Genomic DNA, 114,498 nt, shown 5'->3' with positions numbered 1-114,498 from the left:
GCAAGCCTAGAAGAAGATGCCGCACGTAAAACTGGCACGATGGATAATGGCAAAACCATAAGGTACCGCATCGACCGATTGGGGATTCCGCTTATTGAGGTTGCTACTGCTCCTGTGATTTACTCGCCCATGGAGGCTCAGGAAGTCGCGTTTGCGATTGGCAGAATTTTACGTGACACAGGAAAAGTCATGCGCGGTTTGGGCACGATTCGTCAAGACCTAAACGTGTCCTTGCCAAACGGCGCGCTTATTGAGATTAAGGGTGTTCAGGAACTTGAGTTAATCTCTACCGTTGTGGATTATGAGGTTCAGCGTCAACTTAACTTAATCGCAATCAAAGAAGAACTCAAAAAACGAGGCATCACACCCCAAACCTTAACACCAGAATTCGTTGACTTAACAGGCATTTTCAAAGACACAAAAAGCAAAGTCATCCGCAAAGCCGTAGATAAAAATCAAAAAGTCCTAGCCGTCAAACTTGCAGGATTTGCAGGCTTGACTGGTCATGAATTGATGCCGAATTTCCGTTTGGGCAGCGAACTCTCGGATTACGCCAAATTCTGGGGTAGAGTCGGCGGCATATTCCACACAGACGAGAAACTCACAAACTATGGAATTACGCCAGAAGAAACCGATGCACTACGAAAAGCAGTCGGTGCCTCTGAGGCTGATGCTGTGGTGTTTGTTGCCGACACGGCGGAGAACACGCAGGACGCACTCAAAGCCGTTGTTGAACGTGCACAACAAGTCTGCATTGGTATTCCGCAGGAAACTCGAACCGCCAAAGATGACGGCACAACCCGATACATGCGACCCCGCCCAGGAGCAGCCCGTATGTATCCTGAAACTGACATTCCCACCCTGCAAATCACCCCTGAACTCGTAGAAAACATCCAGTCAAACCTGCCAGAACCAGCAGAAAAGAAACTGTCGCGGCTAATGAAGCAGTATGGGCTCAACGAGAAACTTGCCAAACAGCTGGTTGACTCCGAATATGGCGGTCTGTTTGAGGTTGTGGTGAAGGAAAGTGGAGTGGCAGCGTCTACTGTTTCGGTGTTTCTAACGGAAACCATTAAGGCGCTGAAACGTGATGGTGTGGACGTTGAAAACGTTGATGATGGCACGATAAAGGCGATTTTTAGTGTTGTGGGTTCTGGACAACTGGCTAAGGAATCCCTTGCCGACGTGTTCTCATGGCTTGCCAAGAATCAGAACAAAACCGTTGAGGACGCGGTTGCAGCTTTGGGTCTGAAGATGCTCTCTGAGGCTGACCTTAAACTCATCATTGACCGAGTTATCACCCAAAACCAAGCGGCTATTGAGAAGTTGGGCAAAGGCGCGTTTGGTTTGTTGATGGGTGCCGTGATGAAGGAAGTTCGAGGTAAAGCCAACCCTGAACTTGTAGGTAAATTGCTTCGGCAGCGTATTCCCTAATTTTTTCCTTTATTTTTGACATTTTTATGTAAACAATCTCTAAAAGGCATAACTCGCTTATATGCAAGAGAGACCGCGAAATGAAACGTATTCAAGCCAAAATCAAAACCGCCTTTGGAGAACTGGTTTTAGAGGGAGATTCGCCCACAGAAGTCATGAACCTTCTCGAAGCAATTCCCGAAAATTTTATGGAAAAACTCGGGGACTTCGTCTCAAACAAGGTAACACCCAGCGGCGCCCAACTCAAAGGCATAGTTGAACTAACCACTGAAGGACCCGTAATTGTAACACGCGAAAAACTCACCCACTACGAAGACGTCGGCTTGATTTTATACGCTTCAGAAGACAAAAAGAACACCGCCGCCCAAGTCCAAAAACTACTCGAATCAAGCGGCATCAAAAGTATGGTTCCCGCACGTCTCAATGAAATGACCAAACGCGGACAAGTCTTCAAACCCGACCCCAGCAAACCCGACTTCAAATTAACCATTCAGGGCGAGAAATGGGTTGAAGAGGATGTTATATCCAAAATTAGAGGTAAAATGAATTGAGTAACGCCGTCAAAGTTGAAGTTCACCTAAAATATGGGCAGCTTGAAGAAAAACTTGTAGATGAACCCCAAGAAGCTTGGCTACAAATAAATAATTTCTTTAAGAATGCCTTGCCCACTTTTGAGCTTGCCAAAAAACTTGCGCTCAACGTGAATGTGCAAAAAATCGCCTCTGAGCTTGAGGGGCTTGTGGCTTTCTCAGCGGAAGGTGCTAACCTGCTGGTTTCTAAGGCGAAATTAACAGATAATGAGGCGCTTTTGGTTTGGTTGCTGGCGCAGTTTGTTGGATGCGAGCTTGGAATGGTTGAGCAAGCGTCTCTTTCAAAGGATGCTTTGCAGATTAAACTGGGCAAAAGCAGCAAAATCGTAAGCACAAGACTTGGCGAACTGGTTAAGAATAATTGTGTAACCCGAACGGTTGATGACCACTTTAGGATTTCCTCTTTTGGCGTGTTGCAAGCCCAAAAGGAAGTTATCCCTAAAATCCGCTCAAAAATCAAGGCTTAACGCTGGGCACAACCTATATTACTATGCATAGCAAAATGTTTTTGAGGTATCTGTATGGACTTCTCTTTGCTTACCTTATTGCTTCATTTCACCTTAGGCAGCTTTAACCTTGACTTAACCGCACTAATTGTTCTGGTAATTATCGCTCTTGCCATAATCATTGTAATTAAGCTGTTTCTGGTGCTCATCCCCGCCGCGATTGTCGCCATAGTCGTGTACTTGCTCACCAGCGGAGACCTATTCTGGACTGGCATCGCATTCCTAGTTGTTGCGGCGCTGTCACTGATTAGCAAACTCTAACAAACCCTTTTTATTTTTCCGATAAATCTAAAAACATTCACGTTTCTATGTTGGCAAGGTGCATTCAAATGAACAGGTCAGCAATCATTTTACCCTTTAACGAAGCAGGTCAAGACAGAGGACTCATGGAAGTTAACGGCAAACCCTTCATAAAAACAGCTGTAAGCAACGTTTGTGAGTACGTGGATGAGGTCGTTATAGTTGTTTCCTCACAAGAGCAAGCAGACGCCTACGCCAAACATGTTCCCGCCATAGCCAGATTTGTTGTTGACCCACAAGAACTCCAAAAACCCGCGGCTGCGGCATTGGCTGGTTTTGAAGCTGCATTGGGCGATTACTGCCTGCTTACTTCGTTAGCTACACCCCTCATACAAAAAGACATCGCATTGCTACTGTTTGAATGCGGCATCGGCAAATCCGCAACAATCCCCCGAACTCCCGACTGTGAAAGTAATCCTTTGCAGGCTGTTTATCAAAAAAGCATCGCTATAGAAGAGTTGAAGCGTGCGTTGGATGAGGGTATTTCAAATTTGGCAGTGATGGTTGATGGTATGCGTGGGGTGCGTTTTATGTCAACGATGATTTTTGAGCAGATAACTCCGCCAGTTGCAAGTAAGAGTAAGCCGCAGAAAAGTAAGGGCGCAAGCAAAAAGAAAACTAAACCCAAAAAGCGATAACAGAAAAGGCATGTTTAAATTTGCTCATAATTTTTTTGGTTGAAAAATGCGCCATTAGAGAGCCTTCCTCTTAGGTTTTTCTTGGACCTCTCCTTATTGTTTCTGCATAGGTTGGCTATTAGGAGCCTAATAGGTGGCAAATAGGAATGTTGCGTGCCATAAACACTTAATGCAACAACGCAAAACTAATAATGAATAGAGGAGGCAGTGCACGCTTGGATTATATAACTAACTTTTACGTATTCTTAGCCTCCGTTGTGTTGATTTCACTCTCAGGCGTACTCATGCCTGGTCCACTCTTTGCCGTCACCATCCAAAAATCCGCAAAAAGCAAAACCGCAGGCGCCCTAATCGCAGTTGGGCACGGTATCGTTGAGTTTCCTTTGATGTGTCTCATATTTTTTGCTCTCAGCCAGTTCGCTATTCCGCTCTTTGTGCAGGTCACGGTCGGCTTAGTTGGGGGTGCTTTGATGGTTTTTATGGGTGTACAAACATTCCGTAACCGTCACAAGCAAGAAAACCCCCCGCCTATCACCAAACGCGACTCCATTTTAGCAGGCATCTACACAACGGCAGCCAACGCAGGCTTCATCCTTTGGTGGCTAACCATTGGAACAGCGCTGGTTTTGAATGCGAAACTTTTTGGGTTTTGGGGGTTTTCCGTGTTCGCGGGGGTGCATTGGAGCTGTGATTTTCTCTGGTACGCCGTGGCTGGTTGGGCAATTTTTAAGTCTCAGCGGTTCTGGACTGAGCGAGTGCATCAGGGTGTTGTACTGTTTTGTGTAGCAGTGTTTGTCGGGTTTGGTTTATGGTTTTTTGGTTCCGCGCTTTGGTCTGCGATTAGCACAGTTATATAGGCTGACGGGAAGTGTTAGTTTATGGAAATAAATGTCGCAATAACTAAACTACAACTCATCCAAGACGACATAACCAATGTAAAAGCAGACGCAATCGTAAACGCAGCAAACAGCACACTGTTGGGCGGCGGAGGCGTGGATGGCGCAATTCACCGTGTGGGCGGACCAAAAATCCTCGAAGAATGCAAAAAAATCCGTGCGACAGATTGGCCTGATGGATTACCCACTGGACAGGCAGTTATCACATCGGGCGGGAATCTCAAGGCAAAATTCGTGATTCACACGGTTGGTCCCATCTGGCGGGGAGGCTTGCAGGATGAATCCAAACTGCTTCGGCTTGCGTATCGGAACTGCCTTAAATTGGCGGTGCAGAAGGGGCTTAAAACCGTAGCGTTCCCTTCTATCAGCACAGGCGCGTATGGCTACCCTACAGAGGAAGCGGCTCAGGTGGCATTAAAAGCGGTGGTTGATTTCCTAAAAAGCGACGATGATTTGGAGCGGGTGACGTTTGTGCTGTTTTCTAAAGTGGATTTTGACATTTACGCCAACACCCTGAAGGGGTTGTATTGAAGCGAAACGAAGCAATCGCCCTCATAAAGGAATTGCTTGAGGGTTGTGCGGGTTTGGATGGACAGAACTTGCAGTTGGTGGCTCCTGTATCTGCATTGGGTGGTTATCAGGTTATGCTGAGTGGCAATTTTGAGGAACAGACCATAGAATGCATTAAAGCGCTCGCGTCTAAGCACGGATTTGCCTGCCAATTGGGAAATATTTGGAAAACTAAACGAGGCGATAACCTGCCTAACACTCTAATAGTGTATAAACCCAAAAAATAGTAGCGTATCACTTAATAGGTACATAAGAACCAAAGGTTCACAAATTTTAAAAAAGCTTCCTTGTTATATCAACAGGCATGGCTGACATTACACCTTTATTTTCAATTGTAATAATATGGATATTCTTATTTGTAGTTGTAATAATTTGGGCCATAATAAAATCGTCAAATGCCAGTCAAACAAGAGAATATGGCATTAAATCAACGACACTAAAAGGCGAAGCTGTTAAAAGTATTCAAGAAAAAAGAATTGCAGATTATTTTGCTGAACAGGGCATTAATTACCGTTACGAAGACTCTCCTGATTACCATATACGCCGACCTGATTTCTATCTGCCCGATTTTGATGTTTATGTTGAGTATTGGGGACTTGTAGATGCCGACGACAATCATACGAGAACTGAATATGTCCGAAATATGAAAAGGAAGATGGCAATTTATCACAGTAGAAACAAAAAACTAATCTCTATTTACCCCCGAAACATGAATAATTTCGAATGGATTTTCAAAACAAAATTTAGAGAAGCAACAGGATTTGACCTGCCCAACTAATGTTGCCTTCCTGAAATGTAACACTGCGTTTCCCAAATCCTAATTAACCCTTTTCTCTACGTCTAAACTACCTTGAACTTCAATAATGTTGTTTTTCCCAATAACGTAGGTTTCAAATGCAAAAACTGCGGAACATGCTGTAAAATGCAGCCGCCCGACGTGAGCAAAACCGAGAAAAAACGTATCGAAGAGAAGGGGTTTGCGGATTTTGTTGAGGGTCCAGATGAGAATGGGGTTTTATGGGTTAAACGCAAAGAAGATGGAGGCTGCTGGTTTTTGGGTGAGGACAATAAATGCAAAATTTACTCTGTACGCCCACAGATTTGCAGGTTAGAGCCGTTTGACTTGGTGGATTTTGATTATAAGAAAAACCGCATTGAAGTGGACTTGAATTTTCCCTTTACCTGCGCTTGTGTGGGTTGTGATGAAGCCGACATTGCTGAGGTTGAGGAGATTGCTCGGGCGGCTCAGGTTTTGGTGCAGAAAATCGTGTCGTTGACGGCTAATGATTTGGGGTTGCCTGTTACCCACAAGCGGGTTTTGGCTGAAGCACGTTCACGGCTGTTGCGGCGTGGGGTGGAGCGGGCAAATCTGCAGGTGTAACCCTGAAAACACGAATATTTTAAAGATTTCAAGAAGGCTTGTGGCGGTTCCCTGTTTTCTTTATTGTATAGTGTGTTTTACTAAATTTTGCAGCTTATGCGAAAATCTTATTTCAGAGATGCCGTTAACTTGTTTTATGTGCCCCAAATTTCAGGTTTACCGCGATTTTCAAAACAAAAGTCACTTCCGTTTATTTGATGACAAATACCAAATCGTTGGATTTGGGGGACCATTCGACAAACAAGGCGAATGCCTAAACATTATAGAACAAATCAAACTCAACTGTGACGCCCCTATCGATGACCAAACTATAATCACCAACCTGCGACTCATAAGTCCAAAATATGAACTCTACCGTGACGGGGAAATGTTTCGGTTCAGGCTTAAAGCAGCGGGCGGTGAAGTGATTTTGAAGGGGGTAGATTTTGAAGACAAAGTGGATTGTATGCGGGCAATCAATGTTGTCCAAAACTGTTTCAGTGCGGAGATAGATGATCCCAGCATTCTCGAAGCTGAACTTGAAGCGCCCACGCAAAAACGCTACTACGACTCCGTCATTATCTCGCGGGGTATCGTGCCCTTGCCCCAAATTGAACTTGCCAAAGACCGCCTAAGCCAAGAGTCGCCACTGCAACCCTTGCTGTCCACGTCGATTCTTGCAATAATGGGTTTAGAATACGCTATGAACCTAACCGTTGATGTTTTAAACATCGCGTTTTGCGCCTCAGATATGCTGCGTTCAAGCACAAGAAGAACAGTTAACGCCTACAACAGCAAAGACTACACGTATCAGCACTCAAAATTTAGGTGAACACGCAGATTTTTAGGTAGTGCAGTCATCTGGAGCTGATAAGGAAAGGAGAAAAGGCAACAGCCAAGCATGAGCAAATTTTGTTTTTCTTTCTAGTTGCCTTAGACGGTGCTGTTTTCAAATTTTGCCTCTTGAGGGGGATTTAGATGTGGGTTACCTTGCCTTTTGGAGTTTGGATGTTTTTTGGAGGGACGGATTTCGCGGAACCCAACTAAATGTATAGTGCTGAGGCATTTTTTGCAGTGAAGCACCATTTCTTGAAGGTTGTTGTCGGTTAAAGCGATGCTGTAGATGGTGTAGACTTTTTCGGATGTGTCATCGGGGGAGATGATTGTTTTACAGTTTGGGCATTGGAAGGCGCCATCTTTGGCAGTTTGGGACATGTCAATCTTGTAAATGCGGAGTTGATTTGCAGTTTTCTGGTTCATCTTGGCTGTTCCTCAGCCCTCAAAACCTCAAAAGCCTATTAAACGATTTTTCAAATTTACGCACACATTATACCCAAATTAAACCCCACTAAACTCTGCCAACCAACCATCAACAGCTTACTAACTATACAAATGCAAGAGTTTCAGGAAGCTTTCTCGGAAGCCACCGATGTTTTTGAAAACAACAAATGCCACAAATCCCGTGACCACAGCAATCAATACGCCCAAAGGGTACTCGGGAACAACAAACAGGCTGGTAACGTGGTTATCATCTAACGCGTCTATGGCGCTGTTGTATACGCCGTTACCGTCCGCATCAACAAGCATGTCAGTTACGCCTTCCTCTGCAGTGGACCACATGACGAACGCAAAAAACTCGCCAGATTCATCCGTAGTTAAGCTGGTTGCTGACCCAGCGACCCGCTCAGGAATTGCTCTGCCCTCGGTCCATTCTGTATGGTTAACAACGTACACGTTATAGGTTGTAGATGGTGCAAAACCTGTTCCGCTAAGGCACATTGCTTGGCCTACAGTGTAGGATTCGGTTTGGGTGCCTGTGGAGTCACAGCTGGTCAGGGTTATTCCTGGAGGGTTTGCAGATACAGTTGTAGCCAAAAAGATTAGGCAAAAACCTGCAAAAGCCAAAACTATGCGCAGATATTTATTGCTGTGTTTCTTCAAAAAATCGTCTCCTGTATATTAGTTAAATTGGCGTAGCGCTCATCAAAAAACCGACATGCCCTTCACTGCGTGGCTTTTTGAGGGCGCTACGGCACCAATAAGGTGCCAAAAGTCAGCCAAAAATAAGGTGTTATGTCGCTTATTTAAAGATTCCTTGTTTGGCTTGTTGCCTTCTTTGTTTTTAATTGTTAAAAAGTTGACGTTGAATGAGTTATTGTTAAATAAAGAACTTAAACCTTGGTTAAATGTTGGTTGAATAATGCCGAATCACAGTCACGACCCCAATACAGACAAAATATCTAACATCCATGAATACAAAAACGTCACAAAAACCCGCCTACTCCTGTCCATGACCATAACCGCCGCCGTCATGGTAATCGAAGTTTTTGGTAGCATCCTAACCGGTAGCCTAGCACTAGCAAGTGATGCAGGTCACATGTTCACTCACCTATTCGCCTTAGCAATCAGCTTTACCGCAATCATAATCGCCTGCAAACAACCTTGCCACCACCGAACCTACGGATACTACCGCGCAGAAATCCTCGCCGCCCTCGCCAACAGCATATTCCTCTTTGCTGTAACAGCTTACATATTCTACCAAGGCATAGAACGATTACTACATCCCCAGCCTGTACTGGGTTTTGAAATGTTTCTGGTCGCATTAGCAGGGTTGGCTGCAAACGGCATAAGTATTCTGCTCCTTCACAACAGCACAAAAAATGACTTGAACATTAAAGGAGCTTTTCTGCACATGTTCGCAGACATGGCATCATCTATAGCCATTATTATTGGTGCAGTTATAGTCTCAGTAACAGGCTGGTACATCATTGACCCCTTGTTGGGTATTGGGATTTCAATGTTGATTTTTGTTTGGGCTTTTGGGTTGATGCGTGATTCAGTTAATGTGCTGATGGAGACCGCACCCAAAGGCATGAACATCAATGTTGTAACTGCAGAAATCAAAGCTAACTTTCCCCAAGTCGTTGCCATCACAGACATGCACCTATGGGAAATCACTTCAGGTATGTATTCCTTGACAGCGCAGATAGAGGCAAACATAACCAGTACTGCCGACGTAACCGTGCTTATTGAGAAAATTAATCGATTGCTGATTGATAAATTCGGGATTAAGCACACGACATTACAAGTTGAACCCAAAAGTTAGCCAAAAACAATTGTAAAATATTAGTTAACTTCAGGCAAGCAAACGCCTGCATTTGACCCGCGCCTACGCCTAATATTTTAAAAAATAAAAAAAAGCGGTTTATGTAGTACTATTTTTTGCCTTTCGCATGCTTAGCTGGTAGAGCCACTTGTTTTCGTTCTTTACGTTTCTGTTCTTTTTCACGTAGAAGTTTCTTGTGCTGCTCTAAACCTGCTGCTTTCTTTGCTTTTTTAGACAAATTAATCATCTCCAAAGTTAACGTTTTTGTCAATCACGTTAAAGGAAAAATATGCATCACCAATTAAAACACATTTCGTATACACTTGCTTTTCTAAAATGTGCTCATGCACAGAAACATATGTGATTCAAAAGAAACACCCCTAAAAGCGGCGACTACAAAAAAAGGGGATTATTTTGCGTAAGCTTCAACAAGGTCTCGTGCGGTGATGATGCCGATTAACTTGCCGTCTTTCATGACGGGTAATCGTCTAATGTGCCGTAGCGCCATAGTTGCGGCTGTTCGGTGAACGCTTGTGCCTGAAGGAATCACAATGAGCGGCTGTGAACATTCAAACCCAACTTCTGTGAATAATGTTTTGCCTTTAGCCAAAAAATTGGTTAGCAAATCTCTTTCAGTGAAAAGCCCAAATGGTTCGCCCTGTCGAGTGATTACTACGCTGCCTACGCGTTTGTAACCCATAATTTTTGCTACAGCAAGAACCGTTGTGTCTTCATCGGCTGTGAGAATGTTTTTTGTCATGAAATCATCAACTTTGACCTCGGTTTCAGGAACATCAGGTAAGCTCTTGATTAAATCCGACGTTGTTATAACACCGATTAATGTTCCAGCATCGTACACGGCTAGTCGGCTTTTTTTGTTAATCATTTGACGGGCTACATCTTTTATTTTCGCATCACCCGAAACTGTTACCAGCGGATAAGACATTACCTCTTCAACTTTTTCATCTCTCAAAAACAGGCCCAGAGCCAAAATTTTACTAAGCAAGTCCCGTTCAGTAACTATGCCTATGGGTGTTTTGTATTTTGTTACAATCAGGCTTCCAATGTGGGCGTCACCCATTATCTTAGCTGCATCTTCTAGCAGAACATCAGGTGTTGTGGTGATTACGTTGGGACTCATTAATTCTCGTGCTATACGGTAACGTGGCAAGTTACGTTTGTATTGTTCATAAGCAATGTCGATTACACTTGGCAACTGCCTTTTTATTTCCTCTTGAGGTGTCGCCAAAAAAATCCCTCAATAATAAATAAGTAAAACAGCTAATTAAACAATACACCCAAAGAAAACGCTAAAAATCTTGCAAAAAATACAAGTTAAAGCCGCAAACAGTTCCTTGTAGCTCGCAACTCTTTTTGAATACAATCAAGACTTTTCTTAAAATCACTCACGTACAAAGTCTTTTTTTGTACACCTTTCTGCACAGCACCAGCCACCAAAAAGCCTGCGCCAACAATTTCGCCAAATGGTGTAGGTCCAGGCAGCACGATGCAGGCCATGCCAATTTTTGTTAGGTTGGATTTGTTTCCTTCCCGCCAAAGCTTTTGGGTCTGCACGGTAGTTTGGGTGGTTGTTTTCATAGCTTTGTGGAAGTCAACAGTGCTTTCGCTTAACTCGTGAATGGCTTTTGCTGTTTGCTTTTCATTCCCCATAATATTCACTAATAGCTTAGGCTTTGTGGGTCAAAAGCTTTAAAGAAAAAACAAGCCTAAAACAAGTCGTTCAACTGAAAAACGTTGACATTTTTCTCAAGCAACCCCTAAAAAACAAAGGGGTTATCAAGTGTGCTTTAACATTTGTAGTGCAAAATGGAAAAACATGAGGTCATATTTGTATTCTACAGTGTACAGATGTATTGTAGAAAAAGGCATATCCTCCAAAAAAATGCGAAGTTGAAACTACATTTTTATTAACTTATACACCAAAAGATGCTGTGGAGACACATTATGGGCAAGTTCGGACGCAAAGTCTGCTGCGACTACAACCAAAACATAAAATGCATACTACTATCCAAAGGCAAAAAACACTGCATCTTTAAAGAAACCACTCCAACGCAGGAACAAAATGGTCAAGTTCAACTGGGCGTTTGTGCATTGCTTCCAGAAAAAGAACGCGAAGGCTTGATAGCTGCCTTAAAAAAAGAAAACCCCTCAGACCTCAAAACATGGAAAGACTAAACAAGAGTATCAATAGTATTTTTCCTCAAGGTCTCAAATATTTTATGCTGTACAGCAACCTGTTCAGTCTGTTATTCTAACAATAAGCATATTAGCATTCAAATATTATTCCACTCAAGGATTTGACACTCAATGGAAATGCCGCCAATATTCTACGAAGTACACAGTAACTTGCCCCGAGAAGGTCCTGGAGACAACCAATCAACAAAAAGAGCTTTTAAAATGCTCAAAAATCTGCCTGCAAACCCACTAATCCTTGATATTGGGTGTGGTCCAGGCATGCAAACTATAGAAGTAGCCAAACTTTCTGGCGGACAAATAATCGCCTTAGATAACCACCAACCCTTTTTAGACCAACTAAACTTTAACGCCAAAAAAGCAGGCATAAGCGACAAAATCAAAACCGTCAAAGGTGACATGTTCAACCTTCAATACCTCAAAAAAAGCTTTGACTTAGTCTGGTGTGAAGGTGCCATATTCATCATTGGGTTTGCGAAGGGCTTAACAGAATGGAGACCGTTACTAGCAAATAAGGGGTACTTGGTTCTTTCGGAGCTTACTTGGCTACGAACAGATAGACCTCGTGAGCTTGCGGCGTATATGAAAGAAATGTATGAGGGACTCGGCGAAGGCGTAAAAACCATTGAGGAAAACGTTGAAACCGCAAAAAAGGCAGGTTATCAGGTCATAACCACTTTTATTCTTCCTAAAAAAAGCTGGTTTGACAATTACTACATGCCCATAGAAGCCAAATTGCCCAGTCTAAAAGCCAAGCACAAAGGTGACCCTGAGGCGCTACAGTATTTTGCAGCTGAAGAGAAGGAAATTGAAATGTTCCGCAGATATAACAACTACTATGGTTACGTGTTCTACTTGTTGCAAATTCTATAATTTTAAATAGTATGCAATAGCACTTTAGCGGTAAGTGCAGAGAACCTATGAAGCCAAAAGCTTTGAAAAAATTTTTCCGCTTTAAACATTCAATCAAAGCAGTTTCATCCATAATTGTTGCAATAATTTTAATCATAATAATCGCGGTCGGCGCAATAATAGGCGTAGCCAGCTTAAGTGGTTTATTCGCCTACCAAGAAACCCGACCAACACTGCACCACTTCTCATTCATATACCTTGAAGCCCAAACAACCGGTGAACCCTTCGAAGTCACCATACGCGCAATGGACCAAAACGACCACGTATACACCGAATACACAGGAACCAACACCTTCACCTCACCACGCGCCATTACACCAACAAGCACAACCAACTTCACCGACGGCATCTGGACAGGCCAAATCACATTCTCAGATAACTCATCTTCAGAAGCACTCATTTCAACCTCGGGCGGCGGAAAAAACGGAATCAGTAACATCTTCTACGTAAGCAATGTCCCGCTTGTTCTGGACCACTTCACCTTTGACGCCATAGAATACCCTGCAACACCCAGCGAACCCTTCAACATAACAATTCGAGCCCGTGACCAATTTGGCAACTCCTTCACAAGCTACACGGGAACAAACAACCTCATCGTGTCCTCAGGTACAATCACCCCAACAAAAACCACCCCGTTTGAAGGCGGCGTCTGGATAGGAGAAGTAACACTACACAACCCAACCGTAAGCCCAGTTTGGATAAACACGACAGGCAACATGAGAACAGGCGAAAGCAACCTTATCCCCATAAACGGAATAGACAACAACCTTTAACACTATACCACTGCAGCTACTCAAGTAGTATACTGCATCCAGCGAGGATTTAGAAATTTTTATATTTTCTTAAAACAAATTATTTTATTGGACAAAAATTTAAATTTTTAGAAGGTGAATTTTTTGGTTAAACGTAAAGGTGAAAAATACCAATGTGACGAATGCGGGCTTGTTGTTTTAATTGAAGAACCCTGCGGATGCACAGATGAATGCCTAATATGCTGTGATGAACCCATGAAGCCAGTTAAAGCAGCCACGGAAACAGAACAACCTAAAAAATAACAACTATCTACTCCCAAAACAAAGTGCTGCTACGGCAATGTTTCTTATTTTTTTAGATTGAACTGATAAATCCTATTAAAATGATTATATTCAAAAACAGTTGTGCTCCCGCCAAAATTTTAAATAGATAGAGCCATGCCTTTGATTTATGCTACCCATTAAGTGGATGAAACTAGCATGTTTCATAGTTTTTTGTATTATTATATTTTGGTTAGTTGTTAACTACTTATTCTTCTCAGATTCTTTCACTCGGTTAACGAGTCAGAGTATTGCTGACTTGTCTAAAACTTTGATTCAAACGGTAGGTATCTTAGCTAGCTTATTGGCTGCTATTAGCTTTTATTATATAGCCAAACTTGAGGACACTATTACAAAAATTTTTGAAAAAATTGATGACCAAATTGTATATTCAAATAATTTTAAAAGTGATGTGAAAAATTGTTCGTCTATTGCTAAAAACTTTTTTGAAAAAGCAAATGATTTCTTTCAAAAGGTTCCAAATTTTTGTCCGAAAGAAAAGCAATCTCTTGAAAATATGATATTTAATATAAAAGAGCAAATTAAAACAATTGATAATAAGTGCGAGGACCTCCTAAAAGTATTACAAGCTGCTCGAAATAAGACCATAAACATTTCTAGTTATATTAATAAAAACATTGTAAGCTTGTTGCTCCTTTCGATTTCAACATTTTTTATATCTATTCTTCTATGTATCTTGTCTTATGTTAGCTATAGTGCTATGTTGTTGTTTATTTCAATAACTTTTGTTCTAACTGGGATGCTATTTATCCTTGTTACCTTAGGATTTTTACACTTAATGTTTCAAAAATTAAGAGATGTGAATATTAAAGGGTGTGAGTGCATGAGCGACTGCAAAGCAGTATCTATATCTATTGAAAATTTAAAGAAGAGTATGAATTCAGTATCACAATTAGAAGAACAGCTAGCCAGTACCTTAAAGGAAATAAAAAACTAAAAAGAATAATAAGATAAAGAACCTTCCCGAGAACTGTATCGTGAAGGTACGTCTATTTTTCTGTATTGGGTTGTGGTGTGTTGGTTGTAACCCGCTTTTTGTTGTCTGTGGCATTTGGCTAATCGGGCTACCTGTCGCCTTCCGGTAGATTCTTCATCGGCGTCTGTTTGCCCTTTCCACTTGCAGGACGGCCGTTTCACCGCTTCCACCCAGACTCGTCGGCATTTTAGGGTGCCTCATTCATCAGCGTTTGGGGGACGTGTCGTTTCTGCTCCGTTGCCAAGGCTCTCGCCATGCGCCCCGAGAGGACGCTGCAATTCTACATGTGAGCGGAGTTTCCTCACTCCAAAGGAGCGATAGCCACACACCAACTCACCAACCCAACAAAATATGAAGCGGGGAAGGCAATAAAGGCTCCGTGAACAAAACCCTATTTGCTGTCTATTTGGAGCCTATTAGAAATTCATTGCAGAAACGATAGAGGGGAGGTCTGTAATTGTTGAAAATCAAACCATTAACATGTTGAAAACTTTTGGTGGTGTGTATTGCTGGTTTTTTCATGTTTTCATAGTGCCAAAATTGTTTATGGGAACCCGATGGGCTATGGCAGGTTGACGGACAAAAAATAGCTCTTATAGACCAGACTATTGCCCGATTGCATTGCGCCATTCACTACCTTCTGCTACCATTGATTGCCTTATGCGCCGAAACGACGCTTACGCTTCTGAAAAGTACGAATAATACGCAACAAATCAATAAAGCGAAAGTCAGGCCAGTAAACATCCAAAAACGCCAATTCACTATACGCCGACTGCCACAACAAAAAGCCGCTCAGACGCTCTTCGCCTGAGGTTCGAATGATGAGGTCGGGTTCCTGTTTGGTCATATGTGCGGTGTATAGGTATTTTTCAAACAGTTCCTCATCAATATCCTTTATTTGCAAACCGCCATCCTTTACTTTCTCCGCAATAACTTTTGCTGCATCTACGATTTCTGCCCTGCCGCCATATGCAAATGCGAAATTCAAAAACTGATTATCATAATCCGCCGTTGCCTGCTCAACTTCACTTATGAGTTTTTGCAAATCCTCTGGCAACAAATTCACCCGACCGATGACTTTGACGTGAACCTTGTTTTTGTGAATACGCTCATCCGTGAGAAGTTTACGGAAACGCTCCATAGCGATTCGCATAATCTCATCCACTTCATCAGAGGTACGCTTAAAATTCTCAGTGGAGAACGCGTAAAGCGTAATGAATTTGACACCGAGTTTTTGACACCACTCCAGCAATTCCTCCACGGTATCTGCACCTTTTTTATGCCCAAGCCACGGATTGAGCTCTTTTTGGTTTGCCCAGCGCCTGTTACCATCCAAAACAATTGCGATGTGTTCTACTTTTTCGCCGTTTTTAACTTGGTCCCAAAGCCATTTCTCATACAGTTTGTATGCTCCGATGACAGAGAGAATTTTTGTAAGCACTAAGCGGACCTCTCAAGATTACAGATTTTACCAGCAGATTGCATCATAGCTAAACCAGGAAGGTTTCAATTAAAGATTACTAGGTTATAAAGGAGATTGTTAAGGCTACTGCTCACTTTTAGCTGCTGAAGAGTCTGCTGTGGAAGACTGAAGCGGAACATCCCCATCATCATCGTCTGTTTTGCTAAAAAAGCACTTGGAGGAACGCTGCACAATCATAATACACAATATCGAAGCAATGCCAATCAAGATACCTACAATTATCGAGAACACAAACGTGGCAAAGTTGGGGTCGCTAATGTTTGGTTGCAGGGGAATATTGTAGGAGTTGTAGATTATGTTTGCTGTTGCCTCCATAATCCACCGTGACCAAGCAACCAGAACAATCAAAGCAACATTACGTAGCACCCGAGAGTCATGTTCAGTGTATAGTCTGATGCTTCTGCCCAAAAGAACAATACATAAACCAACAACTAAAAGATCCATGACTCCTCTGATGAAGTAAGAGGTTAATTTTGGTATAGCACCAATCCAACCAGCTGCATCACTTGGGAAAGGTCCTGCGTTCACGCTGATATTACTTACGCCAACGTAGAGGCTTACTGCAACACATAGGAGCCCTGCAATTATTGTGTAGTTGGAGATTTGTATTGGAAGCGGAGGCGGAGAGTACTCACGAACCCACGTAAAGAAATCTTTTCCAAATCTATCAACACCAAACCCTTTGAACAGCAAAAAACCGCCTATCACAAGAATGATTGCTATGAAATAGTAATTTATTGCGCCTGGAATGACAAAGTTGGCTGCCCACAGCACACCGAAAATGAAAACCAGCACTCCAGGCAAACCTAAAGCTATACGTGCATACTTGGGATTTTCCACGATTAGTCGCATGTACTTGGTGAAGACAGCGGCGGTCTCTTCAATAGATTCACTGTGCTTGATTACTATGCGGCGAACTGAAGAAACGGGTACACGGGATTCTACCAACGGCAAAACTGCCTCATCACTATAACCGTCAGACACAAGGATAACTTCGCTTGCGTTAAAATTTTCAAGCAATCCCGTGAGTTCTTCGACGATTTTTCGGTCTGCATTTACGCCGCCGATTTCAGAGCCGGAAATTGTAGCAACTTCAAAAAACTCGTGTTGTTTTTTTTCTTTCTGTAGCCGGTCGTAGAGGCTGACTGCTTCAAACATGGCGTTTGCGTCGGGTTCTTCTGGGTCTTTTAGTGCAAGGGAAACTGCAGCGTTAAGGTTTGCTTCTCGACCCAGAACAGGGGTTTGAATGCCCGCTTTTACATCTACGTCAGCGTCTCTGTCAACACATAAAACTAGGATCCGCTTCTGTGGTTGGGGCTGCGTTTCCTTTTTATTCATTCAACTCTTCCTATAGTATTTCTTGTTTTTAATTTAACCTTATGCATGTTCTTCTTCATCGTCGCCTGCAAGCATTGCAAACTCTGCAAAGTTTACTTCTTCGCCGCGTTCAAGTTTTTCTTTAGCTTGGGCACCAATTTTCTCTTTTAGTTGCTGCTCGCTTTGGGCACGCTTGGTTTTTTCTATGTTTATCAGTTCTTTTTCTTTAGCCCGCTCAGCAGCTCTTTCTTCGTACTCTTTGTCTCTCAATGCACGGCTCTCAGCTCTTTCTGCACGGTAAGCATCTCTTAAACCGTTAAGCTGTCCTGTTAACACAGCAATTTCAACCTGTACCTGCTGAATTTTTTCTTTACTTTCAATGAAAGCCTTGTGCATAAGGTCTGCTTCTGCACGGTTCTGCTTTGCCGCGTCTACCTTAGCGATAACTTTAGCATGAACATCCTGCCCTGCTTTGACAAGTTCAGAGAGTTGCTTGTGGAAGTTGTCAGCAAGCGCGTCAAGGGCTTTGCGTTGGCTTAGAAGTTCATCGATTTTCTTGTTTTCTTTATCAATCTTCTTAAAACCGCCAAGCTGCTTCTCAAGCTGTTTAATCTCGTCAACTAAGCGTTTTTCTTCTTTCATGTCCAAGGTTTCTGTTTGGATTTTCCAGTCAATAGCATCAATTTCCTTTTGCACATCGTCACGCCTGATGGGTGGAGCATTTTTCCGTATTTCTTGCTTCTTCTCGTTGATAGCGCGTATCTCATCCATGATTGGCTTGATTTTTTGGTGGATTTCGTTGCGTTGCTGTTTGAGCTCTTTGACTTTCTGATTTATCTCATCACGTTTTGCGCGCAACCCGTTTATTTCTTGGTTGGTTTGTTTGGTTTTGTTGTTTAGTTCGTCGCGTTTTTCTATTTGTTTTTTTGTTTCAGTGTTTATTTTTGCGATTTTATCTTTTAAGGTGGCGATTTGCGCTTGGATATTTGACATTTGTTTAGTTTTATCTTCAGACACGACTTGGACTTCCTGCCGCTTTTTGTTAAGTAGCCAGTTGGCTTTCGAATTAATATTTTTTGAGTCTTAAGATGCTTATTTTACCATGACAATACGTTTTCATCCTATTATAAGTTTTAAATATATCTTGATACCATGAATTGGATGAGACGTGCATTATGGACTATAATTATAATGAACTGCTAAAGCGGGCATGTCAAGAAATGCCTGAGGTATCCGCCAAAAAAGAAAGAATAGAACTTCCCAGGCTTTACGTAAGCACTGTAGGAATGCGTACAATAATTTCAAACTTTAAAGACGTAGCAGACACGCTAGACCGTGACCCACAGCATATTCTAAAATTCCTAACCCGTGAAATGGCAACAGCAGCAACATTCCATGAATCAAGAGCCATTTTCCAAGGAAAATTTAGAAGTGACAGCTTTGAACGACTTCTACAAAGATACATGGAAGGTTTTGTTGTCTGTCCTGTATGCAAACGTCCAGATACAAGAATCCTCAAAGAAAAACGTTTAACATTCCTTGTCTGCAACGCTTGCGGAGCAAAATCAGCAATAAAACAACTCTAAGAGAGAAAAAGGATGGATGTCTACGTTAAACTGCAAAAAAATCAAGGACACGTAGTTTTAGCCATCTGTGATTGCGATTTACTCGGAAAAACTTTGCAGGAAGGAAAAATCACCTTCAAAATAAAAGGCGAATTCTACAACGGCGGAAAAGCCAGCGTTGAGGAAGCAGTGGCGATGATTGAAAACTCAACGATTGTAAATCTTGTCGGTCAAGCTTGTGTAGAGTGCGCCATCAAAAAAGGATATGTCCACCCTGAAGCAGTTCTTAATATCCAAGGCGTGCCGCACGCGCAGATAATGAAGCTGTAGACGTTTTAGGCGACCTTGTACTTTTTTGATGTTCTCACTGGAATATGCATAGTTTTTCTCTGGGTCATTTATTTTTTTAGTAAACAAATGATAGTCAATTTTTGGTTGCACTATTGCGGGTTTAACGTGATGTTCTATTATGGCGTTACATTTAGGGCAATGACGATGTAGCCCGTAACAGTAGTCAGTCCAGCCGCTGAGAGGAACATTAGTTTTTGAAAAATGTAAGCCACAATGTTTACAGTATATTATGTCCTGATTTTGAAAAAATAGCAAACGTTTGATCGAATGCTTCAGATTAATCCTAAGGTTCCCCAGTAAATATTATTGTGTTTTTCCTGTTTTATATTTTCAGTCGTATTCCGAATAAAAGGCGTGTTTAAGTAAATTAAGTAGGTTTACGTAAGCGGGTTATCATAAAATTTAATTAACAATGGTTAACTAATGTAAGCTAAAATCCGAGTTTGAAGCACAACTTGTCTTCCAAAGTGACCCTGTCCACTCGCACGCTTGCCGTGATTTTAGCGGTTATCTTAGGATTGACAGTATTCAACACCATTTTCATTCTGCAGCAAGCCCATGTTTTTCAGGGAGCAACCAACGACTCTAACTTTGACTACATAATATACCCAAACGACGGCACATACAAACTAAAAAATATGGCAACAGACAATATCGTTTACACATCCACTAACGCTTCAGACACAATAAACCGCGCACTTATTGCTGGAAACACTGTTTGCCTGCAGAAAGGAAACTACACACTAACCAGTGACGTGTTAGTAACCAACAAGATAAACAGTAAAATAGTGGGCAATAACGCTCAAATCAACGGTAATGGCTACAAAATAGTAATTCACGGTGATGATTACACGTTTTCTAAGTACAACAGTATTTCAGGATTAAAAATAACCAACACAACTATCCGTGTGGAAAATTCTTTAGCAACAAGCATCTCAGACATGCTTTTTTTGGACTGCCAAACAGCCATAGAGTTCGCTAACACCAACACATGGAGTGAAGCTTCAACAATCCAAGACTGCCACTTCATAAACAACGGTGAAAGCATAGCATTCAGAACACCAATCGGCAACGGCACAGGCTCATACGAAAGCTCCGAAATATCCCGTTGCTACTTTAATATGATGGACAATTCCATAGCTATCAATGTGGAGGAAAAAGCCGAGTTTTCCAACAGCCAAATCATGAACGCCCGTGTATGGATCGGGGAAAACGGAGAAACCAATCAGGTTGGAATCAAAGTCAACGGTGCGATGAGCCAGACACTGCTAATTGGTGTAGTGTTCGAATCTTTTGCGAATGGTCCAACAAACTCGTACGCCATATCCATCGGGGACACATGTAAAGGAACCCCTACCATTGGGGCAGGAGTGAGTTTTCTTGGGAACTGGACAGCTCGCGTATTTAACCCTGCGTACATTTGGATTTCTGGTTTAGGCAGCAACTTTGACATCGGAACACAGCAAGTAACCATTGGAGTAGGCAGCCAATATGGCAATGCGACAACCATAAGCATGCATCCTCTTAACATTTACAATTTCGAACTAAAAATCAACCTTCAAGGCAGTTTCTCCAGTAGCGAAACCGTCACTGTGCGAATCCGCTGTGAAACAGTGGATAATGTGTACGTCGGCGATGTCGTCAAACATTACACGACAAACACGTCAGAGTGGCTAAGTGATGATGATATACTCACGTTGATTCCTTCAGAAAACGTAATCTGGGCAATCCTAATCGATGCACAAACAAATCGTGCCCAATCAAACGTGATAGTAACAGTAAACGGTTATGGCACAGCAGGCTAAAACTGCTTCATCTCACACTATCCATAACTGATTTGCCAACTTTTCAGCTACAAACAACACAGTAACCCTGCAGGTATCTTAGAGGGCTATAGTGAAAGCAACAGAATTTGGAAAAAAATAAAGGAAAAAGAGTCTTAGATTTTTTTCTTGTCTAGGACTTGGCGGAATGTTTTGTCACAGCATTCGTAGAGTCCGATTGTCAGTTGAGTTCTTTTTCCTTTTTTGTCTGGTTTACCTGCCATTTTCCAAGTTTTCTTGGCGTTTTTTACTTCTTTTCCACAGCTGGGGCACTTTGCCATTGTTAATTCCTCATTTCATGGTTATAAGGTAGAGAATAAAACATTTGTGGTTAAACATGGAAAAATAAGGGCAAATCAGAGGTATTTTTCGTTTTTAAAAATCACTTTTTTACGACCAGCACATTGCAGTACGCATTGCCCACAACCTGCTTGGAAACACTGCCCAACAAAATAGATACTCTACTGCCTAAACCTCTGCTACCAACCACAATCAAGTCAAAGTTCTCTTTTTTGGCGTAACTCTCCAACCTTTTAGCTGTGTTAGAACCAACAACCATGGAAACATCAAACTTTACGCCTTCACCATCCAAAACGTGTCTGGCATCGTCAATTATGGCTTGAGCCTTTTTTTCTTGACCTTTCTCATAAACGGTTATGGCATTAATAAATCCTGAAAAGTGCTGAGCAAGGGATATAGCTTCCTTGAGAGCTTTTTTAGACTGAACAGAGCCATCAACCCCTACAAGTATGCGAATTTTCTCAAACATAACAATCAAACCTACAATAAACATGTATGATAAATAATAGTTTTCGGAAAAACGTGCTAAAAACAAAAAATAAGAAAAAGCGAGTTTACTCGCATTTCTTTAAAAGTTGACTCCAACGCTCATCAGTATAGTGTTGAAGTTCATCAACGATATGCCTGTTTTTGGAAGTAAACAGGTGCTTGAATCTGCCTTGTCCCTCAAGATAAGCTGTGATAGGCTTTTTCTTTTGCGGTGCCAAAGCAATCACTTTACTTGGCACTGATAATACACGTTTCCCATCTACTGCTTCCCATATAGGGAACACACAAGACTCAACTGCGAGTTTGGTGTATTCCATTGTTTTTGCAGGGTTACTTCTCCAGCCTCTGGGACAAGGAGCAAACACATGCAGAAAAGCAGGTCCTTCAACCTCTAAGCCTTTACGTACCTTAGTTAGGAGGTCCTTCCAGTAGTAAGGTGATGCTGTTGCAACATAGGGCATATCATGGGCAAGCATGATCTCGGTGATTGGCTTTTTACGTTCAGGCTTCCCGGGAATTACTGAACCTGCAGGGGTTGTAGTTGTAGCTGCGCCTGTGGGTGTTCCGCCGCTCCTCTGAATACCCGTGTTCATATATCCTTCATTATCGTAGAGAACAAAAAGGAAGTCATGACCACGTTCAACAGCGCCAGAGAGAGCCTGCAAGCCAATGTCGTAAGTACCACCATCACCGGCAAATGCTATGATATCAATGTGTTCCTGCTTGAGTTTACCTTTCGTCTTTAAGACTTTAAGTGCAGCGTCAATACCTGAAGCGTTCGCAGCAGCATTCTCAAAGGCAGTATGCAACCATGGAGTAGCCCATGATGTGTAGGGATAAATTGATGAGACAACTTCCATGCAACCGGTTGCTTGAGTAACTATTGTGGGTCCTCTTGTAGCCTTCATTATCAGGCGTAGCACCGCGGCTGGTCCGCAACCTGCACATGCTCTGTGACCTGAAAGGAATAAATCGGGTTTTAATGCAATGTCTTTGGCGGTGAATTTCCATTCTTGTGTAGTCAATTTTTTCGACTCCTTACTCCCTTAATCCTAAATAGTTAACTTGGCGGTTAACACGCCCAGTCCTGCTTATCCTCAAAAGTTCCTCGAAAATCTTTCGCAGTTCACGTGGACTGCTGTCTCTACCGCCTAAACCGTAAATGTAGTTTATGATTGGTGGACGCTGTTTTTCGTCGTAGAGACTATGACGCACTTCATGAAAAACTGCTCCTCCGAAACCGCCAAAACTCATGCTTTTATCCATGACAGCAACGGCTTTAGCATTCTTTAAAGCATTTTTAAGCTCTTCAACTGGCAGTGGCCTAAACGTACGTAAACGTAGCAGCCCAGCTTTGATACCTTCTTGACGTAATTCATCAACGATTATTTTCATTGTTCCAGAAGTGGAGCCAACACAAATTACAATGATTTCTGCGTCGTCAAGTTTGTAAGCATCGATGAGTCCGTTGCCGTAACTTCTTCCGCTGATTGAGACATATTCTTTGTTGATTTCTTGGATTTTTTTGAGGGCATTATTCATGCCTTCCTCTTGTTGACGTTTGAACTCGAAGTAGTAGTTTTGGAAAGCTACTGGACCCATAGTCATTGGGTTATCGGGGTCAAGTTTGAATGGTGCTTTTTTGCCTTCATGTGTTAAAACAATCGGCAGTTGCCTTTCACCGACAAACTGCTTTACGGTTTCATCTGAGAGTGCATCGACGTTTTCAAGCGAATGGCTCAAGGTAAAACCGTCTAAACCAACGAGTACGGGCAATGAAACATCAGGGTCTTCGGCAATTCTAAATGCTTGAATAATGGAATCGTATGCTTCCTGCGCATTTTCAACATACATTTGAACCCAACCGCTGTCTCGTGCCGCCATGGTGTCTGAGTGGTCTCCATGAATGTTTAACGGTGAAGAAAGTGCACGGTTTGCGATTGCCATAACCACAGGAGCACGAGAGCCTGAAGTCACAAACAGCATTTCATGCATCAATGCTAACCCTGCCGATGCACTAGCGGTGAAAGCTCGTGCACCAGTAACGGATGCTGCAAGGCTAGCAGTCATTGCACTGTGTTCGGATTCTGTGCAGACGAACTGTGTTTGCACTTGCCCGTTTGCAACGTATTCGCTGAATTTTTCCACAATGATTGTTTGCGGAGTGATTGGGTAAGCTGCCACAACATCAACATCACATTGTTTAACAGCGTAGGCAACTGCTTCGTCGCCGTTCATTGCCATAGTTTCTTGTTTGTTTGACTTTTGCACGCTATCTTACTCCTCCTCTTGTTCTTCTAGTTTCATGGTTATTGCTTTGGTTGGGCATTCGTTAGCACATATTCCGCAACCTTTGCAGAAGGTGAGATCAAAATCGATTTTTCCCATTTCAGGACGCCAACGAATAGCACCCTCCGGACAAAACATTACACAAGTTAAGCATGTTGTGCATTTTTCTAAGTCCCGTATTGGCATGAAAGTTTTCCAGTCACCAGTCATAAAGGCAACGCTGGATTTAGGGCAGACACCTGCTATGGAGATTTCTTCCCAAGTTTTCTCTTTACTCACTCTGATTTTGCCTCCTCATACGCTTGTTTGACAACCGCAAAGTTTTTCTCCGCTAAATCAGCGCGGAACCGCCCCTTAAGAGTTTGCTGAATACCCTCTAAACTAACAATGTTTGTTGCTTTTGCAACAGCACCCAAAAGCGCCGTATTAGTGATTGGCGCACCAAGGATTTTTAGGGCAATCTCTGTTGCAGGAACTGTCCAAATCTTACCTGTTACTACACGCAGATTTTCTTTTAGTGCGGATGGTTCCTCGGTTGAGTTGATTATCAATACGTCATCATCACGGTTTAATCCAGCAGTTACAGGCACCGTTTTTAGAAGTGTATTATCTAAAACCACTACTATATCTGGATCATAAACTGCACAATGCAACCTGATGGGTTCTGTGCTAATTCGGGTAAAAGCGGTTACTGGTGCACCCATTCTTTCGGGACCAAACTCGGGGAAAGACTGGATGTATTTTCCTTCACTTAAGGCTGTTCGAGCTAACAATTCGCTGGCTGTCCATGCACCTTGTCCGCCTCTACCGTGCCATCTAAATTCAATCATGCTTTTCAAATTAGATACGTCCCTTCTCTTAGGAAGTAGTTTTCAAACTAAAATGCCGTTTACCTTCATATACATTTTTCTAGTAAATAACATCTTTATGGGATGTATCATAAAAAATATTCCATGCAGTATTACTAAATAAATAAAAAGTATGCACACAATTTAAGTTAACACTAACCCACAAAACAATAAAAGTTATATCCATCCTGCATCCAAATCAATACATTACTTCTAAAATTATCTAAAAGTAGGTGAAAAAATGTCCGAGGTAATTTTAACCGCTGACAAGACATTAATGAGTAATTACCACAACAACGAGTTTCTAGGATTTGGAACTTGTGCTCCACCCAACTTTATTCCCGAATGGCTCTTTAGCTACCTCTTCTTTCCACCTATGAAAAGCCAAAAAGGAAGCCCAGAGACGGCTCCATACGGATTAAGAAAAATGGAAGCCCAACTAAGAAAAGATGGCTTCAACGTAACAATTGTCAGCCCAAACCACCTAAAAGAACACTTGAAAGAAACAAAAGTGATAGGCATACAGGTAATGGACCCTTTTGGTTTAGGTCCAGCATCCACAACACTATCCGCCATCTTCAAAAAGCAACCATACCTAGCCAAACACTTCCAAGCATTAATGGTAGACCCAATAATAAAAAAAGCAAAAGAAAATGGAGCAAAAATAATCGTTGGTGGACCAGGAGCATGGCAATTTAATTACAGAAAAAAATCAATCAAAGATTTAGGAATAGACTGTGTTGTCGAAGGCGAATCTGAACGGGTTATAGGCAACCTTTTCAAGTCAGCAATAGATGGACAAGAGTTACCCCAACATTACGAGATTGATGTTGATGACGCACCAAACTTGGACGAAATTCCCGACATTTGTGGACCATCAATTAATGGGTTGCTTGAAATTGGACGAGGATGCTGCAGAGGATGTCGATTCTGTAATGTAACTCTTAGACCACTTAGATGGTACCCCTTAGAAAAAATTCAGCGTGAACTAACAGTTAACCTTGAGTCAGGCAAAATCACTGGAGCATGCCTCCACGCTGAAGACGTAATGCTTTACGGCTCAAACAACACAATTCCCAATGAAGAAAAACTTTTACAATTACATGAAACAGTAATGAAAAGAATTGACAGCATAGCATGGAGCCACTGCTCACTAGCCGCAGTAGCATCTAACCCTAAACTTTTTGCCAAAATATCAGAACAAATCCTATCAAAACAAGCATGGTGGGGCGCCGAAATAGGCATCGAAACAGGCTCCGCTGAGGTTGCAAAAAAAATTATGCCCGCCAAAGCACACCCCTTCAAAGCTGAAAACTGGCATGACGTAGTTTATGATGGCATGGGATTAATGCACGACAACAGACTGGTTCCTGCGTGCACACTTATTGTTGGGTTGCCAGAGGAACAAGAGGAGGATGTGTTAAAAACGATGGATTTAGTTGATGACTTAAAAGATATGCGCAGCCTTATTGTACCACTGTTTTTTGTTCCACTGGGCAAGTTGACAAGTGAAAACTGGTTCACTGACACAAAACTAAACAAGCTTCACCGCGAATTACTAATCAAATGTGCCGAACACGATTTTCATTGGGTAGACAACCTTATTGACTGGACATTTAAGGGCAAATGGTACACGCGTATAATGCGGGATTTTTACAAGGGATTCGCAGCAATCGCAAAACACAAAGTAAGACAGATAGAGTAATCTGCATTTTCTCAAAGACTAAACTTAAATAGTCTTGTGGAAATCAAAGAGGAGTGACCATTGTGTTTGCCGCCGTTGCACAGCCAGGTAGTGCAACTGACTGTTAATCAGTAGGTCAAAGGTTCGAGTCCTTTCGGCGGCGCCACTACTAACGCGAAAAAACTACCAGTTTTTTCGTTCACTAAACTGAAACCTCCCGTTTGATCAACTGCTTAAGTTGGTCAGCCAGAACAGAAAGCTGATGACTCTGTACCTGGTCTGGGAGCTCAGTGATGTTTCCCCGCATAAGCGCATCCTTAGTTAAGATTTCTTCAGGGTTCTGTCCCCATGCACGTATGATTTCTTTGAGTTGCTCAATTCTGTTGACTTGAGTTTTCGGTCTAATCGCCAAGCCTGCTGAGGTGTAGAGGTTTCTTAGCGTCTCGATGCCTAAGCTTTGGACGTCTTCGTAGGTGTCGATGGTTTTGCCCATAAAATATTTGATGATTTCGCTGTCTATTTTTGAGGCGCTCATTTGAGTTCGGAAGTATTTTCGTAGGCTATGGGTTCTAACGCTGTACATCCAACTGTCTGGGAGCTTTTTTGAAACGTCAGCTGCAACAGCGATTGTATGCACGATTTTTCTGAGGGTTTTTTCGCTAACGCCAACGATTTTGTGAGCATTGTGGTCGCTTCGGATTAACGGTGAGTCGTCGGTGATTTCTTCTGGAGGCGTGTATCTGCTGCCTCGTCTTCTGTCAGCTATGTACATTTTAAGCAGGTAACTTGCTTCCGCATTTAGGAAGGTGTCGTAGTCATGGTATTTTCCTTTGGTGATTTGGGCTTCGACGTGAATGTGTATTGGCACTATGTTGGCTTCTAGGTCTTCTTTGACGTGTCGGTATTTGAGTTTGCAGAAGGTTCCTTCTCTAAATCCACCTGTTGCTAAAGCAGCTATGATGAAAGCTTCTCTGATTGTGGATTTGTCTATCATTGCGGTGATTTCTTCGGGTTTTGGGGCTCTGTCTTTGTAGGCAACTTTTCGGGGGAGGCGCTCGTTGAGTTTAACTTCTATGCCGTTTACGTGGTAGAAGGTTTTTACGGCTTTTATGCAGTTGTTAACGGCTGTTGGTTTGAGGTCGTTGTCTTGGAGTTCGGCTAAGTAATCGTTTAGGAATGCGCAGTGGTTTTGGACTTTTAGTGGGTCGGGGATGGCGCCGACGGGTTTGGCGTCTTGGATGATTAGGTCTGGTTTGTATCCGAGCCAGGTTGCGTATTGTTTGACGTTGACGGAGTAGGTTAAGCAGCTTCTGTATGAGCCTGAAAGATGGCGTAGGAAATGGCGGGCGAGTTTTAGCATGCTTTGGTTGTCAAATATGAAGGGAATTACTCCTGGGCGGTCGTTTAGGCAGGACCTGATGATGTAGTCGACGAGGCCTTTTTCTTTGGCGTCTAAGAGGTTTTTGAGTTCGATTATTACTGGCTTTTTGAGTTTCCAACCTGTTAAGCTATTGTAGATTATCACTAGGTCGCCTTGGAAAGTCAATGGGAGATTTAGGCTTTTTAGTTCTTCAACGGAGAGTTGGCGGTTGCGGGTTATAGCGGGGGCTAAGGCAGTTCTTTCTATCATTTCGGTTTATCTCCTTTTGAGGAGTGAGTTTTTCGCTCCGTTGGTCGGAACGCATACTCGCCTTCTTGTATAGTTGGTTTGCAATTTAAATTCCAGTTAAAACTTTTTTGTAGTAGTTGCGGGCAAGTTTTGAGGAGCTGCAACTCCAAAATGTCGCTTTTAAGCAGCACTAAACCTGACGCTTTGGGGTCGCCACCCGTAAGTGTGGGCGGATCAGCGTCTCTGTCCCAAGCTAAAATGATGTACCGTTCGCAGTTGTAGATTATCCAGCCTACGGCTTCTCTGATTTGAGGTTTCATCGATAGCGCGTTGCTGCGATTGTACAAGACATGGTCTAGATAGCGGACAAATATCAGCTGTTTGAGGGGTTGAGGTGAGTTTAGGGGGCTTGTTCCAGCATCCTTTGAGGGTGCTTTATGGGGTGTGCCTCCTGTTTTTGGTCCAACACTTTTTTTGGGTTGTGTTGCGTTTAATGTTAGTTCAGCCATTCCCTCTCGCCTCAACCTGGTGCCTTGCTGGTTATTTGAAGAATTTTTCTCCTCGGATGCGTTGGATGATTTGGATGTAGTGGTGTTTTTTGCAGAAATCCAAAATCTTGATTAGCCGTGGATCATCAGCTCGTTTGAACTGTTTTATGTAGCCGACTCGGCCAGTTTGCACACGTACTTCAAAGTTTCCGTCTACGCCTATGATTTGGTAGAATCCGCGTTTTTCGCCAGCGTATTGCTCAAGGACCATCCAGTCTTCGACAAGATTAACCAAGCAGATATCACCTTGCCCAACTCTCAGGCTTACCATAAAAACTATCTGCCCCCGCAAAGCGCTCATCTCTTTGAAAGGCACCGAAAAGAGACGTATCATTTAGATACATACCGAAAGCGAATCAATAAATCCTTGCAGGTTTGTTTCGGGGGCGGTTTGCAGGAAAGCGTTCAGGTCTTTTTTGTTGAGCGCCATGGCGGCTTGTGCTCTGATGCTTAGTTTATAGAGGGGTGAGAGAAAATGGGCTTTTGCAGGTTTAACTCCGTCTTTCTTTAGCCAACCTTGCTGATAAAGTGCTTTTACACGTCTATCTATATTTTGCCGTTTCGTGTGTCGATATCCTTTGATGCCTCTGATTTCTAAGTAAAGGTCGTAGACAGTGAGTAGCTTTTTTGAATCAAGAATCCGAAAAATGATCCGATTAAGTTTGGCTTGTCGACCACTGAATACCTCAAGTTTAGTGCCCTTGCTAAGTTTTCGTGATACCGCTCTCTACCCTCCAGACGGGAGGTAGACCAAAAAGAGCGAAAGTCAACAGTAGAAATTTGAGGTTTGCTTGATAACACGGTTTTGTTAAATCGTAAGAGTCGATAGAAAAGAACTTATTTCTATGCTTTAGCACGAATGTACAAAACCGTAGGACAGCAAAAACATTCTCTTCAGAACTAAATCCATTAGCATGCGAGTTAATTGCTTTCTTCAATAATAGCGCCACTATCTGCTTCCCTTTTAATTCTCTTTTTAACCAACATGACTGCTCCGACAATTGTCAAAGAGATTAATGCTGCAACGCCCAACCAAAGCATCGCCCAAACAAGTTGTTCCATAATTGAAGGCGATGGTTGGGGTGTGGGTACTTGACCTGACGTTTGGTCGGGGAAAACAAGGTAACTTATTTCCGCTATTAGCAGACAAGACACAGCAGCTAAAGTTACCGCCATCATCATTTTTGTTTTTTGTCCAATCACTTTTTCAGACTCTATATAGTTTACATTTTTTACTGAGTAACTGATGCTATTTAATGTTGTTTTGTACTATATTTTTGTACAACAAGATAACTTTATTCATTTCTAAGGGATATCTCTTAAATTGTTGCAGTATATATTAGGTTCGAGGTTGAGGTTAACGACTAAGGAATCAACCGACATCCTAAAAGGAACCACACTTGACATCTACCGTTTTATGTTAAAAGCCAATAAACCCCTTGGAATTAGGGAAATCCAAAGAAAACTAAACCTCAGTAGCCCCTCAATAGTGCAATATCATCTCTCCAAGCTAGAGCATGCGGGCTTGGTGAAAAAAGAATTGGGCAATTATGCTATAAACCGCGTAATCTTGGATAGCTGCATAAAAATCAGCCGTTTAATTATTCCCAGGTACCTTTTCTATTCTGTTTTTATGGGTGTAGCATTGGTTCTTGAGCTGACTTGTCTAAAGCCAACAGTTTTTAGTAGAGAATATTTTTTCTTTATCGCGATTACGTGTATTGCTCTTATAATTTTTTGTTATGAAACAAGTAGAGTATGGCTTAAAGGCGCCCTATAAAGGGATAGCCAATCAAGTCAGGTGTCCTAAATTGTAGAAATTAATAGTTATGTTGATAGCTCTTACGCCCAAGTGAGGTGAAAAAATGATGGTTAAGAAAAAAGCTTATTGCATTAAAGCAGCATTTCTCGCGGTTTCGCTTCTTTTTTCGATGTTTCTTACAGTAGCAGCTCAATCTAATACTTTAGCAGTTCAAAATCAACAATGGCAACCTCCCGAAAACTTTGTTGACCCAGTCACATTAAAAATCCAAGAGCTAAAAGAACAAGGGCTAAACACTGAACAAATAACCGCTGAACTTGAGAAACTAAACATGGGCTGGTACCCTAAAACTGGTGCAACATGGATTGGAAGAACGCTAACTTCGGAGGAACTTGCTAAAATGCCCGCCCGAACGCAAAGTGTAGCTTCTGATGGAAAAACTGCTCTTCGCTGGGTTGATAGAGTTTCGGTAATGCGCACTAGTTCTGCTTCTTGGACTGGCATCAGTTCTGAGATGATTTGCGGTTCTATGAACGTTGGATCAGAGCAAACATTGTACCATTATGTAACGATGCAGCTAGGTGATTTAAGTGACTTATCAAGCTGGACCGAGGTGCTGGTCACGCACAACTATGGAGAAACCTACAAGTGGCATAGTTATGACTACGATGAGGGTGGCTGGTCATATTATGCAGATAAGAACACAGCATCAAGTGCAGCAGACACCTATGTTATAATGTTAGATGGAACTTCAGATGGCAATGGCTACAATTATGACATCTGGATTAATTATCAATGGGTAAGAAGCGGTCATCTCCCAAGTCTGTATGTCCAAGGCGGCTTCCAAAAAGAAATCTTCAGTGACAGCGGAACATTTACAAACGATGCGTCAAATGCCGTCTTTTATCGGAACTGGCTACACAACGCACAAGGCTGGTCCTATTGGACAAACGCTATAAGCACCCAGTTTAGCGCAAATGCTCCAGTACGAGAATCCCACACAATGGGCGCCTTAAGCTACAACTGGCAAACCTGGGTACAAAACTAAATAGAAACTCTTCTCTTTTTTCTTTGTTCATTAACAATCGTGATTGGAGTTCTGTTCTAAATTTTTTGTGATAGTGTCCTAAAATATAGAAATAACTACTCTTAATCAGCAGAGATTAGCTTGCAAGATTTAACTTGCAAGAGGTGAAAAAATGAATAAAAAAAATGTAACAGTCTGCTTAATTATGTGCTTAATTTCTTGTACTTTGCTTTCCTCGGCTGCTGCTAATAGCCTGCCTTCTAAAAATCAGAAGGTAAGTATAGTAATAAGTGTTCAAAGCGAAACAATAGAGGTCACTGATGCGATAGTCTATATTATTCAGAATCCACTTGAGAAAGATTCAATAACTGTAACAGATATCACGAAAACATCCAAAGCAGAAGAAACCCATTTTGAGCTCGAAGCAGGTTACTATCACATAGGCGCATACCATCCAAATTTTGGGTGGGCTTTAGCTAAAGTAAATGTTACTGATGACGAAATTGGTAAAACGATTTCTTTAAGACTTAACCTTAAGCCCGTTGCTGAAAACTGGACAGACCCTCAAGGTCAAAAATTTGAGAATCTAACGTCATGGCCCTTTATGGGTTCTCCAATATCAGTCTCAACATCAAAAGCAACTGACGGCGACTATGCAATCACTCGAGGATACGTTCTACTAGACTCTGTTCCATACGACTCATATCCCACTGAAATCGGGCAGGTATTTTCAACTGAGGGCGTAACAACTGACCTTAGATTAGGGTTTACAACTGGAATCAATGTTATGACCAGTTTTAATGGTGGTCCTCTCGGAGTCTATGGTAGCTCAGGCTTTTCCCAAGCATCTGTTGTTGATATGCCTGATTTGAGTAACGGACAAAGCGCAACTGTATACAAAATGTTCGACTATGCATACTGTCTTTGGTATTGGGTACCCCTAGGAGCGGGAGATTATGCTGAAACTTGGAGCGCTGAGTATATGTATCCGTCATCGGCTTATTACGTGTATGATAGCCCCTCGCCAATGTATAAACCCCCCAGCCAAAGTAGCGATCAATTCGTAACTCTTGATACACCGTCTTATCAGACAAAACAAATTACAAAAGTAATCGAGGACTTCTCAGGGTCAGGTTGGTCATTTGACATTGGAGTGACATTATCTGGACAATGGACCTTCTTCTCAGGAGACGTTAACATTGGAGGAACATTTGAATATTCAGGATACAGTCAAAGCCAAGTCGTTTATAACTATCAAGTGCAAGGTCAACGAATAATATTAGTTGACTCCTGGAACTATGGACCGAACCAGGGTGGAACAGTACTTTGCTATAAAAACGAATACTGGGCAACAACCGTGACAACATCTGGGCGTCTAACAGGGAGCGGAGATGCATACTATGCAACCAGAATAATTGGACAAAATGGCCAGCCATACGGGACACCATATGCACAGATTGTCGCACCAAACTATGGAGATGCAGGTCAGATTACTGTACAGTTGAATGCTCCAACGCAGGGACGAATCTTCGCTTATGGAGATTCACAGAGCGGCTTTAATGGTGGTCATCTTTACTGCTATGTATCTAATGATGGTAATAATTGGCACTATGCAGGTACGGCGGTACTAAATTATCAAGGTCAGAATACATATATAGACTGCGGTTATTATGGCTCTCAATTCCAATATGTGTCACTCGCTGGCTACAACGACAACTATCAGGCAATTAGTGTATACATTGATGCACTACACATAATGGTGTAATTCAACACTCGAATGATTAAAGTATAGAGCAAACAAACGTCTCTAACTTTTTTCTATAACTCTTCAAGGCATTTTAATGTAAAGGGTCATAGAAAGCTAAATTTAAAATAAAAAGAATATAAAAATTTTTCAAATCTATGAGAAGAACGAGAAGTTCATTCTCATCTTTTAAGAATCTAAATTTTTTTGATTAAAAGGATATTAACATAAAGGCACTTACTCAGTAGAAGGATAATGATGAAAAGAATTGCCGGATTACTATTAATTCTATGTATAGCTTTAGGAACATTTGCTGGACTCTACTTTTTCCCTCACCCAGTAAATGATTCGATTTCTATTTGGTTAAGTAATGACCGCTGTGTTGCTTTCGATGAAGATGGAAACATGATTGTGAAATATGCAAATATCACAATTGCCTCAGATGGTGAAACAATGCTAAGAGATAACGGACTCGTAGATAGCCTCTATGTTGGCAACATCACAACCATTTCTATGCTAGACGGCATTGTCATGTGGGCAAACGATTCTCAAAATATTTTCAGCTACCCGCTTGTTTCCCTCGATTATCCCGTTTACTCCGAGTTGTTTGGCACAGTAGATAATGTTAAGGTGACCCTACATCAAGGTAATCTCAGCCAAATCATTCCACATAGCAACATAGACAAAGAGGCAGAACTCACCCAGTTTGATATTAATCTGGACGATATAGAATCGCTAATAAACACAAGCGGTAATACGTCATACACCCTAACCCTAAGTGTCGACATTAATTTCCACGTAGCATTCTCGACTTTACCGCTCCTTTCAACCACACCAAGCATAATTAATGATAGAGCAACCGTTGATTTGGGTAATCTCACAGTAGACTACATTGACGGGCACCGTTCATACGTACAAATAAACTTTCCCTACAGCGAGCTGTCATACTCAATCTATGTCCCTTTCATTGAAACGGTTTTGCCATAGATTCTTTTTAGTAAGTATCGTTAAGTTCATGCATTCGAATTAGAGCGGGAGGGTCTATGACAGCGTCCTAAACTGTAGAAATAAGTAGGTTCCTATGGTTTAAAAGCTATAGTGGATAATTGGAGGTAAAAGTGTGCTCAAATTACAGAATATTTCTTCAGAGGACCATAATCCTTCCTTAAATTCTAAGAGCGGTAGCAAGTGGTTTGGGAAAAAAATCTATGCTGCAATCGCCTTAATAGCAGTGGTAATAATCGCTGTAGCCTTTGTTATTCCTCAAGGAGTTGCAGCAATCCCGCTTAATGTTGAGTATACAGTGGGCGAGAAAATGGCATATGACACTACAATAACAGCAACTTACGAAACACAAAATACTCAACCGACTGCAAGTATGTAACCAATCACCAATGCTACTGTATACTCCACTGAAACCATAGAGGTGGTGGATTTTGATGGCGAATACTACACATTAAACCACACGCACACATTCACACTAAACGATACCCCCTTCAGTTACTCGATGACTGAAAAAATGAACAAAACAGGATACTCCACCTACCTCCTTAACTTGGGAAGCGCATCTCAGGAAATTCCAAACACAAGTATGACCAGCGCGTCTTACCTTACCCAACTGCTGAGTAAACCCGAAGTCAAAGTAGGCGACACAATAACAATACCCTATCCAAACCTGGTTGCAAGCATGGGAATGACCGGAGAATTGACAATGACATTTGCAGGCATCGAAGACCTAACAGTTCCTGCGGGTACATATCATGTTTTCAGAATAGACATAACCAGTAACGACCTAAAATTAAGCTACAAACCCTCAACAGGCATCCCAAGTCTAGATGTTCAAACAAACATGGATATCAATGTAACCTATCAGATTTTCATGGAATACGGAACGATGCGGCAGATTAAAGCTTCAATGCAAGAAACCATTTCGTACCAGTCAGAAACAATAGAGTATACGATGCATTTAACCACAGATACAACGCTTAGCGAACACACCAAACCATAACCAGCATAAGTGTACGAAAAAGAATAATCACTATTTTTTCCCCAATTGCTCTTTAAGCCAAAATAATAATTGCAAGAAGTTTTTTTCTATGTAATTATAATTTGCAGGTGTCCTAAAACGTAGATTAATGTATTTCTATTTCAGTAAACAAACGAATGCACCATGAAAAGTAAGGCAATAAGTGTTGTACTGCTTTCTTTGCTATTAGTTTCAATGGTTTTTCTATATAGCACTCTAACGAACAATTCTGCGGCACAAGCGCTTGATGTCTACGTTGGCGTCGACATGGCTTACTGCACCGCAGCGGGACCAGACGAGGCTAAAAGTATCATCGATCAAGTCAGCGGCTTCACCAACTTGTTTGTGGTCGGAACCACAGGCATTACCGACAATTCCACCGTCCTCAACGACGTTTTACAGCATGCTTATGACCGCGGTTTGTCCTTCCTAAGTTTCATACCGAATACATTTGGAAACGTCAGCGATAGCTCAAACCCTGATTTTGTTTCTCAAGCTGCCCAATGGCTGGAGGTAGCCCAAGCCAATTGGGGCGACCATCTCTTGGGCTTCCTGCATCCTGTTATTGATGAGCCAGGCGCCCACATTTTGGATAATTGGCCCGGCGGCACAGTAATCTTGATAAAAGCTCCCTCAGGTCAAAGCAATGTAGTTAGTGAAACAAATTCTTATGTAACGAATTATACCACCGCTACATCCAAATACGAAACCCTCCTCAACAACGCACTGCACAACTCTGTTCTAGACGCCATTAACTCAACAAAGAAGTACCCGCTTTTCACCTCAGACAACGTGCTTTACTGGTTCGACTATAAAGGCGGATACGACACCATTTTTGCAGAGTTCGGCTGGAACAACAGCAGACCGCTTAACGTTGCTTTATGCAGAGGTGCAGCTCAGATGCAAAACAAAGACTGGGGAGTAATAATCACCTACACTTACACAAAGCCACCTTACCTTGAATCGGGCGATGACCTCTACGCTGATATGGTTTACGCTTATAACAGCGGCGCAAAGTACATCACCATATTTAACTCTAATGAAAACTACACTCAGGGCATCTTGCAGCCTCAGCATCTGCAGGCAATGCAACGGTTTTGGGAATACGCAAAAACTCATCCCCGAAATAGTTATCCTGTAAGCGAACGTACCGCATATGTTCTTCCCTACGGCTACGCCTATGGATTTCGTGGTCCTCAAGACAAGGTCTGGGGTCTTTGGCAATCAATAAACGAAGTAGACAACTTTAACCAAAGCGTAATCGTTAACAGTCTACTTCAAGAATACGGTGATAAGTTAGACATAATATACGATGACAACTTGCAGCCTATAGACGCGTGTGGCTATTCCGCTTTACTTTATTGGAACGACACAACTCTTTTGCCTTCTCTGTTGCCTGCACCTTGGCCTTCGTTTACTCCGTTGCCTACTTTTAATTTTTCGCCTCTTCCTTCTTTCCCGATTCCCTCGTTTCCATGGAAGCAAACAGGCTAAAGCGGTATCACAATAGTTTTTGTCTGTTAAGCAAAAATGAGTTGCAAGAATTTTTCTTTTCTCTGTACTATGATTTTGTACGGTTGTCCTAATGTATAGAGCTAAGTAACTTTTCCAGTTATCGTTCATTGCTCCAAAAAGTAGAGGAAAAGAAAAATGAACTCAAAACTATTGTTAAATGCCTTTCTGATTGTAGCGTTTGCTTCAGCAATGCTTTCAGTAGGACTCGTTCAGGCAACTCAAGTTGGACCGATGACTGAAGACGTAGACATACAGGGTTCGTGGTACGGAAGAGTCGCTGCTTATGTCAATGTCTACTGGGATGACCAAACAGGCAACATTAACTGGGAAGTTTCAACATGCGACCCAGGGTATGCACCAGGCGTATTCCAGACCTATAGTATGATTGAAGAACGCAATATCAAAGTTGCTTATGCTTGCGAAGCGTATGAAGCAGGTAACTTCTATCCGACCTTCGATAATCCATGGTACGGCTATGCAGACGCATGGGCTTATCCAAGCTATCCAGCACATCACGGCGAGGGCGACTGGTGGTACATTTAAACAAAAATATTAAACTGTGCCTCTTGGGCATTTGTTTAATATTACCCATTTTTTTCACCTCTATTATCCCTATCACTGGTGCTATCGAGAGACCTTCTTCGTATTCAGTCGAGTTAGAATCAATAACAGAAAATGGTGATGACATTGGTATTTTATCATTTACAAATGGAAGTTTCAGCTCATTTAAAAACTTGAAGCTGATCCTCTTAATCTCCGAAATAGCAAACAACTGTACAATAAACTTCACAATTCAAGGAGACTCTTTTTCTAAAGAAACGACAGCAGAAGGCTACTTCACAGGAAATAGATTATTGGTTGACTCTGTTCCATCCATATTTGTAATTTCTCCAGATTTTTTTTCAAAAGATAGAGACATCCTCCTAACAGAAACAAATGAATGGCAACTTGTTGGAAACATAATTAGTCGAACAGCAAAACCGCTCACCGCCATAGATGGTCAATACATTAAAACTATTATGGTAGAATCATTCCACGTAATTAACGGAACATCTCAGATGCCTTCAATGCTGGGATTCGACCCAAAGACAGGCATTCTCGTATATGCAGGAGCTTCACTTAGCGACGTTATATTGAAAGAAATGGGTATTGACTACATTCGAGGCGGTATATTTAGACTGACTGCTTATTCCAAAAATTTAAATTTTGAACTAATAACAATAACCAATTGGTTACCCATCATATTGGCTTTGACAGCTGTGATAGCGTTTCTTATTGCTGTCATAATAGTATACAAAGCTGGTAAAAGAAACAGAAAATCTCGCAATCAGAAACCAAATACGCATAAGAAAAGGAGCGCGAAATAACCGTCTTGCAAGCTTTAGGCGAATTTAACAACTTAGAAAAAAGCTTTAGCTCTGGAACCAAAGCACTAAGCGGTCTAAGTTTCAAAATATACAAAGGAACCAACGGCCTAATAGGACCGAACGGAGCAGGCAAAACCACCACAATCAAACTAAGCTTAGGCTTAATCAAAGCCGATGCAGGCGCCGCAGAAATGTTTGGGTTCGACTGCTGGAAACAATCCCTACAAATAAGGCGCAAAACCGGGATTTTGTATGAAAAAGTCGCATTTTATGAGCACTTATCAGGAATTGAACACTTAAAATTGATGGCAAAACTCAAAGGGCTCTCCGACCCGTTAAGCGAGAGCAAACGAGTTTTAAAGCTGGTTGAACTTGACACCGAAGCCCAAAACAGGCGAATTGGCGGTTACTCTGCAGGTATGCGCCAGAGAATAGGATTAGCACATGCGCTTCTTGGAAATCCTGAATTGATAATTCTTGATGAACCCACATCAAATCTTGACCCCATCGGACGAGCTAAAGTGATTGAGATAATTAATTCGCTCAAAAAAGAGGGCTTCTCTTTCCTAATTTCAAGCCACATACTACACGAACTGGAGAAGGTTTGTGACAAATTTGTTCTTATCAATAAAGGACGAACCATAAAAAACGGAACACTAAACCAATTACTTGACAAGACATCCACCCAAGCATTTACCATAAAAGTTCAACCACTAAAACAGGTAGCAGAGCTGCTGAAAAAAGAAGAATGCATCAAAGACACAACCATAATTGACAACCAAATCATTGTCATAGCCAACGATAGCGAGAAATTCAAAAAAATTCTGCCACGGGTAGTATCAAAAGTGGATGGTTCTCTTGAAGAGGTCAAACCAGCTGGACGGGACTTGGAATCAATCTTTAAAGTTGCCGTGGAGGAAGCAGAGCAGTGACGGCCACAGAGCTGCTAAAGGCAGAAATTAGGCGTGTTTGGGGACGACCAATCCTTGAATTAGCGTTAGGCTTTATCGTTCTAATATCCATCACAACCACACCCGCCTTGTTTAAAATCGTCACACAAACCGAACTGCAGACCACGCTAAACAGTTTGGTAACTACTGTTCTTTACGATAATTTAACTGCTCAGATGCTTCCTTTAGGCTTATTTTGCGGGATTCTGCTGGCGTTGTCTTTTGCTCGCGACTATGAACAGGGCCTAATGCAGACATTGCTTTCAGCACCTGTTTCACGTTCATCCCTTTTTATAGTAAAGTTTGTTGCTGTTGTGGTTCCTTTAACACTTCTCTCATGGGGAGTAACAGTACTTGTCAGCTTCTTAAACTACTACAGCGGCTTAACGGTACTTGCTATACTACAGTTTTCCCTGTTGGCGTTTCCTATACTGTTTTTGGCAGCCATGTTCTACGGCGGCTTAGCAGTGCTGATAGCCTTGATTATTAAGCGAACGATTCCTTCCGCAGTTACCGCCATGATTATCGGGTTCTTAGCATACTACATAACAACCCTTAGGGTGGACACCATTGGAGAGTTCGCTAACTATCTAGTTCTTACACCGTTTAAAGCTCCGCTTATAGCAACAGGTCGCGTACTCGGTTTAACGTTCACAAACGGAACCCTTGAAAGCACCTTGCCAACGTGGAACTTTCTGGCGTTATCCGTAGTTTATGCGCTGATATTTCTAATTCCAATGTACATTTACTTCACCAGGAGGTTTGAACTACGCGAATAAACCTAACAAGAATTGGCACCGTCGCGTTAATTGTTGGCTTAATTTTGTTACTTAATTCTTGGTCGCCCCATGTCCCAGAAAATGCAATTTATTCATCTGGGGAAGTGGGCGTTGGCGAAACCTTCAATTATGTTATATTGGCGCCCCCTGTTAATGAGGGTAATTTAACTGTTGGTTACTTCCGTTATTCAGGCAGTGCCGCTACGCAGCAGCCGCCTTCAGGAGCAATTCCTGACGCTGTAACTTTACCTGTTCATGTAAAGGTAACCGACCCCGCAGGTCAAACGTTAATTGATCAGGACATAGTCACTCCCACGTCTTTAGTGGTAAACTTTGGGATGCGCGGTGATTACAATGTTTATTTGACTAATCAAGGCTCTGAACAGAGCCCCATACCTGTAGGCGTTCAGTTCCAGAGAGATAATTTGCAAAACAGGGAAGCAGACAAGTTTCTTTTCGGAGAAGTATTTACCATATTAGGTGGTCTGTTAATTCTGATTGGATTAGCTGTAAATATTGCCTCAAAAAAGAGGAAACCTACTAAATGAGTCATGTTTACTTTCTTAATTAAAAGGGCGTTTTCTTTTTGTTCTGTACTATGATTTTGTACAGTTGTCCTAATACATAGAGCTAAACAGCTTTTTGCTATAAATTAGAAACGGTTACTTGCTATATGAGATTAAGGAAGCACAAAAAGAGAGGCTTACATATTTGTCACATTTTCAAGTTCCAAGAGTTAAAAAAGCACCTGAATTGTTTTACTGCGATACCAGAGGCGCAACCATGAGTAAGATTGAAAGAGGTAGTTACGAAACTACCTTTTTAGTTATTCTCAGCCTTTCCAGAGGCGCTGAATCAAGAAAAAAGATTCTGGCAACATTACTCTCGGGACCAAAAAATTGTAATCAAATTGCAAAGGAATTAGATTTTGATTGGTGGACTATCCAAAAACATCTTCATTGTCTCATAAAAGAAAACCTAATAATGAGCCTTGAATTTGGTCGCATAAAATTTTACAAACTCACTTTAAAAGGTGACGAAGCAATAAGAGACATACAAGCAAAAACTGTGAAAACAAGCAAAAATAATAGCTAATAACATCAGTAAAAGGGGCTTAAGTAAACTGAGTGCCTTATCATATAAACAATTCAGGCTAATTAAGAGCGATATCCTTCCATTACTACCTGATAAGTCTAAAGGTCTGACTCGATAATATGAATGCAACCCGTCTGAAATGGACCGGCAAAACAGTGCTGCTACCTCTGATAGGTATAGTTGCATTAATTCTCTATGTTCTCTTCTCTAACGTCAACTTTTTTGAAGTTGTTACTATATTGCAAACCGCCAATCCACTTATCTATTCTGTAGCTATATTTCTGGGGCTTGCGGAAGTGTTTTTCTATGCCCTTTCATGGAGAGCATTACTTAGCGCCCTTAAAGTCAAAATCTCAACCATGCGGTCTTTTCTTTACACATGGTACAGCATATTTATGGATATTGTAGTCCCCGCCGAATCTATAAGCAGTGATTTATGTAGGGTGTATTTGGTTAACAAAGAACAAAATGGGTTAAGTGGCAAAACTGTTGCATCAGTTGTTATGCAAAGAATCTTGGGGATGACCATCAACGTCATAATATTACTTTTAGGCATAACTTTTCTTTACACCACCACCGCCAAAATTGACCCCATGATCTTAACTTTGAGCATACTTTTCATCGTTGCTATAACCTCAAGCACTTGTGTACTATTGGTGATTTCATGGAAAGAAACCTGGGGCACAAAAATAATTAACTATCTAATTCACGCAGGGGAACTCATATGTCGAGGCAGATGGCAACAAAAATTTGATTACCTCAAACAAGAAGCCCTGAGCGCGACAAAAATTTTCCATGACTCAATGAAAGAATTTGGACATAAACCCAAAACACTAATTCTACCGACTTTTTTGCTATTATTGAATTGGTTTTCAGGGCTTGCTGTTCCATACGTTGTCTTTTTTTCTTTAGGATATCCCGTGTCTTGGACAGTTATTTTCGTTACTTGTTCAATAGTATTAGTCGTTAAATCAATACCAATAGGTGTGCCCGAAGTTGGTGCTCCTGAAATAATCATGATAAGTACGTTCCAAGCGATGAGTATCCCTGAAGGGATAAGCATTGCCGTTACAATGCTGAGCAGACTTATATCACTCTGGTTGAGAGTCGGCGTAGGTTTCGCTGCTCAGCAATGGGTGGAATTAAAATTGCCAAGGGAAGTTCAACATAAACCGTTATACAATCCCATGGCAAAAGCTCCCAATTTGTAAAGTTGTTCAATAAACTTTCAATAGGCTGTTAATTTTTAGCTTTTTACACATTCACATGCCAGATCATTTACTGGAATTATGAGTTGTACCCTATTTGGGTCTGAATTGAGCAAAGGCTCTTAACAATAAACAAACTCCTGAAAAATAGGAGCACTTAACGGTGCAATGACAAAAAGAGCACTAAATAAACTGAAAAGGAAGTGAAAAAATGAACAAAAAAATCACTATGTTCTTTGCGGTTGCGTTAATTGCGGCTAGCATGTTTACAGCTCTACCGGTTCAAGCTGAAACTGATAAATTCGCTGACGATTATGGCCTTGATTATGTTTACTTTCATGGATACACCACAAGTTGGGACAGAGGCGGGTGCACTGATTATGGCTACGGATGGGCATATTATGACACATCAGGAGGAGGTATGGGCGTTACTGCCTTTGACGACGGATACTTAACAGGAAGTGGCGGTTGGGTCTACATGAATTCTGGTCAAGTTACTGCGATTGCCAACGTTAACAATATACTGGTAACTATATGGTTTACAAATGATCTGCTATTTTCAAGTAGCCAATGTAACTTTGAAGTCAGACTATACGTGAACGGTTATTCTCAAGGCTTAGAAGCTACGGACTTTTATTTGTGGAACAGTGGAGCAGGCTATGAACAATTCACATTTAGCAACCTTAACGTACAATCTGGTGACTCTTTGGACGTTGATGTTTACTTTTCCGCCAATGTAGGCTATATGGGCACAGCGGCTATTCTTGCAGATTTCACTTACGTTGCTTTCTCCACCTAGAAACAAAAGCGCGCACATCTCCATCCTTTCCCTCTTTTCTATAAAAAATTCCCATAGTTTGCTATTTAGGCGGTTAAGGAGTAGTTCACATGTACATTTTTCAGACATCAAACAACGTAGTGGTCAACTTGGAGAGTGTTGTAATTAATGGGCAGAGCCCCTTTATAGGCAACCAAACATACCCCATAGACCTAACACACGTAACAGATTATATCTTAATCAAAAGATAACTTGTCAAAAAATCCTGAACATCTTGTTGGTTCTACCATTGCACTAAACAAACAAAAGTCACTTGTTTTTGCTCAGCTTCACCACCGAACTAAGCATAACGCAAAGCAGATTTTGTAAAAATTTTTCCCTAAAGAGGCAGTGCTCCTGGCGTTTAAATGTGTAAACGGTTCTGCTGCGTGTGTATAGCGGTCACGGCAGCATAATTAAAGTGCACTTTCCTTTTCATATATCGGTAATGTATTTAAATAACGTCGATTACCGATATATCGGTAACGTTTCGTGACAACAATATTTACCGATACACTGGGACGCAGAAAAAATAGAGGGACACTTCGCGAACGCATAATCAGAACTCTACTCGTGGAGCCAAACGGGGCACTCACAAAGTACAAGCTTGCCAAGATGTCAGAAGCCTCTTTTCCGTGGACGCATGAATTCCTCAACAAACTCCAAGCCCAAAAACTAGTCAAAGACACCGAGGTCACAAACTATGCGGGGCTCATCAACTACTGGCTACAAATAAAAACCACGCCCAAAAAAAGAGATTACATGCACAAAAACCCCATAGACCTAATTCAAACAAGTAAGCTCCCGTATGCCCTCACAACTTATCAGGCAGAAAACCTCGTCCAGCACTACCTCTTCCCTTCCCGCATCGACTTATACATAAAAAAGGAAAACTTGGACAAGTGGCATGAAGAATTGACTGCTGACGGGTTAGTCGGCAAAGGCAACCTAAGACTCCTCATGGCAGACGAACATGTTTTTTATGGAGCGTTTAAACGGCAAGACTTAACGGTTGTGAGTATTCCGCAGTTAATCGTTGACTTACTACAAGAAGGCGGCGTCTGCACTGAAGCCGCTGAAAAACTCATAAGCAAGGTGGAGCAGCATGCTATATCAAACAACTGAAACGAAAACCTCTCAAGAACAGATGCAGGCAATCTTTTCTCAACTCAAAATCCAAACGTGCTTGCTCGGCGGCTGGGCAGTTTACTATCTGGTAAATCAAAACTTCCAAAAAGCCACGGGAAGAACCTATATTGGCTCACGAGACATTGACCTTGGCTTTCACATAAACATGGACTGGAACCAAGAGCAACTGAAAAACTCGGAGTTTGCCACCACAATTAAAGTGGCTGAAAGCATGGGCTTTAACTCAGTGAGCTTCAGACTTGTCAAAGATTTTGACATAGACACAGGAAAAGAGCTAACGCCAGAAGAATCAGCCAAGCTTCCGTTGTACCAAATATTCCAGTTATACATAGACCCAATCGTTGACTGCATCCATCCAGAAATAAAAAACCTGCTCGGCTTTGTACCGATAGATGAGCCTCTCTTATCGCTGGTTTTCCAAGAAAAAATGCACAGAACCCAACCACTTTTTGGAAAAAACGTCTTAATTCCAGAGCCGCATGTGATGCTGGCGATGAAAATCAACTCTGCCCCAAGAAGAGACAAAGAACACAAACTACTCAAAGACATAGCAGACATCTACGCCCTCATATGGCACTCAGACACTAAATTGTCCAAGCTCAAAGAACAACTCTTCGCCATAACACCCAAAGAGAAGGTGGGAAAAACAGTGCGGAACTTCTCTACTGAAGACATCGGCAAAGTCGCAGGCATATTGGGGATTGACAGCCAAGAAATAACACGAGTACTAAAAGAGATAGTGTAGCCGATTTTGCGAGCGATTCTTTTTTCTAACTTATTCATATGAGTAACTAAGAATTAATAGACAGCCATGGTAACGCCAACAGTAGTGAACACTAAATTACATTAGCTCTTTGTCTCTATCCGCACGTATTGCGTCTCGCTTGTAAGTATCAGCCATTCGCTTAAGCATACTAACCGTTCTCGGAAACTTGAAGCGTATCAGCTCAGCTTGACTTTCATAATTGGCTGCTATCTTTCGCTCTTGTTCGCCACCTTCGGTTAAGGATTTGGTAATAACGCCTCGTTGGTTGAATCTACCAACCTCTAACCCTCTTTCGATGTCGTGACTGCAATACCGCTCAATTACGTCCCTGACTGCTTCATGTGGCCATATAGAATCTTTTCCAATTGGTGAATGCGAAAGTATCTGCCCTATTACTTCATCGCCAATTTCCTTTCGATTCTTCTGGGCACACAGTTCCCTCACTTGTTTAACCCAAGAATCCAACGCGTTAACGTCTACTTCTGAAAGACTTTTTTGTCCTGGTACTGAATTAATTAAACCTACTAAACGATTGGCATTAAGTGCTCTATTCTTTAATACAGCGGCAGGAATACCTGAAAATTCGTTATTAATTGGAGGATCTGCCTTAAACATAAAACAAATAAGCTCTACTATAAACTCAGGATTCTTCAAGATTTCGCTAGTGAGTATCTTCGGATGTATCTCTCCATTTCCGAAAAAGGGCATATAAAACCATTCAATTCTAGCTATTCGACCCTGATCTATTTTCTCGTCAGCCGAGATTCTTTTTAGAATTAAACCAAAGTCATAGCTTAGCATGTCCTGCCGAACTGTCTTGATATCTTCCGGGTTAACCATTGTTTGTTCTAGTATTTTCAGTAATAACTCATTGCTGATTTCAGCGTCTTTTGCGATAGTCTGCAAGTAATTTGCGGCAGCATCGAAAGCAGCAAATGGTCTGTTGTTAGCTAGCAACATTTCTAAAACCCATTGGGCATAATGTGCGTCCTCTTTTGTTAAGTAACACATTTGCACATTTTTCCAGTATTGACTTTTTATTGGTTCTTTGAATTTCTCCAAGAAGTCAAAAAGGGTCTTATTGAACGGTAACCCTAAACAGAAATTCACCCAAACCGGTTCTGACCAAGAAGGGGACTACTTGTTGTAAATATTATCTAACCATTCGGTTTTTGCCTTAAAGGCCTTTGCACGTATATAAGAATTTACTGCTAGCTGGTGTTTCCTATTTGTACTCTCTAGCCAACGTAGCATACTTTGATCAATAGTAGCGCTAAACGAAGCTGCACTTAATGAGTTACCGACTATCCCTGGGAATTGAACGCTATCAACCAACCGCTCGATTCCAGATAGCCCTTCCTTGTTCCAAATTTCCTCTAAAGCCGTCGAGCGAGCGTTTTCTCCTCTTCGCTCATTTTCCTCGTGTTCTGTATATGGGACTGAATTTGTGATAGGCGCAAAGTAATTGTCAAACAAAATCGTGTATCTGTCTACTAAGTCTTCTGGAACTAACTTTTGGTGAATAGTTGAAAGTTTTTCGATACATTCCTTAGGTAAAGCCCATTCAGCGCTAGAGAATTGAGTATGATGAGAAATTATTTTCAGCACCTCATTATACAGCACAAGCTTAGTGTGGCTACTGAGGGCACTCGCATCTTTGTCTAGTTGATCAATTGCTTGACTCAAGTACGGTTGTGGAAGCGTTAAAATTTCGTTCACACTTAACCAAGCTTTTTCTGGGTCTTTGTTAATTTGATTAAGGACACGTTCGGAAATAGCACATATATGCTGTCGGTATTCTGAGGTGCTTACGCCCTTTTTCCATCCTTTTGCCCAACCTCTAAAGTGAGGTATCCCTATGGGGGTTGAAGTTTCATGGTCTCCGGGAAGAAGATCAAGCAATAACTTCCAGCCTAAAGTTGAATTATAAGTAATTAAAGAATCAAGAATTTCAAGTCGTTTATCAAGGGGCGCCTTTGTTTGAGGTAACCAACCCCTAAAGATTTCTTTTAGTGTACTATATGGACGGTTTGCCCATTTTCCGCCTGGATCACGTAGCGATAGTTTGGCTAAAATAGATGCAACACGACTTGTATAATTTAAATCCCAAGCAATATACTCAAGCCCTCTTAACAATCCCAGATGCGGGCAGGAACCCATGGTACCTTCGTCAACAAATAAGGACAAGACGGGTGGACTTTGACTATTTAGGCTGCTCTCGACTGTTGCTAAAAATACTTCTGGAGAAGCTTCAGCTAGTAAGTCCAATTCTGGTGCAAGGGAGCCCCACTGTTTTTCAGACATTTTATCATTTAAAAGCTGCATTAACCAGTAAGACACCATTGCTTGAATCGAATCTGTTGTTAAGTTTTTGCAGTCCCGGTCTCCAAAACTACCAAGAATAGCCAATCCTTCAGATAGCCCATGACGGAAGTCCGCCGAATACTTTGTAACTTTCTTATGTATTGCTGCAAGCCATCGTTCCTCGGGCGGTAGTTCTAAGCGGGGGTCGTTTTCACTGAGAACTTCAACCGCTACTTTGCCGAATCTGTCTAAAATTGATTCGGTTACAAAGGGCTTTAAAAATTGCCAAGAATCAATAGCAGATACTACTTGCCATTTATTGCCAAGACGCTCTACCGGAAAATCGCCTGTAATTAACCATTTGTTCAAAGTTTGTTCTAACTTGTCATATGAAATGTCGGCTAAATAGGCTAACTTTTCGCGGTCATTAGGATTGTCAGATAGCCATGAGCCAGCTAACAGTGCTGCAATCAATGGTTCTGCATTTCCGGAATCAGCCCATTCTGGATTTTGCTGACCTGCCTGAGCAAGTAAATAATGTCTACGGATTATATGCAACCTATATTTGTTGTCATTTGCAATGTCTTCTGCGTCTTCATCAGGTATACCCATCTCAACGAGAGCTTTTAACCGTTGATCTTTACTGGGTTTTTTAAGAGCCAATTTTGCCTTTCTATTAAATTGGGCTAAGGTTGGAAGGAGTACCCAGTGTCCATTTTTGATTGCCTGACCAAGTGTGGGTAAAGGATCAAAGAGAGGTATCAAAATCAGTGAATGATCACTTTGAATAAGAAAATCCCATTCTTTCTGATCTCTAACAACCAACAAGCGAGGTAAGAGCAACGGATGTGTTATAACACTTGCGAGAATAAAGGAACAGGCTTCATCCTTGTTTTCAGCTGAGACTTCTATAATTTCCGGGGATTGAGCCATAACGTTTGACAGTTCATCGGATTGATCGTTTCTACCCGCTATGACTATGTTCGTATTACATTGAGGTTTTGTTGCTAAAGACCAACCATCCCACGCTTGTTCAGCATCCCATGCACCTTCTGGTCTATTTCCGATCAATCTAGCAAACCATCGATGTACGGCAGGACACTGCGAAAGCCAGTCTGCTAATTCTTCAGCAGATAGGGCTTTTACATCGGCCCATTGCCCTTCTGTTTTCTTTTCAGATACCCAATTGGCGAGTTCACTCCATTGTTGGCTTGTCACAAAAACAAATGTTGCATTCTTTTTGTCAACTGCACCGGGATTTTGAGTTCTTTTAAGGTAATCACTATCTGCCTTTGTATTCACAGTTTTTTCAGTACTAACTTCCCATGCAGAGTCGCCTGTTGGTATGAAGGCATTTCCTTTGTCAGTTTTGAGTATACCATCCCATCCAGGTAACACAATGCTATCGCCAGATGGAAAACGAATTAGCGAAGCATTTACGCTTGCAAAAATTAACCTTTTAATTAATAATGGAAGAATTTCCTGTGCCTCTCTTGGATTATTCTCAACCCATTTAGTTATGTTGATAGCCGTAACATACCAGCCGCTAGACATTATTTCCCCCTCTTGAGCATTCATGCACTAGTTTTATTATACCATCAATTCACCGTACCACAAATAATAGTTTTTTTGTTTTTTCAAATTTGTGAAGAAAGTTAAAAATTCACTAGCTTAATTAACACTAACTTTGACGTTACATAGTTGATGGTTTTCTGTCAGCAATAAATATCGAACCTATACAATGCCATCTTTTCCCCAAAAAAGGTGGGCTTATGTTTGCGAGTATATACCGGAATCCTATGTTTACCATTTTGATGTTGTAGTGGGCACAAGCAACGACCAATTCGATTGGACATTTTAGTAGACTCCACAACATTGTCCACAAGGCTTATTAGCATAAACCTGCATAGCAAGTGTTGAGGGACATAGAACTTGACTTTAGAAGATGATATTTCCCGTCGTCTATTACAGGGTTATACGCCTGCCCAACTAATTGAGGAAGGTTTCAAGAAATCTACAGTTTACAAAGTTAACCAAGAAATTAAGGCACACTTGGTACAGACAAAAAAGGCAGAATGGAACATAAAAAGCATAAGCCCAACTGAACCCCGAGCAATGCCAAAACAATCCATTTCGGTGTCTTTTCAATTCGAAAATAACTCTGACAAGGATATGTACCTTTACAAAGCTGGTATTTGGGCTGAATGGATGCCTAAGGACACCTGGGTTGCACAAAACGTCAAAGACCTCGTAAAATCTGGTCAAAAACGTAATCTCAGTATTCTAATCTCTGTCCCCGAAAATATTGCCTTAGGCGAATACAGTTTTACCTTCGGTGTTGAAGCCCAGTACCTTCCAGCGAGCGATTATCAGCCATTACAAACACAATGGACTGAACCAATGGTTTTTCATGTAAAAGAACCGGTAAAGAATACGCGAATTTTCTTAAGCCATAGTACAAGGGACCTAAGTATAGTTCGGCAGCTCGAGAATCAATTAGACAATTACGGCATTACCGTGATAATAGGAGAAGACAAACAGACACCTGGCGCGGAACTTAAACAAAAATTTGAAGGCTTGATCCGAGACTGCAATATCTTCATCGCATTATTGACTGAAGATGGCATTAACTCTCAATGGGTCTTGTTTGAAACTAACTACGCTAAACAAATCAACAAACCAATGATTCTTCTAAAAGAAGAGAGTGTCACGGTTCAAAGTAACTACGAATGGATTCCTTTTTCAAAGTACGACCAACCAGAAATACTCCTTCAAAAAATCATGAAGGGAATCAATTATATTCAAGGGAACGCCTCCTCCTCAGCTGTAGGTGCAGTTGTTGGGCTCGGACTCCTTGCTTTACTATTAGGTGCTTTGAGCAGCAAAAAATAAGTTCGTTCCTTTATTTCACTAATCAGTTTAAACCCTTAATCAACTTAAAGTGGACGTTCAATAGCCAAACACGTTTCCAATAGCTAACCTAATCATTGGACCAGAAGAGATAGATTTTTGTTTGCTGTAACATTCCGACAAGCTTAATCAATTTCGTTAACTTCATAGAATCAGCGTTTAAGATACATGCAATATAATCAGGTGTCCTGCCAAATGGTTGGTGTCGGCTAGCGGCAAATTCTTTTTTGAATCTAGGGTGCTTATTTTTTATGAAGGCTTCTTTGAGTTGCCTAACTTGATCAGCACATAAGCTCTCAAGCTTAGCCTGAACATATCGTTCACTACCCAAAAGTTGTACATCAAACCCTAAATCCAAAAGTGCTCTGTAAACAACCGAGACACTTTCCACGGATTGCTGTTGAGCTACTTTCTGCATGCCTGCCTTCTCTGCGAAAGGAGAATACTTCGCCATGACAGCAATCATCTCAATGTATTTAGTGCCAACCAGCGGTAGAGTCTCACGAATAAGCTTGACGCCTAACCCTATAGTTCGGTATTTTGGGTGGACAACGATTCGGTTGATTATGCTTAGTTGCTTGTTCAGCTCGTGGATAGCCAGTCTTGGCAGGACTAAGCGCCTTCCATAACAAGCTGGCGGAGGATAGCTGTAAACTATGACTCCACAGAGCTCATCTTTTCTCATTAAGCGATAGATTTTTCTGGCAACTGCAAACTTGTGTCCTCGGTAATGGAAACTGCTGAGTTTTTGCCAGTCTTTTCTTGTACCTTCTTCAACCAACATTTCTTGGATTAGACTGCACTCAGCGGCTGGTTCGTTTGGGAAGTAGTTGATTTGAATTTCTTCTCCAAACCGTTTGCGCACAAGCACGCTGGGTTTGAGGTCTTCTTGCAGGTCGCTATGTGTTGTTGCTGTAATTACTGCTTTTTCCTGTTGCCGCGCAATCTTTTGCAGATTATAGGCAATAATTTTGGCTGTGTCTCGGTCTAGGCAAGCGGCAAATTCATCCATGAGCCACCACTGCTTGCCACTCTCGATAAGCTTGGCGATTCTGTAACGGTATTTCTGTCCATCGCTGAGCTGGCTGTAGGTACGCAGGAAAAGGAAGGCATCGTTTAACCCGACTTTGCTTAGCAATTCTAAACCTTCTTCGACGGTGGCGCCGACTGTTTCAATCAACGACTTGTCTGGGTCCACCGCAACCTCTGACAAATCAATCGCTTCCTCGCCCAGGTCTGCTCTGATTGCTCGTAGCAAAACGCTTTTGCCGCTGCCACTATCGCCCGTAATGTAAACTATGTCTGTAGATCCAATCTTCAGTTCCGCGTCTAAAACCTTAAATTTCTGTGCTTCATCAATGCCTAACCCGAAGGCTTCAGCCACAACTAAACTTCTGGGAGTTATTTTGGTGTGGGTTTCGTAGCTGATGTTGAAGGTGAATTTGCCTTCTTCTCGGTTGTAGATTCTTCGGAACTGGGTTATGCGGAAGGGTTCATTTCTTCGTCTGGTCATTTCTCGGTCACCTTGGAATTACTGTTAAGAATGGTTCTGGTTCCATCTGCACAGTCGCAAATACAGCTAGGGCCATGCTCCAAAAGACATCATCATGGGTACCGTTTGGATGCGAGTACCCGATGGCTCCATCCTTGCGCAAATCATAGCGTTCCACGTTTAGCTCACTGCAAATATCGCCACGATAGGGACGCTCCCAATTTAGAAGCGGATAGAAAAACTGCTTATTCATCATGCGCTGCTTAAGCAGGCTAGCCATCTCGCTCTTTCGTGACACGCTAAAGTTTACGCCCTCAGCGTTCTCTATTCCAGCAGTTTCCATGTCCGCAATGATGGATGGTCCTTCTCTTGTGAAGTCAACCCTGATTTTTTGGAATCCGCCCCACCTGTCCTGCAGCGCCTTCAGATAACCCAAAACCTGAGCGTATAGAGTGGGTTGCTGGAAAATCTTCAGGTGCCGAAGGAACAGCTTATCGTTTAGCCTTTCAACCACCGATAGGACACAGTAGTCGCGGGTTTGCGCCAAATCAAGCCCAGCAAAAAAGTCTCCCTCGCATTCAGCTTCAGGGTTGTATTCTTGCAAGTCTGCGCCACAGTTCTTGACCGTGCCTACGCAGGCAACGATTAAGCTTTGAGCAAGCCAAACGTCCTCGTCTTCTGCCCATTCTGCCTCCATGTCCCGACGCCAACGGGCAGGGTCATCGCCAAATTGTCGCTTAATTTTTTCAATAATTGCAGGCTTAAGCGGACCATTTGGTTCAATCGCTTTGTCCCATGTGAAGTGGTGTCTGGCAAAGTCTGCGTAGTCTTTATGGTTGCACATTTTCCAAAACAGCGAATCTGTACTAAACGGCGTGCTAGTTGCAATTAGTTTGCCGTTGGTTGTTCCCAGCGTAAATAGGATAGCATCGTACAGGTCCTCGTCGTTGGGTGTGAAGTTGCATTCTTCCCACCAAATTATCGAGAACGTTGGACCTCTGATGGTGTCGGGGTTGTTTGGGAAGGCTTCAATTATGCTGTCGTTTGGCAGCGATATGCGGGTTTTTTGAACATGCAATCCCCGCTGCGGAAGCTTGCGACAGAAACCGCCCATCCGCCTGATGTTTAGTTTGGTTTGGCGCCAGCTTGGCCCAACAATCGCAATGTAGCTATTCGGATGTTCCCAAGCATACTTTAAGAGCAAGGCTGAAACCGAAAAGCTCTTGCCTGTCTGCCTTGGCCAACGCACCGCCAAAAACTGGTTCTTCTCAAACAACTCCGCAAGCTCTATCTGATACTGGTAGGGCGAAAAGCCAAAGATTTGCTCAAAAAAACTCTTAACATCACCTTGCAGGCTTTGGACTTTGCGCTCGCCTAACTCTTCAACAGCAGCCATATCTTGGCGAAGTCCTTCCCATTCGTCGAAGAGTCTATTTTTGTGCATTGCTCTGGGACTTTTTGATAAGTTCCGCAATCTTTTTTCGAGCCTCCATTAATTCCTCTTCCAGTTCCCGATAGTGAACATACTCTGCAAAACGTTCTTGGTACACTTTAGCGCCTGCGATTATGCCGCGCAGCCGCAAAACCTCAGCTTTATCCAATCCAGGCGTCTTTAGCGCCTCCAACGCGGCAGCCAACATCTTTAGAGTCTCTTCGATGCTGGGCAGTTCCTCGGGCAGTTCAAGTTGGGTAGAACAACAACAATTGGAATTTTTCTGCTGTTGTTGTTCTTTCAGTAAACCGAATTTTATCAGCTTTTGGCGTATGGCTTCTTCAGTGTATCGCCCGTCAAAACTGAAGGCTAAAACTCTAAAGTCCGTGGTTCCCATTGTGTACCAGTCTTTGAGTTTCTTTTCGTCATCTGCTGGCCAGGGTTTGCCTTTGGTCATGTTTTCTGCCCCACAAACAAACCAATAACCGTGCCGCTTAGCCCAGTGATGGACGCGAAGATTTCAGCGTTCCAAGTATGCAAAAACGCCAGATGTGCAAGTTCCAAAGCGGACATAAAAGCGGTCATGGCTATGGCGAATTTGACGCCCAGCACCAGCTTACCGTTAGGCTCTTCTTCAATCCAGTGCCCGCGCTCCATGCGCCGTCTAGTCAATGCACGCTTAATCGGGTCTGCCATCCACACTCAACCTCTGCTGAAACATCCTACGCTGAAACGTCCGAGGGCGATTAAGCGCCCGATGCCCACCCATCATAAAACTGTTAACCAGCTTGACGGCGGCTTCTTTGGGAATATGCTCCTTAACCAGCACCGACACGTCAACCGCCCACCCCAGCGGAACCGCCGTATAATCCAAATCGAAAAGCCCATCAGAGTAGCGGAAACTGTTCTGAGCCAAAACAATGTGTTTGACCTTGTCACCGATAAGCCCAACGTAGATGCCCCAGCTTTTCACGGGCACATCAATAGCCATACCTGAGCCGCTGCTTTTGCCAACGCTTGCATCGCACCAGCTAACGCAAATAAGGTCTCCGGGACTCAGACTTTCAATGGTTTTTTTCAAGCTACTTTTCATTTGTTATAACCTCGCAACCTTGTACCTGTTAACGCGGTCCACTTTAGACCGCAAAGCATACACATAATCCGCCAGCAGTGCCTTCTCGCGTCCAAGTTCCAAAGTGATTTCCAGTTCGCCTGTTTCGGCTTTGACGTGGTATTCGGCGCTTAAGATTCGGAAGCTGCCGTTGATGTTCTCGTTTGGCAAAGAAACAGCCACGGCGTCGGCTGGGAAAAGCGGAGAATTCCCATAATCAATGACTGTGCTCTTGAGCGTGATGTACTCTGAGGGGTCTTTCATGCTAGCCAAAATTGCCCGTGCTCTGAGCAGGCATTCGGTGTCGCTCCAAAGCTCCTCATCAATATCCACGTACTCCCTTAGCCCGTAGGCTGCTTGGCTAGCTGCATCCTGTTGAACACTACTGTAACGTAGGCCTCCAAAGTAGAACTTGTCAATCCAAAAGCTGCCCGAACCCGTAACCTGAACAGGATAGCAGTAGAAGGCCACGTTTTTGATTTGTGACCAATCAAACCCTGATTGCACGCTCCAATCAACCGCGTTAACAGAGCCCACTTTGAAGGTTTCACTTGTCCACTGGTCAGCGCCCGCGGTGCTTACCGCTTGAAAAGTGAACTGGCGGCTAGCTGAGCGGCTGGAGTTATCCCAGAGAACAAGTGCTGAGCCAGCCTCGAAATAGGTTTGTTTTTGGATGGCAAAATGAAACTCAGGATACAAATCAGCGTTAACCACGCCGTTGAGTTGGAACAGCGCCCCGCCAAAGTAATTGTTTTGGACGTACAGTTTGATGCTGTAGGGGCTGCCCATGGCGGTTTCAAGGCTCACTTGTCCCGCGGTGGCAGTCCAAGAGCCATCTGTGGGCGTCAGGCTTTGTGTCCAGGCAACCTTGTTTAAGGGTGCGCTTTTGTCTTGTGCGCCGTAGATGGAGATTTTGTTTCTGATGGCTATGATTTCTTTCCAGTACTCGTAAGCTTCTATCTTATCGGTGAGGCTGACGGGGCTTGTTTTGGTGCCTCTGGGGAAAAACTCGAATTTGGCGTCAGGCATAGTGCGGAAATCGTAGCCGATGACGCCTGCTTTGTCGCTTTCGGAGGCGATTTTTTGGAGCAAGTCCCAGACTTGGGTGTCCTGTACCTTGAGGTCGGTGAAGGTGGTGTCGGTGTTTTCAACAAGCTCTGTGCTAACTCGGACATGGCTTAGCCCTGAATAGTAGTCCAAGAGGTTCTTGACAATGTCCTCGCCCTTGAACCCTGAGTAATCTTTGGTTACCGTTTGCCTAAAGAGTTTCTCGCCCCAGCATCGCCCAGCCACTATGACATAATTTTCGGTTGGGCTTGACTGAAACTTTACACTCTCCGTCCGAGTGGTTATGAGCTGAGGAACACTAGCGCCTCGTCCAATGCAAATGTAGCCATCCTGCCCCACATTAAGCGGGTAGAGTCCATTTGGGCTGTATTTACTGTTCCAATTCTGTAGGTGAAGCTCCCAACTGCTAACCTCTTTAGTGGCGCCCAAATGCACCAGCGCTTCTATAACGTCCACTTGAGGAATGCCAACAGAACCCAGAGCAATAGTCAAAGCAGGTGGACTAACGCTCATTGCTCAACACCCCTCCGATAAAAAGAAGCCTCCGAAGAACCGCCACTCCCCGACCTCGAAGTGACGGCTGATTCTCCCGCCCTTTGAATGCTGCGCGTATGTGTAGGCGTCTCAGCTGTGGCAGTGTTGAAGTTCTGCACGCTAGCCGTGGCAGTGTTCATGCTGCTGGCAAAGTATGCCATGGCGGCAGCAGCCGCAACAATAACCGCAATCCCCACTCCCGTAAGAGCAAGAAAAGTGCCATAACTAATGTTTAGGGCGTTTTGCGCCGCCGTTGCTACCCAGCAAGCAGCCGAATACACCTTCTGAGCCACGACTAAGCCGGTGCTGGTGCGCAAAAACAACCCCATCACTGAGACAACCATCATGGCAGAGTTGAAAACCTTCATCTCAGAATCATTGAGCAAACCAAACTGGTTAGCAACGTAGCCTATGGCTGTGCCTGCAGCGCCCAAACCCGCAAGAGTGGAACCCAAACTCTTAACCCGTGTCGCCAGCGTTTCTGCGTCTGTCTGTATTTTTGAAAACTCGTTGCTAGCGCGGTTCACGGCTCTTATGGTGACGGCTATTTCTCGAAAGCTCACAGCCCCGCCTCCGCTTTAGCCTGTTCAATCGCTGAGACTACGACGGCTTCCAGTTCTGGGAGGTACTGCTGGATTGCTGGGTAAAGATAGGGCTGTGCCTGCATGTACTTGGTGCCAAGCTCAACAAAAAGGGCATAAGTCGCATCTGCACCGATTTCAGCGACCCATTCCCTGATTTTGGCATAGATTGTGCTTCGAAGATAACCCGTAACCATCGGCGCATTCTTAACCGCTTGAGCCTTGACATCAGCAGCCCAGCTAGCCAAAAAACTGTGGACCTCACGCTGCATGCCCGAATCAAACCTTTGCATGGCAGCTTTGAATTCTTCCACGCCGTCGATGTCGCAGGTTACTTCTAGTGCCGTTTTGCTTCACGCTCCGCTTTTTTCTTTTCTTCCTCTGCCATTTCGTCCATCACGTTTAGGATGTGGCAGAACTCCTGCACTGTTCGGGCTGGCTGCTTGGCAAGTTGGGTCGGGGTCCAGCCGAAGGTTTGACATAGCCGAAACTCGACAAGAGAGCTGTGCGGCTTTCCTCGTCTAACTGCTCTAGTAAAAAACGCAAATCCTCACGCGCCAACCCATTCAGCTTATTGGCAACTTTAGAGAACAGCTCCCCAAGCTCAATGGGGATTCCGTCTTCTTCGCTCAGCAGCTTCTCTAAGGTTATGGGGTGGTTTTGGGGCTGCCCGTGCATGCTTGCCATTATGGTTTCTGCTTGGATGGCGATGAAGTCGCTGCTCTCCACGTCGCCAGATAGCTTGTTGTATTTGGTGTGTTTTTGGATTATGCGGTTTCGCTTAGCCCATGTTATCTCCGCAAAGCTGTAGGTGCCCTGGTATTCTTCGCCGAAGCGCCCATCAATCTCCAATTTTTCGGTTTTCAACTTTTGTTTCCTCCGTGACTATAAGATGCTGAGCGGTCCTCTAGCCGTGAAAGTAACCTTGGCATAGATTAGGTCCTCAGCTTTGCCGCTCAACGAAAAATCATCCCATTTGGTATGCTCAACACTAACCTTGTTAGCACCGCCAAGACCGAATTCTAAGCTGGTTTGTTCAGTGTCGGCTAGGATTTCGTCGGCTTCCTGTTTGCTCTCAAACTCAAAAGTCAACTCCCCAGTCAGAAGCCGCTTGCCCCACGTTAGGTACTTGGCTAAGTGCCCGTTTGTTGACCGTATGACAGGGACAGCTTTGCATGAGTTATCGATTTGCAGTTTCCAAGAAGTAATCCGCTCACAAGCTACCCCGCCGATTTTCACGTAGCTCTCGCTACCTGAGACTGCGCCTGTATACTCGGTGTAGTTTGCGTTTGCAATCTTGGCAGTTGTAACCTCAACGTCTTGGCTTGGAAATTCTGCTTCGCACTCCAAAATGCCGTCTATGTCGCATGTAAGGGTGGCTTTGTTGAAGCGTGCGCCCTTGTAGAGCAAGCTTATGATGTCCGTGGCTGTGACAAAGATGTCTTTGTAGTAGAGCACCTGCAAAGAAAGACTAGCGTTGAGTTCTTGTTTGACGTACTGTAAGAGGTTGATGGGTGCGTCGGATGGGATTGGGTACTTGAGTTTTAGCAGTGGTTGTCTTAGTCCACGTTTTAGGGAGACCACGTCAACTGAGCCTGAGCCTGCTACTTTGATGTTGTTTGGGTTTATGTCTGGGTCAAGGTTGCTACAGGAGTGCCCAAGCATCGCTGGGCTAGCTGGAACCACGCCAAAAGAGCCTTCGGTAACATAGTAGAACTTTTCTTGGTCGCTATGGTATGTGTCAACCATCTTGTTTTTTCACCTGTGACTATGAAATGGCGACTGACTCGAAGAGCCATGCCACGATTTGGATTTCTTCTTTGAACAGGAAAGGCTTGACATCGACCACGTCAACGTCTCTGTAACTGTGAACATCGCAAAACGTGATGCCTCGCACGTCAACGGTTGCTTGGACAAAATCGCAGTACAAAACGGCTAGGGAAACGCCGTCTGACGGGTGGGTTGTTCTTGCTAACAGGTAGAGAAAGCCGTCGCTGTTGACGTAGTTTGTAAGGTCAGAGGTTAATGTGAGGGTTAGGGTCTCATCTGCGCCTTCAGAACCAGTTATCGGATTGCTCCAAGCACCAGCCGCATTATCCCAAATCTTGAAGGTTACACCGTTTCCTAGTGGTGCAGTCCCAAAGCCTTCAAACGCCAAAACTACACGCTTTAAACATTGTTTTCTGGCTTCATTGCGGATTTCCCCTGCTTTTGAGCCGATTTTGAAGCGGAAAAGCATAAATGGGTATTCGCCGTTGCCGTTTACGCTTTTAGAATGCTTAACGTCGTCACTGCCCCAGAGGTTCGCGTATTCCACACTTGGCAACTTTGCCCATGAAGAATTAGAGGGTTCCAGTTCGCTTGTGGCTGCTACATCATACGCTTTATGAGTTACAGAACTTGCGTCTAGCGGGTAAAAGTTGTAGGTGGTTCTGTAGGGTAGGTTGCGGTTTTCTGGGATAATTAACAAAAGTTGCTCAAGGACTTTATCCCGCATGACCTTGCCCGTGTCGGCGTTTGAAGCGGGCTTGTCCGTGGTTGTTATAGTTGCTCGAAGAGAGTAAATGCGCCGTCTTAGCTTTCCGTCTAAAGTATGTTTTTGCTGTTGGCATGGGTCGCTGGTTTTGGAAACTGTGATTTGGGCGTCGTAGTCTTTGAGGAGTTCCCGGTCATAGTTTGCCTGAGAGCAGATCACATTGGCTAAGCCGCCGTCATCTTTGACTACTCTTAGCCGAGATTCGATTAGGCGCAGAATTGTTATTACTGGGTTCTCCGCTTCGCTCAACCTGCGATTAGCCTCCTTGCTGTACTTTTGAAGTAGAAGCGCTGGTTTGCAAACGTGAAGGGCGTTACGGTTTGGATTTCGTAATCTTCGCCTTGACGCCTAACCTTGTCATGCACTCGGACAGGAAGGAATGTGTAAAACGCCAAGTAGTCGTTGAGGTAATAACCCGCCTCCAACATCACCTGCTCAGCCTTAAGCAAAGAAACGACCGCTAACAAATCCAGTGGCTCGCCATAATCCACCGTGGCGACAGCTTCTCGAACAGGATAAAGCGTTACCGTTTCACCCTTGCTTCTTAAAATCCGCGTGAACTGGGTTACTGGTTCCTCATAATGCAGAAAGAGTTGAGCTAGCCAGCAAACCGTAACCAACGCCTGCTTATTTTCCACATAACTAAAGTCGGCGTGTTTGGCACCCCAAAACATGAATTCCTCAGCATGTTTGCTGATGATTTCTACGCTTAGTTTTAGGCTTGGCTTGTCATGGTTGGTGCGGATTCTCCACAGAATCCCGCTTGTGACTGCATCGTAGTAGTCGCATGCGGAGTACCTGCTGAGCACATCTATGTAGCCTGCCCAGCATACCGCAGGGTTATAGGCGGGGTACTTTGCGTTCGCTCTGATGTTGTTTAGGGCGTTGTAGACTTTTTGGCAGCTAACACTCCAGCCCTCAACCGCATACAAACCCAGCAATGCGTAGGCGAATGGGTCATCGTAGACCTCGTTCTCGCTTAAGCCGACGCGGTGCCATCTGCCGTCTAATGGGTCAAAATCCAGCCAAAGATTCTCAAAACCCGCTCTCAGAAAACCAGTTGACTTTTCCATGATGCTTTGATAGGCTGATGCGTTTGGTGTGTCGTAGGTTTCAGAGAGCATCTTCAAGCCAATTAGACCATAGAGACATTCAACGTCCAGTTGCAGGAGCCATGCATCACCAATCGTTACGGCTCTTGCGAAGCCGCCGTAGGCCTGCTTGTCCTGCATAGTTTTGAGAAAAGTTGCTCCTATCTTTGCGGTATCCAAATATCTGTTGTCCTCTGTGAGTTCATAGGCTCGGAGCAGAGATGGAATAGCTCGGCAGGCGTCCACGCTGTAGTAGTATGTGCTGGTTTCGCTGCTTTGGAACCCACCATAAGCCTTACGTGCTGGGTCACCGCACTGCTGAGTTAGAACCCAATCGGATAGGCTTACGATTTTGTTGTAGATGTCTGTTTTTCTGTCCTCAAATTGTGGGGCAGAATACGCCTCATAGAGAAAGTCGATGGCGAAACTTGCTGCTAAGACGCCTTTTCCGAATGCTGGGTCAGGTGTGTTTGGCGGGATAACGTAAACGTTGGGTGCGTAGTCCATGACGAATTGGTAGTAGGTTTCAGGTACGGTTGCCATGGCTAAGCGCTCCCCACGTAGACTTCTTTGAGACTGGAAAGAACTCGTTCGAATTCTGTCTGCAAAACCGCTAAGGCGGGCAAAGATGAGTTGGAACTTGACAGGTCGCCGACACTGAAGTTTAACCCGATGGCTGAACCGCCAGTCAAGTAGCAAACAGCGTAAATGGAAGCCAAAAGTGTGATGGCTTCTTTTTGGGCGTCGGTGCAGTTTTGGTAGTCGATATCAGCGGAGAGTTCAAGCTCTAAAGTGACCTCTGCTCGCTTAATCATCTTTAGAACTTTAGCATCAGAAATGTCCGAATCCTTCAGGTTGAGGGCGTCTCTGATGTCTTCCGCTGATACGCTACCCACGTTTATGTAGCTCCTGTGCTTTCTTGGGGTTTGCCGCCGAGCAGTTCTTTGATGCCTGCGATTATTCCGCCCACCATCGAGCTGCCAAGAATGCCTAGCTCAACGTTTCCAGTCGGATAGCCGAGCCCCATCCAAGTAGCCACTGGCGGCAGAACGAAAGCGGCAAACATCAAAAGCGCCTGCTGCTTGTCTGACAACTTCATTTCTGTTTTACCTCCTTACCTTGAACACCCGCCTGCTCTGGTGTGCTTGCGGGTTTAGCATCCCAGAGTTCCCAGCCAAACTTGACCGCATTCTTTCGGAACTCTTCCGCTCGAATTAGCCCCAGTTCAGCGGCTTTGATGAGGTCGGCTGGGTTTAGCTCAGGGGTTTCGGGGCTGCCAAAATTCAACCGAACCTTAGCCTTACCAGCATCAAAACCAGACTGGGCAACAACTACCGCGAAAATTTCCCGCTCCACTTGACGCTTGACATAACGCTGGATGGGCTTAACGAGCATGTCTTGTAGGTCTAAGGCTGCCCTTGCGCTTGCCTCGGTGAAGCCTGGAGTGCTAAACAGCCGTGGCAGAGGCGTCTCGCAGCCGAGATAGAATTGGTTGACCATGTGGTCGATATAATACTCAAAGCGTGCCCGTGGGTCAATGGTGACTGGGTAGACGCCTACATTTTTAGCGCCGCTAAACAGCCATTGGCCTTCCTCTGGGCGGTTTTTAATTGCAGATTCGTACTTTTTGATTGTGTCTTCTTTCTGCCCTTCCAGTTGCACGACAACGTCTGGTCCAGCGTACTTGGTGAATATGCTGGGCAAAATCTTCTCTATCTTAGCTTTCATCCAAGCGTAGGACGGGCGCTTGTCAGTGTCAACGGTTAAGGTGTGCAGGAGAACTTGCAGCAAGCCGATGCCAAAGCCAGAAGGTACATCACTGTTAAGGCGCCAGTGGATGACTGCTTCGCTTTTGAGTTCTCCACCTGCATTGCCTCGATAGGTGCTTTTAAGCTGATAACCTGTAACCTTATACGGAATTTTCAAGTCTGAAATGCTACTTAGCCCAATTCGCTCAACTGCATCAATGGGCAAACGAATTACATCAGTTAATTTCTCAGGCTGGAGCTTGAGCCAAAAATCGTTCCCGCAACCAATCAGCGGCTTTGCCATTTCATTTAAAAGTCCATCCAAATTAACGTCTTCACAGAACCTGTCCACGGCGGCTTTTGCTTGGGAAGCTTTCTCGTATTTCTCATCAACCGTAGTGTAGAAGCCCATGCCAACTGCGGAGGCTGCCAGCAAATCCACGCTGCTTTTGCAGGTTGGGTCTCGGTCATAGAGCTTCATAACTTCCGCTAATGGAATGCATGAAGTGTCAAAGAATATTCTGCCGTTTGGTGATGCTACGCCTGAAGCGGGCGCATAGGAGAGCACTTCACGAATTTTTCTAATAACTCCACTCATGGCAACCATCGCCTCAAAGTTTTTAAGCCAAAGAAAAGAGGAAACTTGTTTGCATCATTGTTGACTGCGCCTATGTCAGTGTGGTTTTGATGCTGGTCATTTTGGAAACTGCTGTGGAGCGTAAGATGCCTGCGCCAAATCGGGTGGTTGCACGCACGCCGTACTTGCCCGTTTTGATGTCTTCCCAATCCTCAACGGTTATGTCTCGCCGCAGAAGCATTGCAGACGCCACTCGCGTATCAATCGCGTAGGCTATTCCGTTAGGAACTAACGTGCTGGCTTGTACCCGCATGCCAAGGACGCTTCCTATGCTGCCCTGTTCGATGTCGGTTTCACTGCTTGGCAAATACTGTGCATGAACAAACTTGTCATCATTAAGCAACTGATGCAGTTGCGTCTCGCTAACTGCTAACACCGTGGGACGCCAATTCTCGCCCCTAACAGCATCATGCAACTTGAGCAAACCAGCCCAGCTAAGCACGGCATTGCCGCCATCAATCACGCCGCCGCCAGCCAAATCCCCGTTGTCAATTGCCCCATACAGCGCAATTATGTCCTCGGTTTCTTGTATGCCCAACGCTCTGCCAACTTTTTCCACCATGCTGTCCATGACGTTCCATGTAGCATCTTCAAGAAACTCCCGCGTCCACTCCTCCGAGGATTCAGAGAGCACGTTGGTATAGATGTCTACGAGGGTGTTCTTTTTGCCGCTTAGCCTTGTCACGGAGCCTTCAGAGTAGCGGTAAGCAACGGCGTCAGAATCAAGTGGAAAACGCTCCATGGTTTCAGAAGTTGGTCTTACGGTGATTATGTTTCTGCCTATGAGCTCGGGGTATGCTGCCTGCACAAGGGTATCGTGCATTCTGCCAAGGGCACCCGTCATGTCGCTAAAGAGACCTTCCTTTATGCCCATTTGAACATAACGCTTCAGGAACGGATGCTCAGTTTTCTGCTTTATCTTCTCATAGACTTCCCGCTGGTCGCTTGGCTTTGCCATCAGTGCTTCAAAAAGTCTAGGTTTCAAGTTGGTCACTTCTCCAAGTCTATGAAGATTAGGTCGCCGTCTATGGTTGCGGATTCAAGGGCGGTTCCGAGTTTGCGGTTGTAGAATATCGTGTAGGTTGCTGAACCATTCTCGTCGACTGCTTGGTCCACGAGTTGGGAGACTTTGTTTGCTGCTGCGCTGCATACGCCTTTGCCCCTTGTTATTGGTCCATTGGCTGTGACTTTGACTCTGCCACGCTTTAGGACGGGGCACATTTCGCCTGTGGTTACGGTTTTGGTTGCTATGCCTATGGCTTCGTCTCCGCCTGGGCTGGGTGAGACCACGTCGTCGTCGCTTAGGTAGACGGGTGCGCCTTTGGTGATTGGTGCTGCGGCTTCATAGGATTCTATGATTGCGTTTGGGTCGTCGGTTTCTCCAACAGCCATCCAAGTTTTGCCTGTTTTATCGGCCATTCAAAATCAAATCAATTCTAAACTTTGAATTTCCCAAAGTTCGTCCTTTGGTACTCTTCCCCACAAAAGTGAGCGTAAACATAGCTAGCTGCCTCCCGCTTTCTGCTCTAGCTGTTGGACTACTCGGCGCAGTTCTTGGCACATGCGTTGAGGTCCAAGACTCCAACTTCGCTGAACCATCGGCGAAGGCAAAACAGCTTCAACCATCTGAGCAGCTTCCAAGACCGCTATCATCTTAGGTGGGTTCTTGAGTAAGCCGCCACCGGGAACCTGTTTGCGTAAGTCTTCGATGGTTTTTTGTGCTTCAGTTAGCCTGCCCTCGGTTTGAGTTAGCTTTTCTAAAACCTGCACATTTGTCTCGGGAATACCTGGAACAGCCACCAAACTGAGCTCCGCATTATGCAAGCCGTGGGGAACTTTGCCGTCTACTAAATCGATGGCTTCATAGTCTGCTCCGACGCTTACGTGCTGGACTAAGCCTTTGCGGATTTTCTCGGCTGTTTCAGTATCGTATATTTCAGCTTCGTACCATAGGTTGTGTCCGTCCCAATCGGTTTTAGTAACCTTGCCGACTGCGTTAGGAACAGAAACATGCTCAATGTAAACTGGCGCGTTAGTGAGCTTGCTTGAGAAGGCTTCCAGTTCTGCGGGAGTGTAGATGTTTAGGTTGCGGCTCATGCCTGTGCACATGGCTACGCCCCGAATACGCAGGGGCTTATCGGGTAAGGCTTCAAGAAGCTTGAAGGTCAAGAGAGAGGCAACGTGCTCGCGGAAACGTTCAGACATAGCTAAATCGCCAAACAACAATACGATAACTACGCATTAATGCCTTGAGAGCCTAAACGTGATAATATCACAAACACGAAATTTACCTAATCCCAAATATATCTAGTTAGGAGAGAGTTGTTGATGTCCCGATAACATCGAGACCATTACAACTTAAAGACGCGCGCAAGCAGAAGAGTTTGAGTACATATGCGATTTCGACATGTATAGCTTTTAGAAAAAAGAACATCTATTATTTATGGTGGACCAGGGGTCTAAATTCAGAGGGTTCAAATCCCAGCGATCCATTCAAAGTTCAACATCTGTTTGGTATTGAATTCACAGAGACCCAAATCAAGTCAGGTGAGGACAGCAGTTAATGTAAAAAAAAGAGGTGTTCCGCTTATATGGTATTTACATTACTCTTTGTTAAGACTGATTTCTATTGTAGAAACCATTCTGGATCTGTTTTCGCCCTCTCTTGGCGGCATCTCGACAGTACCGATTGCTATGTTTGTCACTTTGATGTCTTTGATAAAGCGGTTTCTCGTTATTTCTGCAACATCAACAGTTGTTGTTATTGCTTGTCCGCGGGCTTTTAAGGTAACTTTATTTTGGTTACCTGAGAAGGCAGTTATGATAGCAAGCACATAGCTCATTGGCGGTTTATTTCCAACAAAGATTACATCATTAGATTTCTGTGTCAAATTCAAATCACTTCCTTTTATTCTTGGCTTTCTGGAGTCTACTTGACAGAAAACGTTAACCATTAGTAACTGGTTCTGTCTAATAAAGCAAATCAGATAACTGAAACTCAAACGCTTTAACCAAGAGGTATTTACCTCCAGTGTTTCCGTCGCCTAGACCAAGCTTGTTTCTCGGTATCAGGGCTTGAACGCCTTGCTTCAGCTTGATTCATTGGTCTATTTTTGGATATTCTATGCTTAGCTAAACATTCTCTGCAGTATACGGGTTTATCTGCCGTAGGCTTAAAGGGAACAGTGGCGGTTTTGCCGCAGTCACTACATTTTATTTGGGTTGTGGGTCTTTCAGACATTACGTGTTGGTCCTGTTAATTTTAGGCTACAAAAATAGCGGCAAATTAGCTTGAGATTAGAGATTTGCTTTGACATAAACGTTTGGATATGCCGAAGACTCTGCTCTAAGTATTATGTGTGAATTAAGTAATCGATTTCGCCCGCGTTTTCATCAATGATTACTCCTCGGATTTTGCCGCCCCCTAACCGTTCTACCCTTTTGACAGAACTTTTATACTTCATAACTTGTCACCTCAGTAAGGCTCGATTATTTTTCTCGCTTAAACTTGCCCTGTCCGCCGACTTCATGTATGTTAGCAACTACGCCTTCGCTTACCCTGCTAAGGATTTCTTCGGCTCGTTTCCAGTTATCAGCTATAACTTCAATGCGGTATTTTGGTGCTGCGATAACTGAGAAATAAATTTGGGCGTCTTTGGATTTGTGTGCTTCCTTGGCATCGCTAAATGCTGTCTTGATGCATTTAACTCCGTTTGGGCGAGAGCAATATACCTCTAAAACGCCCCAGGCTGTCACTGTCTTGACTCGAATTCGGTCCTCTGCAACTTGAAGTACAACCTTTGCTAACTCCTCGGAAACATTCAACTGTGTTAAGACAGAGGCACCTTCTTTTAGAACTTTCTCAAAACCGTCGTAGAGACCATACTTCTCTTCTAGCACAGCGCCGACTTTCTGGTACACATCTTCTCTTGGCAAACCAGCCCGTTCAGCCATTATATTCAGCAGTGTGTCTCCTTTACGGTCTTTCTTCCAAGATTTGACTTTTTCAATTCGTTCCCTTTTCGTGACACGCCTCAACGATAAGTCGATGTGCCCTTTTTCAAGGTCTACCCGTAGCACTTTAAGAACCATCTTTTGGTTTTCTCTAACAAAATCACGGATGTTCCTTATGCGGGCACTGGAAATTTCTGAGATATGAAGAAAGCCTCTTTTGTTGTATTCATCAAGATTAACGTATACTCCGTAATCCATCACGTTTTTAATCGTAACCATAACCAGGTCGCCGGATTCTGGCCACTCATTTTTTTGCTCAGACATATTTTTCATCCAAAAATTCGAGTTTACATTGCTTATCGAGTTATCGCCAAGACCATCTTTAGGTCGTTTTTCAGTAAACCAACAGTTCCTTCTTCAAAGTGGCGTTTCGCAGCTACTGCAAGTGTCTTTGTTTTACAGAGGTAAGCAGCTTTTTCATCGCATTCAGTTATAACTAACAATACTTTACCACATTTTTTCTGGCATTGGATATTTGCACAATTCACTATTGCCAAGTACAGTTCTTGTATATCAACTGGGAACATGTAGTCTTCTGAGACATACTGAATTTTCTGTTTGCTCATCTCTTCTAGTGCGTTGTTGGTGAAGTGTTTACTTATCAAGATTGCAGAAGCATAATTGTCACGTTTAATTGCAGTCGCCATGTTCTTGACATCATTTATGCCGATGTATTCTTTAGTTAACGGGTCAATTATCCGCAGTAATACTTTGTTGTTAGAAGTATCAAGTGCTGTTATATCTGTAAAGTTGGCGCTCTGCTGCTTTTTCATGCTTTTATATCCTCGTACAGCCATTATGAAGTTGGTTTTGTTTTCACTCATATTCTAACTCACCTTTGGGCTGTTAGAGTTCACCAGGGTCACTTTCGTCGAAGACAAAATCTTCTAACCGTAGCTTGCCATCTGTGGTTACCACTACTTTGTATTGCGCTTCGCAGATTGGACAGGTAACCACTTCGCCAAGTGTCATGTCATCTTTTTTGAATGTATTTCCGCACTCAGTGCATTTAACGTTGATTTTAGCGTGTCCCCCTCTACATTGTCAGATAATTATGATTTCTAAGCCAATCCGATTGGTTCTTTCTGTACCGCCAAAATATGTCGCCTCTAGTTTCAGTCTGGAAATCCCATGGTGAAACCAAAACTATGTCACCTTCTCTTATCCAGACACGCTTTTTCAGTTTACCTCTGACTCTACAGAGACGTTCTTTTCCATCTTGGCATTTAACCATTATCCTGTCGCAACCCAGCATTTTTACGGCTATGCCCAAAACATCGTTTGGTGAAGGTAGAACCATACTGTCTATGTTGCCTTCATTTGTTACTTTTCGTTTACCCATGTTATGTTGTCCAGTGTGGCATTAACCACGTATAATCAGAATAATCCCGAGAAAAAGCAGCTTAATTTTGGGTTTACTCTTCCCCTAAAGAATTCTAACAGCACATATATGGATTCATCAACTATATTAGGGTATGCACTCGAAAAGGGATTTTTGGGCTTAAAAACATGAAAAAAAACTAAAACAACCGTTTTTCGGGAAAAAAACGGAAAAAAATTTTTTAATCAAAAAAATCCCGAGATTTCAACCTTTATTAGTCTGATACAGCAGTATTATTGACCGAAGAGTTTCTCTTATCCTCTTGGAATCGACTGATTGAATATTTGATCCTTTTCTGAACATAAAACAATAGAGAGGTAAATAGACATGTGTATGCTAAGAGTTGGTCTAGTTAAAAACTGCCGAAGATGCAAATCATCAGTACGGCCTCATTGTGAATACAGAAAGAAAACTACCAAGAAAATCTATGCAAATAACGTCAAGAAGAAAGAAACGGCATAACAATTCCTTTTCCTTTTTTAGGTGCTGATATGAGTAAACACAGTCAGAAACGCTTTGACAGAGTAGAATGTCAAGGTTGCATGTATAAAGCGAGCACTTACTGCTGGAATCAGTGTCCACTTAACCTGTGGAAAATAAACACTGAATAAATAACAGACTTGCTGAGTGAATGATACTTTCATTTTGCAGAATCAAGACGCCCTTCTTTATAAGTGGGGTAATGTTTTCTTAGGGCATTATCAAATCATTGTTGGAGTAGTGAAATTTTAAAATGTTAGAGTATAATGATCAACTGTTTAAGTGTCGAATTTGTAATACTGCTTTTCACAGCCCTGAGGAATTACGTATTCATCGGATGGTTCAACATAAAGGTCACATGCTGTCTTTTAATCGTCAATGAAACACCTGTCACCCGTACTATCCTTGTGCATAAGAGCTCCTTTTTGCGTAATCCCAATGTATCTGCGCGCTTCCTATTTTTTCATATTACTGACAACTTCCTCGCAGAAAGATAGATTGAATGAAAAGCCTAATTACAGCGGAAAACAATGAGGCAAGGTGATTTTATGAATTACAAAAATATTAGCACTCCTACTGTTGTGCCTTCAATTGCTGAACAACGTAAATGTGAGCAACCGTTGTTTGCTCATGACAAAATGTTGCCTGCAACACACAAATACGTAGGCTGGGTTGACGTAATGGGGTCTCAAAGTGTAATGCTACGTTCCTTAAACATGTCAGCGCATTTCCTAATGAAACTACATTTAGCATCCTTGCACGCGCATGATTCATCAATTGAGTTATTTCCAGTTATAGATGGAATTTACGCCTGTTCATCTTCACAGAAGTCTGTCCTGAATTTTCTAAATAAAGTTAACTCAGCACTTGCAATTACATTCATACTTGAACCGGTCGCGCTTCATAAATTTATGATCAGAAGCGGGTTAGCGTATGGGCCCGTCATCACAGGCAAGGAAACATTAGCATGCGCTACTGAACTTCGAGAAAACTCTAAACAGGTCAATCAAATATTTTTTGGAGCTCCATTAACACAGGCATTTCAAATTGAAAAAAAGGCTGCGCCATTCGGGGTGGCATTACATGAATCTGTCCGATCTTTTGCGCCAAATAAAGAAACACCGATGTCGGGAACCTACTGGAAATGGTGGAAACACCCACAGGAAGATGCGCTTGCGTTGGAGCTCTTTGATTCTCTAAAGAAGTATTATGCATGGTGCTTAGCGCATACTGCCATGTTATCCTACGAGAAGACCGATATCGAAAGGCATATTGAATTAGCAAAGGAATACTTTTCAGATTAAGGGCGCTTCCCAGGTTCAGACGATGCGTCTATCCTTATTTGGAGCCCCTTTGTTGTATACCTGAGAAACTACTAAACCCATAGGCGGGTTATTGCAATGCACTCCTACTTTTTGAGTATAAACTCCTAAAGCGATATCAAGCGTTTCCGAAAACAACTTCCTTAAACTTCAGTTGTTTATAAGCTTGGTAGTGCATGTTATATTACTGAAAAGTCTTTTTGCTTGGAATTCAGCTAAGTAAACTTTTCTTAATTTCGTTAGAAGAGAGAGAATTGAAACAAAATATTGAAGTATTAAAGATCACAGGTACCGCATTTAGGCCATCTGCGAAAATCATTTTTGGTTTCAGCACAGCAATCTGTGGAGATTGCAATCGCAATAAAAAAGGTGATTCAAAATGGTGCAAATAGGGGATTATGCGCAGTGCCCCGAATGCACTAGAATGGGACGCATTGTTTGGATCTCACAAAATAAACAGATTGTTGGAATCCAATGTTCTGCAAGTCACAGCACAGAACGTAGACCTGATCCATATGGATTTCCACGCAAGGCATCTAAGGCAAACAAAAACAGCGTTTTTCTTGTTAAAACCGAATCAATAATAAAATATACATAGATGCAGAATGTTGAAACAAAGTTACGTACTCGCCAACAAAATATCAATAGCTAATGCCGACGATAACAACCTTAATTTGTCTATTAATCGCAAATTCTATCTAAAATATTCCCGCTTTACCCTCAAAGCGCTAAGTAAAAGTGTCTTTCAAGAATTTCTATCCGATATTTTAAAATTAGAAAAAATTCCCCCAAAAAGTATTGACAGCATTCGTATCGAAATTTTTCCTGCGCCAAGAAAAAATGGGTTAACTATTGCTGGAAAATGTAACACCCTTAAGGGCAAAATTCGTATTTACCCAAAACCTATGAGGTTTTGCGATGAATTCAGGAAGGAATATGGACAATATCTATTGGTTGAGTATGCAGGAAGTAGAGCTAGAGCTTCACTAATTCATGAGTTGCTTCACTTGAAATATGGAAGTGACGAAGTTTGGGTAAGAAAATTAACGAAGGCGTATTTTTCTGAATTAATTAAAAAAGAACAAGTGAATGGTCCAAAGGCGTTATACGTGTGTAAACTAATATTCGCTCGTATGAATTAATGTAACTTCTATAGCTTCCATTGTAAGAACTGGGTATTTTGTTGTAAAGACCAACCCCCCCAAGTAAAAGGTGCCTATGACCTATTTTTGGAGCGTTCTCTAAAGGGCGCAGGAATTTTTTCTCTCTCAAGTAAGGCATAAGCGCTAATTCTTCTTTCAGTATTTGTCTGAGGTAATGCAGCTGTATTGGAGAATTTTACAACCCAGCCTTCTTGGGACAATTCATTTATTTCATTTTGAAACCTTGATTTCACGGATGTTCCGAAAGAGAATTCTCCTGAAGCATCTTCCCAATAAACCACTTTATACTCATACAATTTAAAAATCACAACCTCCATGCACTTGTTAAACAATTTAACATTTGCTATTTATGCATAAAGTACGCTGAAGGATATAATTCAATGTTGATTGGCTTTTAGGAATAAAACAACATAGTTGACATTTCGGGTTAACATCCAAAAGGTACTGCACTAACCATAGCCACACTTCTGGAACTGCAATCATCTCACGATTAGTCATTACCCGAAATGAAAAGCTTAACTTCATTTGAGTTACAGTAAATAGGTTATGGTTAGCATGCAATACGAAAATGTTATCTTTCCAAATTCCACAGACTTTCACTGCAGAAAATGCGGAATATGTTGCAGAAATCAACCACCAGATATTAACTTCAAAGAACAAAAAAGAATACAAAATGCAGGATACAAAAACTTCATGCAAGACCCATCGGACCCAAAGAACCGAAACATTCGCAGAAAAAAAAGACGGAAGCTGCTTCTTCTTCACAAAAGAAAATACCTGCAAGATTAATTCTATTAAACCATCAATATGCAGTCTAGAACCCTTCATTATAACCGACTTTGATTGCAGAACAAATGAGGTTTTTCTGGGTTTAAATCCGCTTGCAGTCAAAAATTGCAAAGGCATATCCGCTGGGGAAAATGTTGCTTTAGAAGAAATTGGGAAAGCCGCCCAAACCATCGTAGATGATTTTTTAGAAATGGTGGCACAGAAAACAGGGCTCAGCATTACCGATAAAAAAGTTGCCTTTTTAACGAGGCAACTATTGAATGATTCAAATCTCATCTAAAACAAGATCGGGCTAACTGGTCCAAGAAATATAAGCGCTGTAAATCCTAAAACATGATACTGGAAATCAACATGTTGACAGCTGCTCTGTTACAGGCTGTCGGGGTATTGTATAGCACCGCTATTCTAAGAATAGCTTTAACATCGACATCATGAGGCTGAGACTCACGAGGGTCCCAAAAAATATTAAACAATCCAGTTTCCTATTAGAAATCATACTTCCCAGTTCCATATCACCGCCGTAAGGACCACTGCTTAGCAAATTTATATTTAACAGGGTTTTTTCGAGTATTCTTTTTCCTGTGGTTCCTGTTGCATACAGACCATATCTGAAAAGCGTTCATTTGTTGAAGTCGCACCATTCAACAATATCTTTTTTCTTGTTATCATGCGCTACAAGAGCAATACTTTTCATTGTTACTCACTCCTAAAAGTAATAGAGTACGAAGTATTCGTGCCCACTATAAAACATGATCAAACGATATTTATGGACGACCAAACTTCCGTAAGAAAAACTGGTTATGCATTTGAAGTAAGAAAAGCGGGTCGCGGGGATTTGAGTCTAGCAACAAAGTCTAAATCTGCTTTCGCACGTTCCAGCTTCTTGAGAGCGTTCTTTCTAGAGCGAGTTACGTTGGGTGTTTCCATCCTAAGCTTGCGGGCAATCTTATAATCCGATACTCCCTCAGCTTTCAAACGTAAAATTGCCTTTTCCCGCTCAGTTAAAGCCATGCGCTATGTCTCCTCTTCAGAAGCACTATGTAAAGCAACGCCTTCGGCTAGCAGGTCCTTTTCTGATGCTTTGTAGGCGTCTACGCCAAAGCTTGTCATAGCCCAGCACCAACCCCGCCGCTCAACAACCTTTGAATCCAATTCCTTAGATAGCCGCTTACTCATGCGAACAATCCGTCTGGTCACTTGATGCCGAACAATATTGAATTCTGCCAATTTGGAGGCTATGTCTTTAGGCAACAGCCCATGAGCGCCTGCTTCAAACAGTAGCTGCAGAATGGCTTTGTCAACTTCATCTCGGCAGGCTGCTTCCTCGATAAGTGACTTCTCAAAATACAAAGTATCCTTCAGGCCAGCAAAGATAACCTTAAGCAAGAGTTTTATTTCGGCTACGTCTCGGTCCAGTTTCTTGTCCTTGGCAAGCAGGTACTTGAGTTTTCCAACCTTGTCGGCTTGGCTTCGCTTCTTTTTTGCGGCTTTTTCGCCTGAATTTGTCATGTTTTGAACGGGTTCATCGCTTGCTTCCATATCAAAATGCACACTCCAAGAAATTCACTCCATTTACACAAGTAACTTTTAGCAGTCTGGCATCTACACCAAACAACCGCAAAAAAGTAAGAGCCAAAAAGCATGGACTTTTCCCATGCCCTGTGCATGATGTCAAAAATGCTTTTGAACAGGTTTCCACTGCTAAAAACTGTTTATGTAACATAGCTTTTGTCTCCTAGGCTCTTGTTGCTGCAGTGTTGCTTGTCTGAGTCAGCTTCAAAAAGGTTAGAAAGTATCCCCGTAATCCTTGTTAATGCCTGGTTGTTTTTTTCGCCGTTCTTTTCTAGTCGCTCCAGTTTATCTAAGGCAGTATCAAGTGTATCGCTAAAGCTGGCTATCACTTCAACTGAGTCTGGATGGGTTCGGTCACCGACCTTAATGACAATGCCATGGCTCTGCTCAAAATCATGAATTACCATGTAGGGCAACCGCGCGCCTGCACTGTAAGGAAAATGTCCACTTTTTGGGCGAATCTGCTCCAGAATCGGGTTAAGAACCTTAAAGTCAGTTATCAACCCCGTGTTAACAAACGCATCACAAAACAGCTGCTTAGCTTTCCCCAAATTCCCCGGACGCCTAACATTCAACCCCACCAATCCAGTTTCAAACCAAACCGCCCGCCCAAACTTACCCTTCCAAACCCAAAAACGATTCCTCGCCCTAGAAGCCACCCAACCAAAACCCAACCCACCCCGCACCCAATCACCCGAAACCACACCCCGAAGCGCAACACTCAACTCTTTATCCAATCTACCCTTAGCCTTAAAGCAGTGAAAGTTTGAACAGTTTGAACCTCGTTCATTTTTGTAGTAATACTTCCATTCCCACTTGGTTTTGGCAACATAGTTGTGGTATTGCTTGTAGCTTAAACTGAGCAGTTTGCATATTTGCTTGGGCGTAAGCAGTGGATTTGATTGCCCATTGCCGTCTAGTAAGCTGAAAACTTGTTTTCTGATATTACTATTACCGCTATTACTGTAAGAGCGCAGGTTTTGGGTTGATGTGTCTGGTTCTTTGGTCATAAAAAAGCGCTCCTAATTTGGCACCTTACCCTTCAATTTTCTATAGGAAAAATTTGGGCAGGCTTCGCTTAAAGCAACCTTGGAAATGGCAAACCTGGACCTAAAGGTACAACGCCCACACCAATAATAGCAATCAAAACAGCATAATACTTCCGCGGAAGCAGCCACAGTTTGCACCATCTAAGGCTCCTCCATCTCAAAATGTTTGGGCGCTTGCGCTAAACCCTTAACGGTGGCTAAAAAATCTAAAAACAGAAAAAGAAACTGGAGTTTTTTCCCGTTATGAGGCGCGCATCCTTTCGGCGGCGCCACTCCATTCAGTCTACTGACATTTTTTGCTGAAGCTCTGTTTAATCAACTCTTTGATTGTCAGAAAGCAATATATACGCACATATGCGCATTAATGCGCATGGGCACCTCAGTTAGGAAAAAAGAACCACTAAACATCACAATCGACACAGACATTAAAGAAAAAGCCATTGCAGAAGCACAAAAGAAGAATATACCGCTCTCACGGCTTATTGAAAATTTTCTTAAATTCTTTGTCAACCCTCAAGTATACTGCTACAACTGTGGTAAAGAGTTCCATTCCTCAGAAACGATAGTGTGCACCAAATGCTCATCAATGAAATGCCCTACTTGTGGGAGCTGCGCCTGCAACTTAAGCGAAGAAACAGCCAAGGTAATATTCCACATGAGAAGAGTCTATGAAAACCTCTTAGCAGGAAGAATCAAAGAACAATAAACACTATCACAAAAGTGAAAAAAATAATCCAAGATGATCATAATGTCTGTTCAATGGGAAGGAATCGTGTAACATGTATCGACTTAGAGTTGAAGTAGAATTTGATGCGGCACATAAACTGATAGGTTACAATGGAAAATGCGCGAACCTCCACGGTCATACTTGGAGGGTAGAAGTATTTGTTCGTGGCGACCAACTTGATGACATAGGAATCGTAATAGATTATAACGTGCTAAAACAGAAATTGGAAGATATTACGGAAAAACTTGACCACTCATGCCTTAACGATAATTCAGAAATCGGAAATCCATCTTCCGAGAACTTAGCTAAGTATATTTTCAAGAAAATGAAACTGCCGGACAATGTTCAACTAGAGGCGGTCAGAGTTTGGGAGAATCCAAGAAGTTGGTGCGAATACTATGAGTAAACAAGGGCAAAAACAAAAAATTGCGGTTGTGTTGTTAAGTGGAGGATTGGATTCAACCACTGTTGCTACGTTAGCAAAAAGCCAAGGTTACAGTATAATCGCCGTCACTTTTAATTACGGACAGGTTTTAAGTAAAGAAATCAAATCTGCCAAAGAAATATCAAAAAGACTAGTGCTAACTCATAAGATTATTGACATATCGAACTACAAGGACTTAGCGTGGTACTCAGTTTTAACGCACCCAGAGATGTTCAGTGTTCCAAAAGAACGCACCATTGACGAGATGAGTGCCAGCATCCCAATAACTTATGTTCCTCTAAGAAACACTTTTTTCACAGTTATGGCTGCAGCTCTTCTAGAATCTCAGACATTGCAAAAGGTAGAAGTAGAGAAAGTTGACCCGCAATCAATTGAAGCCAAAATTTTCATTGCCGCAAACGCTTTAGACTACTCCGGATACCCTGATTGTCGACCAGAGTACTATCAGAGACTCAATGAATTAATGAAAATAACAAGCAAGGTCGGTATTCAGTACAATATAGAGATGAAAATTGAAACCCCTCTTATACACATGACAAAGAAAGAAATAGCAGAATTAGGACTAAAACTAAAAGCACCCTTGGACCAAACATGGAGTTGCTATGTTGGTGGCGAGATACCTTGCCAAGAATGCGATTCCTGCAAACTAAGAGCACAAGGCTTCAAAGAACTCGGAGTTGTCGACCCTCTCATTGCCCGACTACAAAAAGAGGGAAAGCTGTGAACGTTTGCGAGATTTTCCACTCCATTGAAGGTGAAGGAATAGAGATAGGAATACCTCAAGTTTTTGTCAGATTGACCGGTTGCAATTTACGATGCCATTGGTGTGATACCAAATACTCGTGGCTTCAAGGAAAAGAAATGGTTGTATCTGACGTAGTTGAAGAGATAGCAAAATATCCCTGCAGGACTGTCTCCATTACAGGAGGGGAACCGCTACTTCAAAAAGCTGAATTAAAGCAGTTACTCTCTAAACTAAAAGATGAAAAATACAGACTATGCGTTAATACCAACGGAACCATTTTTGACAAAACAATCTTTGACGAAGTAGACTTAATCACAATGGATTGCAAATGTCCATCTTCTGGGGAAGCAAGTGATTTGAAAATATTACAATCAACACAAAGCAATTATGGACAAAAAACGCAATTCAAATTTGTAGTATCAGATGAAGACGACTATGTATATGCTCGCCAAATCATAGAGTCAATACTATTGAACGGAAAATCTATCTTAATATTACAACCTCAATGGTCTAATAAGCCGTTTTTTAGAAAACTATCTCGGTTGATTCTTGCAGATGGATTACCGGTGAGATTAATTTTACAGCAGCACAAGGTAATCTGGGGCGAGAAAAGGGGAGTTTGAACAATTGGTTGAAACTGTTAGCTTTTAAGAAGGCAAACACAATTATGATTCGCTGGTTATAGCCTTGTAGATTTCTTGGGTCATTAAAATGACACCATCCATGTTTGGGTGGACGCCATCAGGCAGACAGGATGAATTATTCATGACAGTGTGAAGGTCTATTAAAGAGTAATGGCCTTCAGTTGCAACCTCAGTTATGGCGGGGATAATCTGCTGGTCTAAGGTTGTGCCGTTTAAACCATAAATGTTATCAAAAATTGGGGGCGGCAAAACGAGGTAAATTTTTGTTTTACTTGCAAGACCCTCAAAGTATCTAACAATTGTTGTATAGTCAGTTTTGAAGTCTGTGCCAACAAAAGGCAACAGTCCCTCATGAGCGTCATTGGTTCCAAGAAAAATAACTATAACATTGGGATAGAAAGATTTAGCCTCATCAACATACATAAGATGCATGTAAGGCTTACCTGATTTTTCCATAGAAGCAGCACCTGAAGAACCCAGATTCAGCACGCAATAGTCTTCTCCAAGAAGTTTTTGTAGATACTGTGGGTACTGGGTTAGCTCGGTTAAACTGTCCCCAACACATGCAACCCTAACGGGATAGAGTCGGCTTCTTGAATAAGAACCAACCAAACCAAAGGATGGCACAATTAGTATAAATGCAATTGCTACAGCCAGCAGGACTTGGGTTTTTTCTTTCATTAAGCAACTTGAAAATAGGAGAAAAGGTCTTACATTAAAAAATTGGGGTAAAAAAAAGCAAGGTCAACATTCAATAATCAGGTTAATTGGATTATCTTGCTTCTTCATGCTTCATTAATCTGAAAAAATGAATTTTCAACTGGTCAAAAATCAAAAAGCTCAACAAAGCGTAACCCCAAATAAACCCAGCAAGACCCCAACCAATAGGAGCCATAAATACGCCATACACAGCAACCAACGTGCCGATAATCTGGGTTACTTCAGTTGTTCCAAAAAGAATGCGTGATGGCAAAGGTCGCTGCCAGAAATGATGCACGCCTGTACGTGCCAAATAGATTGTTAAGTGTCCGGCTACTGCAAGTTTTAGGAAAATCAGTGTCTGTAAAGTTTCAATAGACAAATGGAAAACTTCAAGACCTATCAAAAAAAGCCCAAAGCTGGAAACAAGACCTGACGCACCAAGCAATGAAGCAACAATTAAGATACCGCGCATGTTCCAGCGCACAGGTTTTTCTTGAACCCTCACGTTATCATAAGCTATTGTCATGATGGGTAAATCGTTGAGTAACGCTAAAATGACAATCATGACAGCAGTCAAAGGATAGAAATCAAAAACAAGAATGGAAAGCGACAAAAAGAGCAGTACACGAGAAGTTTCCGCTATACGGTAAATCGAGTAGTTGGTCATGCGTTCAAAGATTTTGCGGCTTTCCTTTATCGCGTCAATAATCACAGAAAGACCCGGCTTAGTCAACACCACGTCAGCTGCAGATTTCGCTGCGTCAGTAGCACCCGCAACTGCGACACCTGCGTCAGCTTTCCTAAGGGCAGGTGCATCATTTACGCCATCACCAGTCATACCGACAATATGCCCTCTTTCTTGAAGCAAAGATACAATTCGGTACTTGTGCTCGGGAAAAACCTGTGCAAACCCGTCCGCAGCAGTGATTATGCCTTTTGCTTCACTATCCTGTTTGTCGACAAAAGCGGAAGCGGGTACAATGTTTGTGCCTAAATTAACTTCTTGAGCTATCTGCTTAGCGATGGCTATGTGGTCGCCTGTCACCATTTTAACGTTTAGACCCATTTTTTGGGCGTTTTTTATGGTTTCTGCGGAGTCCTCTCGTGGCGGGTCATAAATTGCCAGAAGCCCAACAAACTGCCACTCACCATTAACCTGCTTAATTACGCCTAAAGCTCGATGTCCTTTACGTGCAAACCTGCTGATTGCTTCGTTTACTCTGGTTTCTAGTTCATCCTTGTTTTTAACAAGGGCAAGAATAACCTGCGGTGCACCTTTAGAAACCAGAAAATGCTCGTTCTTAGGACCAGTAATCTCTGCTTGGGTTCTTTTTGAAACAGGATCAAACGGCTTAAAATCAACAACTTTATACTGGCTTAGAACATCCGCAACTGCATGAATTGTTTTTGCTTTAGCTATAACTGCATCATCAATAGGGTCCTTATCTTCTTCTCGGGATGAAAGCGCACCATACAGCAATACATCATCAAAATCAAAAGAATCAAAAACCTGCGCTGTAGCAACAGTAAGCTTGTTTTCAGTGATTGTGCCTGTTTTGTCAGAGCAGAGTATGTCAACGCCAGCCATTTCCTCAATAGATACCAGTTTGCTCACGATTGCTTCCTTTTTAGTAAGTGCGATTGCTCCAATCGCCATAGTCACAGTTAAAACCGCGGGTAAAGCAACAGGTATTGAGGCAACAACCAAAACCAGTGCAAACTGCAAAAGCTGCAATATGTCCGCGTGCCTAAACAGTGCAACCACGAAAACTATGGAAACCATTACTGCCGCGAGAATAATCAGGTAATTCCCAATTCGCACAACTGCTTTTTGAAAATGACTCGTACTTTTTGCTTCAGCAACAAGCTTAGTTGTTTTTCCAAAGTAACTACTAAGACCAGTTGCAACAACAACTGCATCCATCTCACCCTGCCTAACAATGCCACCTGAATATGCAACATCAGAAACATGCTTCTCCACGGGCAATGATTCACCCGTCAAGGCGGATTCATCAGCGAGCAGGTAATCCCCTTTCATTAGTTTAACATCTGCGGGAACAATATCGCCTAAGCGTACACGCACAATATCTCCAGGAACAAGTTCTTTTGAGGGAATTTCCCGCCATTTTCCATCTCTTAGAACACGCGCTTTTGGGGCAAGTCGTTTTTTGAGCAGTTCGATGGCGTTGTCGGCTTTTTTCTCCTGCCAGAACCCCACAATGGCATTCATGATCAGTAGGGTAAGTATGATGACGAAGTCTTCGTAATGCTGGATAACTATGGATAGTACTGCTGCAACCTCTATCATCCAAGGGATTGGTCCCCAAAAATAGCCTATAAACTTGCGGAAAGGACTGATTTTCTTTTCAGGTATCTCGTTTGAGCCGTACTTGTTTATTCTTTCAGCTACTTCTCGTGATGATAATCCAGTTTTAGCATAATCAGGAAACGTTTGCGGTTCTGAAATGTTAGGTTGTTCTGATGTCACTCTTGCAGAACCTCGAATTTACTTAGCGATAATTTATATCCAAAAACTATACATATTCAATCAAGTTATTGAATAAATAGATTCTGCAAAGTATTAATCAGTTTTTTTCACATCAGTTTAGCGAATAATTTTTTAAACAAGGAGCATTAGTTACATTGATGCTTATGAACCGAGAAGATTCTGCATTATCATTAGATGCACGCATTTTTTTGCACGATATAGAAAAAGCAGACATTTTGGTTGGAATCCCCTCATTTAACAACGTGCTGACAGCAAGTTATGTTATTTCACAGGTAACAAAAGGATTGGAAACTTATTTCCCTAATTTTAGGTCAGCAATTTTTGTTTCAGACGGCAACTCAAAAGACGAAACATTAACTTCAGTTAAAAAAGTAAACTTGCCATCTGAAGTAAAACTGATACCTGCAATATACATTGGAACATCTGGAAAAGGGAGAGCTGTCCGGGCAATTTTTGAAGCAGCCAGCACTCTTAAAGTAAAAAGTGTGGCATTAGTTGATTCAGACCTACGTAGCATAACGCCTGAATGGATGAAACTGTTGATTTCTCCAACAATGACGGGAACAGGATTAGTAACACCCTATTACAACCGCCGCAAATATGACGGCACCATAACCAACTTTTTATGCTATCCAATAACAGCGAGCCTTTTTGGCAAAGACATCAGACAACCCATAGGAGGAGACTTTGGTTTTTCAATCAAGCTTGTAGAAGACATCTTAGATTCACCTATGTGGGAGTTGCCTGATGTAAATTGCTTTGGCATTGATATTTTTGAAACATTAACGGCACTGTCAAAGGGATACGAAATTAAGCAGGCTTATTTAGGCGTTAAAATGCATGATGCTAAAGACCCATCCAGCCAGCTTGCCCCAATGTTTAGACAAGTCATTAACACCATGTTCACCTGCATAGAGCAGTATGAATCAGTTTGGAAAAGTATCAAGGGCTTTTCCTCAACAGAAATGGTCGGGGAAACAGCAAAAGACATGTTTACGCCTGAACAAATTCAGGTTTCTTTGCCAGCAACTCTTGAAACCTTCAAAAGCAACTATGACGCTTACGTGCCAATCTATCAAAAATGTCTCAGTCAAGATTTACTGAATATTTTTGAAAAGATAAGAAAAGGGGAAATTGACAACTTGGTCTTTCCGCCTGACGTTTGGGCAAAAACAGTCTACTCCTTCATTGGGCAGTACCATAACCCTATCGTTGACAAAGCTAAACTGATTGATGCATTGCGGATTCTTTGGATTGGCAGAGTTGCAGCGTTTTTGAAAGAAACAGGAACGGAATCCCGAGAACAAGCCGAGCAAAGAGTGCAGCGGGAAGCAAAGGTGTTCCGAGAACAAAAACATTACCTGCTAGAGCACTATTAATGGCACTATAACATAGCGATAAAGTCAAGACTTCTGGCAAACACAATTTTTTACCAATGCCTTAGGAATGTTTATGGTGAATTGGGCGCCTTGACCTTGTTTTCCTGTTTCAGAAATCGTCCAACCGTAAGCTTCACAAATACGCCGCGCCAGATAAAGCCCGTGGCTTTGGCTTTTTTCTGCAAATAAGTCTTTCGTCATTTCATCAGATATTCCCACGCCGTTATCCTCATAAATCAGCTCTAAAGTGGGTTCATCAAGTTCTATGCGTAGTTGTATTTGATTGCTGGTTTTGCCATGCTTTATGGTGTTGTCAATTAGGTTAAAGAAAAGCTGCCGCAACAAAGAATCGGCCATAACAGTGAGCCCTTGGCATTGATTGACAAGTTTGATGTCTTTGAGGTCTGTGAGTCTGCTTGCTTCATTTATGCATTTTTCAACCTCAACGAATTTTAGTTCTTCAGCACCCAACTTTTCATAAAGCCGCGAAAACTCTAGCAACTCCACGATTTGTTTCACAGCAAGCTCTATACCACTGATGTGTTTTGCTGCATCAGAGTTATCGTTCACCCTCTTTTTTAACATGAAAACATGCGCATTCAAAGCCACTAGCTTATTTCTGACGTCATGCCTAGTTAATCCGCCGACAACTCGCAGCTTCTCGTTTAAACTGTAAATTTTGTTGGCATCATCAAGGAGCATTTTGCGAGCTTTTTTGCGCTCAATAATTTTAGTTAAGGCGTAACTTAGTTCGCAATAGACGGTTTCGGGGTCACCGTTTTTGTTGATGTAACGGTCTGCACCCAAGTTTAAGGCTTTAACTGCAACTTCTTCGCGTCCTCTACCTGTGAACATGACAAATGCGATTTCGTTTTTTTGTTTGCGTAATTCTTCGAGAAATTGGAGCCCGTCTTTTTTGGGCATTTCGTAATCGGAAATTATTGCTTGGAAGGGTTGTTGGGCGAGTTTTTTGAATGCTTCTTGGACGCTGGTGGCGGTTTCGACTTGGAATCTGTTGTCTGATTCAAGAATCATTTTTGATATAGCCAAAATCGTGGGATCGTCATCGATGTGTAGAACTATGAGCGACTTGTTTTCATCTGTCAAGCTTTTTTTATCACAACTACTCATTTGTAAGACAACCTTCCAAAGGCTTAATCGTTTATCGAATTATTTTGGTCTTTACTTAATATGCATTATGGTCTCACAATAAACATCAAATACATGTCAACAAACACCCAGAAAACAAAAAACCAAAACAACAAAAAAATGATTGGAAATAGAGTGGTACGGGCTGTGGGATTTGAACCCATGCCGGGGTCATCTATCGCCACACTGAAACAGTTACTGATGGGTTTTCTTTTGCTTGTAAAGAAAACGTGTCTTTTCGCTTTCTTGCATATGGGTCACTGGCAGGGTCCTATATGTTGTTTAAAAGGCGTCTGGCTCAGTAGCTTACGCTGAGAGAAATAGTGAAAAGCTACTGGCTCTTCTTTATCTTGTCCTCACGAATCCACCAGAAAGCAATGCCAGCCATTATCAATAAAGATATAAAAATCACTAAAGTTTCAAAATCAATTACTATTACCATTCGACCGTCCTCTGCTTGCGCGTATTATACGCGGGTTTGATTTAAATTTTCTCAGAAAGATGAAAAAATTCAAGATTATTTCAAGCAGTTGTGGGAGTTATGGCGCGGGATGGGGGATTTGAACCCCCGTGGCCTTGCGACCACAGACTTAGCAGGCCTGCCCCATACCAGGCTTGGGGAATCCCGCACGCCATTTCAGCCAATCCATTATACTGTACTTCAATTAAACCTTTCTGGGAATAAAGAACTAATGTTTTTTGTTAATACACCCAAAACAAGGACAAAACAACCAGAAACAGTTTGCGCTAACAAGTAGTTTTCTATTATTTAATTATCCAAACCTTTGTAATCTGAAACAAAAACCTAAAATCCAAAAAATGTCCCTAATAATTATGCCATTTGAAGGAACTTTTCATGAACAAAGCTGTCACAACTATTGATGAATACATCGCAAGTTTTCCTGAAAACATTCAAGATAAACTGCAACAGTTACGGCAAGCCATCAATGAAGCCGCGCCGGATGCACAGGAAACCATCAGCTATCAAATGCCCGCGTTCAAGCAGGATGGGCTTCTGGTTTGGTTTGCCGCTTTTAAAGGGCACATAGGGTTTTATCCTAAAGCATCCGCGATTGAAGCGTTCAAGGACAAGCTTGCAGGGTTCAAAACAAGCAAGGGCACGATTAAGTTTGACATGTATGAACCGCTTCCGCTGGATTTGGTTAAAGAGATTGTAAGGTTCAGGCTTGAAGAGAACAAAACAAAAAGTAGCTTTCGGAATACAAAAAAATGAGATTATTTTTTTTTTAAAAAAAAAAGAGATTATTTACTTTTTTTGCCTGCCAAGAATGCTCCAGCACCCGCTAATATTGCAACGGCTACTACAATAATAACAACATATAGAACAGGCACATCAGGTAAGCTTGCAGAAGTGTTTGACGTTTCAACGAAAATGGGCTGATATTGATAACTGTATCCAAAGCCACAGTCGCCAACAACTGGGTTATCAGTAACGCTAATTGCAGTTGTCGTTATTCCAAGTTGCTGTGCTAGATCACCAGTAACTATCCAATGACTAAATTCCCATCCATCAGCTGGTGTAGCTGTCAATGTGTAAATGTCAGTGAAATTGTAGTCTCCAGGAGCAGGGTCGGTTGTTCCGCTACCTTCTGGAGAAAGTATTGTTATTGAAACCGGAAGTACTGCTGATTCCTGAGCACGTGTAGGCATTGCGGATATCACAAATAGCGTAGTCAACAAAAGTAAGGAGGCAATAACTGAGATTTTTTTATTATTCATTTTTTCACCTCGACTGGGTAGATGTTTAGTAGTTAACTAGCTATTGATACAAATTTATCATTATGTTGTTGCATATTTTCAGACACATTGGTTAAAAAACAAGAAAATTAACGAGTTATGACCTAGTTCATTAACATTTAACTCATAACCAGCATTAATAAAAACCCCTAAAAGCTAAAACAACGATACCAATAAAAGCTTAAAAAGCCAAAAATAAGACAGGGAACCGTGAAAATCACCTTGAGCGTTGAGTTACCTGAAGCACACATTCTGGCCAAACAAATGAACCAAGAGCTCGTAGGAAAAAAAGTTTCAGAATACACACTTAAAAATTACGAAAAATTCCAAAATTTAGGCTTCATAAATATGTACCAATCCGACTTTGAAAGACTTATCGGATGCAAAATTCAATCTGTCAAATCAAGAGGCAACACTATACACGTAAAATTTGACCAAGAGTTAAACCTGCTTTTGGCACCTGAATATGGCGGAAAAATCCTCTACCAACCAAACAAAAACAATCTGCCAGCCAAGTTCCATCTAAAAATCACTTTCACAGATAGCTCATCATTCACGGTTACGTTGACAGGAATGGGCACCATCAAAGCCTTAACCAACGATGAACTAAAGGAAAATTACATGTACAAAAGGGATTTTTCATCAACCCTCTCTCCTCTGGAGGACAAGGAGTTCACACCTGAAAATTTTTCAAAACAGTTATCCAACAAAAAAGTCAATATAAAAGCAGCTTTAGTCGGCAAAGACGCGGTAGTAGTGGGGTTAGGAAACAGCCTATTTCAAGACATAATTTATAGGGCGCAGATTAACCCCAAAACAAAAGCCTCAGAGTTAGAACCGCCAAAAGTTCAAGCATTATTTTTTGCGGTAAAACTTGTTATTGAGGAGCGGTTAAGGATGGGTGGAAAGAACCAGTTTGATGATTTCTACGGAAAACAGGGCAGTTACGTCCCCGCGATGGGCCCTAATATGAAGGAAAAAAACTGTTTAGCTTGTGGAACGGACGTTCAAAAGTTGGCGTTGGGTGGCGGACAAATATTTTATTGCCCACAGTGTCAAGCAAAATAGACGCTGAAAGCGCTAGTTTTTTTAAGGTGAGCGGATAGAAAGAATTTTAAAGAAACAAAACTTTAGGCACATAGTAGGGACATATATGATGAAAAAACTGTCAAAATCCGATGCTGCGTTTATACAAAAACTGCCAGTAGGTCGACTTGCAACTGCAACAGAAGATTGTGAACCAATCGTTAGACCGGTATGGCCAGTTTTTGATGGCATTTACTTTTACATCGCCTTTGAACCAGATTCACCAACACTTGAACAACTTGAAGTCAATCCTCAAGTTTCGCTGGTAATTGATGATTATGATAGGGACAACTGGTCAACAGCTAAAGGAATTTGCGTTCAAGGAGAAGCAGAAATCATCTGGAGCGGAAAAGAGTACCAGTACGCCCATTCTCTTCTCAAAGAAAAATATCCTGCATACCAAACTGAATCAGGCAGTTGGAAAGAAGGCGAAGTTCCCATAATCAAAATAACAACTACAAGCTATGAACGATGGCAAGAGGGCAAATGGAAATAACCCTTAAACCATAACCCTAATTTTTTAAACAAAACTGTGCAAGCACCCATTTTCAGGTTCAGGTTCTTAGCAGTTATGCACCTCTGTTCATTGTTAACCTATGTTCAGTCTCTAATTTTTAGATTTGAAATTATTTTGTAAAACTTTTCTGACTAAAAAAGAGGGATTATTTCCGTAAACAAAAATAAGGAGTTCTACATGTTTCTATCGAGCCCACCTAAAAAATGGTCGAGGTCGGATAATCCCACATCAATTATGGCCGGGGTGAGGTAGCTTGGTAGCCTAGAGGCCTGTGGAGCCTTTTGCCAGGGTTCAAATCCCTGCCCCGGCCCTCCAAATAATTTTGAAAAAAGTTATTCTTGTTCAATTAGGGCATTGAGTTCATTAAAAAGGATTATGAAGCGTTGCCCTTTCTGGGTTGTGCAGAACTTGTTAGAGTTTTTGATAAGCAGTCCTTGAGTTACCAGTATGTCCAGTTGCTTTTTGAGTTGGGCATAGTTTAGGTTTGTATTGTACATAACGCTTGTTTTGGTTTTTTGTTCACTACAAAACTGCAGTATTTCTGCTACGATATCGAGTTTTCCTCTTCGGGAGGCTTTGCTATTGACCTCTTTTTGTTTAAAAAGAATAAGAGGTGTATGCGCAGAATTTAGTTTATTATCTAAAAATCCGTTGGGCAAAAAACGATTCTCCAATCCTGTGTTTGTTTAGGCGTGTTGATGCTCTTAAAGAAATGTGGTTGTACCTGAGCAGTAACAAGAGAATAAGCCATAACTTAAAACTTTAATTAGAGAAAAAAAGCTAAATTACTAAACCAAGAGAAGTTTATCTATGCAACTAAATATTTACTCAGATGGTGGCGCAAGAGGAAACCCTGGTCTAGCAGCGGCAGCCTACGTAGTTTTAGTGGAGGGGCAAGTGATAAAATCTGATTCCCGATTCTTAGGTGTTAAAACCAATAATCAAGCCGAGTACGAAGCCTTAATCTCTGCGTTACAATACGCATTAACACTCAACCCAGAAGCCATAACCTGTCATTTAGACAGTGAACTTGTCGTAAGACAATTAAATGGGCAGTATCGTGTGAAAAATGCTGTGTTGCAGGTGTATTGGCAGAAGGCACGTGAGTTGCTTTTACAGTTTAAGCAGTTTTACATTGTAAGTGTTCCTAGGGAAAACGTTTGGATTTCCAGAGCCGATGCTTTGGTGAACAAGACTTTGGATGAGCAGCAAAGTAAACTGCGCAGTTTCTAATAATGCTGTTTGGATTGGAATTTAACCATTAGGGACCGCCCCTCTTAGGCTTTGTAGACCCCTCTATAGTTTCTGCAATGAATTTCTAATAGGAACCAAATAGACATGTTTTTGGGTTAAGCGATTCAGTTAAGGTATTTATCTCGACATGCATCTAGTTTCCTTATGATTTCTATTGTCGGTGCAGGTAAAGTGGGCAGTGGTGCAGCCTTTGAAATTCTCCGTTATAAAATCAGCGATGTTGTTTTTGTTGATGTTAATGAGAGTTTGGCTAAAGGTGAAGCGTTGGATATGATGCAGGCTGCTCCTGCGATTGAGTTTGACGGTGAAGTCAAGGGAACAGGTAACTTCAAAGACATCGAAGGTTCCGAACTTGTGATTATAACAGCGGGCAAAGGCAGAACACCTGGAATGAGCCGTTCGGATTTGCTCATTGGTAATGCTAAAATTATCAAAAGCGTCACCAAAGAGATTGTCAGATACGCACCAGACTGCAAACTGATGGTGGTCACTAACCCCGTAGACATCATGACTTACATCGCCTACAAAGAATCAGGGTTCCCTCGAACACGCGTATTTGGCATGGGCAATATTTTGGACACACACCGATTTCGAACGTATTTGGCGGCAGAATGTGGGGTTTCAAGGGAGGACACACGAGCGCTGGTTATTGGGGAGCATGGAGACTCAATGGTGCCGCTGATTGATTATGCATCGATTTCAGGGATTCCCATAAGTCATTTCTTAACAGAAGCACAGATTACCCGTGTTGTTGAAGCCACAATTTCTTCGGGTGCAGAGGTAATTTCTCTTAAGGGCGCCACAACCTTTGCGCCTGCAGCAGTGATTGCGATTATGGCCGATGCTATTTTAACTGGCAGAAACCGAGTTATGAGTGTGTCCACGGTTCTTGAGGGCGAGTATGGACAGAGTGGCTTGTCTATTGGTGTACCTGTGATTGTGGGTAGCGGAGGGATTGAGAAAATTTTGGAGCTTAAGCTGTCTGAGGATGCAAAAGCATGTTTTGAGAATTCAGTTAGTAAAATAAGGGAGTCATTGGCTTTACTGCAGATGGCATCTAAGATTGAAAGAGCCGTTGTTGTTTAGGGTCTTTTTTTAGCGCAGTAGTAGTTGCCGTTTTTGCGTACGAACGCGGGGCATTTTCCGTTGTAGCAGTGTTCTAACCATTGACAGGGGGCTTGAACTTCAAAAACACGTGGGATATAATCTTTGACTATTTGTTGTTTTCTTTCTTGACTTAACTCATCTAAAATTGTACCCATTCAAAACACCTTTAACTTTGGTTTTGGTTTTTTTATGCCTTAACTGATATTAAAAAATGTGTTACAGACGTTGTGCTACAACATAAGCATATAAGCCCTGCCAATAGAAAAAAATGCAACCCCACCGATACGAAATGTTATTTAGCAGATAACGCCATCTTGTTTCTGGTGCCCAAGTTTGGAGTTCAAAGGCAGAGACATAATCTCAATCGCAGACTTCTCAAAAGAAGAAATTAATTACATTCTAAACATCGCCCAAACAATGGAAACCAAAGCAGAATCAGGCAGCGACATGCTAAAAGGCAAAATCCTCGCCACACTCTTCTTTGAACCCAGCACAAGAACACGTCTAAGCTTCGAAGCAGCCATGCTTAAACTGGGCGGTTCGACCATTGGATTCGCAGACACCGACATAGCATCCATTAAAAAAGGCGAAAACCTCGCTGACACGGTGCGAACCGTGGAAAACTACGCGGATGCAATCGCGCTTAGGCATCCGCTGGAGGGGTCGGCAAGGTTGGCTTCAGAATTTTCCAAGGCTCCAATAATTAATGCTGGAACAGGTGCAGAGGAACACCCCACGCAGGCACTTATTGACCTGTATACTATGCGTAAAGAGAAGGGCAGTCTTGATGGGTTGAAGGTTGCGTTGTTGGGTGATTTGCGGTATGGACGCACGGTGCATTCGCTTGCGTATGCGCTTGCAATGTATGATATTGAATTGTTTTTGGTGTCGCCGCAGAGCTTGAAAATGAGAAGCGATGTACTGCGAACTATTGGCAAGATTCCTGTTACAGAAGCTACAAGTCTTGAGGAGGTAATTCCCAAGATTGATGTGCTGTATGTGACAAGAATTCAGCGGGAAAGATTCCCGGACGCTACTGAATACGCGAAAGTAAAAGGCGCATACAAAATAGATGCTAAAAGTCTAAAAGACGCCAAAAAAGACATGATAATTTTGCATCCGTTGCCCCGAGTGGACGAAATCGCCCCTGAAGTTGACGCCACGCCCCAAGCTAAATATTTCCAACAGGTACGTAACGGCTTGATGGTTCGTATGGCATTGCTTTCACTGGTGCTTGGTACAGTGCAATAAGTTAGGTTGCGTTGAAACGGTCAAAAATGTTAAGCGTGCTGATGGAGCCGCAGGTTTGGCATTTATGCGGTGTACCCAGCAGGGTTTTTTTGCAGTTACTGCAGTAGCTGGTGACGTGGTTGTAGGTAAAGTATTCCAGTGGCTGTTTTTCGATTAGGTGCACAGTTAAATCCATCAGTGTTTGAGCAGAAAGCTGTGGTTCACCAATTTCAACAATACTCAATCCACTGCCAACGTTTAAGCCACAAATCTTCTGTTCGGTTTCTAACTGTTCAGGTATAAGCTCAAGTTTTGACCCCGCCAAGTTAGCCTGCAGACGCCTTGTCGTCGAGTAAAAGGGTTTATCACGGGTTCCCGAAAACTTGACTTTAGCAACGCCATACTTTTCAATGTCAAGTTGTGCCAGACGCTCAGAAGCTTCATGGTTAAATAGGATAGCGGGGTAGAGGCGTTTACCATGTTTTCTACCCAGTTTATGTTTAAACGTGGTGATTGTTTGAACCAGTTCTTCAGTGAATTTTTGGCTTTCTGGCATATGGATGTCTTTTTCGGTGAAGGTTTCCACTGCTTCAGGAAGCCCTGCAAAGTTTATGATTCGTGAGCAATTCTCTATTCTAAAGTAAGTGTCACCATTAGCGCTTTTAAGCAAAAAAGGCAGACTGTTTTTGCCGTACTGTCTAAGAATATTGGACTTAATGAATAAGGCGCGGGCGGCAAGCTCGCATCTTTCCCGTAACAGGTCAAAAAACTTGTTTTTGTCCTTTCCACTTTCTTGGGCGATACGCGGCAAGTTAATTGTGACACAGCCTAAGCAGCCAGTGCGCATCGTATCGGTTTCCCAATCACCCGTTAAATCGTTGGTAAGCTTGGTGCCTAAGGCTGAGTACACATTATACTCGAAGTCTTTTTTAAGCATGAGCGCAAAGAAGGGGCTGCTGTATTTTTCTGCCAGTAAATGCGCTTTCTCAATAAGAGCCTTAGCCGCGTCTTGGTTGAGCGTTTCTTTGGTTATTTTTACCACCAAGCTGGGGTTAAAGAGGGGCTTAACGGCGCTTTCTTCATTGTAAACCTGCAAGGCCAAATCAGCAATAAGCTGGCTCTCCTCTTGAAAATCACCGTATTTACCGCAGGGTTTTCCGTCTGAACCAATAAATGGCGTTTCCATGACGTACTTAGGCATTAAAAGCTCCAACCCAAGCGTGACCTGCGCATGCTGGTTTACAGTTAAAACAAATAACCGCAGTTTCTCTTTTATTACGGCGGGGTCCACGCCTTTTGCGTAGGGTGCAAGGGATACGTTGAAGTAATTGTAGATTTGCATGCTGTTAACTTCTCGGCTGCTGTGCAAAAGAACATTAAACACAAGATTCAAAGCAGCCTCAAAATCCTCAGGAGGAGGCAACGAAAGCAATTGCTGATTCTCAAGGGTTAAACCGTTTTGGAAAAAGAACCGCATATCATGCACGACATCGTTGGGTTTTAGCAGCCAGGTTCCCAAATTGTCAATGTGAATTGCGCCTGACACGTGAGCGTCGGCTATGTCACGTGGGAAAACGTTAAGCAGAGTGTACTCGCCAAGCACAGTTTGTCCTGCCTGTCTGAGGATAGTGCATGAGCTTTGGTTTGCGTCTTTTGCGTCCATCGCCGCGGTGACTTCATGAATGGGCATGCCAACGCGTGTGAGTTTATGGCGGTAATCTTCAAAGCCCTTCTCAATTAGGATGCCGTTTACGACTTCACGGATAAGCGAGGCAGTGAGGTACTTGGTTTTGGATTTTAAGAGACGTTTTTCGGCTTCTTTGGCAGCTTTCTGCGCGAGTTCAGCTGGGACTTTGGCTTCTTTGATTAAGGAGTTGGCGATTTTGTTTGCGTCAAACTCTTCAAGCGTGAGGTGCGAGGTGCGCACTAGCATACCTTTGGGTTTAACGGCTTTCTTCTCCACACGGTCAGCCACATCAAGAACCATCTTGCCAAGGTCGGTTAGGTAATATTTTTTGGCTTCAACATCTGCCTCAACCAGCCCCGCTTTTAGCATGAATTTGAGGTGATATGCAAAGCGTCCCGCGTCTCGACTGGGGTTCATTTTAAGGTTGCTCATGAGTTCCGTGTAGGAGAGGGCACTTTTGTCAAAGAGCAAGTTGAGAATTTGCAGCCTAAGAGGTGAGGATATGGCTTTTAGAACTTTGACGCCTCTTGAACGGCTAGGCTGTGGTGTATTGCCCATTCCCTTAATGCTTCCTTGTCTTTCCAACTAGTGCAGTACCCTATTATTAAAGAAACATTTTAAGTTTAACGAATCCGTGAATGAGGTAACAAAATATGTGTTGCAGAAACACAATGATACCGAAAAAGTTAACATATTATCCGCCTACAGACTCAAACCCCAAGCTGAACGGAATGTGACAAAACTAATATACAATAAACAGTCAAAATTAAGAAAAGAAAAAAAATGAGCCACCAAGTCGTTAACAGAAACAAATCATCAATCGCACTTTTCTCTATGGTTTTCATGGGTAGCATATTAACTTTTTTTGAAAAAATTTACACTCATAATTTAATGTGGCAAATGGGACTTGCTGTAGGTTTAGGTTTAATTCTCGGTGTCGCTTCATCAATACTGCTATCTAATACAACACTTAAAGAAATTGAGAAAAAGGGCTTATCAAGGGATAAAATATTTTTTTGGTACATTGGAATCATTATAGGCTTGGTTGTATTGTTTTTAATCTGGATTCCAACTGGGTCCTTTATTTTTGTTAACATGTCATATACCCTGCTTAGTACACAGATAAGTTACATGTTGCTTTTCTTTTTTTATCCCGCATTCGTATTGGCAGGTTTATCCGCTTACATGTTTAATTTTTGGATGTGGGAACGCAAAAACAAAAGAATCCTTTACACAAACCTGAAAATAGTCTACCCTTACCCATACATCACACTAAGCACGCAACCAAAGCATTAGCTTTTTTAGATTTAACCCCTTAATGCTCAGATATGTCCTCTTTTCATGTCAGACGCAAAGACCGCGAAATCACCGACAACCAAGAAATGCAGCAAATCCTAAAACAAACCCAGTACGTCACCATCGCCATGTGCAAAGACAACGAACCCTACCTTGTCAGCCTCAGCCACGGCTACGACCAACAAAAAAACGCCCTCTACTTTCATTGCGCACCTGAAGGCAAAAAAAACGTGTTCCTAAACGCTAACAGCACAGTTTGGGGGCAGGCTATGCTTGATTTTGGCGTAACTGACGAGTGCGATTATGCTTATACAAGTGTGCATTTTCGGGGTAAACTGGTTTGGGTTGAAGATTTAGGGGAGAAGCATCATGGTCTTGAGGTGCTGGTACGCCAGTTGTCGAAGACTCCCGAGGAAAAACTATCAAAGATTAAGCCTGAAAAACTCGCCAAAACAACCATTGGCAGAATAGACATAGAGTGCATGACAGGAAAGAAACATCAAGCCCCCAGCCTAAAACCAACGCAAGCTTAGAACACAAAGACGCCTGCCGCAAACAGCCAAGTAAAATAGAACAGGGTTACCAGAAAAACTGCCGACACGGTGATTATCAGGATTTTTCCAAGCGGTTTTTTAGTTGATAATATACCAAGGACGATAAACAGTGGAAACATGGCTATCACGTAGCGCGGGATGCTTATCCAGAAGCTTGTTGAAACCGCTAACAACCACGTTAAAAGCATATAGACTTGATAGGATAAGCGCAGTTTTAGTTTAGCACCAACTAATATCATGATAAGCCCAAAAGCTGCAAAAATGAGTTGTGCATATCCAATAATAAAATTGTCGGGATATGGACGTGAAAAAGAAAATATAGTTTGCCTTAAACCTTCCAGAGGATCAAGAGTTTGATACCAATGCACCCGCTCAACCTCCATAAAAGTAAAAAAGTCTCCTGTAACCTGATAATTAATTAACAAATAGATCAGAAACCCAAAAATTGGTAAAATCACCCAGAAAAGCCGCCAATTAACCTCGCTGAGACGCCAGTTCCTCTGATGTAAATATTCCACTGCCAAGGCAGGCAACAAAATCAAACCTGCAAGCCGAGTCAAAGAAGCAAGAAAGCCCAAAAACCCCGCAAAAACCCAGCTACCGCGTCGGGCATAATACAGGCTTGAAATTGATACGGCAAGAAACAGTGCCTCAGTGAATTGGGCACATAAGAAATATGCTGTGGGAAAAATGCATAAGAACAAAACAGCCATTTTTGCTGTGTTTTCGTCATAGTCAAGTCTGGTTATTTTGAACAGGTAAATGACGGCTGCTGTTGAGGCTATAAAGGAGATTATGAGCCCTGATAGGTTGATGTAGGCGAAGTCAAAGGTGATTAATCGTACAAGCAAGGGATAAAGTGGGAAAAACACGATAAAGTTAGCGGGGTCACCCTGGTTAGTGTAGCCGTACTGAGCTAAATACAGGTAATGCGGCGCATCTCCAATGGGATGAACAAACATGTTCATTAATAGTTGACCCGCGTTAAGTGAGGAGGGTTCTGAAACTGCAACATAAGCTGAAGAATATCCAACAGCAAAAATCATGATTTTAGTTATAACCATTATTAAAAGGGGAAACAGGAGGTCTTTTGGAAGAATTCTGAAAAAGTTTTGTTTGAACAGCAGTCACTTCCCCCTTAGTGCTAAGTTGTTTAGATGAAAAAATTGAGGTGCTGTTAATATAAATTTAATGGAAAAATTAACTGCTACTAGTTACCTTATAAATCTGAAGTTGCCCATCGCTGTAAACATTTTGCAGCCAACTAATACTGTTAAAACGGCTTGTGCAGTTCCAATATGCAGCCAACTCCTCAAACCCCACATAAATATAGGAAACATTGTATTTGGAAACCACCTCTTGTAAATCCGCTTCTGACCCGCCATACGCTCGGTCAATATCGCTTTCTCTTTGCTGAATCTGCTCCAGCGGAATCCCATGTCCATAAGGCCAATTAATGTACGAAGAAACCGTGATTCTGCCCCCAATATAGGCTGGCGGAGAATAAATGCCATAGTTTGGGTAGGTTAGGAAAACACTGTTTTGAGTCGTGTTTTCTCGCACCCACATGCCCAATTGAAGCTCGTTTGTGGTTGCAACCTGATAGTTAGCGCCTAAATTGAACGTTACCACGCTAATCGAAGACAAAACGCTAAGGACGACAAGGGTTAAAACAGCAATATTTTTTCCTGCGCGAACAAATTTTCTGGGAACCCTTGATGGCTTGATGCTGACTGATATGGAAGATGTTGTGCTGTTTTTTGTGCTTGTTAAAAACCAACCCATCAAAACGGCGATTGGAACCCACGCAAAAAGGTAGAATTTGTACATGTCCCAAGCGTTTGGGGTTAACTGGACAATATAGGGTACTAAGATAAGGGTGACAAAGGTGGTTTTGAGCAGGTTGTTGCCTCTTTTAGTGAGAGAGATAAATGCGATAATTACGGGAATGCCAAGGTTTAAGAAAAGGAAAGTAAATGGGTTTTTTGAAAAATTACTAATCCATTCAGAAGCCACGTTAATGCTTGCGGGGGTTCCACCCTGAAAAATAAACGGCAATGCCAAAGCACACGGCACCAAAAAGTACAGGTAATTTTTGCTAAAGCGACTCTGCTTGAAATTTAACGCAAACATTAACAAGAAAGCCAATCCACAGCAGAAAAATGCTACATTATGAAACTCAAACACTAACCCCGTTAAGATACCTGCTAAAAGTAGCCTGCGCCTGCTGGCAGGGTTACGAAGCAGCATCAGAACAAGTGCGAACACGGGCAACCCAATCAGCATGGGACGTTGCTGAAGCAGATTATCAAATATGGGAGGTAAACCAAAAGTGCCTGCGTACTGGAAAAAGTAGTTTTGGGAAGCAACAAACTGTCCCTGAAACAACGCCGAAAACAAGTTCACGTAACTAAAACCGCAGCCAAATACGCCCACAACCGTCGCAATTAAAGCAGCTTTTCGTCCAAACTCCCGCGCCAACGCATACATGGAAAGTGCAAAAACCAAAATGAACACTGCGTTTAATGTGGGCAGTAGTTTGGGCAGATAGCCGTAGACGTTTTCGAGGATGGCGGTGTGGAAGTCCACGAAGTAGTGGTAGGTCATTTTTACGCCTGCGTAATTGGGGAACTGCGGGGGGAAGTTGCCTTGGTTTAGGCTTTCGATGATGCCGTAATGGTAGGGTGTGTCTTGCCAGTTGGAGCCCGAGATGATTAAGCCTGTGTCGGTTTGTACCCAAACGCTACTGTAGAGAACATAAAAGCTGAGAACGAATATTATGAGGAAAACTGTGAGGGTGACTTTGCTGAAGTTTTTGATTTGGATGATTTTTTTGGGTGTGAAGGATTCGCCTTTGAAAGCAACAACCACTGCATAGAGGACGGTTAATGCCAGAAAACAGCCCAGAATCGTCGTTGGAGAATACCCGAATATGAGTGAGGCAAAGTAAATCAGAGTAACCGAAACCAAAATGCTAAATACTGGAATGAACGCCCAAAGCTCATATTGCTTCAAATTGAAGAAGCGGTGGAAGGTTACGCCGGGAACCAGAAAAGTGAAAACAAACCCTGCCACAAGTGCCACCGTAGCCGAAAAAAAGGCTAAAACTGCCAAAACAAGCAGCACCACAAGTAACCAGTAGTTCTGTAGTTTTAAGTGGCGGTTTTGTTTTTCTTGAATAGTTACCTACCTATGAGGCAGTAGTGTTTTTGCAGTATTTAGAGTGTTGCTTAACTCAGAGAGCAGGCTTTTTTGGTGTATTGATTGCTTTGGGCGGCAATACAATTAAAATAGTCTTTGCTAAGTAATTGCTACTGAAGCTGAGTTTATGGATTACGCTGTTATTGCTGAAGCATACGAGAAAATCGAAGCCACCACCAAACGTTTAGAGATGACCGATTACCTAGTGGAGCTACTCAAAAAAACCCCCAAAGAGGTTATCTCCAAAGTTGTTTATCTCACACAGGGCAAGCTGTACCCCGATTTTGAAGGCATAGAAATCGGCGTGGCAGAAAAACTCGCCATAAAAGCGCTTATCCGCGCCTCTGGACAAAAAGAAAGCACAATAACAGCAGATTTGCAAAAAAGCGGCGACATCGGCAAAACAGCAGAAAAAACACTCACCAAACGCAAACAAGTCACATTTTTCACCAAAACCCTCGATGTGCAACGGGTGTATGAAACCTTTGATAAGATGGCAAAAACCACGGGTTCTGGCGCGGTATCCACGAAAATGGCGTTGCTTGCGGGGATGCTCTCGGATGCTTCTCCTCAGGAGGCTAAATGGATTATTCGTACAGTCACGGGTAACCTGCGTTTGGGGCTTGCGGACATGACTGTTTTGGATGCATTGGCGATTGCGTATGGTGGCGGTAAAGAAGCGCGTCAGTATATTGAGCGGGCGTACAATATTTCCTCTGACCTTGGCAGGGTTGCCAGCGTTGTGGTTGAGCAGGGCTTAGATGGCATTAAAGCCTTTGAGGTGATGGTTTTTGAGCCGATTCGTCCCATGCTCGCAGAGCGGCTTGCGTCACCTGAAGAAATTTTGGAGAAGTTGGGCGGTAAATGCATGGCAGAATACAAGTACGACGGCGAACGCGTCCAAGCACACAAAAACGGCGACAAAGTCGTGCTGTACTCACGGCGATTGGAAGACATTTCCAGCCAGTACCCCGACGCAATCACTTTGGTCCGCGAAAACGTAAAAGCAAAAGAAGCCATTTTGGAAGCAGAATGCGTCGCCATTGACCTTGAAACAGGCGACATGCGACCCTTCCAAGAGCTCATGCATCGCAGACGAAAATATGGCGTAAAAGAAGCCATTGAGCAGTACCCGATTTCGCTGTTCATGTTTGATGCGCTCTTTGTTGATGGGCAAGATTTAACGCAGATTGATTTTTTGAAGCGCCGCAGAGCCCTCGAAAAAGCTATAATCAAAAATGAGCGGGTCAGAGTAGCCACGCAGAAACGTGCAAACAACCCCAAACAGCTGGAGGATTTCTTTGAGGAAGCCATATCAGGCGGTTGTGAAGGATTAATGTGCAAATCCATCTCTGAAAACTCTGTTTATCAAGCGGGAAACCGTGGGTGGCTTTGGATAAAGTACAAGCGTGATTACAAGAGCGAAATGATTGATACTGTGGACCTTGTTGTTGTGGGGGCGTTTCATGGTAGAGGAAAACGTGCGGGTGCGTATGGAGCTCTGCTTCTGGCAACCTATAACAAGGCTGAGGACACGTTTGAAACTGTGACCAAATGCGGCACGGGATTTACCGACAAAGACATAGCCGATTTGCACCAAATGCTTCAAAAGCACGTAATTCCCAAGCGAAACTCGCGGGTGAAATCAATTTTGGAGGCAGATGTCTGGTTTGAACCCACGTTGGTTTTGGAGATTTTAGGCGCTGAAGTCACGTTAAGCCCAATTCACATGTGCGCGATGGACAGTATACGCAAGGGTAGTGGCTTGGCGATTAGGTTTCCACGGTTCACGGGCAATTACCGCACAGACAAAAGCGCTGAGGATGCAACAGTCTCTGAGGAGACTGTAAAAATGTATCAGGGTCAACTTAAGAAGATTGGGGAAGCATAAAATAGTTAAGTATCTAACGCTAAATACCTGCTGGGGTAAAGGGTATGAGTCTGAGTCAAGACCAAGAAAAAATGAGGTCACTGCTTAACTTCAAAAAGAAGCTAGAAGACCAACTAGAAAAGCTTACCGCTGAAGCTAAAGAGGTACAAGAAAGCCTAGAGGTAGTAAACACGATTCTGCTAGATAAGGGCTTTAAACGCGGCGACATAAAAAATGTTTCAACACCCCCCGCGGACATGCCTAAAGAAGTGCTTTTACCCAAACCAACCGAACCCCCCACACCCGCAGAAGAACCAAAAGAAGATAAACCCGCACCCGAAGACAAAAGCGTAATTTCGCTGAGAACAATGGCTGATGAACCCCTCGCAATAATCTACTTTGACAAACAACTCGCGATGCATGTGCTGCCTGATGAGAGCAAGAATTTTAAGGTGAAGATTCCGCCGTTTGAGAATTTTCTTGTAGAGAAGGTTTTTAACAAAATGCAACAAAAAGACCAAGAGCTCGTAGCGGCGGGGCAGCTTTCCAGTGACCACGCGTTTAGTTATAATATGGTTTTAGAGGATGATTTGATACGGGAAATAATCATTCAAAACGTTGATGATGAACGCTTAAAAGAACTCAAATCCAGCATCCGTTGGACACTTGAAAAAATGTTTGAAAAAATAAAAAGCTAAAGATGCGCTTTAAGCACACTGTCAATGCGGCCTTTGGCGCATAACCCCACGAGACGTTCTACTTCTTTGCCATCCTTGAACACTACCATAGTAGGAATGCTGAAAACCTGAAACTTTTCAGCTGTGGCGGGGTTTTCGTCAACGTCCAATTTGCCGATTACGGCTTTGCCAGCATACTCGCCTGCAAGTTCCTGGATTGTCGGTGCAAGTGCGCGGCAGGGTCCACACCAGGTTGCCCAGAAATCCACAAAAACAACCTTGTTTTCCGCTATTGTTTTCTCAAAATTCTCATCAGTTACATGAAAGGGTTCACTCATAAAGATTCACACCATAAACTAAAATTGGGCAGAGTATAAAAACCGTTCGTGAAACAAATAAACACCGATACAAAAGACCCCTTGAGCAGTTGCTAACCACACAACCCAGCCCAAAGCACACTTACGCGGGTTTGTGTTTTCTTTTTGAAGTAGCAATTTTATTTATTTTTGGAAGCACTTAATACATGTGGGTGAACCAAAATGGTGGACAAGAACAGGATGGTTCAAGTCATAAAACAAACACCCCTACAAAGAATGCCATCAGAAAAAGGTGGCCTTATGCTTATTCCTAAAAACCAGCAAGGAACCATAACAACAACCCATCAGCAAATAGTGAAAATAAGAACAGAAATTGAAACTGTCTGAAGTTCATTGCAAAGTTTTTTATTTGCAATTTGCTTATAATTATATATGAGGTGCTTAAATTGCATAAAAGTGTCTCATGTATGTGTATTTTGGCTTTAATTTTAAGTTGTCTCCCTATTGTTTTGGTTGCATCTGCCGCCGACAACATTCAACCCCTAGCAGTGTCCACAAATTCCCAAAACAACGTGTTAGGCATGAGCTTGCCTGATTTCATAGGCGTAACCATAGTTGTAGTAGCAATGGTCATACTCATCGGCATAATTGTTTTACACAAGCAATAACATGCCACAATTAACTTTGAATTTTTGCCAGAAAACCTTCGACGTCCTGAATAAACTTCAAAGTGCCTTTTTCTACTTGACAGGTTAAAGCATCCAAATCACTAAAGTCAACATTATCCGCTACTATGAAATCTGTGATAGCATCATTTTTCTGTGTATCTGCAGCAAGAGGATACAGGCTCCAGTTGTTGTCTTTGAAGAGTTTCCAGTATTTTGCCTGAACCGTCTTGTTATAGCCTGCAAGCAAAACTCTAAACGTGAATGTGCCATGAGAAAAAACAATTGCAACTTTGAGGTTCTGCTGTTTCAACGATTTTGGGAAGAAGTAAAAATACGTGTAATCCATCAATCCATAATGCACGTCGGAGAGGAAAAAGTCAGGATAAACCGTTTTGAGATGCAAATGCAGGGCATCAAAGAACCCCATTAAACCCTGATATGCCGTCCTTACGGCGCCTTTTTGTAATTGTTTTCTGTACTCAGCGAGGTTAGCTCGAAATGACTCCATAAGTAACACTGTATCAAATCAACGAATTTTACTTTTTAACTCTTTGCATAAAAAGTTAGAAGCAGGCAGTACCTTGCATGGTTGTTAAGTTTTATAAACCAGCATTGTTGATAGTACATGGGGGTATATATGGAAAAGTATTTACAAACATTGATTAGTGGATTTGTTTTAATGCTGGTAGGTTCGTTCTTGATTTGTTTGCATTTGCTTGATTTCAGGGGGCTTGGGTTTATCTGGTATTCCCTGGGACTGCTGTGCACAGGTTGTGGTCTAGGCGGATTAGCGGTAACCTATTCGGTCTACACGTTTGAGAAAAAACTCATAAAATAACGTGTTTCCACCAGCAGGTTTTTTTAGCCTTATTTTTTTGTTCACTTTTGTTAGATGCCTTGGGTTCCTACTATCTCAAAGTGTTTAACTAACGCTGGATGGTCAAACGTGAAATAAACCGAATTATATGTACTGTTACTGTTTAGGATGTAGTTGGATGGGTTCATTTCGTAGATTTTGTCGATAACGCTGATGTTGCCCCAAATCAGGTTCTTTGGGATTGTAATGTTACAGAACGCGTTTTCTTTTTCGCCTGTAAAATCAACTAATACCGCCTTATGCAATTCTGAATAAGTTATTGTTGGTGCTGAAGAGTAATTACTTCTAACAGTCACTACGTAGGTTTTTTCGCCAACAGACAACGGAAACGTGTAAAATTCACCCGCGTTATCTTTGGTGCCCAAATTAATCAATAAAATCCCCGCCGCTAAAAAGCAAACAGACAAAGTAAGCACGATCAGGGCTAAGGTTAATTTTTTCATAAAGTCAATATGTTTTTTCGTTTTAAAGGTCTTTTGCAAAAGGCGGTTTTGGGTTTTTGGGGTCTTAATGGGCAGTCTTTTCTTGCGATGCCCGAAAGGTATAAACGCAATATTTAGCGCTTTTTGTTGAGCAGTCTAAATGAGTCGCAACAAAAAAATTTTCGATAAAAAACCTCTTAAGCGAAGAACAAAGAAGGAAAGTCGAAAGTTAGGTTTCATTTTTTATCAGGCACTCTATGGCCCATCCGTCTTTCTAAAGGCTATTTATCGACAGCTTATTTTGTTGGCGGTCATGTTTGTTTGGGGAGCCGCAATTTTTTATTACTTTGAAAACATGCCCTATCTTAGTGCGTTGCTTGCGGCGGTTTCAACTGTTACCACTTTGGGCTTTTATGGTCCAAACAACGGAAACCTATTCACAATTGACCCAATGGAAGCAGTGCTCTTAATTATCATGATTGTCATTTCAGTAGGGTTGGTGGCATCCATATTGCAAACCAGCGCAAAAACCATGACTAAAGGCGACCTCGCCAAAGGGCACGCAGAAAAAAAGCTGATTCAGAAGCTAAAGGGACATGTTATTGTTTTAGGTTACACTCATCTTGGCAAATACGTCACAGAAAAGCTTGAGGACATTGGCTTAGACCATGTTGTAGTCACCAAAAACCCCATAAAATACGAGGAATTGCTCAAGCAGAACAATTTTGCAGTGCTGGCACAGGATAACCAGCCGATGGATGCACTAAAAACCGCGGGGATAGAGCGGGCGTCTATGGTTGTGATTGCTCACGAAAAAGACCCCGACAACATGCTCTCCATCCTCAGCTCCCGCAAGATGCGTCCCGACATCCGAATAATCAGCGTCGTGCACAACCCCAGCCTGACCGAAACCGCCAAAAACGCAGGAGCAGACATGGTCATACCATCCACCGTAACCGTCGGACACCTACTGGCACTCTCAGCAGTAACCAAAAACATCGTCGGCATAGTCTTTTCCGAACGCATCGGTGCGCAGGAAATTGCAGAGTTTGCGGTTTTCAAAAATTCCAAACTCATCGGCAAGGGACTGCAGGAAATTTCCAAATGTGCAACCATTATTGGTGTGTTGCGGGATGGCGCGGTGATTCGGAACTTGTTTGAGCCGCCGTTTTTGATTAAGGAAGGGGATACTTTGTTGGTTTTCGGTGAACCCGCAGGACTATTGGAGCTGGAAGCGAAAGCAAAAGCCATCTAACCACCCCTTATCTAAACAGTAAAAAAAATGAAGTTTTAGCAGGCATAGCTGCGTCTGGTTGCTGTCTATTTTCTGTTTACAGCAAAACTCGTCACAAGCACACATAAGAAAACACTCAAAATCATATCAGGCGCTCATATGCATTACCCAACAACAAACGAATGCCACACTCATTTTTCAGTTAGGGCAAAGTAAATGTTATGGAGTTTAATCCCTCTGCTACTAAGTGATAGTCTAGTTATAAGCTTTTAGAAATTATTATAAACTCGGATTTGGATTTTATATTACTGGGCATTGTGTTAACTTATGCCTTCGTCTTCTAAACATCATTCTCTTTCTTATTCTGATAGAACTGGTGAAATGGCTTTTGCAGTACTTACAGTCATAATAATAAATGGGTATGTTGCGCTATCAGACCTTAATGCAAGTTTCATGTATATTGTTACTGTAAATTTGGGAGCCTGTATAGGATGGGGGATTATAGATGGCTTGCTTTATGCAACTTCAAGTTCAGTTGAACGAAACAACTATATTAAAACGATATTAAAATTGAAATCATCAATAAAGAACGAAGTGATTGAAAAGCAAATTAAGAAAAGCTTGGACTCAACGTTCATATCTACTTTCAATGAAAAAGGCAAAGATGCCATAACTAAGGACATAATTGCGTATTTACCCAGTGCTTCTTTGGAAGAATCTACTCCCCGTTATCTTTTTACTAAAGATGATGTGCGTGGCTGGATTTCTATAGTTGGAATTTATTTAGTTGCGGGTGTTTTGCTTGCATTACCATTTTTAGTTTTTGAGGATAAATTTTTTGCTTGGCTTGTTTCCAATGTAGCGGGGGTTATCTGGCTGTTTTTGTATGGTGTTCAACTTGGCAAGCTTTCAGGAAAAAACCCTTTGGCAATAGGATTAATTATGGTACTGGTAACTGTAGTAATTTACGTTGCATCATACTTTACAGGTGTATTATGATTTGTTTGGTTGCTTATTTGTTCATCTAATTTAATCGGTGGCAACCCTTGTGGTTGCTCGCATTCAATTTCTCTCTGCTAAAAATAATTTGCAAATTGAGTACCTCTTTGAGGAAGTATAAACCATCAGGACATTTAATAATTAAAACTATCTTTAATTTATTGATTTTCTAACTATAATACGTTCTAAAATATTGCAGGATAAAAATGACAAAATCTATATCCATGTTAGATGAAGTTTCGGGCAGAGAAATTCGTTTTCAACAAGGGAAAGCCTTACAGTACAAGGTACCTTTCGGTAGTCACCGTGGTTGGAAACCATCAAAAAATCGGGTTGATCCTATTGGTCTGCTTTTAGAACAAGACAAGGGTCGCATCCAAGAGTTATTGCCGATTAAGTATGGACGCATGTCAAAATCTCCATTTGCATTTTTAAGAGGATCCGCTGTGATTATGGCGTCTGATTTAGCCAATACACCGATTAGCGGAATAGAAACAATGCTTTGTGGAGATGCTCACATAAACAATTTTGGCATTTTTGCGACACCAGAACGTCAATTAGTTTTTGACGTTAACGATTTTGATGAGTGCTATCCTGGTCCATGGGAGTGGGATCTAAAACGTCTAGTAACTAGTGTAGTAGTTGCAGGTCGAGAAAAGTTATTTCGTGATAGCGATAACTACAAGGCAGCAAAACTTGTCGTTAAAGCTTATCGTAAAACGCTTCTTGAATTTACAAAAATGTCCACTTTGGATATGTGGTATTACCATGTAAATGAAGCCAAGGTATTGAAAGTCTTTAATCGATCAAAAAAGGGCGCTATGGTTGCTGACAAAGCATTCAAGCATGCCCGTTTAAGAACTCAAGAACAAACCCTTGAGAAACTCACGCAAAAAGTAGATAATGGGCGTCGTTTTGTCAGCGATCCGCCTTTGATGATTCCATTTACTGAAATTCTATCAAGCAAGGTAGTCAACGCTGTTGAAAAGAGAAAATTAACAAAAGAGACTGTTGAAAAAGTTTGGTTAGAATACATTAATAGTTTGCCAAAATATCGGCGTGTACTATTGAATCGTTTCAAAATTGTTGATTTAGCTTTAAGAGTTGTCGGAGTGGGTAGTGTTGGAACGCGCTGTACGGTTATGCTTTTAAGAGGAGGAACTAGCGATAATATGATAATTCTCCAACAAAAAGAAACGGGTCCTTCAGCGCTAGAGCGTTATTTGCCTCATAGAAAATTCCTTAGTCAAGCACAACGTGTGGTAATTGGGCAAAAATTGATGCAAGCATCAAATGATATTTTTCTAGGTTGGAGCCATAATTCTGCATCTACTCGGGATTATTATTGGCGTCAACTAAAGGACATGAAAGGATCTATTGATGTATCACTTTTGAATTTGAAAAGTTTTATCATATACTCCATGACTTGTGCTCATTGCTTAGCGCGAGCGCATGCAAGAACAAGTGGAGTTGCAATGATTGCAGGGTATCTTAGTAAGGGTTCATCTTTTGATAGTGCTATAGCTGAGTTTGCTGCTGATTATGCAGATCAGGTTGCAAAGGATTTTGATGCTCTTTTGGATGCAATTTCCTCTGGCAGAATTGAAGCCCAAATTGATGTTTAACTTTTCATTATTTACTTACCCAAAGGCGCAACCAATCACGTGTAACCTTGGTTATTTTGGGCACAAGGATCCTTGAGCACGGAAAAGCCTGACGCAACCCTTGTGGGTGATGTCTGCGGCGGCGTATTTCCTTAAAGCAGGTTTCAGTTTTCAAGCGCTTCTTTGGGAAACAACGCTACCACTTTTTAGTTTTCCAATTTTCTTAGGAGCTTATTTGTCTTGTTGGAGTTACTCCAACAGTTTTTTTCGAGTTCTTGGTTCATTTTATTTTTCATCTTCCAAAGCCCTTAAGTGACTGGGATGATGCATTATTCACGGGGGATGACGTCGCCGTCCCAGTATGATACCAGATGATTAGCTTATGACGGACGGACCCCAGTGTTTTTTGTTTGGTGAACAAGAGATAAATTGCTCTTTCACGCTGGTTTAGGTGTTGTTTGGTGCAGCTATGGCGAAACTACGCAAGAGCGCGGTGCAAATACGCTTTGAAATCCTAGAGTACCTGTTCTTTAACAGCAAACCGCAGCTTCGCACGGTGGTTTGGCGTAAATCCACCAGCATGGCATACGACGACTTCCTAAAACACCTGCTCTTTCTTGAGGAGAAGGGGCTGGTTAAGGAGTCCGCCGAGGGCAACTGCGGATTGACCGAGCAGGGACGAAATCTCTACGTGGAGCTACGCAAATTCCTGCCATCGCTACTTTAGCTGGGTTCACTTGTGGTGCATCAAACTTAAGAAGAAAAACAAGAAAGATAAAGTGACAATGCATGAGTCAACCAAAGGAAAAAACTCAAGACAACAAGATTTACCCAGTTAAAACCCTGCATGACTTCCTATTTGAGTTGGACAGGGAATGGAGCAAATTCCGAAACGGAGCCCTAATCGGGTTAATCTCTTCAGGAATCCTGTTCCTATCCGTGATTTGGCTGATTTTGCGGGTTAGGCATATTGAGTTGGGGCTGGTTGGGTTCTTCCTTTTAATTATTGCAGCCGCATTTCTTGGGTACTGCCTCTACGCAATGTATGCACAGTACCGCTTCTATAGCCGCTGGGAACGCCGCGTAGGATTACTAGTAAAAACCGAGCAGGACCTACTCAGCGAGAAGCTGGAAGACCAAAAATCCTAAGTTTCCTGTTCACTTTTGGTGCACATCATTAGTGCGGCTTTCTTTTAAATCAGCAACGCCAAATTCACCATAAAGACACCTGGAGGTGAAACATTTGGTGAGTAAAAACAAAAAAATCCTAATCACAGCCGCAGCGGTTATCACACTGGCACTAGTGGTCTCTTTAACTTTTGTTAGCGCCGCAACACCCGACATGAACGCGCTTAAAACGTGGAATGCACAGGGACAAATCGTCCAGAAAATCGACAACCAAACCATAAAACATTACCCCGCAAGTTTTAGCCTAACCATTCAGCCCACAGCCACCAATGGAACCTCAAAACTCTTTGAAGTCACAGGCGGAACCCTCACACTAAACGGCACAACCTACACAATAACCAGCGGAAACGGCGCATTGCTACCAGGCAGACACGCAATTCTTCTAAAAGCTGAAGGCGTAAATGCTGATGGGCAAACGGTCACGTTAAAGTTGGCGGCACGTTACGTTTGGCAATGGGGCAACAACTTCAACGTTAACATTGCAGCTAAAGCACAAATTGGAGAGGACACTTACGGGCTGTTGATGCGTACGCTGATACGCCCCTCTGCTTAACAGATCTTTTTTATTGGCTGGTGGGCCGTACCGGATTTGAACCGGTGATCTTCGCCGCGTGAGGGCGACGTCCTAGCCAGCTAGACTAACGGCCCGTATGGTGCACAGAATTATCGGGTTCACTCATAAAACCTTTCCTTTTTTAGCTTAGGAAAAGAAGGATGGAGTGCTTATTTTCTTTGTCTAACGCTTTCTTGCCAACTTGAAACTATTTTTTATATTACAGGTTGAGCTGTGACTTTTCAATTCCAAGTCACAGGCAAAGTTTCCTCAGAAACCTTTAAAGCCATATAGTTCATTTCTGGTTGTGGTTGCTCCCAGAATCGGTGCCAAGGTAGCTCAGCCTGGGAGAGCGCTCGGCTGAAGACCGAGTCGTCGCAGGTTCAAACCCTGCTCTTGGCACTTCTCCATCATTTCTGAACTGTTCTAGACACTTTTGCGTTTTCGGTAAAATGACATGCCGTCGGTTTGTTCCACGAACTCAAAGTTCTGTTCTATTAGTTGCATGCGGTCCAGTGGGGTTTTTGCGACTTTGCAGATGTAGCTGTTTTCTTCTTGGAATAATGCCTCTTGCAGTTGGACGTAAAGAAGCGTGTTTTTGATGTTTTTGTGTCCGAGAACGCTCATTACGTGGAGTATGTCTTTGGTTTTGTGGTATTCCATTGTTCCTTTCCAGTGGCGCAGTGTGTGGAATGTGATTTTGTTTAGGCGTGTGTTGCCAAATTTTAGGGCGATTCGTTTTCTTTGGCGGTCAAAGCTTCGGCGCAGGCAGTTTAGGTTTTTGTAGCGGTAAAATAGTTTGCCGTTTTTGGGGTTAGCTTGCAGTAGCATGTTATAGAGTTTGTTGGAAATTTTGAAGATTCGGGGGTTACTGCCTTTTTCAGCGGTCACTTTAAGGGTTCTTGTTTCCATATCAATTTGTTCTTCTGTGTTTATGCCGTAAATTTCACCTGAGCGAGCGCCAGTTTCTTTGTCAATTTGAAGGAATAAGGCGATGTTTTTGGTGCATCCAGCGATTAAATCATCTATTTCCCGTTCTTGAGGAATGAAAGGTAGCGTTCTAACGGCGGTGTAGTGTGGGCGTTCCCATTTTAAGCCAGCCCATTTAGCATACAGGTCGTAGGCAAAGACCATTGCTTCTTTTTGTGATTCTTTCCATTTTGTTTGCAGGGCAATTGTTGATTTTATGGTTTCAGGGTCGTTTAAGTCGGCTTTTAAGTTGACAAGTCGGCGTAATCGTAAGCCCCGAGTGGTTATGGTTGCTTCTTTGTAGCCTTGTTTTTTCATCCACCAAAGGAACTCTAAAATTTTGCTTTCTATTTCACCATTGATTTTGTTTTCTAATATCACTTCCATGTTAGAAATGTTGGGGTTAGCGGTATTTGTTTTTTCGCTAAATCGGGTTAGGCAGTTTTGGCATTGGTAACGTTGAACTGTTCCCCGAAGGGTTTGTATTTTTCCAGCTTTCCAAATTTTTCCATTATGGCAGTTAGGACATTCTTTTAGCACTTCACCCCCTACTCTTTGAAACACCAACCAACAAACACCAAACAGTAGCAGTAGTGGTAGTCAGTTGTATAAGAAGGTTGTTTTAGAAAAACGGCATTATTTGTTATGTGCTAACAAGGAAAGGCGTGGCGGCGCTTCGCGCCGGCCACGCGCCAAGCCTACCGCTTTCTTTAGACTGTTAAGCGTTAAATTCGGCGCGGTCAGTGCGCTGTCCGCTCCTCATATTGACCCGTTGCCCTGTTTAGATGAGGGCAACGCAGTCAAGAACCGAGATGTTACTTTTTTTTGGTAATGCGTTACAATAGGGGCGCTAACATAAACCGTTTCGCTTGTTTTAGCCAAGCAAAAGGTTTATTGTTGCGCCCAAACGCATACACAAAGCCAAAGAGGGGCGCATATCAGCCCCGAGATGATTATTTTAACACCTTTCCGCCGAATTACCGAATTTAGAATAACATGATGTGAGCTGACCCCAAAATCAATGTGAACGTAAAATCGCCGTAAAACGACCGCCCCACAGGTTTTAAATATAACCTGCTAAGTACACAGATAACAGAATTGGTGAGGCATATGGCAGAAACAATAAAACCACAAACACCCAAGTTTGAGCTTAGTAGTCATCCTGATTTTAAAGTAATTCATGTTAACGCTTTCTTTGGCGGTCTATCCCCGCTTGAAGGGCGAATAATATTCTATACCGATATACTACAACCAAAAATGAGCGAAGATGAAAAACATTTAGGTGCTATGGAAGTTGATAAAGTCTGTAGGGAAAGGCAAATTGAATTAAGATTGTCACCACACGATTTTATCAATTTAGCAGAATGGATGAATCAACATATTAAGCGACTTGAACAGTTGGGTGTGTTAAAAAGAGAAGACCTAGAAAAAGCAAAACAGTCAAACATGCCAATTGTTTGACCCTCTTCTTTTTTGTGTCATGACAAATAACTTAACAGTATCCACCTTCTCATCAAATTAAAAAGGGTCAAAACCACCACAACAGAAACCACCCCCATAAATGTTTTATTTTTCTATTGTATAGTTAATGGCTGGTGGCTTGCATGGAAGAATACGTACAAAGTCTAATAGGTGGTTTTGTAATGTTAACTATAGGATTAATTGTGATTTGTTTGCATTTTATTGCACCTGAAGGTCTTGATTTTATCTATTATTCCTTAGGTTTAGTGGGTCTTGGTGTTGGTGTAGGTATTTTATCGGTTGTTACTTCAATGTATAAACTTGAGAAGAAATTAAAATTTAATCCTTAAAAGTACGAATAACGCACATGTCCAGTGCGAAAAGAGCTAGTTTGTCAGCTCTCCCGGGTACGAAAAACGGAAAAAAGGAAATGCTATGTAACTATTGCGATTTGGTTTATGTTCCATGTAACAGCAAAGGAGAATACGCATAGCATTAGAGCCAGTGGATATACTTTTTTGCCATAATAGCAAGCTACGCCTACGAATGCACCGCCAAGCATTTTTAATATTGAAATTGGCACGAATCCCACAGTATTTACGATTGGGTTTAATTCTATGCCCCCAAGCGAGAATATTTTGCAGGTTGTTAGAAAATCGGCAAAGAGTAGCGCTTCAACAATTAGCGTTATGGTTAAGACTTTTGCAAAAAAAGAAAGGGAGTGGAGTTTCATCGACTGTAACGCCTTCCGTGTGATGATGGTTTCTTTTGTATGTAGCCAACAACTATGATTAAAACCAGTACCGCGATGAGAAGAACCATTGGACCACCTAAATCAAGTACAAAGTCAGGGAAGTCTATGCCGTCAGGGTTAGTGTATTCTATCGTGTAGGTATAGAGGTCAGTGATACCTATAGTAACTGATGTTGTATTTTGCATTATGCCAAAAGCATTTCTAACGTAGAGGTTTTGAACTTCAATTATGTCCGCAGGTTTCCCGAATGCGAAAGCAACTTCTCCAGTTGAATTTAGTTGATAGCAGATGTTTGCCAGTACGCCAAGTGTGCAGTTTTGCCCTTTTGTGAGAGTAACGTTGTGTTCTTGAGGAACTATCCAGATGCTACCGCAGTATTCTGTCCATGTGTCAGTTGCATTAAAGTAAATTCTGCCTTCTGCGCAAGCTGGGATGCTACTGAAATTAACGTTTGAGATGTTCATCATACCGATGTTTTGAACGTATGTGCTGTTACTTTGGAACCATTCTTTTAGTGATTGTAGATAAGCGGCGTACATTGCGTATCGTTCGACAAAGTCAGTACCAGATAAATCAAAGATGTTTTCGGGGAGTACCAAGTCTGGAAAGGGCATTAAAGCCTCTACTTCTACATAGCTTCTATAGCCCATGTCTCTTAGTGCTTGCCAGTATGCTTTTCCAGTTTCCAGCGCAGAACAGACCTGACTGATAAGAACATTTGAGTAGTTGAAAACAGCAGATTGTAACGGTTTAAAGTCGATAGAACCAGCTTCAATGTATGGGCTGTCATTGATTCGGTAACTTACCCGCAAGACTTCTTTTTCATCAACAGTTAGTTGTGGTTGTGTACCCGTATATGTCATGCTGTCTAAGCATACCTGTATATTTTGTTCCCAAACTGGTACTGGTTGCGAAGGGTAGAAACCAACCATTACAACGTGGGAAGCATCGTTTAAGGTGTAGCGTATTTTTCCAATAGTCACGTCTTGATTTGTTGTTGTCAAAGTACCTGTATATGCATTAGAATAACCATAAGCGCTTATGTCAAATGAGCGAGAATGAGAGCGTGTGTTGCTGATGACATTTCCATTTCCATCGACCACTTCAACTTTTAAATGGTAAACACCGGTGCTTGTAGTGCCAACAGGGGGTGCTGGATTTGGTAGTATGGGTGTTGCTTGAACGTCATAAGTATATGCTGATGAAGGTTGAATTACAAAAGCGTCTGTTTCCCAGATTCGGCTTGATGCGTTACCGTAAACGGTGAAAGCTGGGCTGTCTGTTATGTTTGCATAGCCTATCTCATAGTCATGTGTTTTTAGGTTGTAGTATTGTCCTGCTACTAGTTGGTAATAACCTGAGCTTGCGTTTAGTTGTTCTTGGGTTAAAGCGTACACGTTGAAATCAGATAAATCGCCAGTAAATGTTTCTCTTGCATGTCCAACACTAACGTTTGCGACATTGAAGGATTGTTGTTCTATCGTATTGGTTAGGTTGAGATATTCGGCTAAAATTCCGCTGTTTGCTAAGACTTTTTCGTATGGAAAAGTGCTTTCGTTGACATAGTATTGTGCCATTATCTCGGCTTTTCGGCTGAAATAGTTTGTTAGTCCTTCGCTAAGCTGAGCTTCATTTCTAAATTCATTTGTTGTTGCAGAAACCAAGTTGCCGTAATTTATTGCTGTGTCAGATACGTATTGCCAGCCTACACTGTGTATCAGGTCTTGCGCTGCCATGTTTTGTCCAACATAAAAACCAACTGTACCGCCGATTACACCGCCAATAATCAAGCCTACTGCAAGTATAATTAATGGTGCGATAGCGTCTGCTACTGGGAGATATGTAGCTGTTGAAACGAGAAGAAAGCAAAAAAAGAGGGAGGCAAAAACTATTAGTTTTTTGTCCATGTTTTTTCCCCTACTACATGAAAACCCGTTTACCCGACAGCGCAGCGATTACCGCGATACCGCCACCAATTTGGAATGCCAAAGTGGTAAATGACGTAAACGCAGAGAAACCCCACTCTTCGACGTAGGGATTCAGTACGCCACTTAATGCGGAAGCCATCAGAAAAACAAAGGCACCAACGGCTAACAGGATATAGTCCATGTGTTTAAATTTAGTCATTAATTCACTCATTTTGTTTTTTCACCTTAAACGGTGATGTCGATTTTTCTAGTTATAAGGATTATACTATGTACTATCAATGCCAGCTAGCGGATTATGCCCATTCTTTTTTATGTCGGCGATAGGTTGCGAGTAGTGCATCCACATCAAAGTCGAGTGGGTCATCATAGGAGTTAAAGAATTTTTGGACATACCAAGCATCATAAACGACAGTGTCAATTAATTGACCTTCAACGGAATAAACTTCAACTTCACTTAACCCTGTCACATCATCAAAAAAGGGGCGTCTCCATACCTCGGTTACATATCGTATGCGTTTTTCAATTTGGGTTATCATTTGGAGAGTGTAATGTAATCGCCAGCCCATTTTTCGTGAGCGCATGCTAATTAGGCTTAGACAATCGTTTATTTTGCCTCTTTTGTGACTGTCTGCTTTCATCCAGAACTCATCAGGTAGAACAAAACAAGGCTCGTCTATTTCAAAGAAAATTTCGGGGTCTGTTATAGGAATAGTCTTAATCCCTTTGATTTTTGTGTTGCTATAAATAGGGTTTTTTGGTTGTTTTTTGTGATACATTAAAAGATGGTGTACTGCATCAGTTGTTTTTCCAGTTCCAAGAAGCCCAAAGGACGCAGACCGAAAACTCAAAGATGTTCACCCTATTGCTCTTCTGCAAATTTCATGATTTTCTCTTTGAGCCTTTCGGCGCGGTCATCTTCAAGTTGTTTAGCGGAAGAAAAAAGTTTTAGGAGTTGATTGCTTCGCCTGTCTGAGCCAGTGTTACTGTTTGATAGTGCCAGTTTAGCCACAATAAGGCGTTTTAATGTCGAGCTTTTAGTGCAATGTGCGATAGAGTCCATTAGTAAAATTTGGCGTTGTTCCTCATTATCCAACATTCCAAGTTGCAACTGTGATAAATTAACGTCTTTTTCGTCCTCATAATCAATGTATGCGGTTGAATCAGCGTTAACTAACTCTGTTACTGCCTTTGCCAACTGAGCGCCCAAATTGTTAATCCGATGTGCTCTTAATCGTTTTTCGTCAATATCTACTTCAGACATAAGAGCCAGTACCCCATCATTTTTTTCCATTCCATAAATTCTTGCCAAAGTTCGGGGTCGGGTTGGTTCATGAAGTTATAGACTATTGCACCGCCGATGATTGCGGAAATGGCACAAACTAAGAGTAAACGTATAGTGGGAAGTCCAACTGGAAGCATACTTTGTCATATTCCCTCATTAAAGGCGACATCTATTTTTGTTGTGACCTCTGGGGGAAGGCTCACCGCTTCACCAGAGAGATTATAGGTTGTTTGCTGTTCCGCATCCACACAAAGCATCTGGTTTGAACTGCCCGCTTTTCTATAGGCTTTTGTGCCTTTGGTTAAGACAAAACTTAGGATAACCTCTGTTTTGAATCGCTGTTTTTTTTCAACAGCGCCGAGTTTTTTGGCTACATTAACCCAGCCATTTAAAAATTGGTACTCTTCCTTGTCATCATATCGGGTGCGGAGTAGTATGTCTATTTGTTGGTGGATTTTAGCAACCCCCTGAGTTCTTGTTCTGTTAATCCTTGTTCTTGACAGAAAAGCCCAAGGTCACGCATGGCATTTACAGCTTCACGCCTACTTATGCCGTGATTATCCGAGTACTTGTCAATAATGGGGATGCGCTCTCTGTTTAAATATATACTATAGAAAGGCACTGTCATTTCTCTCCATAATACACCTAAAAAAGGGAGATGATAGGACTATTTTGTCCTAACATAGACCATTTCGGCAGGGTAGCCAGCGTCAGCGAAGCGTTGAGCGCATTCGGTGAATTGTTCCTCGGTTAGTAGCACGTAGCCTTTAGTGCGGTTTGGGAGCCACTTGCAGGGCAGTTTGAAGTATTTTACATCAAAACTGTATGGCTGATTGTTTTTTCGGCTGATACCTTCTCGGTGCTCGGTTACTTCTTCATACTCAGAATAGATAACGATACAGCTTTGTCCTACCATTAGGGAGCGTGGTTTTTCTTCTATCTCGGTTTTTTTGTTGGACCAATTAAAACGGTCAAGGGTAGTGGTTGAATTTTGGGTTTTTTGTTCTAATTTTTGACTCATAGCTTTTACACCCCAGCTTTAAACGCTGACAAGGTTAATGGTAGTAGTGGCAGTAGTCAAATAAATAGTTTAAGGTAGCAGTAGTGGTAGCAGTAGCATGTATTAATGTTTAATAAATGATAAATACCTCAACTGCCACTTCTACTACTACCAACATAAGTATGCACAGGAAGATAGCAAAATTTGGCGAATGAAGAACCAGAAAAACAAACTCGGCATGTTGTATGCACTCATTGTGGTTATGAATGGGATACAGAATCGAAATTAATCAGAGTTACCTGTTCGAGTTGTGGCTATAAAGTTACTTTGAAACCAATGCCTAAGAAACCTTAAAAATTGTAGAGTTTTTCTAAGCGGGTTTTT

The 114,498-nt window shown here is 42.4% G+C and carries 135 protein-coding genes, 5 tRNA genes, 1 other RNA gene and 1 pseudogene (1 of these 142 only partly in view); 69 read left to right on the top strand and 73 right to left on the bottom strand.

The annotated features are described in order from the left end of the window. The 11 genes from gatE to NWF01_07340 all read left to right on the top strand — a co-directional run. Positions 1-1,434, top strand: partial view of a Glu-tRNA(Gln) amidotransferase subunit GatE gene (gene gatE / locus NWF01_07390; protein ID MCW4024840.1) — the 3' portion only. The gene continues 465 nt to the left of window position 1, outside the view; only the last 1,434 of its 1,899 coding nucleotides appear in the window; its start codon lies off the left edge, out of view; the stop codon is at positions 1,432-1,434. A gap of 80 nt (positions 1,435-1,514) precedes the next feature. Continuing rightward, positions 1,515-1,985 carry a hypothetical protein gene (locus NWF01_07385; GenBank protein MCW4024839.1) on the top strand — a complete coding sequence of 157 codons (471 nt, stop codon included), beginning with the start codon at positions 1,515-1,517 and terminating at the stop codon, positions 1,983-1,985. Continuing rightward, on the top strand, positions 1,982-2,491 hold the full coding sequence (locus tag NWF01_07380) for a hypothetical protein (GenBank protein MCW4024838.1): 510 nt from the start codon (positions 1,982-1,984) through the stop codon (positions 2,489-2,491). The genes NWF01_07385 and NWF01_07380 overlap by 4 nt, the downstream gene beginning before the upstream one ends. Before the next feature lie 54 nt (positions 2,492-2,545). Next, positions 2,546-2,791, top strand: a complete 246-nt coding sequence (locus NWF01_07375; GenBank protein MCW4024837.1) for a hypothetical protein — start codon at positions 2,546-2,548, stop codon at positions 2,789-2,791. Positions 2,792-2,859: 68 nt separating this feature from the next. Next, on the top strand, positions 2,860-3,468 hold the full coding sequence (locus tag NWF01_07370) for an NTP transferase domain-containing protein (protein ID MCW4024836.1): 609 nt from the start codon (positions 2,860-2,862) through the stop codon (positions 3,466-3,468). Between the two features lie 215 nt (positions 3,469-3,683). Then, the gene (locus tag NWF01_07365; GenBank protein ID MCW4024835.1) at positions 3,684-4,325 is read left to right on the top strand and encodes a LysE family translocator; all 642 of its coding nucleotides are present in this window, start codon (positions 3,684-3,686) and stop codon (positions 4,323-4,325) included. Positions 4,326-4,346: 21 nt separating this feature from the next. Then, on the top strand, positions 4,347-4,895 hold the full coding sequence (locus NWF01_07360; GenBank protein MCW4024834.1) for an O-acetyl-ADP-ribose deacetylase: 549 nt from the start codon (positions 4,347-4,349) through the stop codon (positions 4,893-4,895). Beyond that, positions 4,892-5,161, top strand: coding sequence for a hypothetical protein (locus NWF01_07355; GenBank protein ID MCW4024833.1), 270 nt, complete (start codon positions 4,892-4,894; stop codon positions 5,159-5,161). The genes NWF01_07360 and NWF01_07355 overlap by 4 nt, the downstream gene beginning before the upstream one ends. Positions 5,162-5,238: 77 nt before the next feature. Continuing rightward, on the top strand, positions 5,239-5,712 hold the full coding sequence (locus tag NWF01_07350; protein ID MCW4024832.1) for a hypothetical protein: 474 nt from the start codon (positions 5,239-5,241) through the stop codon (positions 5,710-5,712). A gap of 72 nt (positions 5,713-5,784) precedes the next feature. Beyond that, positions 5,785-6,315, top strand: coding sequence for a YkgJ family cysteine cluster protein (locus NWF01_07345; protein ID MCW4024831.1), 531 nt, complete (start codon positions 5,785-5,787; stop codon positions 6,313-6,315). 118 nt (positions 6,316-6,433) lie between these two features. Beyond that, on the top strand, positions 6,434-7,126 hold the full coding sequence (locus tag NWF01_07340) for a DUF1508 domain-containing protein (protein MCW4024830.1): 693 nt from the start codon (positions 6,434-6,436) through the stop codon (positions 7,124-7,126). Between the two features lie 101 nt (positions 7,127-7,227). On the opposite strand, the gene NWF01_07335 is transcribed toward NWF01_07340, so the two are convergent. Together NWF01_07335 and NWF01_07330 are read right to left on the bottom strand one after the other, a co-directional pair. Beyond that, a complete protein-coding gene (locus tag NWF01_07335; protein MCW4024829.1) occupies positions 7,228-7,554 on the bottom strand; it encodes a hypothetical protein in 327 nt (108 codons plus the stop codon). 120 nt (positions 7,555-7,674) lie between these two features. Continuing rightward, positions 7,675-8,235 carry a hypothetical protein gene (locus NWF01_07330; protein ID MCW4024828.1) on the bottom strand — a complete coding sequence of 187 codons (561 nt, stop codon included), beginning with the start codon at positions 8,233-8,235 and terminating at the stop codon, positions 7,675-7,677. Between the two features lie 259 nt (positions 8,236-8,494). On the opposite strand from NWF01_07330, the gene NWF01_07325 reads away from it, so the two are divergent. Continuing rightward, positions 8,495-9,400 carry a cation diffusion facilitator family transporter gene (locus NWF01_07325; GenBank protein MCW4024827.1) on the top strand — a complete coding sequence of 302 codons (906 nt, stop codon included), beginning with the start codon at positions 8,495-8,497 and terminating at the stop codon, positions 9,398-9,400. Positions 9,401-9,509: 109 nt separating this feature from the next. Here NWF01_07325 and NWF01_07320 read toward each other — a convergent pair whose 3' ends face one another. The 3 genes from NWF01_07320 to NWF01_07310 all read right to left on the bottom strand — a co-directional run bounded on the left by NWF01_07320 (position 9,510) and on the right by NWF01_07310 (position 11,071). Then, positions 9,510-9,638 carry a hypothetical protein gene (locus tag NWF01_07320; GenBank protein MCW4024826.1) on the bottom strand — a complete coding sequence of 43 codons (129 nt, stop codon included), beginning with the start codon at positions 9,636-9,638 and terminating at the stop codon, positions 9,510-9,512. A gap of 171 nt (positions 9,639-9,809) precedes the next feature. After that, entirely contained in the window at positions 9,810-10,649 is an 840-nt protein-coding gene (locus NWF01_07315) for a CBS domain-containing protein (protein ID MCW4024825.1), read from the bottom strand. An 86-nt stretch (positions 10,650-10,735) separates the two neighbouring features. Next, positions 10,736-11,071, bottom strand: a complete 336-nt coding sequence (locus NWF01_07310) for a hypothetical protein (protein ID MCW4024824.1) — start codon at positions 11,069-11,071, stop codon at positions 10,736-10,738. A gap of 294 nt (positions 11,072-11,365) precedes the next feature. On the opposite strand from NWF01_07310, the gene NWF01_07305 reads away from it, so the two are divergent. The 5 genes from NWF01_07305 to NWF01_07285 all read left to right on the top strand — a co-directional run bounded on the left by NWF01_07305 (position 11,366) and on the right by NWF01_07285 (position 14,557). After that, complete coding sequence (locus NWF01_07305; GenBank protein ID MCW4024823.1) at positions 11,366-11,596, top strand: hypothetical protein; 231 nt, start codon at positions 11,366-11,368, stop codon at positions 11,594-11,596. Between the two features lie 132 nt (positions 11,597-11,728). Beyond that, positions 11,729-12,487 (top strand): class I SAM-dependent methyltransferase, encoded by a 759-nt coding sequence (locus tag NWF01_07300; GenBank protein ID MCW4024822.1) that lies wholly within the window; start codon positions 11,729-11,731, stop codon positions 12,485-12,487. A 47-nt stretch (positions 12,488-12,534) separates the two neighbouring features. Further along, positions 12,535-13,299, top strand: a complete 765-nt coding sequence (locus NWF01_07295) for a hypothetical protein (GenBank protein MCW4024821.1) — start codon at positions 12,535-12,537, stop codon at positions 13,297-13,299. 123 nt (positions 13,300-13,422) lie between these two features. Further along, positions 13,423-13,581 carry a hypothetical protein gene (locus NWF01_07290; GenBank protein ID MCW4024820.1) on the top strand — a complete coding sequence of 53 codons (159 nt, stop codon included), beginning with the start codon at positions 13,423-13,425 and terminating at the stop codon, positions 13,579-13,581. A gap of 289 nt (positions 13,582-13,870) precedes the next feature. Continuing rightward, positions 13,871-14,557, top strand: a complete 687-nt coding sequence (locus NWF01_07285) for a hypothetical protein (GenBank protein MCW4024819.1) — start codon at positions 13,871-13,873, stop codon at positions 14,555-14,557. Positions 14,558-14,632: 75 nt separating this feature from the next. On the opposite strand, the gene rnpB is transcribed toward NWF01_07285, so the two are convergent. The 4 genes from rnpB to NWF01_07265 all read right to left on the bottom strand — a co-directional run bounded on the left by rnpB (position 14,633) and on the right by NWF01_07265 (position 18,413). Continuing rightward, positions 14,633-14,933, bottom strand: an RNA gene (gene rnpB, locus NWF01_07280) — RNase P RNA component. 321 nt (positions 14,934-15,254) lie between these two features. Beyond that, on the bottom strand, positions 15,255-16,037 hold the full coding sequence (gene uppS / locus NWF01_07275; GenBank protein ID MCW4024818.1) for a polyprenyl diphosphate synthase: 783 nt from the start codon (positions 16,035-16,037) through the stop codon (positions 15,255-15,257). A gap of 105 nt (positions 16,038-16,142) precedes the next feature. After that, a complete protein-coding gene (locus NWF01_07270; GenBank protein ID MCW4024817.1) occupies positions 16,143-17,417 on the bottom strand; it encodes a DUF373 family protein in 1,275 nt (424 codons plus the stop codon). 39 nt (positions 17,418-17,456) lie between these two features. Further along, positions 17,457-18,413 (bottom strand): hypothetical protein, encoded by a 957-nt coding sequence (locus tag NWF01_07265; GenBank protein ID MCW4024816.1) that lies wholly within the window; start codon positions 18,411-18,413, stop codon positions 17,457-17,459. A 158-nt stretch (positions 18,414-18,571) separates the two neighbouring features. Between NWF01_07265 and NWF01_07260 the strand changes: the two genes are divergently transcribed. From NWF01_07260 to NWF01_07250, 3 genes are all read left to right on the top strand, one after another. After that, complete coding sequence (locus NWF01_07260) at positions 18,572-18,982, top strand: translation initiation factor IF-2 subunit beta (GenBank protein ID MCW4024815.1); 411 nt, start codon at positions 18,572-18,574, stop codon at positions 18,980-18,982. A gap of 12 nt (positions 18,983-18,994) precedes the next feature. Then, positions 18,995-19,291, top strand: a complete 297-nt coding sequence (locus NWF01_07255) for a DUF424 family protein (GenBank protein MCW4024814.1) — start codon at positions 18,995-18,997, stop codon at positions 19,289-19,291. A gap of 476 nt (positions 19,292-19,767) precedes the next feature. Further along, a complete protein-coding gene (locus NWF01_07250) occupies positions 19,768-21,117 on the top strand; it encodes a hypothetical protein (protein MCW4024813.1) in 1,350 nt (449 codons plus the stop codon). Positions 21,118-21,251: 134 nt separating this feature from the next. Here NWF01_07250 and NWF01_07245 read toward each other — a convergent pair whose 3' ends face one another. The 6 genes from NWF01_07245 to NWF01_07220 all read right to left on the bottom strand — a co-directional run bounded on the left by NWF01_07245 (position 21,252) and on the right by NWF01_07220 (position 25,043). Continuing rightward, positions 21,252-21,416: a chorismate-binding protein gene (locus NWF01_07245; protein MCW4024812.1), complete on the bottom strand. Its 165-nt coding sequence runs from the start codon at positions 21,414-21,416 to the stop codon at positions 21,252-21,254. A 101-nt stretch (positions 21,417-21,517) separates the two neighbouring features. Next, positions 21,518-21,904: a universal stress protein gene (locus tag NWF01_07240; GenBank protein MCW4024811.1), complete on the bottom strand. Its 387-nt coding sequence runs from the start codon at positions 21,902-21,904 to the stop codon at positions 21,518-21,520. Positions 21,905-21,989: 85 nt separating this feature from the next. Then, a complete protein-coding gene (locus NWF01_07235) occupies positions 21,990-22,949 on the bottom strand; it encodes a thiamine pyrophosphate-dependent enzyme (GenBank protein MCW4024810.1) in 960 nt (319 codons plus the stop codon). Positions 22,950-22,962: 13 nt separating this feature from the next. Continuing rightward, positions 22,963-24,168, bottom strand: coding sequence for a pyruvate ferredoxin oxidoreductase (gene porA / locus NWF01_07230; protein MCW4024809.1), 1,206 nt, complete (start codon positions 24,166-24,168; stop codon positions 22,963-22,965). Positions 24,169-24,201: 33 nt separating this feature from the next. Then, on the bottom strand, positions 24,202-24,492 hold the full coding sequence (locus NWF01_07225) for a 4Fe-4S binding protein (protein MCW4024808.1): 291 nt from the start codon (positions 24,490-24,492) through the stop codon (positions 24,202-24,204). Beyond that, positions 24,489-25,043 carry a 2-oxoacid:acceptor oxidoreductase family protein gene (locus NWF01_07220; GenBank protein MCW4024807.1) on the bottom strand — a complete coding sequence of 185 codons (555 nt, stop codon included), beginning with the start codon at positions 25,041-25,043 and terminating at the stop codon, positions 24,489-24,491. The genes NWF01_07225 and NWF01_07220 overlap by 4 nt, the downstream gene beginning before the upstream one ends. 259 nt (positions 25,044-25,302) lie before the next feature. On the opposite strand from NWF01_07220, the gene NWF01_07215 reads away from it, so the two are divergent. Continuing rightward, positions 25,303-26,766, top strand: a complete 1,464-nt coding sequence (locus tag NWF01_07215) for a B12-binding domain-containing radical SAM protein (GenBank protein ID MCW4024806.1) — start codon at positions 25,303-25,305, stop codon at positions 26,764-26,766. 68 nt (positions 26,767-26,834) lie between these two features. Continuing rightward, positions 26,835-26,911 (top strand) — tRNA-Asn (locus tag NWF01_07210). A 36-nt stretch (positions 26,912-26,947) separates the two neighbouring features. Here NWF01_07210 and NWF01_07205 read toward each other — a convergent pair. From NWF01_07205 to NWF01_07190, 4 genes are all read right to left on the bottom strand, one after another. Continuing rightward, entirely contained in the window at positions 26,948-28,375 is a 1,428-nt protein-coding gene (locus tag NWF01_07205; GenBank protein MCW4024805.1) for a site-specific integrase, read from the bottom strand. Then, positions 28,372-28,863 carry a hypothetical protein gene (locus tag NWF01_07200; GenBank protein ID MCW4024804.1) on the bottom strand — a complete coding sequence of 164 codons (492 nt, stop codon included), beginning with the start codon at positions 28,861-28,863 and terminating at the stop codon, positions 28,372-28,374. The genes NWF01_07205 and NWF01_07200 overlap by 4 nt, the downstream gene beginning before the upstream one ends. Positions 28,864-28,894: 31 nt before the next feature. Beyond that, positions 28,895-29,173, bottom strand: a complete 279-nt coding sequence (locus NWF01_07195) for a hypothetical protein (GenBank protein ID MCW4024803.1) — start codon at positions 29,171-29,173, stop codon at positions 28,895-28,897. 650 nt (positions 29,174-29,823) lie between these two features. Next, positions 29,824-30,105, bottom strand: a complete 282-nt coding sequence (locus tag NWF01_07190; protein ID MCW4024802.1) for a hypothetical protein — start codon at positions 30,103-30,105, stop codon at positions 29,824-29,826. Positions 30,106-30,770: 665 nt separating this feature from the next. On the opposite strand from NWF01_07190, the gene NWF01_07185 reads away from it, so the two are divergent. The 16 genes from NWF01_07185 to NWF01_07110 all read left to right on the top strand — a co-directional run bounded on the left by NWF01_07185 (position 30,771) and on the right by NWF01_07110 (position 45,086). After that, a complete protein-coding gene (locus NWF01_07185; protein MCW4024801.1) occupies positions 30,771-31,712 on the top strand; it encodes a hypothetical protein in 942 nt (313 codons plus the stop codon). A gap of 583 nt (positions 31,713-32,295) precedes the next feature. Next, positions 32,296-33,456 carry a hypothetical protein gene (locus NWF01_07180; protein MCW4024800.1) on the top strand — a complete coding sequence of 387 codons (1,161 nt, stop codon included), beginning with the start codon at positions 32,296-32,298 and terminating at the stop codon, positions 33,454-33,456. A gap of 237 nt (positions 33,457-33,693) precedes the next feature. After that, positions 33,694-34,422 (top strand): hypothetical protein, encoded by a 729-nt coding sequence (locus NWF01_07175; GenBank protein MCW4024799.1) that lies wholly within the window; start codon positions 33,694-33,696, stop codon positions 34,420-34,422. A gap of 133 nt (positions 34,423-34,555) precedes the next feature. Next, the gene (locus tag NWF01_07170; protein ID MCW4024798.1) at positions 34,556-34,819 is read left to right on the top strand and encodes a hypothetical protein; all 264 of its coding nucleotides are present in this window, start codon (positions 34,556-34,558) and stop codon (positions 34,817-34,819) included. Between the two features lie 42 nt (positions 34,820-34,861). Then, positions 34,862-35,443: a hypothetical protein gene (locus NWF01_07165; protein ID MCW4024797.1), complete on the top strand. Its 582-nt coding sequence runs from the start codon at positions 34,862-34,864 to the stop codon at positions 35,441-35,443. A gap of 162 nt (positions 35,444-35,605) precedes the next feature. After that, positions 35,606-36,955: a hypothetical protein gene (locus NWF01_07160; GenBank protein ID MCW4024796.1), complete on the top strand. Its 1,350-nt coding sequence runs from the start codon at positions 35,606-35,608 to the stop codon at positions 36,953-36,955. A 156-nt stretch (positions 36,956-37,111) separates the two neighbouring features. Then, entirely contained in the window at positions 37,112-37,519 is a 408-nt protein-coding gene (locus NWF01_07155) for a hypothetical protein (GenBank protein MCW4024795.1), read from the top strand. After that, entirely contained in the window at positions 37,507-38,343 is an 837-nt protein-coding gene (locus NWF01_07150) for a hypothetical protein (protein ID MCW4024794.1), read from the top strand. Before NWF01_07155 ends, NWF01_07150 begins: the two co-directional genes overlap by 13 nt. Positions 38,344-38,348: 5 nt before the next feature. After that, the gene (locus NWF01_07145; protein ID MCW4024793.1) at positions 38,349-39,275 is read left to right on the top strand and encodes an ABC transporter ATP-binding protein; all 927 of its coding nucleotides are present in this window, start codon (positions 38,349-38,351) and stop codon (positions 39,273-39,275) included. Beyond that, a complete protein-coding gene (locus tag NWF01_07140) occupies positions 39,272-40,072 on the top strand; it encodes an ABC transporter permease (protein MCW4024792.1) in 801 nt (266 codons plus the stop codon). Before NWF01_07145 ends, NWF01_07140 begins: the two co-directional genes overlap by 4 nt. A gap of 104 nt (positions 40,073-40,176) precedes the next feature. Further along, entirely contained in the window at positions 40,177-40,620 is a 444-nt protein-coding gene (locus NWF01_07135) for a hypothetical protein (GenBank protein MCW4024791.1), read from the top strand. Between the two features lie 235 nt (positions 40,621-40,855). Further along, on the top strand, positions 40,856-41,167 hold the full coding sequence (locus tag NWF01_07130) for a winged helix-turn-helix domain-containing protein (protein MCW4024790.1): 312 nt from the start codon (positions 40,856-40,858) through the stop codon (positions 41,165-41,167). Between the two features lie 119 nt (positions 41,168-41,286). Next, positions 41,287-42,378 (top strand): flippase-like domain-containing protein, encoded by a 1,092-nt coding sequence (locus tag NWF01_07125; protein ID MCW4024789.1) that lies wholly within the window; start codon positions 41,287-41,289, stop codon positions 42,376-42,378. Between the two features lie 208 nt (positions 42,379-42,586). Then, a complete protein-coding gene (locus NWF01_07120) occupies positions 42,587-43,174 on the top strand; it encodes a hypothetical protein (protein MCW4024788.1) in 588 nt (195 codons plus the stop codon). A gap of 510 nt (positions 43,175-43,684) precedes the next feature. After that, positions 43,685-44,317, top strand: a complete 633-nt coding sequence (locus NWF01_07115; GenBank protein ID MCW4024787.1) for a hypothetical protein — start codon at positions 43,685-43,687, stop codon at positions 44,315-44,317. Beyond that, on the top strand, positions 44,298-45,086 hold the full coding sequence (locus tag NWF01_07110) for a hypothetical protein (protein ID MCW4024786.1): 789 nt from the start codon (positions 44,298-44,300) through the stop codon (positions 45,084-45,086). Before NWF01_07115 ends, NWF01_07110 begins: the two co-directional genes overlap by 20 nt. Positions 45,087-45,182: 96 nt before the next feature. Here NWF01_07110 and NWF01_07105 read toward each other — a convergent pair whose 3' ends face one another. Together NWF01_07105 and NWF01_07100 are read right to left on the bottom strand one after the other, a co-directional pair. Then, positions 45,183-46,169, bottom strand: coding sequence for a hypothetical protein (locus NWF01_07105; protein MCW4024785.1), 987 nt, complete (start codon positions 46,167-46,169; stop codon positions 45,183-45,185). Between the two features lie 75 nt (positions 46,170-46,244). After that, positions 46,245-48,965, bottom strand: coding sequence for a hypothetical protein (locus tag NWF01_07100; GenBank protein MCW4024784.1), 2,721 nt, complete (start codon positions 48,963-48,965; stop codon positions 46,245-46,247). Between the two features lie 378 nt (positions 48,966-49,343). Here NWF01_07100 and NWF01_07095 point away from each other — a divergent pair, with 378 nt between their 5' ends. Further along, positions 49,344-50,303 (top strand): toll/interleukin-1 receptor domain-containing protein, encoded by a 960-nt coding sequence (locus NWF01_07095; GenBank protein MCW4024783.1) that lies wholly within the window; start codon positions 49,344-49,346, stop codon positions 50,301-50,303. 88 nt (positions 50,304-50,391) lie between these two features. Here the strand turns inward: NWF01_07095 and NWF01_07090 are convergent, their stop codons facing one another. From NWF01_07090 to eif1A, 24 genes and pseudogenes are all read right to left on the bottom strand, one after another. Further along, on the bottom strand, positions 50,392-51,834 hold the full coding sequence (locus NWF01_07090; GenBank protein ID MCW4024782.1) for an ABC transporter ATP-binding protein: 1,443 nt from the start codon (positions 51,832-51,834) through the stop codon (positions 50,392-50,394). Between the two features lie 7 nt (positions 51,835-51,841). Next, positions 51,842-53,257 carry a terminase family protein gene (locus tag NWF01_07085; GenBank protein MCW4024781.1) on the bottom strand — a complete coding sequence of 472 codons (1,416 nt, stop codon included), beginning with the start codon at positions 53,255-53,257 and terminating at the stop codon, positions 51,842-51,844. After that, positions 53,244-53,702: a hypothetical protein gene (locus NWF01_07080; GenBank protein ID MCW4024780.1), complete on the bottom strand. Its 459-nt coding sequence runs from the start codon at positions 53,700-53,702 to the stop codon at positions 53,244-53,246. The genes NWF01_07085 and NWF01_07080 overlap by 14 nt, the downstream gene beginning before the upstream one ends. Continuing rightward, the gene (locus tag NWF01_07075; protein MCW4024779.1) at positions 53,699-53,941 is read right to left on the bottom strand and encodes a hypothetical protein; all 243 of its coding nucleotides are present in this window, start codon (positions 53,939-53,941) and stop codon (positions 53,699-53,701) included. Before NWF01_07075 ends, NWF01_07080 begins: the two co-directional genes overlap by 4 nt. Continuing rightward, a complete protein-coding gene (locus tag NWF01_07070) occupies positions 53,925-54,338 on the bottom strand; it encodes a hypothetical protein (protein ID MCW4024778.1) in 414 nt (137 codons plus the stop codon). The genes NWF01_07075 and NWF01_07070 overlap by 17 nt, the downstream gene beginning before the upstream one ends. 3 nt (positions 54,339-54,341) lie before the next feature. Then, positions 54,342-55,937, bottom strand: a complete 1,596-nt coding sequence (locus NWF01_07065; GenBank protein MCW4024777.1) for a hypothetical protein — start codon at positions 55,935-55,937, stop codon at positions 54,342-54,344. Further along, a complete protein-coding gene (locus NWF01_07060; protein MCW4024776.1) occupies positions 55,934-56,521 on the bottom strand; it encodes a hypothetical protein in 588 nt (195 codons plus the stop codon). The genes NWF01_07065 and NWF01_07060 overlap by 4 nt, the downstream gene beginning before the upstream one ends. Next, entirely contained in the window at positions 56,518-56,853 is a 336-nt protein-coding gene (locus NWF01_07055) for an HK97 gp10 family phage protein (GenBank protein ID MCW4024775.1), read from the bottom strand. The genes NWF01_07060 and NWF01_07055 overlap by 4 nt, the downstream gene beginning before the upstream one ends. 88 nt (positions 56,854-56,941) lie before the next feature. After that, positions 56,942-57,406 carry a hypothetical protein gene (locus NWF01_07050; GenBank protein MCW4024774.1) on the bottom strand — a complete coding sequence of 155 codons (465 nt, stop codon included), beginning with the start codon at positions 57,404-57,406 and terminating at the stop codon, positions 56,942-56,944. A gap of 18 nt (positions 57,407-57,424) precedes the next feature. Continuing rightward, on the bottom strand, positions 57,425-58,288 hold the full coding sequence (locus NWF01_07045) for a phage tail tube protein (protein MCW4024773.1): 864 nt from the start codon (positions 58,286-58,288) through the stop codon (positions 57,425-57,427). Between the two features lie 19 nt (positions 58,289-58,307). After that, positions 58,308-59,324 (bottom strand): hypothetical protein, encoded by a 1,017-nt coding sequence (locus NWF01_07040; GenBank protein ID MCW4024772.1) that lies wholly within the window; start codon positions 59,322-59,324, stop codon positions 58,308-58,310. Continuing rightward, a complete protein-coding gene (locus tag NWF01_07035) occupies positions 59,321-60,709 on the bottom strand; it encodes a hypothetical protein (protein ID MCW4024771.1) in 1,389 nt (462 codons plus the stop codon). The genes NWF01_07040 and NWF01_07035 overlap by 4 nt, the downstream gene beginning before the upstream one ends. A 2-nt stretch (positions 60,710-60,711) precedes the next feature. Further along, positions 60,712-61,062 (bottom strand): hypothetical protein, encoded by a 351-nt coding sequence (locus NWF01_07030; protein ID MCW4024770.1) that lies wholly within the window; start codon positions 61,060-61,062, stop codon positions 60,712-60,714. 2 nt (positions 61,063-61,064) lie between these two features. Continuing rightward, positions 61,065-61,265 carry a hypothetical protein gene (locus NWF01_07025; protein MCW4024769.1) on the bottom strand — a complete coding sequence of 67 codons (201 nt, stop codon included), beginning with the start codon at positions 61,263-61,265 and terminating at the stop codon, positions 61,065-61,067. Further along, positions 61,262-62,512: a hypothetical protein gene (locus tag NWF01_07020; protein MCW4024768.1), complete on the bottom strand. Its 1,251-nt coding sequence runs from the start codon at positions 62,510-62,512 to the stop codon at positions 61,262-61,264. Before NWF01_07020 ends, NWF01_07025 begins: the two co-directional genes overlap by 4 nt. Positions 62,513-62,582: 70 nt before the next feature. Beyond that, positions 62,583-63,536, bottom strand: a complete 954-nt coding sequence (locus NWF01_07015) for a hypothetical protein (protein MCW4024767.1) — start codon at positions 63,534-63,536, stop codon at positions 62,583-62,585. A gap of 5 nt (positions 63,537-63,541) precedes the next feature. Beyond that, complete coding sequence (locus NWF01_07010) at positions 63,542-63,970, bottom strand: DUF2190 family protein (protein ID MCW4024766.1); 429 nt, start codon at positions 63,968-63,970, stop codon at positions 63,542-63,544. An 84-nt stretch (positions 63,971-64,054) separates the two neighbouring features. Continuing rightward, positions 64,055-64,756, bottom strand: coding sequence for a hypothetical protein (locus NWF01_07005; protein MCW4024765.1), 702 nt, complete (start codon positions 64,754-64,756; stop codon positions 64,055-64,057). A gap of 398 nt (positions 64,757-65,154) precedes the next feature. Then, positions 65,155-65,442, bottom strand: a complete 288-nt coding sequence (gene albA / locus NWF01_07000; protein MCW4024764.1) for a DNA-binding protein Alba — start codon at positions 65,440-65,442, stop codon at positions 65,155-65,157. Between the two features lie 230 nt (positions 65,443-65,672). Further along, positions 65,673-65,792 (bottom strand): annotated as a pseudogene (locus NWF01_06995) (DNA-directed RNA polymerase). A gap of 248 nt (positions 65,793-66,040) precedes the next feature. Then, complete coding sequence (locus tag NWF01_06990) at positions 66,041-66,829, bottom strand: translation initiation factor IF-2 subunit alpha (GenBank protein MCW4024763.1); 789 nt, start codon at positions 66,827-66,829, stop codon at positions 66,041-66,043. A gap of 32 nt (positions 66,830-66,861) precedes the next feature. Continuing rightward, positions 66,862-67,389, bottom strand: coding sequence for a hypothetical protein (locus tag NWF01_06985; GenBank protein ID MCW4024762.1), 528 nt, complete (start codon positions 67,387-67,389; stop codon positions 66,862-66,864). A gap of 22 nt (positions 67,390-67,411) precedes the next feature. Then, positions 67,412-67,537 carry a hypothetical protein gene (locus NWF01_06980; GenBank protein MCW4024761.1) on the bottom strand — a complete coding sequence of 42 codons (126 nt, stop codon included), beginning with the start codon at positions 67,535-67,537 and terminating at the stop codon, positions 67,412-67,414. A gap of 64 nt (positions 67,538-67,601) precedes the next feature. Further along, positions 67,602-67,907 carry a translation initiation factor eIF-1A gene (gene eif1A, locus NWF01_06975; protein ID MCW4024760.1) on the bottom strand — a complete coding sequence of 102 codons (306 nt, stop codon included), beginning with the start codon at positions 67,905-67,907 and terminating at the stop codon, positions 67,602-67,604. Positions 67,908-68,956: 1,049 nt separating this feature from the next. Here eif1A and NWF01_06970 point away from each other — a divergent pair. Both NWF01_06970 and NWF01_06965 read left to right on the top strand, forming a co-directional pair. Further along, a complete protein-coding gene (locus NWF01_06970) occupies positions 68,957-69,730 on the top strand; it encodes a hypothetical protein (GenBank protein ID MCW4024759.1) in 774 nt (257 codons plus the stop codon). A gap of 626 nt (positions 69,731-70,356) precedes the next feature. Continuing rightward, positions 70,357-70,890 carry a hypothetical protein gene (locus NWF01_06965; protein MCW4024758.1) on the top strand — a complete coding sequence of 178 codons (534 nt, stop codon included), beginning with the start codon at positions 70,357-70,359 and terminating at the stop codon, positions 70,888-70,890. Between the two features lie 74 nt (positions 70,891-70,964). Here the strand turns inward: NWF01_06965 and NWF01_06960 are convergent, their stop codons facing one another. Beyond that, positions 70,965-71,219 (bottom strand): DUF4177 domain-containing protein, encoded by a 255-nt coding sequence (locus NWF01_06960; GenBank protein ID MCW4024757.1) that lies wholly within the window; start codon positions 71,217-71,219, stop codon positions 70,965-70,967. Between the two features lie 260 nt (positions 71,220-71,479). Here NWF01_06960 and NWF01_06955 point away from each other — a divergent pair, with 260 nt between their 5' ends. Further along, on the top strand, positions 71,480-71,980 hold the full coding sequence (locus NWF01_06955; GenBank protein MCW4024756.1) for a YkgJ family cysteine cluster protein: 501 nt from the start codon (positions 71,480-71,482) through the stop codon (positions 71,978-71,980). 120 nt (positions 71,981-72,100) lie between these two features. Here the strand turns inward: NWF01_06955 and NWF01_06950 are convergent, their stop codons facing one another. The 4 genes from NWF01_06950 to NWF01_06935 form a co-directional block, all read right to left on the bottom strand. After that, positions 72,101-72,247 (bottom strand): hypothetical protein, encoded by a 147-nt coding sequence (locus NWF01_06950; GenBank protein MCW4024755.1) that lies wholly within the window; start codon positions 72,245-72,247, stop codon positions 72,101-72,103. Positions 72,248-72,498: 251 nt separating this feature from the next. After that, complete coding sequence (locus NWF01_06945; protein ID MCW4024754.1) at positions 72,499-72,711, bottom strand: LuxR C-terminal-related transcriptional regulator; 213 nt, start codon at positions 72,709-72,711, stop codon at positions 72,499-72,501. Positions 72,712-72,714: 3 nt separating this feature from the next. Next, positions 72,715-73,239, bottom strand: coding sequence for a hypothetical protein (locus NWF01_06940; protein ID MCW4024753.1), 525 nt, complete (start codon positions 73,237-73,239; stop codon positions 72,715-72,717). 173 nt (positions 73,240-73,412) lie between these two features. Then, positions 73,413-74,282 (bottom strand): hypothetical protein, encoded by an 870-nt coding sequence (locus NWF01_06935; GenBank protein MCW4024752.1) that lies wholly within the window; start codon positions 74,280-74,282, stop codon positions 73,413-73,415. Positions 74,283-74,685: 403 nt separating this feature from the next. On the opposite strand from NWF01_06935, the gene NWF01_06930 reads away from it, so the two are divergent. The 4 genes from NWF01_06930 to NWF01_06915 all read left to right on the top strand — a co-directional run bounded on the left by NWF01_06930 (position 74,686) and on the right by NWF01_06915 (position 76,861). Beyond that, positions 74,686-75,027: a hypothetical protein gene (locus tag NWF01_06930; GenBank protein MCW4024751.1), complete on the top strand. Its 342-nt coding sequence runs from the start codon at positions 74,686-74,688 to the stop codon at positions 75,025-75,027. 73 nt (positions 75,028-75,100) lie between these two features. After that, positions 75,101-75,454: a 6-carboxytetrahydropterin synthase QueD gene (gene queD / locus NWF01_06925; GenBank protein MCW4024750.1), complete on the top strand. Its 354-nt coding sequence runs from the start codon at positions 75,101-75,103 to the stop codon at positions 75,452-75,454. Then, positions 75,447-76,217 carry a 7-cyano-7-deazaguanine synthase QueC gene (queC, locus tag NWF01_06920; GenBank protein ID MCW4024749.1) on the top strand — a complete coding sequence of 257 codons (771 nt, stop codon included), beginning with the start codon at positions 75,447-75,449 and terminating at the stop codon, positions 76,215-76,217. Before queD ends, queC begins: the two co-directional genes overlap by 8 nt. Continuing rightward, positions 76,214-76,861, top strand: coding sequence for a 7-carboxy-7-deazaguanine synthase QueE (locus NWF01_06915; GenBank protein ID MCW4024748.1), 648 nt, complete (start codon positions 76,214-76,216; stop codon positions 76,859-76,861). The genes queC and NWF01_06915 overlap by 4 nt, the downstream gene beginning before the upstream one ends. 42 nt (positions 76,862-76,903) lie before the next feature. On the opposite strand, the gene NWF01_06910 is transcribed toward NWF01_06915, so the two are convergent. Both NWF01_06910 and NWF01_06905 read right to left on the bottom strand, forming a co-directional pair. Continuing rightward, positions 76,904-77,563: a GDSL-type esterase/lipase family protein gene (locus NWF01_06910; GenBank protein MCW4024747.1), complete on the bottom strand. Its 660-nt coding sequence runs from the start codon at positions 77,561-77,563 to the stop codon at positions 76,904-76,906. Between the two features lie 91 nt (positions 77,564-77,654). Continuing rightward, positions 77,655-80,072: a plasma-membrane proton-efflux P-type ATPase gene (locus tag NWF01_06905; GenBank protein MCW4024746.1), complete on the bottom strand. Its 2,418-nt coding sequence runs from the start codon at positions 80,070-80,072 to the stop codon at positions 77,655-77,657. A 164-nt stretch (positions 80,073-80,236) separates the two neighbouring features. Here NWF01_06905 and NWF01_06900 point away from each other — a divergent pair, with 164 nt between their 5' ends. Then, positions 80,237-81,472, top strand: a complete 1,236-nt coding sequence (locus tag NWF01_06900; GenBank protein ID MCW4024745.1) for a cell wall biosynthesis glycosyltransferase — start codon at positions 80,237-80,239, stop codon at positions 81,470-81,472. Positions 81,473-81,496: 24 nt separating this feature from the next. Here NWF01_06900 and NWF01_06895 read toward each other — a convergent pair whose 3' ends face one another. Beyond that, positions 81,497-82,603, bottom strand: coding sequence for a response regulator (locus NWF01_06895; protein ID MCW4024744.1), 1,107 nt, complete (start codon positions 82,601-82,603; stop codon positions 81,497-81,499). Positions 82,604-83,163: 560 nt separating this feature from the next. Beyond that, positions 83,164-83,250 (bottom strand) — tRNA-Ser (locus NWF01_06890). Positions 83,251-83,477: 227 nt separating this feature from the next. Here NWF01_06890 and NWF01_06885 point away from each other — a divergent pair. After that, complete coding sequence (locus NWF01_06885) at positions 83,478-83,855, top strand: DUF1801 domain-containing protein (GenBank protein ID MCW4024743.1); 378 nt, start codon at positions 83,478-83,480, stop codon at positions 83,853-83,855. Positions 83,856-83,884: 29 nt separating this feature from the next. Here NWF01_06885 and NWF01_06880 read toward each other — a convergent pair whose 3' ends face one another. Then, complete coding sequence (locus NWF01_06880) at positions 83,885-84,361, bottom strand: hypothetical protein (GenBank protein MCW4024742.1); 477 nt, start codon at positions 84,359-84,361, stop codon at positions 83,885-83,887. 240 nt (positions 84,362-84,601) lie between these two features. Here NWF01_06880 and NWF01_06875 point away from each other — a divergent pair, with 240 nt between their 5' ends. From NWF01_06875 to NWF01_06865, 3 genes are all read left to right on the top strand, one after another. Next, positions 84,602-85,447 (top strand): hypothetical protein, encoded by an 846-nt coding sequence (locus tag NWF01_06875; GenBank protein ID MCW4024741.1) that lies wholly within the window; start codon positions 84,602-84,604, stop codon positions 85,445-85,447. Between the two features lie 88 nt (positions 85,448-85,535). Next, the gene (locus tag NWF01_06870) at positions 85,536-85,961 is read left to right on the top strand and encodes a pyridoxamine 5'-phosphate oxidase family protein (GenBank protein MCW4024740.1); all 426 of its coding nucleotides are present in this window, start codon (positions 85,536-85,538) and stop codon (positions 85,959-85,961) included. A gap of 258 nt (positions 85,962-86,219) precedes the next feature. Beyond that, a tRNA-His gene (locus NWF01_06865) sits at positions 86,220-86,292 on the top strand. A 22-nt stretch (positions 86,293-86,314) separates the two neighbouring features. Here NWF01_06865 and NWF01_06860 read toward each other — a convergent pair. Then, a complete protein-coding gene (locus NWF01_06860; protein ID MCW4024739.1) occupies positions 86,315-86,641 on the bottom strand; it encodes a winged helix-turn-helix domain-containing protein in 327 nt (108 codons plus the stop codon). 151 nt (positions 86,642-86,792) lie between these two features. On the opposite strand from NWF01_06860, the gene NWF01_06855 reads away from it, so the two are divergent. Continuing rightward, positions 86,793-87,215 carry a ribonuclease HI family protein gene (locus NWF01_06855; GenBank protein MCW4024738.1) on the top strand — a complete coding sequence of 141 codons (423 nt, stop codon included), beginning with the start codon at positions 86,793-86,795 and terminating at the stop codon, positions 87,213-87,215. A 165-nt stretch (positions 87,216-87,380) separates the two neighbouring features. Then, positions 87,381-88,322, top strand: coding sequence for a malate dehydrogenase (locus tag NWF01_06850; GenBank protein ID MCW4024737.1), 942 nt, complete (start codon positions 87,381-87,383; stop codon positions 88,320-88,322). Here NWF01_06850 and NWF01_06845 read toward each other — a convergent pair. Then, the gene (locus tag NWF01_06845; GenBank protein ID MCW4024736.1) at positions 88,319-88,498 is read right to left on the bottom strand and encodes a hypothetical protein; all 180 of its coding nucleotides are present in this window, start codon (positions 88,496-88,498) and stop codon (positions 88,319-88,321) included. The genes NWF01_06850 and NWF01_06845 overlap by 4 nt on opposite strands. Positions 88,499-88,676: 178 nt before the next feature. Here NWF01_06845 and pyrB point away from each other — a divergent pair, with 178 nt between their 5' ends. Next, complete coding sequence (pyrB, locus tag NWF01_06840; GenBank protein MCW4024735.1) at positions 88,677-89,594, top strand: aspartate carbamoyltransferase; 918 nt, start codon at positions 88,677-88,679, stop codon at positions 89,592-89,594. 1 nt (position 89,595) lies between these two features. On the opposite strand, the gene NWF01_06835 is transcribed toward pyrB, so the two are convergent. Beyond that, positions 89,596-91,845: an ArsR family transcriptional regulator gene (locus tag NWF01_06835; protein MCW4024734.1), complete on the bottom strand. Its 2,250-nt coding sequence runs from the start codon at positions 91,843-91,845 to the stop codon at positions 89,596-89,598. Positions 91,846-92,043: 198 nt separating this feature from the next. On the opposite strand from NWF01_06835, the gene NWF01_06830 reads away from it, so the two are divergent. Together NWF01_06830 and NWF01_06825 are read left to right on the top strand one after the other, a co-directional pair. Then, complete coding sequence (locus NWF01_06830; GenBank protein ID MCW4024733.1) at positions 92,044-92,556, top strand: hypothetical protein; 513 nt, start codon at positions 92,044-92,046, stop codon at positions 92,554-92,556. A 32-nt stretch (positions 92,557-92,588) separates the two neighbouring features. Continuing rightward, a complete protein-coding gene (locus NWF01_06825; protein MCW4024732.1) occupies positions 92,589-93,089 on the top strand; it encodes a pyridoxamine 5'-phosphate oxidase family protein in 501 nt (166 codons plus the stop codon). Here NWF01_06825 and NWF01_06820 read toward each other — a convergent pair. Together NWF01_06820 and NWF01_06815 are read right to left on the bottom strand one after the other, a co-directional pair. Beyond that, complete coding sequence (locus NWF01_06820; protein ID MCW4024731.1) at positions 93,086-94,174, bottom strand: mannosyltransferase family protein; 1,089 nt, start codon at positions 94,172-94,174, stop codon at positions 93,086-93,088. The two genes, NWF01_06825 and NWF01_06820, sit on opposite strands and share 4 nt — an antisense overlap. 136 nt (positions 94,175-94,310) lie before the next feature. Continuing rightward, a complete protein-coding gene (locus NWF01_06815; protein ID MCW4024730.1) occupies positions 94,311-96,224 on the bottom strand; it encodes a hypothetical protein in 1,914 nt (637 codons plus the stop codon). A 214-nt stretch (positions 96,225-96,438) separates the two neighbouring features. Here NWF01_06815 and NWF01_06810 point away from each other — a divergent pair, with 214 nt between their 5' ends. Together NWF01_06810 and NWF01_06805 are read left to right on the top strand one after the other, a co-directional pair. Next, entirely contained in the window at positions 96,439-98,202 is a 1,764-nt protein-coding gene (locus NWF01_06810) for an ATP-dependent DNA ligase (GenBank protein MCW4024729.1), read from the top strand. A gap of 44 nt (positions 98,203-98,246) precedes the next feature. Then, a complete protein-coding gene (locus tag NWF01_06805; GenBank protein MCW4024728.1) occupies positions 98,247-98,879 on the top strand; it encodes a hypothetical protein in 633 nt (210 codons plus the stop codon). Here NWF01_06805 and trxA read toward each other — a convergent pair. Beyond that, the gene (gene trxA / locus NWF01_06800) at positions 98,876-99,196 is read right to left on the bottom strand and encodes a thioredoxin (GenBank protein MCW4024727.1); all 321 of its coding nucleotides are present in this window, start codon (positions 99,194-99,196) and stop codon (positions 98,876-98,878) included. The two genes, NWF01_06805 and trxA, sit on opposite strands and share 4 nt — an antisense overlap. A gap of 201 nt (positions 99,197-99,397) precedes the next feature. Between trxA and NWF01_06795 the strand changes: the two genes are divergently transcribed. Both NWF01_06795 and NWF01_06790 read left to right on the top strand, forming a co-directional pair. Beyond that, positions 99,398-99,562, top strand: a complete 165-nt coding sequence (locus tag NWF01_06795) for a hypothetical protein (protein MCW4024726.1) — start codon at positions 99,398-99,400, stop codon at positions 99,560-99,562. Between the two features lie 59 nt (positions 99,563-99,621). Then, entirely contained in the window at positions 99,622-99,843 is a 222-nt protein-coding gene (locus tag NWF01_06790) for a hypothetical protein (GenBank protein ID MCW4024725.1), read from the top strand. A 10-nt stretch (positions 99,844-99,853) separates the two neighbouring features. Here NWF01_06790 and NWF01_06785 read toward each other — a convergent pair whose 3' ends face one another. Next, on the bottom strand, positions 99,854-100,351 hold the full coding sequence (locus NWF01_06785) for a hypothetical protein (protein ID MCW4024724.1): 498 nt from the start codon (positions 100,349-100,351) through the stop codon (positions 99,854-99,856). A 380-nt stretch (positions 100,352-100,731) separates the two neighbouring features. Beyond that, positions 100,732-101,127 (bottom strand): hypothetical protein, encoded by a 396-nt coding sequence (locus NWF01_06780; protein ID MCW4024723.1) that lies wholly within the window; start codon positions 101,125-101,127, stop codon positions 100,732-100,734. Between the two features lie 175 nt (positions 101,128-101,302). On the opposite strand from NWF01_06780, the gene NWF01_06775 reads away from it, so the two are divergent. The 6 genes from NWF01_06775 (at position 101,303) to NWF01_06750 (ending at position 106,720) form a co-directional block, all read left to right on the top strand. Next, positions 101,303-102,397: an NAD-binding protein gene (locus NWF01_06775; GenBank protein ID MCW4024722.1), complete on the top strand. Its 1,095-nt coding sequence runs from the start codon at positions 101,303-101,305 to the stop codon at positions 102,395-102,397. 306 nt (positions 102,398-102,703) lie between these two features. Further along, a complete protein-coding gene (locus NWF01_06770) occupies positions 102,704-103,375 on the top strand; it encodes a hypothetical protein (protein ID MCW4024721.1) in 672 nt (223 codons plus the stop codon). Between the two features lie 206 nt (positions 103,376-103,581). Continuing rightward, positions 103,582-105,000 carry a DUF2252 domain-containing protein gene (locus NWF01_06765; GenBank protein MCW4024720.1) on the top strand — a complete coding sequence of 473 codons (1,419 nt, stop codon included), beginning with the start codon at positions 103,582-103,584 and terminating at the stop codon, positions 104,998-105,000. A 448-nt stretch (positions 105,001-105,448) separates the two neighbouring features. Then, positions 105,449-105,706 (top strand): winged helix-turn-helix domain-containing protein, encoded by a 258-nt coding sequence (locus tag NWF01_06760; GenBank protein MCW4024719.1) that lies wholly within the window; start codon positions 105,449-105,451, stop codon positions 105,704-105,706. A gap of 62 nt (positions 105,707-105,768) precedes the next feature. Continuing rightward, positions 105,769-106,128, top strand: coding sequence for a hypothetical protein (locus NWF01_06755; GenBank protein MCW4024718.1), 360 nt, complete (start codon positions 105,769-105,771; stop codon positions 106,126-106,128). 97 nt (positions 106,129-106,225) lie between these two features. Then, positions 106,226-106,720 carry a hypothetical protein gene (locus tag NWF01_06750; protein ID MCW4024717.1) on the top strand — a complete coding sequence of 165 codons (495 nt, stop codon included), beginning with the start codon at positions 106,226-106,228 and terminating at the stop codon, positions 106,718-106,720. Positions 106,721-106,738: 18 nt separating this feature from the next. On the opposite strand, the gene NWF01_06745 is transcribed toward NWF01_06750, so the two are convergent. Then, positions 106,739-106,815: transfer RNA gene (locus tag NWF01_06745), tRNA-Val, on the bottom strand. A gap of 233 nt (positions 106,816-107,048) precedes the next feature. On the opposite strand from NWF01_06745, the gene NWF01_06740 reads away from it, so the two are divergent. Then, positions 107,049-107,122, top strand: a tRNA-Phe gene (locus NWF01_06740). A 24-nt stretch (positions 107,123-107,146) separates the two neighbouring features. Here the strand turns inward: NWF01_06740 and NWF01_06735 are convergent. Then, a complete protein-coding gene (locus tag NWF01_06735) occupies positions 107,147-108,253 on the bottom strand; it encodes a site-specific integrase (protein ID MCW4024716.1) in 1,107 nt (368 codons plus the stop codon). A 546-nt stretch (positions 108,254-108,799) separates the two neighbouring features. Between NWF01_06735 and NWF01_06730 the strand changes: the two genes are divergently transcribed. Together NWF01_06730 and NWF01_06725 are read left to right on the top strand one after the other, a co-directional pair. Continuing rightward, the gene (locus NWF01_06730; GenBank protein ID MCW4024715.1) at positions 108,800-109,150 is read left to right on the top strand and encodes a hypothetical protein; all 351 of its coding nucleotides are present in this window, start codon (positions 108,800-108,802) and stop codon (positions 109,148-109,150) included. Between the two features lie 143 nt (positions 109,151-109,293). Continuing rightward, entirely contained in the window at positions 109,294-109,500 is a 207-nt protein-coding gene (locus NWF01_06725; protein ID MCW4024714.1) for a hypothetical protein, read from the top strand. A gap of 83 nt (positions 109,501-109,583) precedes the next feature. On the opposite strand, the gene NWF01_06720 is transcribed toward NWF01_06725, so the two are convergent. The 8 genes from NWF01_06720 to NWF01_06685 all read right to left on the bottom strand — a co-directional run bounded on the left by NWF01_06720 (position 109,584) and on the right by NWF01_06685 (position 114,135). Continuing rightward, positions 109,584-109,883, bottom strand: coding sequence for a hypothetical protein (locus NWF01_06720; GenBank protein ID MCW4024713.1), 300 nt, complete (start codon positions 109,881-109,883; stop codon positions 109,584-109,586). Further along, a complete protein-coding gene (locus NWF01_06715; protein MCW4024712.1) occupies positions 109,880-111,811 on the bottom strand; it encodes a hypothetical protein in 1,932 nt (643 codons plus the stop codon). Before NWF01_06715 ends, NWF01_06720 begins: the two co-directional genes overlap by 4 nt. A gap of 13 nt (positions 111,812-111,824) precedes the next feature. Then, complete coding sequence (locus tag NWF01_06710) at positions 111,825-112,031, bottom strand: hypothetical protein (protein ID MCW4024711.1); 207 nt, start codon at positions 112,029-112,031, stop codon at positions 111,825-111,827. A gap of 94 nt (positions 112,032-112,125) precedes the next feature. Continuing rightward, positions 112,126-112,680: a hypothetical protein gene (locus tag NWF01_06705; protein MCW4024710.1), complete on the bottom strand. Its 555-nt coding sequence runs from the start codon at positions 112,678-112,680 to the stop codon at positions 112,126-112,128. An 11-nt stretch (positions 112,681-112,691) separates the two neighbouring features. Further along, entirely contained in the window at positions 112,692-113,093 is a 402-nt protein-coding gene (locus tag NWF01_06700) for a hypothetical protein (GenBank protein MCW4024709.1), read from the bottom strand. Beyond that, positions 113,081-113,251, bottom strand: coding sequence for a hypothetical protein (locus NWF01_06695; GenBank protein MCW4024708.1), 171 nt, complete (start codon positions 113,249-113,251; stop codon positions 113,081-113,083). Before NWF01_06695 ends, NWF01_06700 begins: the two co-directional genes overlap by 13 nt. 302 nt (positions 113,252-113,553) lie before the next feature. Continuing rightward, positions 113,554-113,736 carry a hypothetical protein gene (locus tag NWF01_06690; GenBank protein MCW4024707.1) on the bottom strand — a complete coding sequence of 61 codons (183 nt, stop codon included), beginning with the start codon at positions 113,734-113,736 and terminating at the stop codon, positions 113,554-113,556. A gap of 45 nt (positions 113,737-113,781) precedes the next feature. Beyond that, a complete protein-coding gene (locus tag NWF01_06685) occupies positions 113,782-114,135 on the bottom strand; it encodes a hypothetical protein (protein MCW4024706.1) in 354 nt (117 codons plus the stop codon). Between the last annotated feature and the right edge of the window lie 363 nt (positions 114,136-114,498).

Source organism: Candidatus Bathyarchaeota archaeon, from assembly GCA_026014585.1.
Taxonomy (GTDB): Archaea; Thermoproteota; Bathyarchaeia; order Bathyarchaeales; family Bathycorpusculaceae; genus Bathycorpusculum.
This window is presented reverse-complemented; position numbering and strand designations above follow the sequence as displayed.

Coding starts and splice junctions, on each gene's coding strand:
- NWF01_07085 (MCW4024781.1), bottom strand. CDS start 53,257: ATGCACAAAAATAGACTCTTCGACGAATGGGAAGGACTTCGCCAAGAT.
- NWF01_06970 (MCW4024759.1), top strand. CDS start 68,957: ATGAGGCAAGGTGATTTTATGAATTACAAAAATATTAGCACTCCTACT.
- NWF01_06765 (MCW4024720.1), top strand. CDS start 103,582: ATGACAAAATCTATATCCATGTTAGATGAAGTTTCGGGCAGAGAAATT.
- NWF01_06990 (MCW4024763.1), bottom strand. CDS start 66,829: ATGTCTGAGCAAAAAAATGAGTGGCCAGAATCCGGCGACCTGGTTATG.
- NWF01_06885 (MCW4024743.1), top strand. CDS start 83,478: ATGAACAAAGCTGTCACAACTATTGATGAATACATCGCAAGTTTTCCT.
- NWF01_06720 (MCW4024713.1), bottom strand. CDS start 109,883: ATGAAACTCCACTCCCTTTCTTTTTTTGCAAAAGTCTTAACCATAACG.
- NWF01_07270 (MCW4024817.1), bottom strand. CDS start 17,417: ATGAATAAAAAGGAAACGCAGCCCCAACCACAGAAGCGGATCCTAGTT.
- NWF01_06935 (MCW4024752.1), bottom strand. CDS start 74,282: ATGACCAAAGAACCAGACACATCAACCCAAAACCTGCGCTCTTACAGT.
- NWF01_06725 (MCW4024714.1), top strand. CDS start 109,294: ATGGAAGAATACGTACAAAGTCTAATAGGTGGTTTTGTAATGTTAACT.
- NWF01_06830 (MCW4024733.1), top strand. CDS start 92,044: ATGAGCCACCAAGTCGTTAACAGAAACAAATCATCAATCGCACTTTTC.
- NWF01_06855 (MCW4024738.1), top strand. CDS start 86,793: ATGCAACTAAATATTTACTCAGATGGTGGCGCAAGAGGAAACCCTGGT.
- NWF01_06910 (MCW4024747.1), bottom strand. CDS start 77,563: ATGAAAGAAAAAACCCAAGTCCTGCTGGCTGTAGCAATTGCATTTATA.
- NWF01_06755 (MCW4024718.1), top strand. CDS start 105,769: ATGAGTCAACCAAAGGAAAAAACTCAAGACAACAAGATTTACCCAGTT.
- NWF01_07125 (MCW4024789.1), top strand. CDS start 41,287: ATGAATGCAACCCGTCTGAAATGGACCGGCAAAACAGTGCTGCTACCT.
- NWF01_07360 (MCW4024834.1), top strand. CDS start 4,347: ATGGAAATAAATGTCGCAATAACTAAACTACAACTCATCCAAGACGAC.
- NWF01_07325 (MCW4024827.1), top strand. CDS start 8,495: ATGCCGAATCACAGTCACGACCCCAATACAGACAAAATATCTAACATC.
- NWF01_07220 (MCW4024807.1), bottom strand. CDS start 25,043: ATGATTGAATTTAGATGGCACGGTAGAGGCGGACAAGGTGCATGGACA.
- NWF01_07255 (MCW4024814.1), top strand. CDS start 18,995: ATGGATGTCTACGTTAAACTGCAAAAAAATCAAGGACACGTAGTTTTA.
- NWF01_07025 (MCW4024769.1), bottom strand. CDS start 61,265: ATGAAGTTGTCAGACAAGCAGCAGGCGCTTTTGATGTTTGCCGCTTTC.
- NWF01_07080 (MCW4024780.1), bottom strand. CDS start 53,702: ATGACCAAAGGCAAACCCTGGCCAGCAGATGACGAAAAGAAACTCAAA.
- NWF01_06820 (MCW4024731.1), bottom strand. CDS start 94,174: ATGGTTATAACTAAAATCATGATTTTTGCTGTTGGATATTCTTCAGCT.
- NWF01_06895 (MCW4024744.1), bottom strand. CDS start 82,603: ATGAGTAGTTGTGATAAAAAAAGCTTGACAGATGAAAACAAGTCGCTC.
- NWF01_07295 (MCW4024821.1), top strand. CDS start 12,535: ATGAAGCCAAAAGCTTTGAAAAAATTTTTCCGCTTTAAACATTCAATC.
- NWF01_07110 (MCW4024786.1), top strand. CDS start 44,298: ATGCTATATCAAACAACTGAAACGAAAACCTCTCAAGAACAGATGCAG.
- NWF01_07180 (MCW4024800.1), top strand. CDS start 32,296: ATGGGTTCTCCAATATCAGTCTCAACATCAAAAGCAACTGACGGCGAC.
- NWF01_07240 (MCW4024811.1), bottom strand. CDS start 21,904: ATGTTTGAGAAAATTCGCATACTTGTAGGGGTTGATGGCTCTGTTCAG.
- NWF01_07130 (MCW4024790.1), top strand. CDS start 40,856: ATGAGTAAGATTGAAAGAGGTAGTTACGAAACTACCTTTTTAGTTATT.
- NWF01_07120 (MCW4024788.1), top strand. CDS start 42,587: ATGAACAAAAAAATCACTATGTTCTTTGCGGTTGCGTTAATTGCGGCT.
- NWF01_07370 (MCW4024836.1), top strand. CDS start 2,860: ATGAACAGGTCAGCAATCATTTTACCCTTTAACGAAGCAGGTCAAGAC.
- NWF01_06730 (MCW4024715.1), top strand. CDS start 108,800: ATGGCAGAAACAATAAAACCACAAACACCCAAGTTTGAGCTTAGTAGT.
- NWF01_06700 (MCW4024709.1), bottom strand. CDS start 113,093: ATGTCTGAAGTAGATATTGACGAAAAACGATTAAGAGCACATCGGATT.
- NWF01_07185 (MCW4024801.1), top strand. CDS start 30,771: ATGGTTAAGAAAAAAGCTTATTGCATTAAAGCAGCATTTCTCGCGGTT.
- NWF01_07375 (MCW4024837.1), top strand. CDS start 2,546: ATGGACTTCTCTTTGCTTACCTTATTGCTTCATTTCACCTTAGGCAGC.
- NWF01_06930 (MCW4024751.1), top strand. CDS start 74,686: ATGCGCATGGGCACCTCAGTTAGGAAAAAAGAACCACTAAACATCACA.
- NWF01_06850 (MCW4024737.1), top strand. CDS start 87,381: ATGATTTCTATTGTCGGTGCAGGTAAAGTGGGCAGTGGTGCAGCCTTT.
- NWF01_07205 (MCW4024805.1), bottom strand. CDS start 28,375: ATGATAGAAAGAACTGCCTTAGCCCCCGCTATAACCCGCAACCGCCAA.
- NWF01_07100 (MCW4024784.1), bottom strand. CDS start 48,965: ATGTCTAGCGGCTGGTATGTTACGGCTATCAACATAACTAAATGGGTT.
- NWF01_07070 (MCW4024778.1), bottom strand. CDS start 54,338: ATGAAAAGTAGCTTGAAAAAAACCATTGAAAGTCTGAGTCCCGGAGAC.
- NWF01_06845 (MCW4024736.1), bottom strand. CDS start 88,498: ATGGGTACAATTTTAGATGAGTTAAGTCAAGAAAGAAAACAACAAATA.
- NWF01_07160 (MCW4024796.1), top strand. CDS start 35,606: ATGAAAAGTAAGGCAATAAGTGTTGTACTGCTTTCTTTGCTATTAGTT.
- NWF01_06685 (MCW4024706.1), bottom strand. CDS start 114,135: ATGAGTCAAAAATTAGAACAAAAAACCCAAAATTCAACCACTACCCTT.
- NWF01_06760 (MCW4024719.1), top strand. CDS start 105,449: ATGGCGAAACTACGCAAGAGCGCGGTGCAAATACGCTTTGAAATCCTA.
- NWF01_06775 (MCW4024722.1), top strand. CDS start 101,303: ATGAGTCGCAACAAAAAAATTTTCGATAAAAAACCTCTTAAGCGAAGA.
- NWF01_07155 (MCW4024795.1), top strand. CDS start 37,112: ATGAACTCAAAACTATTGTTAAATGCCTTTCTGATTGTAGCGTTTGCT.
- NWF01_07340 (MCW4024830.1), top strand. CDS start 6,434: ATGCCGTTAACTTGTTTTATGTGCCCCAAATTTCAGGTTTACCGCGAT.
- queC (MCW4024749.1), top strand. CDS start 75,447: ATGAGTAAACAAGGGCAAAAACAAAAAATTGCGGTTGTGTTGTTAAGT.
- NWF01_06825 (MCW4024732.1), top strand. CDS start 92,589: ATGTCCTCTTTTCATGTCAGACGCAAAGACCGCGAAATCACCGACAAC.
- porA (MCW4024809.1), bottom strand. CDS start 24,168: ATGGCAATGAACGGCGACGAAGCAGTTGCCTACGCTGTTAAACAATGT.
- NWF01_07020 (MCW4024768.1), bottom strand. CDS start 62,512: ATGAGTGGAGTTATTAGAAAAATTCGTGAAGTGCTCTCCTATGCGCCC.
- NWF01_07260 (MCW4024815.1), top strand. CDS start 18,572: ATGGACTATAATTATAATGAACTGCTAAAGCGGGCATGTCAAGAAATG.
- NWF01_07075 (MCW4024779.1), bottom strand. CDS start 53,941: ATGGCAGACCCGATTAAGCGTGCATTGACTAGACGGCGCATGGAGCGC.
- NWF01_06980 (MCW4024761.1), bottom strand. CDS start 67,537: ATGACACTTGGCGAAGTGGTTACCTGTCCAATCTGCGAAGCGCAATAC.
- NWF01_07300 (MCW4024822.1), top strand. CDS start 11,729: ATGGAAATGCCGCCAATATTCTACGAAGTACACAGTAACTTGCCCCGA.
- NWF01_06940 (MCW4024753.1), bottom strand. CDS start 73,239: ATGGAAGCAAGCGATGAACCCGTTCAAAACATGACAAATTCAGGCGAA.
- NWF01_07215 (MCW4024806.1), top strand. CDS start 25,303: ATGTCCGAGGTAATTTTAACCGCTGACAAGACATTAATGAGTAATTAC.
- NWF01_07245 (MCW4024812.1), bottom strand. CDS start 21,416: ATGGCAAAGTGCCCCAGCTGTGGAAAAGAAGTAAAAAACGCCAAGAAA.
- NWF01_06870 (MCW4024740.1), top strand. CDS start 85,536: ATGAAAAAACTGTCAAAATCCGATGCTGCGTTTATACAAAAACTGCCA.
- NWF01_06695 (MCW4024708.1), bottom strand. CDS start 113,251: ATGCTTCCAGTTGGACTTCCCACTATACGTTTACTCTTAGTTTGTGCC.
- NWF01_07350 (MCW4024832.1), top strand. CDS start 5,239: ATGGCTGACATTACACCTTTATTTTCAATTGTAATAATATGGATATTC.
- NWF01_06880 (MCW4024742.1), bottom strand. CDS start 84,361: ATGAATAATAAAAAAATCTCAGTTATTGCCTCCTTACTTTTGTTGACT.
- NWF01_07090 (MCW4024782.1), bottom strand. CDS start 51,834: ATGACCAGACGAAGAAATGAACCCTTCCGCATAACCCAGTTCCGAAGA.
- NWF01_07065 (MCW4024777.1), bottom strand. CDS start 55,937: ATGAGCGTTAGTCCACCTGCTTTGACTATTGCTCTGGGTTCTGTTGGC.
- NWF01_07385 (MCW4024839.1), top strand. CDS start 1,515: ATGAAACGTATTCAAGCCAAAATCAAAACCGCCTTTGGAGAACTGGTT.
- NWF01_06900 (MCW4024745.1), top strand. CDS start 80,237: ATGAACCGAGAAGATTCTGCATTATCATTAGATGCACGCATTTTTTTG.
- queD (MCW4024750.1), top strand. CDS start 75,101: ATGTATCGACTTAGAGTTGAAGTAGAATTTGATGCGGCACATAAACTG.
- NWF01_07045 (MCW4024773.1), bottom strand. CDS start 58,288: ATGGTTGACACATACCATAGCGACCAAGAAAAGTTCTACTATGTTACC.
- NWF01_06785 (MCW4024724.1), bottom strand. CDS start 100,351: ATGGAGTCATTTCGAGCTAACCTCGCTGAGTACAGAAAACAATTACAA.
- trxA (MCW4024727.1), bottom strand. CDS start 99,196: ATGAGTGAACCCTTTCATGTAACTGATGAGAATTTTGAGAAAACAATA.
- NWF01_06710 (MCW4024711.1), bottom strand. CDS start 112,031: ATGACTAAATTTAAACACATGGACTATATCCTGTTAGCCGTTGGTGCC.
- NWF01_07305 (MCW4024823.1), top strand. CDS start 11,366: ATGGGCAAGTTCGGACGCAAAGTCTGCTGCGACTACAACCAAAACATA.
- NWF01_07175 (MCW4024799.1), top strand. CDS start 33,694: ATGAAAAGAATTGCCGGATTACTATTAATTCTATGTATAGCTTTAGGA.
- NWF01_07005 (MCW4024765.1), bottom strand. CDS start 64,756: ATGTCTGAACGTTTCCGCGAGCACGTTGCCTCTCTCTTGACCTTCAAG.
- NWF01_07310 (MCW4024824.1), bottom strand. CDS start 11,071: ATGGGGAATGAAAAGCAAACAGCAAAAGCCATTCACGAGTTAAGCGAA.
- NWF01_06805 (MCW4024728.1), top strand. CDS start 98,247: ATGAGTCTGAGTCAAGACCAAGAAAAAATGAGGTCACTGCTTAACTTC.
- NWF01_06955 (MCW4024756.1), top strand. CDS start 71,480: ATGTTATCTTTCCAAATTCCACAGACTTTCACTGCAGAAAATGCGGAA.
- NWF01_07195 (MCW4024803.1), bottom strand. CDS start 29,173: ATGGTAAGCCTGAGAGTTGGGCAAGGTGATATCTGCTTGGTTAATCTT.
- NWF01_07200 (MCW4024804.1), bottom strand. CDS start 28,863: ATGGCTGAACTAACATTAAACGCAACACAACCCAAAAAAAGTGTTGGA.
- NWF01_07335 (MCW4024829.1), bottom strand. CDS start 7,554: ATGAACCAGAAAACTGCAAATCAACTCCGCATTTACAAGATTGACATG.
- eif1A (MCW4024760.1), bottom strand. CDS start 67,907: ATGGGTAAACGAAAAGTAACAAATGAAGGCAACATAGACAGTATGGTT.
- NWF01_06715 (MCW4024712.1), bottom strand. CDS start 111,811: ATGGACAAAAAACTAATAGTTTTTGCCTCCCTCTTTTTTTGCTTTCTT.
- NWF01_06810 (MCW4024729.1), top strand. CDS start 96,439: ATGGATTACGCTGTTATTGCTGAAGCATACGAGAAAATCGAAGCCACC.
- NWF01_06985 (MCW4024762.1), bottom strand. CDS start 67,389: ATGAGTGAAAACAAAACCAACTTCATAATGGCTGTACGAGGATATAAA.
- NWF01_07035 (MCW4024771.1), bottom strand. CDS start 60,709: ATGGCAACCGTACCTGAAACCTACTACCAATTCGTCATGGACTACGCA.
- NWF01_06795 (MCW4024726.1), top strand. CDS start 99,398: ATGGTGGACAAGAACAGGATGGTTCAAGTCATAAAACAAACACCCCTA.
- NWF01_07010 (MCW4024766.1), bottom strand. CDS start 63,970: ATGGCCGATAAAACAGGCAAAACTTGGATGGCTGTTGGAGAAACCGAC.
- NWF01_06770 (MCW4024721.1), top strand. CDS start 102,704: ATGCCTTCGTCTTCTAAACATCATTCTCTTTCTTATTCTGATAGAACT.
- NWF01_06945 (MCW4024754.1), bottom strand. CDS start 72,711: ATGGCTTTAACTGAGCGGGAAAAGGCAATTTTACGTTTGAAAGCTGAG.